The 83,984-nt window shown below is 72.9% G+C and carries 82 protein-coding genes, 1 tRNA gene and 1 riboswitch; of the genes, 34 read left to right on the forward strand and 49 right to left on the reverse strand.

What is annotated here, in order from left to right; translation table 11 throughout:
• Positions 1 to 255: 255 nt before the first annotated feature.
• On the reverse strand, positions 256 to 897 hold the full coding sequence (locus tag ACZ4YY_RS14770; protein ID WP_468288851.1) for a copper chaperone PCu(A)C domain-containing protein: 642 nt from the start codon (positions 895 to 897) through the stop codon (positions 256 to 258).
• 632 nt (positions 898 to 1,529) lie between these two features.
• Between ACZ4YY_RS14770 and ACZ4YY_RS14775 the strand changes: the two genes are divergently transcribed.
• From ACZ4YY_RS14775 to ACZ4YY_RS14800, 6 genes are all read left to right on the forward strand, one after another.
• Positions 1,530 to 2,012 (forward strand): CarD family transcriptional regulator, encoded by a 483-nt coding sequence (locus ACZ4YY_RS14775; protein ID WP_003953493.1) that lies wholly within the window; start codon positions 1,530 to 1,532, stop codon positions 2,010 to 2,012.
• A 410-nt stretch (positions 2,013 to 2,422) separates the two neighbouring features.
• Positions 2,423 to 3,175 (forward strand): 2-C-methyl-D-erythritol 4-phosphate cytidylyltransferase, encoded by a 753-nt coding sequence (gene ispD / locus ACZ4YY_RS14780; RefSeq protein WP_468288854.1) that lies wholly within the window; start codon positions 2,423 to 2,425, stop codon positions 3,173 to 3,175.
• The gene (gene ispF / locus ACZ4YY_RS14785) at positions 3,165 to 3,662 is read left to right on the forward strand and encodes a 2-C-methyl-D-erythritol 2,4-cyclodiphosphate synthase (RefSeq protein WP_468288857.1); all 498 of its coding nucleotides are present in this window, start codon (positions 3,165 to 3,167) and stop codon (positions 3,660 to 3,662) included. The genes ispD and ispF overlap by 11 nt, the downstream gene beginning before the upstream one ends.
• A 395-nt stretch (positions 3,663 to 4,057) precedes the next feature.
• Positions 4,058 to 5,458 (forward strand): cysteine--tRNA ligase, encoded by a 1,401-nt coding sequence (gene cysS / locus ACZ4YY_RS14790; protein ID WP_468288860.1) that lies wholly within the window; start codon positions 4,058 to 4,060, stop codon positions 5,456 to 5,458.
• A 98-nt stretch (positions 5,459 to 5,556) separates the two neighbouring features.
• Complete coding sequence (gene rlmB, locus ACZ4YY_RS14795) at positions 5,557 to 6,498, forward strand: 23S rRNA (guanosine(2251)-2'-O)-methyltransferase RlmB (RefSeq protein WP_468288863.1); 942 nt, start codon at positions 5,557 to 5,559, stop codon at positions 6,496 to 6,498.
• Positions 6,499 to 6,615: 117 nt separating this feature from the next.
• Complete coding sequence (locus ACZ4YY_RS14800) at positions 6,616 to 8,358, forward strand: DoxX family protein (protein ID WP_468288866.1); 1,743 nt, start codon at positions 6,616 to 6,618, stop codon at positions 8,356 to 8,358.
• A gap of 311 nt (positions 8,359 to 8,669) precedes the next feature.
• On the opposite strand, the gene ACZ4YY_RS14805 is transcribed toward ACZ4YY_RS14800, so the two are convergent.
• The 3 genes from ACZ4YY_RS14805 to ACZ4YY_RS14815 all read right to left on the reverse strand — a co-directional run bounded on the left by ACZ4YY_RS14805 (position 8,670) and on the right by ACZ4YY_RS14815 (position 11,704).
• Positions 8,670 to 9,401, reverse strand: a complete 732-nt coding sequence (locus ACZ4YY_RS14805) for a nucleotidyltransferase family protein (protein ID WP_468288868.1) — start codon at positions 9,399 to 9,401, stop codon at positions 8,670 to 8,672.
• Between the two features lie 565 nt (positions 9,402 to 9,966).
• Positions 9,967 to 10,425, reverse strand: coding sequence for a hypothetical protein (locus ACZ4YY_RS14810; protein WP_468288871.1), 459 nt, complete (start codon positions 10,423 to 10,425; stop codon positions 9,967 to 9,969).
• Positions 10,426 to 10,615: 190 nt separating this feature from the next.
• Positions 10,616 to 11,704 carry an ABC transporter ATP-binding protein gene (locus tag ACZ4YY_RS14815; RefSeq protein WP_468288874.1) on the reverse strand — a complete coding sequence of 363 codons (1,089 nt, stop codon included), beginning with the start codon at positions 11,702 to 11,704 and terminating at the stop codon, positions 10,616 to 10,618.
• 218 nt (positions 11,705 to 11,922) lie between these two features.
• On the opposite strand from ACZ4YY_RS14815, the gene ACZ4YY_RS14820 reads away from it, so the two are divergent.
• Positions 11,923 to 11,995 (forward strand) — tRNA-Thr (locus ACZ4YY_RS14820).
• Between the two features lie 79 nt (positions 11,996 to 12,074).
• Here the strand turns inward: ACZ4YY_RS14820 and ACZ4YY_RS14825 are convergent.
• The 14 genes from ACZ4YY_RS14825 to ACZ4YY_RS14890 all read right to left on the reverse strand — a co-directional run bounded on the left by ACZ4YY_RS14825 (position 12,075) and on the right by ACZ4YY_RS14890 (position 24,716).
• Positions 12,075 to 13,214 carry a site-specific integrase gene (locus tag ACZ4YY_RS14825; protein WP_468288877.1) on the reverse strand — a complete coding sequence of 380 codons (1,140 nt, stop codon included), beginning with the start codon at positions 13,212 to 13,214 and terminating at the stop codon, positions 12,075 to 12,077.
• A complete protein-coding gene (locus tag ACZ4YY_RS14830; RefSeq protein ID WP_468288880.1) occupies positions 13,214 to 13,414 on the reverse strand; it encodes a helix-turn-helix domain-containing protein in 201 nt (66 codons plus the stop codon). The genes ACZ4YY_RS14825 and ACZ4YY_RS14830 overlap by 1 nt, the downstream gene beginning before the upstream one ends.
• Positions 13,415 to 13,588: 174 nt before the next feature.
• Entirely contained in the window at positions 13,589 to 14,824 is a 1,236-nt protein-coding gene (locus ACZ4YY_RS14835) for a DUF3631 domain-containing protein (RefSeq protein ID WP_468288883.1), read from the reverse strand.
• Positions 14,821 to 15,075, reverse strand: a complete 255-nt coding sequence (locus tag ACZ4YY_RS14840) for a hypothetical protein (protein WP_468288886.1) — start codon at positions 15,073 to 15,075, stop codon at positions 14,821 to 14,823. Before ACZ4YY_RS14840 ends, ACZ4YY_RS14835 begins: the two co-directional genes overlap by 4 nt.
• A gap of 167 nt (positions 15,076 to 15,242) precedes the next feature.
• A complete protein-coding gene (locus tag ACZ4YY_RS14845; protein ID WP_468288889.1) occupies positions 15,243 to 16,127 on the reverse strand; it encodes a bifunctional DNA primase/polymerase in 885 nt (294 codons plus the stop codon).
• On the reverse strand, positions 16,124 to 17,011 hold the full coding sequence (locus ACZ4YY_RS14850) for a deazapurine DNA modification protein DpdA family protein (protein ID WP_468288892.1): 888 nt from the start codon (positions 17,009 to 17,011) through the stop codon (positions 16,124 to 16,126). The genes ACZ4YY_RS14845 and ACZ4YY_RS14850 overlap by 4 nt, the downstream gene beginning before the upstream one ends.
• 91 nt (positions 17,012 to 17,102) lie before the next feature.
• Positions 17,103 to 17,411: a hypothetical protein gene (locus tag ACZ4YY_RS14855; protein ID WP_468288894.1), complete on the reverse strand. Its 309-nt coding sequence runs from the start codon at positions 17,409 to 17,411 to the stop codon at positions 17,103 to 17,105.
• Positions 17,412 to 17,632: 221 nt separating this feature from the next.
• A complete protein-coding gene (locus ACZ4YY_RS14860; protein ID WP_468288897.1) occupies positions 17,633 to 19,804 on the reverse strand; it encodes an ATP-binding protein in 2,172 nt (723 codons plus the stop codon).
• 1 nt (position 19,805) lies between these two features.
• Positions 19,806 to 21,323, reverse strand: a complete 1,518-nt coding sequence (locus ACZ4YY_RS14865; protein WP_468288900.1) for a hypothetical protein — start codon at positions 21,321 to 21,323, stop codon at positions 19,806 to 19,808.
• A gap of 78 nt (positions 21,324 to 21,401) precedes the next feature.
• Positions 21,402 to 21,758, reverse strand: coding sequence for an RRQRL motif-containing zinc-binding protein (locus ACZ4YY_RS14870; protein ID WP_468288903.1), 357 nt, complete (start codon positions 21,756 to 21,758; stop codon positions 21,402 to 21,404).
• A complete protein-coding gene (locus ACZ4YY_RS14875) occupies positions 21,758 to 22,639 on the reverse strand; it encodes a protein spdB (RefSeq protein WP_468288906.1) in 882 nt (293 codons plus the stop codon). The genes ACZ4YY_RS14870 and ACZ4YY_RS14875 overlap by 1 nt, the downstream gene beginning before the upstream one ends.
• Positions 22,636 to 22,959, reverse strand: coding sequence for a hypothetical protein (locus ACZ4YY_RS14880; RefSeq protein WP_468288909.1), 324 nt, complete (start codon positions 22,957 to 22,959; stop codon positions 22,636 to 22,638). Before ACZ4YY_RS14880 ends, ACZ4YY_RS14875 begins: the two co-directional genes overlap by 4 nt.
• Positions 22,956 to 23,225, reverse strand: coding sequence for a DUF6284 family protein (locus ACZ4YY_RS14885; protein WP_468288912.1), 270 nt, complete (start codon positions 23,223 to 23,225; stop codon positions 22,956 to 22,958). Before ACZ4YY_RS14885 ends, ACZ4YY_RS14880 begins: the two co-directional genes overlap by 4 nt.
• 774 nt (positions 23,226 to 23,999) lie before the next feature.
• On the reverse strand, positions 24,000 to 24,716 hold the full coding sequence (locus ACZ4YY_RS14890) for a GntR family transcriptional regulator (RefSeq protein WP_468288915.1): 717 nt from the start codon (positions 24,714 to 24,716) through the stop codon (positions 24,000 to 24,002).
• Between the two features lie 56 nt (positions 24,717 to 24,772).
• On the opposite strand from ACZ4YY_RS14890, the gene ACZ4YY_RS14895 reads away from it, so the two are divergent.
• Positions 24,773 to 25,582: a class I SAM-dependent methyltransferase gene (locus ACZ4YY_RS14895; protein ID WP_468288918.1), complete on the forward strand. Its 810-nt coding sequence runs from the start codon at positions 24,773 to 24,775 to the stop codon at positions 25,580 to 25,582.
• A 232-nt stretch (positions 25,583 to 25,814) separates the two neighbouring features.
• Here ACZ4YY_RS14895 and ACZ4YY_RS14900 read toward each other — a convergent pair whose 3' ends face one another.
• The 4 genes from ACZ4YY_RS14900 to ACZ4YY_RS14915 all read right to left on the reverse strand — a co-directional run bounded on the left by ACZ4YY_RS14900 (position 25,815) and on the right by ACZ4YY_RS14915 (position 30,629).
• The gene (locus ACZ4YY_RS14900; protein WP_468289455.1) at positions 25,815 to 26,711 is read right to left on the reverse strand and encodes an aminoglycoside phosphotransferase family protein; all 897 of its coding nucleotides are present in this window, start codon (positions 26,709 to 26,711) and stop codon (positions 25,815 to 25,817) included.
• 158 nt (positions 26,712 to 26,869) lie between these two features.
• Positions 26,870 to 28,372, reverse strand: coding sequence for an MFS transporter (locus ACZ4YY_RS14905; RefSeq protein WP_468288921.1), 1,503 nt, complete (start codon positions 28,370 to 28,372; stop codon positions 26,870 to 26,872).
• Between the two features lie 67 nt (positions 28,373 to 28,439).
• Positions 28,440 to 29,420: a zinc-binding dehydrogenase gene (locus tag ACZ4YY_RS14910; RefSeq protein WP_468288924.1), complete on the reverse strand. Its 981-nt coding sequence runs from the start codon at positions 29,418 to 29,420 to the stop codon at positions 28,440 to 28,442.
• A 48-nt stretch (positions 29,421 to 29,468) separates the two neighbouring features.
• Positions 29,469 to 30,629, reverse strand: coding sequence for an NAD(P)-binding protein (locus ACZ4YY_RS14915; RefSeq protein WP_468288927.1), 1,161 nt, complete (start codon positions 30,627 to 30,629; stop codon positions 29,469 to 29,471).
• 124 nt (positions 30,630 to 30,753) lie between these two features.
• Here ACZ4YY_RS14915 and ACZ4YY_RS14920 point away from each other — a divergent pair, with 124 nt between their 5' ends.
• A complete protein-coding gene (locus ACZ4YY_RS14920; protein WP_468288930.1) occupies positions 30,754 to 31,458 on the forward strand; it encodes a pentapeptide repeat-containing protein in 705 nt (234 codons plus the stop codon).
• A 589-nt stretch (positions 31,459 to 32,047) separates the two neighbouring features.
• Here ACZ4YY_RS14920 and ACZ4YY_RS14925 read toward each other — a convergent pair.
• Entirely contained in the window at positions 32,048 to 32,467 is a 420-nt protein-coding gene (locus ACZ4YY_RS14925) for a hypothetical protein (protein WP_468288933.1), read from the reverse strand.
• Between the two features lie 341 nt (positions 32,468 to 32,808).
• On the reverse strand, positions 32,809 to 33,309 hold the full coding sequence (locus ACZ4YY_RS14930; protein ID WP_468289458.1) for a hypothetical protein: 501 nt from the start codon (positions 33,307 to 33,309) through the stop codon (positions 32,809 to 32,811).
• A gap of 58 nt (positions 33,310 to 33,367) precedes the next feature.
• On the opposite strand from ACZ4YY_RS14930, the gene ACZ4YY_RS14935 reads away from it, so the two are divergent.
• The gene (locus ACZ4YY_RS14935; protein WP_468288936.1) at positions 33,368 to 34,795 is read left to right on the forward strand and encodes a M1 family metallopeptidase; all 1,428 of its coding nucleotides are present in this window, start codon (positions 33,368 to 33,370) and stop codon (positions 34,793 to 34,795) included.
• Positions 34,796 to 34,804: 9 nt separating this feature from the next.
• On the opposite strand, the gene ACZ4YY_RS14940 is transcribed toward ACZ4YY_RS14935, so the two are convergent.
• A complete protein-coding gene (locus tag ACZ4YY_RS14940) occupies positions 34,805 to 35,803 on the reverse strand; it encodes a GNAT family N-acetyltransferase (protein WP_468288939.1) in 999 nt (332 codons plus the stop codon).
• A 76-nt stretch (positions 35,804 to 35,879) separates the two neighbouring features.
• On the reverse strand, positions 35,880 to 36,455 hold the full coding sequence (locus tag ACZ4YY_RS14945) for a TerD family protein (protein ID WP_468288942.1): 576 nt from the start codon (positions 36,453 to 36,455) through the stop codon (positions 35,880 to 35,882).
• 187 nt (positions 36,456 to 36,642) lie between these two features.
• Here ACZ4YY_RS14945 and arfB point away from each other — a divergent pair, with 187 nt between their 5' ends.
• The gene (gene arfB, locus ACZ4YY_RS14950) at positions 36,643 to 37,080 is read left to right on the forward strand and encodes an alternative ribosome rescue aminoacyl-tRNA hydrolase ArfB (protein ID WP_468288945.1); all 438 of its coding nucleotides are present in this window, start codon (positions 36,643 to 36,645) and stop codon (positions 37,078 to 37,080) included.
• Positions 37,081 to 37,098: 18 nt separating this feature from the next.
• Here arfB and ACZ4YY_RS14955 read toward each other — a convergent pair whose 3' ends face one another.
• Complete coding sequence (locus ACZ4YY_RS14955; RefSeq protein ID WP_468288948.1) at positions 37,099 to 37,584, reverse strand: GNAT family N-acetyltransferase; 486 nt, start codon at positions 37,582 to 37,584, stop codon at positions 37,099 to 37,101.
• Positions 37,585 to 37,632: 48 nt separating this feature from the next.
• Complete coding sequence (locus ACZ4YY_RS14960; RefSeq protein ID WP_468289461.1) at positions 37,633 to 38,124, reverse strand: flavin reductase family protein; 492 nt, start codon at positions 38,122 to 38,124, stop codon at positions 37,633 to 37,635.
• Between the two features lie 465 nt (positions 38,125 to 38,589).
• Between ACZ4YY_RS14960 and cdgB the strand changes: the two genes are divergently transcribed.
• Both cdgB and ACZ4YY_RS14970 read left to right on the forward strand, forming a co-directional pair.
• On the forward strand, positions 38,590 to 40,260 hold the full coding sequence (gene cdgB, locus ACZ4YY_RS14965; protein ID WP_468288951.1) for a diguanylate cyclase CdgB: 1,671 nt from the start codon (positions 38,590 to 38,592) through the stop codon (positions 40,258 to 40,260).
• Between the two features lie 130 nt (positions 40,261 to 40,390).
• Positions 40,391 to 41,323 carry a carbohydrate-binding protein gene (locus ACZ4YY_RS14970; RefSeq protein WP_468288955.1) on the forward strand — a complete coding sequence of 311 codons (933 nt, stop codon included), beginning with the start codon at positions 40,391 to 40,393 and terminating at the stop codon, positions 41,321 to 41,323.
• 12 nt (positions 41,324 to 41,335) lie between these two features.
• Here the strand turns inward: ACZ4YY_RS14970 and ACZ4YY_RS14975 are convergent, their stop codons facing one another.
• The 3 genes from ACZ4YY_RS14975 to ACZ4YY_RS14985 form a co-directional block, all read right to left on the reverse strand.
• Positions 41,336 to 42,256 carry a 1-phosphofructokinase family hexose kinase gene (locus ACZ4YY_RS14975; RefSeq protein WP_468288958.1) on the reverse strand — a complete coding sequence of 307 codons (921 nt, stop codon included), beginning with the start codon at positions 42,254 to 42,256 and terminating at the stop codon, positions 41,336 to 41,338.
• A 203-nt stretch (positions 42,257 to 42,459) separates the two neighbouring features.
• Complete coding sequence (gene nagA, locus ACZ4YY_RS14980) at positions 42,460 to 43,629, reverse strand: N-acetylglucosamine-6-phosphate deacetylase (RefSeq protein ID WP_468288961.1); 1,170 nt, start codon at positions 43,627 to 43,629, stop codon at positions 42,460 to 42,462.
• Positions 43,629 to 44,570: an ROK family protein gene (locus tag ACZ4YY_RS14985; protein WP_468288963.1), complete on the reverse strand. Its 942-nt coding sequence runs from the start codon at positions 44,568 to 44,570 to the stop codon at positions 43,629 to 43,631. The genes nagA and ACZ4YY_RS14985 overlap by 1 nt, the downstream gene beginning before the upstream one ends.
• Before the next feature lie 197 nt (positions 44,571 to 44,767).
• Here ACZ4YY_RS14985 and ACZ4YY_RS14990 point away from each other — a divergent pair, with 197 nt between their 5' ends.
• From ACZ4YY_RS14990 to otsB, 3 genes are all read left to right on the forward strand, one after another.
• Positions 44,768 to 46,030 (forward strand): extracellular solute-binding protein, encoded by a 1,263-nt coding sequence (locus ACZ4YY_RS14990; RefSeq protein WP_468288967.1) that lies wholly within the window; start codon positions 44,768 to 44,770, stop codon positions 46,028 to 46,030.
• Between the two features lie 187 nt (positions 46,031 to 46,217).
• Positions 46,218 to 46,475 carry a DUF3263 domain-containing protein gene (locus ACZ4YY_RS14995; protein ID WP_468288970.1) on the forward strand — a complete coding sequence of 86 codons (258 nt, stop codon included), beginning with the start codon at positions 46,218 to 46,220 and terminating at the stop codon, positions 46,473 to 46,475.
• Between the two features lie 102 nt (positions 46,476 to 46,577).
• Positions 46,578 to 47,438, forward strand: a complete 861-nt coding sequence (otsB, locus tag ACZ4YY_RS15000; RefSeq protein ID WP_468288972.1) for a trehalose-phosphatase — start codon at positions 46,578 to 46,580, stop codon at positions 47,436 to 47,438.
• Here otsB and ACZ4YY_RS15005 read toward each other — a convergent pair.
• Positions 47,426 to 48,832, reverse strand: a complete 1,407-nt coding sequence (locus ACZ4YY_RS15005; protein WP_468288975.1) for an alpha,alpha-trehalose-phosphate synthase (UDP-forming) — start codon at positions 48,830 to 48,832, stop codon at positions 47,426 to 47,428. The two genes, otsB and ACZ4YY_RS15005, sit on opposite strands and share 13 nt — an antisense overlap.
• A gap of 83 nt (positions 48,833 to 48,915) precedes the next feature.
• Positions 48,916 to 49,860, reverse strand: a complete 945-nt coding sequence (locus ACZ4YY_RS15010; RefSeq protein ID WP_468288978.1) for a glucosyl-3-phosphoglycerate synthase — start codon at positions 49,858 to 49,860, stop codon at positions 48,916 to 48,918.
• Between the two features lie 169 nt (positions 49,861 to 50,029).
• Positions 50,030 to 50,177, forward strand: a riboswitch (SAM riboswitch).
• A gap of 18 nt (positions 50,178 to 50,195) precedes the next feature.
• On the opposite strand from ACZ4YY_RS15010, the gene thrC reads away from it, so the two are divergent.
• The 6 genes from thrC to ACZ4YY_RS15040 all read left to right on the forward strand — a co-directional run bounded on the left by thrC (position 50,196) and on the right by ACZ4YY_RS15040 (position 56,755).
• The gene (gene thrC, locus ACZ4YY_RS15015) at positions 50,196 to 51,476 is read left to right on the forward strand and encodes a threonine synthase (RefSeq protein ID WP_468288981.1); all 1,281 of its coding nucleotides are present in this window, start codon (positions 50,196 to 50,198) and stop codon (positions 51,474 to 51,476) included.
• Positions 51,477 to 51,588: 112 nt separating this feature from the next.
• Entirely contained in the window at positions 51,589 to 51,864 is a 276-nt protein-coding gene (locus ACZ4YY_RS15020; protein WP_189985555.1) for a ubiquitin-like small modifier protein 1, read from the forward strand.
• A 441-nt stretch (positions 51,865 to 52,305) separates the two neighbouring features.
• Entirely contained in the window at positions 52,306 to 52,509 is a 204-nt protein-coding gene (locus ACZ4YY_RS15025) for a cold-shock protein (RefSeq protein ID WP_004986573.1), read from the forward strand.
• A gap of 302 nt (positions 52,510 to 52,811) precedes the next feature.
• Positions 52,812 to 54,434 (forward strand): chaperonin GroEL, encoded by a 1,623-nt coding sequence (groL, locus tag ACZ4YY_RS15030; RefSeq protein ID WP_468288984.1) that lies wholly within the window; start codon positions 52,812 to 52,814, stop codon positions 54,432 to 54,434.
• Between the two features lie 269 nt (positions 54,435 to 54,703).
• Positions 54,704 to 55,855, forward strand: coding sequence for an NADH:flavin oxidoreductase (locus ACZ4YY_RS15035; protein ID WP_468288987.1), 1,152 nt, complete (start codon positions 54,704 to 54,706; stop codon positions 55,853 to 55,855).
• A 27-nt stretch (positions 55,856 to 55,882) separates the two neighbouring features.
• The gene (locus ACZ4YY_RS15040; protein ID WP_468288990.1) at positions 55,883 to 56,755 is read left to right on the forward strand and encodes a metallophosphoesterase family protein; all 873 of its coding nucleotides are present in this window, start codon (positions 55,883 to 55,885) and stop codon (positions 56,753 to 56,755) included.
• Positions 56,756 to 56,822: 67 nt separating this feature from the next.
• Here the strand turns inward: ACZ4YY_RS15040 and ACZ4YY_RS15045 are convergent, their stop codons facing one another.
• From ACZ4YY_RS15045 to ACZ4YY_RS15060, 4 genes are all read right to left on the reverse strand, one after another.
• Complete coding sequence (locus ACZ4YY_RS15045; RefSeq protein ID WP_468288993.1) at positions 56,823 to 57,392, reverse strand: hypothetical protein; 570 nt, start codon at positions 57,390 to 57,392, stop codon at positions 56,823 to 56,825.
• A gap of 477 nt (positions 57,393 to 57,869) precedes the next feature.
• Positions 57,870 to 59,681, reverse strand: coding sequence for a PTS transporter subunit EIIC (locus ACZ4YY_RS15050; RefSeq protein ID WP_468288996.1), 1,812 nt, complete (start codon positions 59,679 to 59,681; stop codon positions 57,870 to 57,872).
• A gap of 16 nt (positions 59,682 to 59,697) precedes the next feature.
• Positions 59,698 to 60,636, reverse strand: a complete 939-nt coding sequence (gene murQ, locus ACZ4YY_RS15055; RefSeq protein ID WP_468288999.1) for an N-acetylmuramic acid 6-phosphate etherase — start codon at positions 60,634 to 60,636, stop codon at positions 59,698 to 59,700.
• Positions 60,637 to 60,749: 113 nt separating this feature from the next.
• Entirely contained in the window at positions 60,750 to 61,634 is an 885-nt protein-coding gene (locus ACZ4YY_RS15060) for a MurR/RpiR family transcriptional regulator (protein WP_468289002.1), read from the reverse strand.
• A 55-nt stretch (positions 61,635 to 61,689) separates the two neighbouring features.
• Between ACZ4YY_RS15060 and ACZ4YY_RS15065 the strand changes: the two genes are divergently transcribed.
• The gene (locus ACZ4YY_RS15065) at positions 61,690 to 62,106 is read left to right on the forward strand and encodes a hypothetical protein (RefSeq protein WP_468289005.1); all 417 of its coding nucleotides are present in this window, start codon (positions 61,690 to 61,692) and stop codon (positions 62,104 to 62,106) included.
• Positions 62,107 to 62,122: 16 nt separating this feature from the next.
• Positions 62,123 to 62,410: a DUF4031 domain-containing protein gene (locus tag ACZ4YY_RS15070; protein ID WP_468289008.1), complete on the forward strand. Its 288-nt coding sequence runs from the start codon at positions 62,123 to 62,125 to the stop codon at positions 62,408 to 62,410.
• Between the two features lie 16 nt (positions 62,411 to 62,426).
• On the opposite strand, the gene ACZ4YY_RS15075 is transcribed toward ACZ4YY_RS15070, so the two are convergent.
• On the reverse strand, positions 62,427 to 63,065 hold the full coding sequence (locus ACZ4YY_RS15075) for a hypothetical protein (protein ID WP_468289010.1): 639 nt from the start codon (positions 63,063 to 63,065) through the stop codon (positions 62,427 to 62,429).
• A 300-nt stretch (positions 63,066 to 63,365) separates the two neighbouring features.
• Entirely contained in the window at positions 63,366 to 64,010 is a 645-nt protein-coding gene (locus tag ACZ4YY_RS15080; protein ID WP_468289013.1) for an HD domain-containing protein, read from the reverse strand.
• Positions 64,011 to 64,203: 193 nt separating this feature from the next.
• Here ACZ4YY_RS15080 and ACZ4YY_RS15085 point away from each other — a divergent pair, with 193 nt between their 5' ends.
• Positions 64,204 to 64,956: a copper homeostasis protein CutC gene (locus tag ACZ4YY_RS15085; protein ID WP_468289016.1), complete on the forward strand. Its 753-nt coding sequence runs from the start codon at positions 64,204 to 64,206 to the stop codon at positions 64,954 to 64,956.
• On the opposite strand, the gene ACZ4YY_RS15090 is transcribed toward ACZ4YY_RS15085, so the two are convergent.
• Positions 64,953 to 67,076: a HelD family protein gene (locus ACZ4YY_RS15090; RefSeq protein WP_468289019.1), complete on the reverse strand. Its 2,124-nt coding sequence runs from the start codon at positions 67,074 to 67,076 to the stop codon at positions 64,953 to 64,955. The two genes, ACZ4YY_RS15085 and ACZ4YY_RS15090, sit on opposite strands and share 4 nt — an antisense overlap.
• A gap of 643 nt (positions 67,077 to 67,719) precedes the next feature.
• Here ACZ4YY_RS15090 and ACZ4YY_RS15095 point away from each other — a divergent pair.
• Together ACZ4YY_RS15095 and ACZ4YY_RS15100 are read left to right on the forward strand one after the other, a co-directional pair.
• Entirely contained in the window at positions 67,720 to 67,899 is a 180-nt protein-coding gene (locus tag ACZ4YY_RS15095) for a hypothetical protein (RefSeq protein WP_468289021.1), read from the forward strand.
• Positions 67,900 to 67,996: 97 nt separating this feature from the next.
• A complete protein-coding gene (locus tag ACZ4YY_RS15100) occupies positions 67,997 to 68,383 on the forward strand; it encodes a hypothetical protein (RefSeq protein WP_468289024.1) in 387 nt (128 codons plus the stop codon).
• 172 nt (positions 68,384 to 68,555) lie between these two features.
• Here ACZ4YY_RS15100 and ACZ4YY_RS15105 read toward each other — a convergent pair whose 3' ends face one another.
• Complete coding sequence (locus tag ACZ4YY_RS15105; RefSeq protein WP_468289027.1) at positions 68,556 to 70,202, reverse strand: DNA repair helicase XPB; 1,647 nt, start codon at positions 70,200 to 70,202, stop codon at positions 68,556 to 68,558.
• A gap of 129 nt (positions 70,203 to 70,331) precedes the next feature.
• Here ACZ4YY_RS15105 and ACZ4YY_RS15110 point away from each other — a divergent pair, with 129 nt between their 5' ends.
• Positions 70,332 to 70,889 carry a hypothetical protein gene (locus tag ACZ4YY_RS15110; RefSeq protein WP_468289029.1) on the forward strand — a complete coding sequence of 186 codons (558 nt, stop codon included), beginning with the start codon at positions 70,332 to 70,334 and terminating at the stop codon, positions 70,887 to 70,889.
• A 13-nt stretch (positions 70,890 to 70,902) separates the two neighbouring features.
• Here ACZ4YY_RS15110 and ACZ4YY_RS15115 read toward each other — a convergent pair whose 3' ends face one another.
• Positions 70,903 to 73,371, reverse strand: a complete 2,469-nt coding sequence (locus ACZ4YY_RS15115; protein WP_468289032.1) for a helicase-associated domain-containing protein — start codon at positions 73,369 to 73,371, stop codon at positions 70,903 to 70,905.
• A gap of 436 nt (positions 73,372 to 73,807) precedes the next feature.
• Here ACZ4YY_RS15115 and ACZ4YY_RS15120 point away from each other — a divergent pair, with 436 nt between their 5' ends.
• Together ACZ4YY_RS15120 and ACZ4YY_RS15125 are read left to right on the forward strand one after the other, a co-directional pair.
• A complete protein-coding gene (locus ACZ4YY_RS15120; RefSeq protein ID WP_468289035.1) occupies positions 73,808 to 74,797 on the forward strand; it encodes a hypothetical protein in 990 nt (329 codons plus the stop codon).
• Between the two features lie 26 nt (positions 74,798 to 74,823).
• The gene (locus tag ACZ4YY_RS15125) at positions 74,824 to 75,444 is read left to right on the forward strand and encodes an HAD family hydrolase (protein WP_468289038.1); all 621 of its coding nucleotides are present in this window, start codon (positions 74,824 to 74,826) and stop codon (positions 75,442 to 75,444) included.
• Here ACZ4YY_RS15125 and ACZ4YY_RS15130 read toward each other — a convergent pair.
• Entirely contained in the window at positions 75,426 to 75,671 is a 246-nt protein-coding gene (locus tag ACZ4YY_RS15130) for a hypothetical protein (RefSeq protein ID WP_468289041.1), read from the reverse strand. The genes ACZ4YY_RS15125 and ACZ4YY_RS15130 overlap by 19 nt on opposite strands.
• 165 nt (positions 75,672 to 75,836) lie before the next feature.
• Between ACZ4YY_RS15130 and ACZ4YY_RS15135 the strand changes: the two genes are divergently transcribed.
• A complete protein-coding gene (locus ACZ4YY_RS15135; RefSeq protein WP_468289044.1) occupies positions 75,837 to 76,220 on the forward strand; it encodes a cold-shock protein in 384 nt (127 codons plus the stop codon).
• A 72-nt stretch (positions 76,221 to 76,292) separates the two neighbouring features.
• On the opposite strand, the gene ACZ4YY_RS15140 is transcribed toward ACZ4YY_RS15135, so the two are convergent.
• The 4 genes from ACZ4YY_RS15140 to ACZ4YY_RS15155 form a co-directional block, all read right to left on the reverse strand.
• Positions 76,293 to 77,165 (reverse strand): 1,4-dihydroxy-6-naphthoate synthase, encoded by an 873-nt coding sequence (locus ACZ4YY_RS15140; protein ID WP_468289047.1) that lies wholly within the window; start codon positions 77,163 to 77,165, stop codon positions 76,293 to 76,295.
• On the reverse strand, positions 77,146 to 77,904 hold the full coding sequence (locus ACZ4YY_RS15145; RefSeq protein WP_468289050.1) for a futalosine hydrolase: 759 nt from the start codon (positions 77,902 to 77,904) through the stop codon (positions 77,146 to 77,148). Before ACZ4YY_RS15145 ends, ACZ4YY_RS15140 begins: the two co-directional genes overlap by 20 nt.
• Positions 77,874 to 78,386: a DUF2771 domain-containing protein gene (locus ACZ4YY_RS15150; protein WP_468289053.1), complete on the reverse strand. Its 513-nt coding sequence runs from the start codon at positions 78,384 to 78,386 to the stop codon at positions 77,874 to 77,876. Before ACZ4YY_RS15150 ends, ACZ4YY_RS15145 begins: the two co-directional genes overlap by 31 nt.
• A 129-nt stretch (positions 78,387 to 78,515) precedes the next feature.
• Positions 78,516 to 79,940 (reverse strand): MFS transporter, encoded by a 1,425-nt coding sequence (locus ACZ4YY_RS15155; RefSeq protein ID WP_468289055.1) that lies wholly within the window; start codon positions 79,938 to 79,940, stop codon positions 78,516 to 78,518.
• A 323-nt stretch (positions 79,941 to 80,263) separates the two neighbouring features.
• On the opposite strand from ACZ4YY_RS15155, the gene ACZ4YY_RS15160 reads away from it, so the two are divergent.
• Positions 80,264 to 81,190 carry a DUF3027 domain-containing protein gene (locus tag ACZ4YY_RS15160; RefSeq protein ID WP_468289058.1) on the forward strand — a complete coding sequence of 309 codons (927 nt, stop codon included), beginning with the start codon at positions 80,264 to 80,266 and terminating at the stop codon, positions 81,188 to 81,190.
• Between the two features lie 47 nt (positions 81,191 to 81,237).
• Here the strand turns inward: ACZ4YY_RS15160 and ACZ4YY_RS15165 are convergent, their stop codons facing one another.
• Positions 81,238 to 82,107, reverse strand: a complete 870-nt coding sequence (locus ACZ4YY_RS15165) for a hypothetical protein (RefSeq protein ID WP_468289061.1) — start codon at positions 82,105 to 82,107, stop codon at positions 81,238 to 81,240.
• A gap of 272 nt (positions 82,108 to 82,379) precedes the next feature.
• The gene (locus ACZ4YY_RS15170) at positions 82,380 to 82,820 is read right to left on the reverse strand and encodes an ATP-binding protein (RefSeq protein WP_468289464.1); all 441 of its coding nucleotides are present in this window, start codon (positions 82,818 to 82,820) and stop codon (positions 82,380 to 82,382) included.
• A gap of 116 nt (positions 82,821 to 82,936) precedes the next feature.
• Here ACZ4YY_RS15170 and ACZ4YY_RS15175 point away from each other — a divergent pair, with 116 nt between their 5' ends.
• Together ACZ4YY_RS15175 and ACZ4YY_RS15180 are read left to right on the forward strand one after the other, a co-directional pair.
• A complete protein-coding gene (locus ACZ4YY_RS15175) occupies positions 82,937 to 83,821 on the forward strand; it encodes a helix-turn-helix domain-containing protein (protein WP_468289064.1) in 885 nt (294 codons plus the stop codon).
• Positions 83,818 to 83,984: DUF397 domain-containing protein (locus ACZ4YY_RS15180; protein ID WP_468289467.1), on the forward strand; the 167-nt coding region annotated here is incomplete at its 3' end. The genes ACZ4YY_RS15175 and ACZ4YY_RS15180, both read left to right, overlap by 4 nt.

Here is an 83,984-nt window from a genome sequence, read left to right on the forward strand (position 1 = left end):
AGTCGTGTCCCCCCAGAAAAAAAGAAAGAAGAAAAAAAAAACGAAAAACCCCAACCCCCCCCCCCCCCCCCCCCCCCCCCCCCCCCCCCCCCCCGTGTCCGGGCCTGTACGGCCGTTGTGTGTCCGGGCCTGTACGGCCGTGTCCGGGCCTGTACGGCCGTGTCCGGGCCTGTACGGCCGTGTCCGGGCCTGTACGGCCGTGTCCGGGCCTGTACGGCCGTGTCCGGCCTGTACGGCCCGGCCGTGCGGCGGCGCTCAGTGGCCGCCGGACGTCTCCGAGGCGTGCGGGGAGGCCGAGCCCTCGGCACCGGCGGCCGGGGACTCGGTCGCCGACGCGCCCGCGGACGGCGTGCCGGAGGCGGCCCCCTCCGGGGCGCTCGGCAGGGAGCTCGGGCCCCACGAGGAGTAGTAGCTCTCGGCGGGGACGACGAAGGCGCGCAGGCTGACCTGGCCGGTCTCGCTGAAGGTGAAGGTGACCTTCTGGGCGTCGCCGTCCCGGAGCGCCTCACCGCTGCTGGGCAGGACCGCGGAGGCGTTGTTCGGGCCGCCGAGGACGACCGAGCCGCCGGCCGGGACGGTGATCTTGCCGTCGCCCTTGGCGGGCTTGAGCTCGACGGGCGAGTCGACGCCCTCGAGGGTGACGGAGTCCAGCGTCTGCGCCTTGCCGCTGCCGTTGAAGACGGTCCCGGAGATCACGGCCGGGCCCGTCGCCTCCTGGTCGGGCTGGGTGATGACGACGACGCCCTGCAGCCTGATGTCACCGACACTGGTGGCGGCGTTGTCCGGCTTGATCTCCAGCGTCTGGGCGTCGTTGCCGGCGCCGCAGGCGGCGAGCGTGGCGATCGAGAACGCGAGGGCGGAGGCGGCGAGGGCGCCGCGTCGAAGGCTGCTGCTCACGGCGGCGGCAACTCCTTGAACGCACACGGGCGGCTCTTCCTTCTTACAAGTCGCCCTAAGGGTCTGTCAGCGGGCTCAGGTTACCGAGCCGTCCCCGCGCCGCTGCACCCGACCCGCCTCTAGCGCGTTCGGCCCGCCTCGCCGGGCCGCCCCCGGCCGTTCGCCGGCCGGGCATGTCACCTGGCTCTCGAGTGGAGGTCGTCGCCCATTCACATAAGAGCTCCGAACGGAGCTCTAAGCGCCGCTCAGGCCCGCCGGGGGATTTTCCGTGAAGGAATGCGAGGTCCTCCCCGGAATTGATCATCAGCTCTTCGGCCCGCAGTGTGATCAATTTCGGAAACGGGCCTGATCCCGCTCGGGGCACCGAACGGAGTAGCGGAAGTCGCACGCTTGGAAGCGGACATATGTGGACGTTCCGCCGCCCGGGCGACCCGCCGGATGTGTGTAACGTACGCGTTTCTCCTCCCTCGGAGAGCCGCTCCGACCTGCGAATACCTGCTTCCGCAGACTGCCCGCAGCACGTTCCTGTTGCTGTTGTCAAGCCCCGAGATATGCCCTGACCTGCGAAAACGCCATTCAGAAGACGCCGTATCCGTGTTACCCTGGATAGCCACGGAAGGGGTACCTGTCACATGACGTTCAAGGTTGGCGACACCGTGGTCTATCCCCATCACGGGGCCGCGCTGATCGAGGCTATCGAAACTCGCCAGATCAAAGGCGTGGACAAGACCTACTTGGTGCTGAAGGTCGCCCAGGGTGACCTGACGGTACGTGTGCCAGCGGACAATGCGGAGTTCGTCGGCGTGCGTGATGTGGTCGGTCAGGACGGGCTGGACCGGGTCTTCGAGGTGCTGCGCGCGCCGTACGCCGAGGAGCCCACGAACTGGTCGCGTCGTTACAAGGCAAATCTGGAGAAGCTCGCCTCCGGCGACGTCATCAAGGTCGCGGAAGTCGTGCGTGACCTGTGGCGTCGTGAGCGCGAGCGCGGACTCTCCGCCGGTGAGAAGCGCATGCTCGCCAAGGCCCGCCAGATCCTGGTGAGCGAGCTCGCGCTCGCGGAGAACACGAACGAGGACAAGGCCGAGGCCCTGCTCGACGAGGTCCTCGCGTCCTGACGCAGGCGCACCTCGCGTCCTGACGCAGGCGCAAGCCGGCCTCAGCACATCGAAGAGCGCATCGAAATGCCGCGGTGCCCGATGACGTACCACGCGTCGCCGGGCGCTGCGGCATGTTCGCGTTGTCCGTCGATCACCCCACACCCATCGGCCACCGTTGGCCGATCACCTGGGCCGATCACCCGTAGTTTCCGCTTGTGGATCCACTCGCAGATCCACTCGTAGACCAACTTGATCGACGCCGCGCATCCCTTCGGGGGACGGCCCACGGATGCGTCCCCCGATACTGGTCGTGCCGGGCCCGGGCAGCTGGCTCGACCAGTGTCACGGAAGGGTCCGGTCAAGGCGTCGCGCCCGGCACGCTGTGTCCGTACCCACGTAGGCCGAGCACACAAACCTGACAGGAACCGATGTCTGACGATTCGCTTCCCGCCCCCGCTCCCGCCCGCACGGCCGCGGTGATCCCGGCCGCCGGTCGGGGCGTACGCCTGGGTCCGGGCGCTCCCAAGGCGCTCCGCACGCTGGGCGGGACCCCCATGCTGATCCACGCGGTGCGCGCCCTCGCCGCCTCCCGCGCCGTCTCCCTCGTGGTCGTCGTGGCCCCGCCCGAGGGCACCGCCGAGGTCAGGTCGCTGCTCGACGCGCACGCGCTGCCCGAGCGCACCGACTTCCTCGTGGTGCCCGGCGGCGGGACCCGCCAGGAGTCGGTGGCGCTGGGCCTCGCGGCACTGCCCCCGGAGTACGACATCGTGCTCGTCCACGACGCCGCCCGGCCGCTGGTGCCCGTCGACACCGTCGACGCCGTGATCGAGGCGGTCCGCGAGGGCGCCACCGCCGTCGTCCCGGCACTGCCGCTCGCGGACACCGTCAAGGAGGTCGCGCCCGCCGCCGAACACGGGGCGCCGGAGCCGGTGGTGGCCACCCCGCACCGCGCCCGCCTGCGCGCGGTGCAGACCCCGCAGGGTTTCGACCGGGCCACGCTGGTCCGCGCGCACGAGACGGTCACCGACGACGTCACCGACGACGCGAGCATGGTCGAGCGGCTCGGCTCGACCGTCGTGGTCGTCCCCGGCCACGAGGAGGCCTTCAAGGTGACCCGCCCGCTGGACCTGGTCCTCGCCGAGGCGGTCCTGGCCCGCAGGAGGCTCAACGATGGCTTCTGAGGCACCCGTGGTGCTGCCCCAGGTCGGCATCGGCACCGACATCCACGCCTTCGAGGAGGGCCGCGAGCTGTGGTGCGCCGGCCTGAAGTGGGAGGGCGAGGGCGCCGGACTGGCCGGCCACTCCGACGCGGACGTCGTCGCGCACGCCGCCTGCAACGCGCTGTTCTCGGCCGCCGGGCTCGGTGACCTCGGACAGCACTTCGGCACCGGCCGCCCCGAATGGTCCGGCGCCTCGGGCGTGACGCTGCTGACGGAGGCCGCCCGGATCGTCCGCGAGGCCGGTTTCCGCATCGGCAACATCGCCGTCCAGGTCGTCGGCCCCCGCCCCAAGATCGGCAGGCGCCGCGACGAGGCGCAGAAGATCCTCTCCGAGGCCGCCGGCGCCCCCGTCTCGGTCTCCGGCGCGACCACCGACGGACTCGGCTTCCCGGGCCGGGGCGAGGGACTGATGGCGGTGGCGACGGCGTTGGTCGTGCGGACGGTCTGAGCCCCGGCGTGTCGCGGGGCGCGGCCTTCCGCGGGCCGCAGGGGCCGGGCTCGGCACGGGTGAGGGCCGGACCCGCGTGTCACAGGACCGGGCTCGGCATGGGTGAGGCCGGACCGGCGTGGCGCGGGGGCCGGACCCCGTGTCTCGTGGGATCGGACCCCGGGGGGTGTGGGTCGCGGGGTCGCGGAGGGTCTTCGTCCGGGCGGCGGCGCGTCCGTCGCGGTGTCTGGCACGCCCCCACGGGCCCGGTCCCGCCGGCCGGGACGAGGGGCCGACGGCGGCGGTGACGGCGTCGGCGGTGCGGGCGGTCCTCCGCATGCCACGGCATGTCACGAATATGTGGCCCTTGGGTGGAAGGGCGTGGGGCACTGTCCCACGCCCACTACCCTGGAGTGGTGACCATTCGCCTGTACGACACCAGCGCCCGGCAGATCCGTGACTTCACCCCGCTCACCCCGGGTTGCGTCTCGATCTACCTGTGTGGCGCCACCGTGCAGGCCGCCCCGCACATCGGGCACATCCGCTCGGGCCTGAACTTCGACATCATGCGCCGCTGGTTCACCCACCGCGGCTACGACGTCACGTTCGTCCGCAACGTCACCGACATCGACGACAAGATCATCGCCAAGTCCCACGACCAGGGCCGCCCCTGGTGGTCCATCGGCTACGACAACGAGCGCGCGTTCAACGACGGCTACCGGGCCCTCGGTTGCCTGCCGCCGACGTACGAGCCGCGCGCCACCGGGCACGTGCCCGAGATGATCGAGATGATGCGCGGTCTCATCGAGCGCGGTCACGCCTACGAGGCCGACGGCAACGTCTACTTCGACGTGCGCTCCTTCCCGGAGTACCTCCGGCTGTCCAACCAGGAGCTGGACAACCTGCTCCAGCCGTCGGGCGACGGCGAGACGGGCAAACGGGACTCCCGCGACTTCGCGATGTGGAAGGCGGCCAAGCCCGGCGAGCCGAGCTGGGAGACCCCCTGGGGCCGCGGCCGCCCCGGCTGGCACCTGGAGTGCTCGGCGATGGCCCACAAGTACCTGGGCTCCGCCTTCGACGTCCACGGCGGCGGCCTGGACCTGATCTTCCCGCACCACGAGAACGAGATCGCCCAGGCCAAGGCCTACGGCGACGACTTCGCGCGGTACTGGGTGCACAACGCGTGGGTCACCATGAGCGGCGAGAAGATGTCCAAGTCGCTCGGGAACAGCGTCCTGGTCTCCGAGATGGTCAAGCAGTGGCGGCCGATCGTGCTCCGCTACTACCTCGGCACCCCGCACTACCGTTCGATGATCGAGTACAGCGAGGAGTCGCTGCGCGAGGCCGAGTCGGCGTTCGCGCGGATCGAGGGCTTCGTGCAGCGCGTCGTCGAGAAGGCCGGCGGCGTCGTCGAACCGGCCGCCGACGTGCCGCCCGCCTTCGCCGAGGCGATGGACGACGACCTGGGCGTCCCGCAGGCGCTCGCCGTCGTGCACACCACCGTCCGGCAGGGCAACAGCGCGCTGGCCGCCGACGACAAGGAAGCCGCCGTGGCCCGCCTCGCCGAGGTCCGTGCCATGCTCGGCGTCCTCGGCCTCGACCCCCTCGACCCGCACTGGGCAGGCGAGGCCGACCGCGGCGAGGACCTGCACGGCGTCGTCGACAGCCTCGTACGACTCGTCCTGGACCAGCGGGAGTCGGCGCGCGCCCGCAAGGACTGGGGCACCGCGGACGCCATCCGCGACCAGCTCAACCAGTCGGGTCTCGTCATCGAGGACGGCCCGCAGGGCCCGCGCTGGTCGCTCGGCCCGCGCTGAGCGCCCCTGATCGATCCTTGATCGATTGTGCCGCCCGGGTGTCCGGGCGGCACACTGCATTACGTACGCACACACGCATCACGACAGACGGGTAGGTCATGGCAGCCAACAACCGCCGCATGTCCGGCAAGAAGGGCGCGCAGGTCGGCAGCGGCGGCCAGCGACGCCGGGGCCTGGAGGGCAAGGGTCCGACCCCGCCCGCCGAGATGCGCAAGGGACACAAGAAGAACCGTCTCGCCACCGCCAAGTCGAAGCAGACCGCGCGCCGTCCGGCGCCGCGCGGCCGCGGCGGCAGGTCGGCGTCCGAACTGGTCGTGGGCCGCAACCCCGTCGTCGAGGCGCTGCGCGAGGGCGTGCCCGCCTCCACGCTGTACGTGCAGCAGTTCATCGACAACGACGAGCGGGTGCGCGAGGCGCTCCAGCTCGCGGCCGAGCGCGGCGGCATCAACCTCATGGAGGCCCCGCGCCCCGAGCTGGACCGGATGACGAACGGCCTGAACCACCAGGGCCTCGTCCTCCAGGTCCCGCCGTACGAGTACGCGCACCCCGAGGACCTCCTCGACGCCGCGGCCGACGAGGGCGCGGACCCGCTGATCGTCGCACTGGACGGGGTGACCGACCCGCGCAACCTCGGTGCCGTCGTGCGGTCCGTCTCCGCCTTCGGCGGCCACGGCGTCGTCGTCCCCGAGCGGCGCGCGGCCGGTATGACCGCCGGCGCCTGGAAGACGTCGGCGGGCGCGGCGGCCCGTACTCCGGTCGCCCGCGCCACGAACCTCACGCGCGCGCTGGAGGCGTACAAGAAGGCCGGTGTCGTGATCGTCGGTCTGGCCGCCGACGGCGAGTCGGAGGTCGGTGAACTCGAGGCGCTGCACGGGCCGGTGGTCATCGTCGTCGGCAGCGAGGGCAAGGGCCTGTCGCGACTGGTCGGCGAGACCTGCGACTACCGCGTGCGCATCCCGATGCCGGGCGGCGCCGAGTCGCTCAACGCCGGTGTGGCGGCGGGCGTCGTGCTGTACGAGGCGGCACGCCGACGGGCGTGAACGCCTGTCCGTGCGGTCACCCTGACGGGTGGGTTCCGGCGTCCGTCGCAACCTTGACGGAGTCCGGACAGATCCGGCGGGTCAAAGCAGTGTCCTAAGCACACGTCACTCGGTTAGATGAGTGTGGACACCAGAACACCCCGCACACCCACGGGGGACCGCTCGTCGGGATTCGACGACGCTCCCGCGCTGAGCATGGTGAAGGTGCCGAGCGATCCGGCGCAGGTCATCGTCAATCATGCGAGTTTCCGCGTGCAGTTGGGGGCGTCGACGCGGCGCCACTCATCCCCGCGGGTCGCCCGGCACTCGAGCGCCGCCGAGGACACCGCGCGCATCCCCGCCGTCGGGGCTGCGGGGAGAGCGGGCGCGTCCGGTGCGAGCGCCGGGGCCCGACGCCGGCCCGTCGTGTGGAGCGGCAGGTCCGCCCCGGACGACACCGGCGCGCACCGGCTGCTCCAGGCCGTGCGGGCGGGCAGCGTCGGGCACGGCGAACCGCCCGCCGCCGACGCGGGGGCCACCCAGGTCATCCCCCGCGTCGACGACGGCTACGGCAACGGCTACGGCTACGGCGAGGACCTCACCGCGCAGACCCTCGAGACGCCGATCGTCGGCGCCCAGCGCACCCCGGGCGTCGGCGAGAACCGGCTGCTGCCGCAGATGCGCACCGTCGGCAGCGCCTACGACGAACCCGCCTACGACCGACCCGACCACGACCGGAACGACTACCACCGGGCCGACTACGACCCGGCCGACCTCGACCGGACCGACTACGACGACAACCGGTTCGAGGAGTTCGCGGAGGCCGCCGCCGACGCCGCCCCGCGCGGCAGGCGGCACGGCGAGGACCCCGCCCGGCACGCCTACTTCCCCGGCCGGCGGATGAACCTCGGCGTCGTCCTCCTCCCGCTGCGCCTCCTCCTCGGCTTCATCTCCATCTACGCCGGCATGGGCAAGCTGTGCGACCCCGTCTACTTCGACGGCGGCGAGCGCGGCTCCATGGTGAAGTGGCTCAACACGCTGCACCCGTGGGAAGTCGCCGAGCCGCTTCGCCAGTTCGCGCTGCACCACCCGGTCGGCTCCGGGCTCGTCATCGCCTTCCTTCAGGTCATCGTGGGCGTCCTCACGGTCCTCGGCTGCTGGCAGCGGGTCGCGGCGGCGTTCGGCGCGATGCTCTCCGCCGCGCTCATCGTCACCGTCAGCTGGAAGACCGTTCCGGTCTACGAGACCCCCGACATCATCTACCTCGCCGCCTGGTCGCCGCTGATCATCGCCGGCGCCCCCGTCTACTCCATCGACGGCAGGCTCGCGGCCGGTGCCTGGCGCCGGCTCGGCCCCCGCTCCGACCTGTGGGAGCTGCGGCGGTACGTGCTGCGCCGCGGGGCCCTCGTCACCGCGATCGTCGTCGGGCTGACCCTGCTGGTGGGCTCGCTGCTCGGCGGTGCCGTGCGCGACGCCGACCGGGTGGTCGTCCCCGGGCCGGGCGAGGCCCCGCGCAACGAACTGCCCGGCTCGCCGCTGCCGGAGGAGTCCGGCTCCCACCGGCCCGGCACGGAGGAGCCGTCCGCCTCCACCTCGCCCACGCAGGGCGCGACCTCGCAGGCGCCGACGCAGGAGGAGGACAGCGCCTCCGACAGCGGCCAGGAGGAGGACACCGCCGGCTCCGGCGCACCCAGCCAGACGCAGGGCACGGCGGGACAGGCCCCCCCGGAGCAGTCCTCGCCCGAGGAGGAGGCGCCGAGCACCGGCTCCGGCCCGACCTCCGGCGGCTCGACCAGCTCCGGCGGCTCCTCGAGCGGCTCCGACGGCGGCGGCTCGTCGTCCTCCGGACAGCCGGGGCTCGTGGGCGGACTGCTGGGCTGAGGGGTCCTGGCACCGTGCCCGCCTGGGCCGCGTGGTCCGGTGCCGTGCAGCGCAAGGCACCGGACCACGCGGTCTGATCAGGCGCTCATGGTGCAAGGACCCCTAACCGGCCGGACACCTCGCACAGGGGTCCCGCACGTGTCGACGTGCGGGGACCCCTGTGCGCGTGCGGGCTGCGGGCGCGTGCGCGTGACGCGGGGGCCGCGTCCGAGCCGTCGGCGGTCGTCGGTGGTGTCTGTGGCTCAGGGCCGTGTCGGCGGTCGTCGGTGGTGTCCGCCGGGCGACGGCGACGTCGGCGATCGACGGCGGTGTCAGCGGCCGAGGGCGGCCAGCTCCTTCGCGGCCTCGGTGAGGTCCTTCGCCGTGTCGATCGCGCGCCAGTAGGCGCCCTGCGGGATGGGGAAGCCGGCCAGGCGGCGCTCGCGCGCCAGGTGCGGGAACGTCGTGCGCTCGTGGTCGCCGCGCTCGGGGAGCAGGGTGGCGAACTCGGGGGAGAAGACGTAGACGCCCGCGTTGATCTCGTACGTCGTCGGCGGGGCCTCGATGAAGTCGGTGATGTGACCGAACCCGTCGGTCTGCACGGCCCCCCACGGGATGCGCGGGCGGGCCAGGGCGAGGGTCGCGACGGCGTCCCGCTCGGTGTGGAAGTCCGCCATGTCGCGCAGCGAGAAACGGGTCCAGATGTCGCCGTTGGTGGCGTACCAGGCGCGGTCCGGGTGCGGCAGGTGGGCGGCGGCGTACCGGAGGCCTCCGCCGCGGCCGAGGGGCTCGGACTCCACGACGGTGGTGACGTCGACCGGCAGGTCGGCCGAGTCCAGCCAGTTCTGCAGGACGTCGGCGAGGTGGCCGCAGGAGACGACGACGTCGGTGACGCCCTCCTCGGCGAGCCAGCCGAGCTGGTGCCCGATGATCGGTGTCCCCGTCCCGGGGATCTCGACCATCGGCTTGGGCCGGTCGTCGGTGTACGGACGCAACCGGGAGCCCTGGCCACCGGCCAGGACGACGGCTTGCGTGGGACGAGACGCGGCGTGCGGATGGGTCATGCCCGCACTGTACGCGGGGGCCTTGGCGGGGGTTTTACGGGGCCGGGGCCGGCGCCGGGGCAGGGCAGGCGGTGAGGCCGGGGCGGGGTCGGGGCCGGGATGGCCCGTGGTGCGAGTGGGAGGCCGCTGGGTCTTCGGCGCGGTGAGCGGCGGTCCGGGTGCTGCGGGCTCACCCCCGCGCGGGGGCGCTCGCGGCGGGTAGGGCCGACCAGCTCACAGCGAGCGGTACCGCCGAATTGACCGCGGGGGCCCTGCCCTGCCCTGTTCTGCCGGACCGCCCTGCCCTGCCCGTGCCCTGCCCTGCCGGACCGCAGGGCATGTGCGGTCGGCTCGGTGCTCACGCGGAGCTGTTCGCGTGCCGCCGAGGCCGTGCTGTCGGCCGTTCCTGCCGGGCCCCGTACGGCTCCCCGTCGGAGGAGCGAGCACGAGGCCCGACGGTGTGGTGCGGCGAGGGGCCCATGGGTGCGCTGCGGTGCGCGGCCCGTTGGTGCGTGCGGTGCGCGGCCCGTTCGTGTGGCGCGGTCGCGGCCCTTCGGTGTGGTGCGGTGCGCGGCCGGTGCCACCGTCAGTAGTGGGCTGCCAGGACGCCCGAGGCGAAGGCCGTGTCGCAGACCGGGCGGGCGTAGGACTGCGCGCGGGTGGGGCCGTAGACGCGGACCGCTGCGCGGCCCAGGGCACGGGCGATGGAGGCGCAGTGCCTGGCGAGGGACGGCTTGCCGTTCACCGCCTCCTGGAGGTGGGTCAGGGCGACGCCCGGGTCCTTCTCCTGGAGTTCGGTCAGCAGCTGCTCGCGCAGGACGTCGTGGGGAGCGCGGTGCGCGGTGCGGTGCGCGGCGGAGACGTCGGAGGCGGTGAGCACCGAATCCGAGGGATCGCCCGACCAGTTGACCCGGGTGACCGCGAGGGTCCCCGAGAGCACCATGACGACGGGCAGGACGAGGGCGAGGGAACGGCCGATCCGTCGGGCGGGGCCCCGGCCGTGGCGCGCCTGTGGGGTGCTGGAGTGCTTCACGGAGTGCTTCACGCGTGTGAGGGTAGCGTGACGTAATGATCCAACGACGTTCTGTCACTCGGTCGGGGGATGAGGACGTGCGTCTTTTTGGGTAAGGGGTTGACGCGCACCCCGGTTCCGCCGCGTTCGGCGGGGTTTCCGAGCGCGACGAGAAGGGCCCCGCAGCGGTCTGCGGGGCCCTTCTCGTCGAAGCGGGGGTCGGTCAGTCGGAGAGGCGCTCGCCCGTGGAGGTCGAGAACACGTGGGTCTCGCCCGCGCGCGGGACGACGTGCAGCGTGCTGCCCTTCTCGGGGACGTCACGGCCGCCGACGCGGACCACGAGGTCCTTCGTCTCGCCGCCGACCTGGGCGGTGCCGTAGACGAACGCGTCGGAGCCGAGCTCCTCGACCACGTTCACGGTGACGGCGACACCCTGGTCGGATTCGGCGCCGGCCACGTCGAAGTGCTCGGGGCGGACGCCCACGGTGACCGTCTTGTCGGTGGCGGCGGAGAGAGCGTCGCGCTGGACCGGAACCACCGAGTTGCCGAACTTCACGCCGCCGTCGGTGATCGGGACCTCGATGAGGTTCATCGCCGGGGAGCCGATGAAGCCGGCCACGAAGAGGTTCGCCGGACGGTCGTACATGTTGCGCGGGGTGTCGACCTGCTGGAGCAGACCGTCCTTGAGGACCGCCACGCGGTCGCCCATCGTCAGGGCCTCCACCTGGTCGTGGGTGACGTAGACGGTGGTGATGCCGAGGCGGCGCTGGAGGGAGGCGATCTGCGTACGCGTCGACACGCGGAGCTTGGCGTCGAGGTTCGACAGCGGCTCGTCCATGAGGAAGACCTGCGGCTCGCGCACGATGGCGCGGCCCATCGCGACACGCTGGCGCTGACCGCCGGAGAGGGCCTTCGGCTTGCGGTCCAGGTACTCGGTGAGGTCGAGGATCTTCGCGGCCTCCTCGACCTTCTTGCGGATCTCCGCCTTGTTGACGCCGGCGATCTTGAGGGCGAAGCCCATGTTGTCGGCGACGGTCATGTGCGGGTAGAGCGCGTAGTTCTGGAACACCATGGCGATGTCCCGGTCCTTGGGCGGCAGGTGCGTGACGTCGCGGTCACCGATGCGGATGGCGCCGCCGTTGACGTCCTCGAGCCCCGCGAGCATCCGGAGCGAGGTGGACTTGCCGCAACCCGACGGGCCGACCAGGACGAGGAACTCGCCGTCCGCGATCTCGATGTCGAGTGCGTCGACGGCGGGCTTGGTGGAACCCGGGTAAACGCGGGTCGCCTTGTCGAACGTGACAGTGGCCATGGTGATGGGCCCCCTTCTACCGGCAGGAACGTGCCGGACGATCCGTTGTAGGAAGGTGGTTGGTGTAGTCCACACGTGTGAACTGGGTCGAGACGGTACCTCCCGTTCACCGTTCTGTCAGTAGGCCGGCCCCTGTGAACTTCGCGGAAATTTTCGACGGGACACCCGCACGGGCTGGGTACACTGCACGGGCGCGTCCGTACACCACGTCCGCGCAGGCCTCCTTAGCTCAGCTGGTAGAGCACCGCTCTTGTAAAGCGAAGGTCGTCGGTTCGAGTCCGACAGGGGGCTCTGCGAACTACCTGGGACAACGCCCCCACGCTCTTGGACCGTGGGGGCGTTGACGGTAGTTCTTGACGGCAGTCCCCGGTCAGCGGCGCCGCTTCAGCAGGCGATCCATGTGGCCCATGGCTTCCCGCCGGTGGTCGTCGCTCACGTGGGTGTAGACGTTCATCGTCACGGCGATCTGCGAGTGCCCCAGGATCTCCATGACCGTGCGGGGCGCGACGCCGGCCGCGAAGAGCAGCGACGCACAGCCGTGGCGGGTGTCGTGCAGCCGGACCTGCGGGAGACCCGCCGACTCGGAGATCCGCAGGAACGACCGGTAGAGGTTCCGGGGCTCGATCGGCCGGCCGCTGCGCGTCGTGAAGACGTGATCGCTCTCGTGCCAGTCCGCACCGGCCGCCGCACGCCGCTCCGCCTGCCGAAGACGCTGCCACCGGAGCGGCGCCACGCACATACCGGGGATGGGGATCACCCGGGCCCGCCGGTTCTTGGTCGTGTCGAGGTACAGCTCCTTGCCGCCCCGGTGCAGCGTGGTCCGGACGGTGAGGGTGCGCCGGTCCAGGTCCACGTCCCTCCACTGCAATCCGAGGATTTCCCCACGCCGCAGACCGAGGGCGACGGCCAGGACGAACGCGGTGTAGAGCGGGTCGGTCCTCGCGGCTTCCAGGAATCTCAGGGTCTCGTCCAGCGACCAGGGGCGTAGCTCACGGGGCTCCACCCGGGGTGCGGGAACCAACTGGACGACGTTGCGGCTGATCAGTTCCTCCCGGCACGCGGCGGTGATGGCCGTGCGCAGGACGCGGTGCGCTTCCTTGGCGGTCGCCGCCGACGCCTGGGCGGTGACCTTTGAGAGCATATGCCGGACGTTCGCCGTCGTGAGCGACTCCAGCCGCCGGGTGCCCAGCAGCGGCACGAGGTACAGCCGCACGTGCATCTCGTACTTCACGTACGTCGTGCGCTTCCGGTGCGGCCGGACGTACTCCTCCAGCCAGTACGGCAGCCACTCGGAGAGCTTCGCCGACCGGGACGGCGTCGGGATCCCCTGGCGGTCGCGGCGCACCAGTTCCTGCCGCTTCTCGTCGCACTCCTCCCAGGTGGCGCCGTACACGGTCTTGCGCTTGCGGGTGCCGTCGGGCTGCGGGACGTAGACGCGCGCTTCGAAGCGCCCGTCCTTGCGCTGCCAGATACTGCCGGCGCCGTTCGGATTCCTCTTGCGGGGTGCCATCAGGCTGCGTTCTCCTCCAGTCGGTTCTGCATGTAGTGGCGGACGGCGTCGACCGGGATGCGGCGGGCCCGGCCGGACGTGTAGCTGGGGAGCTGCTTGGAGCGGATGAGGTCGTAGACCTTGCTGCGGCTGAGGCGCAGGGCGGTCATGGCTTCCTCGACGGTGAGTGCCTGGGGTTCGGTCAGGACGACGGTGAGCACGTCGAAACCTCCATGAGGGGGCGGGCCCTTCGGCCCCTTCTGGGGGATCCGCCACGTCCGCCACGCCGCCACATCGCAGGTCAGAGCCTTGATCGTGTGGCGGATAGCGGTTTTGTGGCGGATGGGTGCCGCCACACCCGCCGGGGTGCGGCGGCATCCGTGGCGCCGGTCCGGTCAGCCGGTGAGGGTGGGCTGTGTGGCGGTTTCCGTCGGCGTGTGGCGGATGGCTGTGGCGGTATCCGCCACGGATTCACCCCCGCTGACCTGCGGTGTGGCGGACGTGGCGGATGTGGCGGATTCTGCGGGGGGCGGGGGACAGTACCGGGTCCAGGCGTCGCTGAGGTCTTCGGCGTAGTAGCCCTTGGGGAAGCCTGAGGGGGTGCGGATGCCGCGCGGTTTGATCGGCTTGTTGTTCGGGGCGACGTACTGGCCGAGCAGCCGGGCGAGGGAGCGCGAGTTGATCGGCTTGTCGTCCAGGTCGCCCCACGGGGCGTCGTCCATGCGCAGCAGGCATTCGATGATCGCGGCGGTGGGCATGCGGTCGGCGCCGCAGAACACCTTGTCGCGCAGGTCGGTCAGCAGTCGGACGCCGAGGGAGAATTCGTCGTTGTCGCGGGCTGCTTTGATCAGTTCCAGGCAGGCGGCGCGGGCCCGGCTGGGCCAGTGACCGCCGGCGGCGTCGGCCACGGCGAGCAGCGGTTCCCAGACGTCGGCGGGCCGGTCGGTGACGCCCTCGGGCATCTCGGGCCAGGCGTTGGTGACCTGGTCGCGGACGGTGTCGGCCCACTTGGCGAGCTGGTCGCGCAGGGCGTGTCCCTGCTTTTCGTGGGTGCGCTGGCGGTAGGACTCGACCGTCTCGTTCGGGGCGCGCTTGCGCATGCGGATGATGACCGAGCGGGTCAGGACGGTGTCGGGCAGCGAGCCGAGCCCGGCCATGGCCACGGCGCAGTAGGAGCCGAAGACCTGCGCGCTCTGGTTGGATCCGTCGCCCACGCAGCGCAGGGCGCCGCCGCTGCGGCGGTAGCCCGCGTTCAGGAAGCCGCGCAGTGCCTCGTCCGCTCCTGCCTTGGGGCCGAAGATGGTGTCGACCTCGTCGAACAGCACCGTGGGCAGTCCCTCGGAGGATTCGACCAGCCGGTACAGGGCGTTGGCCGATGCAGACACGGTGGTCACCGGGCGCGGGGTGAGCGTCTCTACGATCTCCAGCGCCCGCGACTTCCCGGAGCCGGGCTCCGGGGACAGGAACGCAATCCGGGGCGTGGTCTCGAAGCAGTCGATCAGGTGGGCGTGCGCGTCCCAGAGGGTGACGGCGACGTAGGCGGCCTCGGTGGGGAAGGCGTTGAAGCGGCGGTGGAAGGCTTCCACCTGGTCCAGCAGCGCGGCGCCGTCGATGGCGGCGGTCGTGGTCATGCGGCGGTCTTCCTTTCGAGGAACGGGGCGGGAGTGCCTCCGCAGGCGGCTTTGTGGGCGTCGTACTCAGCGACCAGGGCGGCGACGGCGGGTAGGCCGGTGGCTGTGCCGGTCTGTCCGCAGGGGCAGGCGTAGGCGGCGGTGGGGGTGTTGCCGGGCCGCTTGGACCAGCGGGCTCCGTCGTTGGGGTGGCGGTAGACCGGCGGGGCGTAGATGCGGATGCCGGGCTGGTCAGGCGTCGGGTCTCCCATGGCGGTGCTGTCGGCCGGGAACCGGTCGGAGCGAAGAGCAGATGGGACGCCCTGACGGGCGGCGCCTTTCGGCTCGCTCACGGCCGCCGGGGGCCGGGCCGGTCGGGCGGCGCGCAGGCTGGGGGTGGTGGCCTGTTGGCCTTCCAAGGGGGAGGTGGGCCGGGTGCTCATGCCGTGTCCCGGGGGCGGGCTTTGCGGATGGAGCTGTTCAGGGCGCTGCGGATGGTGGCGCGGCACTCGGCAGGGGTCAGTCCCCGTGACTCCCCCGCCCCTTGGAAGGCCTCTTCCACCACGTGACGGGGGATGTCGCCCCAGGCCACGAAGCGCCCCACTTTGAAGGCGCAGCGGTTGAGGGTGGTGTTGCGCTGGTGGTCCGGCGCTGCTGCCACCACCGCGCACTCCCGTTCCAGCGCGGCCAGTGCCGCGCGACTCCCGCTGACCGCCGGAAGCCTGAGCGGGCTCACGGGGCGGGCGGGGGCGGGTTGGAGGCGGGAGAGGAGCCAGGCGGGCAGAGGGGCCGCCTGGGGGTCGCTCAGCGGCTCGTAGGTGCCGGCGGGGGTGCTGGATCCGGCGGCGACGACGTACCCGCCCCATGCCCGGGTGTCGACCAACGGGGCGATGGTTCCTGCGGTGTTGGTCAGCCGGACGCCGTCCGGGGCGGTGAAGTACAGGTGCTGTCCGCCGCTCGCGGTCCGCACCCGGTAGGTGGCAGGGACGGCGTGGCCGGCGCGCTCGCAGAGCGCCGCAAAGGTCGTCGCACCGTCAGGTGCGTCCGCACTGCCCTTGTCCTTCGGCACATCCAGGTCGACCACGAGCAGACGGGACGGGCCGGCGGCGATGCCGATGTTGAACGGGCCACGCGACCAGGTCGCGCGGATACGGCCGGGGTCGGTGGTGGCCCGCTCCTCCCACTTCGCGTGCCCCCGGGTGCAGGGGCCGGTGCGGGGGCAGGTGGCCTCGCCGTGCAGGGCGGGCCGCTTGGCGCCGGGGCGCAGGGGGAAGACGTGCCATCCGCGCTCGGCGGCGTCCAGCGCTGCGCGCAGAATGTTCATGTTGCGCTCCGGTCGGTGGTCAGCAGCATCTGGTGGTGGGTGGGGGTGGCGTTGATGACGCGCTGCCGCCACGTGAGGGCGTAGTCGATGCAGTTGGCGCAGTTCTTGTGGGTGTGGCCGGGCAGCGGGGGCCGGTGTCGGGCGTGGGAGCTCCAGGCGGCGGAGTCGGCGGAGGCGAGCAGGTGACCGACGCGTTCCAGGCCGAGGATCTTGAAGCCGAAGCCGTGCAGGTTGAAGCCATGGGCGGCCATGGCGGTGACGATGGCGGCGCCCTGGCGGGTGGACTGGAGCCGGCACACCGACCCCAGCCCCACCACCGGCTCACGGCGCAGATCGACCCCGGCTTTCTCGTACAGCTCCACGCACCGCTCGTAGGCGGGGATGGTGTCGCCCTGAAGGACGGGGGCGATGCGCAGGTCGGGGGCGAGGGAGCGCAGTTCGAGGAAGTTGGCCACCGTGCGGCGCTGGTGTTCGGCGACGCTGAGGTGGGTGCCGACGAAGTGCTGTCCCTTGACCGTGCCGCCGTGGATGATGAGGTCCTCGCACATCCAGTCCTGCTGGGCGGCCCAGTCGTAGGGGCCGACGCACTCCCAGATGCGGCGCAGGTCGTTGACGTACTGGCGGGGGGTGCGCGTCCAGCGGCCGTTGCGCTGGAGCTCAGAGAACCCGCCGGAGTCCACCGCGTATGGCCCCAGCGCGGGGTGCAGCTTGGCTGCGGCGGCGAAGTGCTCGGCCTTCAAGAACAGCGGGACGTCGGTGAGCTTGATCCAGTGACGCTTGTGGGTGGTCAGGTAGAACCGCATACCGCCGCGGGCGGGAGCTCCCGCGAGCGGGGTGCGGCTGGTCGGCGGTAAGACTCGCGGGATGTCGGTGGATTGGGTCATGCTGGGAGACCTCCACAGGTCAGTTGAGTGGCAGGTGGACAAGGGCGGCCCCGGATTCATTGGCGTGAAGTGGGGGCCGCCCTTGGCGTAGCTAGGCGCCCTTGGAGCGGGCGAGCTTGAGGGTGATGCCGCCGATGCCGATGGGTCCGGCGGCGCCGGCGATGACGGTGATGGTGTGGGCGGCGACGTCGAGCAGGACGCACAGGGCGGCGACCAGTCCCCAGCCGCCGGCGACGGTGGCGCCGGCGATGGCGAAGGGGAGCAGGATGCGCCGCCAGGGGATGCCGGCCGGGGTGTCGTGGACGACGATGACGACCGGTTCTCCGGTGGCCTGGGCGCGGTGGTAGGCGTCGGCGGGGATGTGGGGGGCGAGGTGTCCGTGCGGTTCGCGGTGGTGCATGTGGTGCTCCTTCCGGCGATCCGTGGATAGGCCAGGTGCCCGCCCGGAGCTTCCGGGCGGGCACCTGGGTGGTGACGGTGTGTAGTTGTAGTGGCTACTGGCTAGTGGCTACCGGCAACCTCAAAAGGGCTGCAGGCGACCCCTGGTGGCCAGTAGGAGGGTGTTCTACTGGCTAGTGGCAAGTTGTCGGTAGCCAGTAGCCGGTAGCCGTCTGTGAGCGTTCAGGTGTGGTCGGGGTGGACGTAGACCGAGCGCGGCCCGTTGTCCCGGTAGACCAGCTCGCCGCGTTCGGCGGCGGCCTTGAGCGCGTCGCGGACGGCCTGCCGGCTGCGGCCGACCAGGTCGGCCACGGCGGAGGGCTTCATGCCCGCCGGCCCGGCGGCGGCGATCGCGGCGATCGCGTCCGCGAGCCACTCGGGGCCGCTCTCCCGCGCCGCCCCCGGGTCGGCGGGGGAGTCGGCGGGGTGCTGGTTGTCGCGGAGCGCGGACAGGTTCAGCCCGGACCGCTCAGGCCGTTCCGGGCGTTCCGGTCGGTCGGGGGTGGGGTGGTGGTGGTCGGGTTCGGTGGTGGTGCCGAACTGTTCGTCGATCTCGCGCATGAACGCGTCCGCGAGCCGGTCTGCCTCCGACCCTGTCCCCTGCTGCTGGGGGTTGGGCTGGTCGCGCAGGGCGGACAGGTTCAGTCCCCGCCGTTCCTGCCCGCCGTCGTTCCCGTTGTCGCCGGTCGTGGTGAGGAGTGTGGAGGCGGGCTGGGGGTTGTGCATCCAGGCGATGCGGTCCGGGTCCCACCGGTTGGCGTAGGCATCGCCGGCCGCCTCGGCGGACACGACGTCCAGGACGGGATGACGCTCGGAGGTCGCGGTGACGATCTCGCGGATCTGGCTGGGCAGGATCCGCCAGCACTTGAACAGCCCGGGCGGCGACTCCGGGGTGCCCATGAACCCCGCCCCCTTGTAGGGCGCCTGTTCCACCTTCAGGCCACGGCTGCCGGGGAACAGCTTGCTCAGGTCCATGCCCTCCTTCTCACCGCCGGTCAGGGCAACCCTGGCCTTGGCCTCGCGGCGGATCATGAGGTTGCCGAGCACCGCACCCGTGGAGCCGAGCGCGGTCAGCACCGTGCGGACACCCATCGCCCGCAGCATCCGGATCACCTCAAGGATCTTCTTCGCCAGGTCCTTGAGCGTCTTGTCGGTGCTGGTCAGGATCTCGGCACCCTCATCGATCACCAGCATGATCTGAGGGATGGACGGGCCGATGGGCAGCAGGTCGGTGTCCTCACGTGCCATGAGCGCCTGATAGGAGATCTTGCGCTGGCGGCCGATGCGCAGGACCGCGTCCAGCATGAGGTGGGCTTCCTCGACGGTGCCGGCGAGCCAGTCGATCCCGGGCCGCAACGGCCGCTCCCCCGGGGCCGGCTGGTGGTTGAGCGCCGGCAGCACCCACGACAGGCCGGCCGATCCGGCGTTGAGGTCGATGACGAAGGTGAGCACATCGGTGGCGCGGGCGAACCCAGCCAGGATGACGTGCACCATGTTCGTCTTGCCCGACCCCGTCGGGCCCACCACGAGCGCGCACTGTTCGCGCAGGTAGGTCTTGATCTCCTCGGCGTTGGCCCGGTACCCCCAGGGGATGCCGGTCAGGACCGACAGCGGCCCGTAGTCGGACGGGTAGGGCGTCTCGGTGACCAGGGCGTTGACGGTGGCGACGTCGATGAGCGTGCGGCCCTGGTGGATACCGGGGCCGGCGGTCGCGGTGCAGCCGTGCGGCAGATGCGCGTCCGCCGACAGCGCTGCGGCCCGCGCGGCGATCTGGTCGTACGTCGTGCCGCCGGGCAATTCGGCGTCGATGGTGAAGCCGGTCCCGGTGGGCCAGTGCTCCACCGCCAGCACCCGCACCCGCATGCCGCACACCCGCTGGATGCGGTCGGCCCACTCCATGGCGATCGCCCGCCTCTCCGCCGACAACTCGGCCGCGACGGCGCGTTGTTCGGCGGCGAGTGCTTCTTCCTCGCGGGCTTCCTCGTAGAGGTTGGTGGAGCGGGTGGCGGTGGCCATGCCGACACCGATGGCGGCGAGGGAGCCGAGCGCCTGCCAGGTCAGGGGGCCGTGGGTGATGGCCCAGGTGGTCCAGCCGGCGCCGATGAGCCAGGACGCGGCGCGGGCGGCGATGGTGCGGCCCGCGCAGCGCAGGCGGATGCCGGCGGCGGTGTGTCCGATGGCGCCGGCGGCGCCGACGGCGAGCGCCCAGCCCGGGGGCATGGACGTCGCGGCGCCGGTGGTGGCGGCGGCGAAGGCTCCGGTGGTGGCGGACAGGGCGCCGGTCACGGGTCCGTGACCGGCCGCCCAGTCCCACACCGGGCCACTGCCGTGCTGTTTGGCGGTGGCGGTGCTCATCTCAGACGTTCCAGCCCTTCTCGGCCTGGGTGCCGTTGCGGGGGTCCTCGTGGCGGGCGATGTCCGCCTCGTGGACGCTGCGGAACAGCGGAACGAGGGTCTCGGCCGCGTCGACCGCGTTCAGCAGGGTGGCGTGGATGTCGTCGAACCCGGCGGCGACGTCCTTCTCGAAGGCGAACTCCTCATCGGAGCGTTCGGCCAGGATGCGGAAGGTGTTGGCGATCGACAGCAGCGCCATGGGCAGGTTGTCGATCATCGCGAGGACTTCCATGTTCCCGTCGGGCTCGTAGGTGCGGGCCGCGTTCTCCATCTCGGCCGCAGCCTCTTCGAACTTGAAACCGGACACGCGAATGGCCTCCTGACCAGTGGTGACAGGGGTGGGGATGAGGTGGGCGGGACGCTCAACGCGGTCCCCGATCTCGTCTGCCGTTTCCTCGGCAGCGGCCTCTTCCTGCGCCCGCTGCGCGCGGATCGCCTCGTCACGCTCGGCCCGCTGGTCGCGGGCCGTCTGCATGAGGCGCCGGTACAGGCGCCGGCCGGGGTACATCAGCCAGTCCCAGCCGAGCTTGCGGCCGAGTGGGGTGGTGATCAGGCCCAGCAGTCCGAGCGGCAGGGCGAGCAGGGCGGCCAGCAGCCGGCGCCCCTGGAAGCGAGCCGCCGACTTCACCAGCGCCCGGCGGGCCGCGCGGCGGGCAGGCGCCTTACGCACCTGCGCCCGCTTCGCGTCGACCTGCGCGGCCGTGCTGCGGTCGCGGGCCATGCGGGTCTTGCCGACCAGGGCGCGGGTGCCGGAAGAAGCCTTCCCGCCCGCCCATCCAGCCGCACGCCGTGCCGAACCCCTGCTGCCGTCGGCGTGGTGGGTGCGGGCTGCGGCACGGGCGTTGCGGCGGGCGTCGGCGACCGCGCGGCGCGCGGCGGTGGTCTGCGCCCGCTGCTCGGCGCGCGACCCGCCCGCCGCTCGCTGCGCGGCACGCAGCGCCCGCACCTGACCGACCCGGTCCGCCGCCTTGGCGAGGGGCCCGGAGCGGGAACCGGTCCTGCTCTGTGCCACCCGGCCCGCTTTACCGCCCGCTCCGGACGGGTGACGGGACGCGATGGCGGCCCGGCGGGCGGACCCGGAACCCCGGCCGCCCGCCCGGGCACTTCGCGTTCCCGCGGTTCGGGTCCCGAACTTCGCACTGCCCGCCGTGGCGGCGCGGCCGGCGGTCCGGGCGGCGGCGCGGCGGGCTTCGCGGTGTGGGCTGGGCTTGCGGGTGCGGTTGGCGGCGGCCACGGCGAGGACCGTGGCTCCGGTGGCGGCGACGGCCGCAGCGATCGGCCCGCCGGCCAGGGCTGCGGCGGCGACCATGCCCACGGTCGTGTTCGCACCCGACACGGCGAGCGGGACGACCGGCCACCCGCCCGGGGTGTGGTCCACCGCCGGCGCGGTCGGCGCCGGACCGGCGGGCGGTGCTGGCGGCGGTGGGGGTGTGGTGGGGGCGGCCTCCACGGCCGCCGGTTCGGTGCTGACTTCCGTCATGCTGAACGCACTCCTTCACGGAGCAGGGCCCGGCCGGGGCTGTGAGAGGTGTTCGGCCGGGCCTGCCAGATGTGGGGATCAGGCGGCGTCGGGGTCGCAGCGGCCACAGACACCGGTCGAGACACGCACGACGTAGCCGACGTCCCGCCGGCAGGCCGTGCAGAAGCGGCGCCGGCGCATCATCGCTTCGTGCGCCCGCCATCGGCCCGGCGTCATCGGCCGCACCGGCTTCGCCCGGTCGACGCGGTACAGGTAGGCGACCGCGACACCGCGCGGGTACCGCCACATCAACTGAGCGGCCACCTCCTGACCACCGGGCCGCAGGCCACGCGCCCGCAACTGCCGACGGGTGGCCAGGCCGGCGGGGGCGAGGCGCAGCGGGTAGGTGGGGATGCCGTACTTCGCGCCGTCCGGGTCGAAGAACCGCGCTTCCATCACGTCGCCTCGGCCTCGGCGCCGACCACGCGCTTCCATGCGGCCCGAAGACGGACCTCGGAGGCGGAGTGGCCGCAGGCCCGGAACCGGCCGGCCATCTCGCGGTAGGACAAGGCCGGGACGCGGCTGTGACGGATCTGACCGACCAGCGCGTCAAGCGCCTCATCAGTGAGCACCGGGGCACCGTCCAGCGCGGGCGCCGTGACGGCCTCCGACGGGCCCCAGACCGGGAGCTCCCAGCGGGGTGTGACGTCGGGTGTGACGCGGCTGGTCACGCTGGTCAGCGCCCTGCCGGTGTCCTCACCCTCCCGCGCCGACTCCAGCGTCGACCACGCCCCGGCGAGGGTGGCGGCGGTCTTGGCCTGGACGTGTGCGACACGGGCACCGGCCTGCGTCACGGCCGTCAGCCGCGTCTCCTCGGTGGCGGCCTCCGCCCGCAGCCGGGCCCGGGCCACGGCCGCCTCGTCCCGGGCGTCCTGCTGAATGCGGCGGATCGCACCGAGTGCGGTCGGGGTGAGCGCGGTCTGTTCCCACAGGCTGTGGACCAGCCACAGGGCCTTGGCGGCGACCGGGAGCCACGCCACGGCCAGCCACGCCCCGGCGGAATGCTCCGCCGTCAGCGCGTGCACGACCAGAACACCGGTCGCCGCCAGGCCGAAGAACCAGCCGACGGCGGTGACGGCGCGGTTGTGGTCACCCTGCGCGGCGAGACGACGCTCATAGGCGAGGGTGGCCAGCCATCCCCCGTCGATCCCCAGACCGACGACCAGGGCGACGGGCCACGGCATGACCGGGCCCAGCCACATCACCACCACGGCCAGGGTCAGCACCATGGACACCGCCGTCATCGCGACGGCGGGCAGGGCAGTCTTGGCGTTCATGCCGCACCCCCGTCCGTGGCGGGAGCGTCGCTGTAGCCGTACAGGAGGACCTCAGCGCCGGCGTAGTCGGTCGACGCCGTGAGCACACGGGTCCTGCCGTCGCACTGCACGTCGTGCGTCACTGCCTCCGGCGGCACGGCCAGCGCTTCCCGCCACGCCTCGAAGGCGTGCAAGCCGTCGTGGAAGCGCAGCGTCAGCCGGTCGGGGTAGATGCGGGAGAGGTCGATTCCGGGGGCGGGCAGGTGCCCGAAGTCGGCGGCCAGCAGCCGCAGCACCCGCAGCGGCACGGCCAGAGCGTCCAGCGTCAGCGACTCCTTCATGCCGCACCCCCCGCAAGGCTCATGTCGGTCGCGCGGTTGACCAGGTCGCGGCGGGCGGCCAGCACCCGGTTCCGGGCCCGGCGCAGCCGGCGCGCGTCCAGCTCGTTCGGGACCTGGTCCATGGCCTTGATCTGCGCGTCGAGCAGGTCGACTTCCGCCAGGATCAGCGGGGACTCCAGCTCGATCGCGTCCAGCTCCGCGAGCGTCGGCTCACGGTCGAAAACGTCGGCGGTAACGCCCGCCTGAAGTGCACCGATGTGCCTCATGGGTCGTTGTCTCCTCACAGGTGGAACGGCCCGAACCGCACCCCCGGAGTTCCAGCTCCGGGGGTGCTCGCCGTTGAAGCCGGCATTCGTCGACTCCCCGCGCTCCCGCCCGTACGGCTACCGCAGCGCGCGGTGCTGGACGGGCGGGAGGGGCAGCCGGCCGCAGCGTCAGCGCTGCGAGACCGAAGAAGGACCGGGCTTGATGAGTGGGCGCCGCCGGCCGGTCCGTCGCGGCGGCGCCTCGGTATGTCGTCGGTTCACACCGACCCCCAACCGATCGTTGAGACACGGCTTGCACCGGTGTGCCGTTGCCACGGAACACCGGTCCCGAGCCGGGGAAGTCGGGCGCGTCATCGTCACTGCTCTGACGCCAGCAGGGCGGCGCGTACCAGGTGGCAACCACGGGGTTGACCTCCCGTGAGGAAGGGATGATCCCCGGAGCTGTTCTCCAGTGCTGGCACGCGGGACAGGACTGGTTCGCCTGCCGCAAAGTGGCCGCCGGCGGCCGTCACCCGGGCCGCTACGGGAACGGGGACTCTCACCCCGTCGATTCGTCACTCTGTTGAGCTATCAACGAACGCGCGCTCACTTCGTACTCACCCCCAGCGGGGCTTTCCTCCGGGCACACCCACACAGTGGACCGGTGGACCGGTCCAGTCAAGCGTATATCCGAGAGTGCCGGGTGATCCGCGAAGAGTTCGCAGGTGGCAGGGGTAAGGGTGCAGAAAAAAACTGGACCGGCAGACCGGTCCAGCGGGGTATCAGAGTGAGCGGCTACATCGCATAGGTGTCGATCTGCTCGAAGAGTGACGAGGGTGTCACTCCCTCCTCGCATACCAGGGGGCGCCCCTCCTCGTCGTATGCGGTGTGGAGCAGGACGGCCACGGCCGTTCCCGTCGGGACGCCCAGTCGCTCGGCCTCCACGTCCGTGGCGAGGCGCACCGTTGTGATGTCGACGCCCTCAACCGGGAATCGGCCTGTCTGGCGACGGACGTAGCGCGTCGTGCCTTCGGCGATCGGGGCGGTGTCAGCAAGGCGGGGCGCAGCCTCTGCGATCTCCGGGGGGAACCACGCCTCCACACAGCTATTCGGGGTCCCGTCCGGGAGTTGTAGAACCCGGACTCGTCGGAGGGCGGGCGTTCCGGCGGAAAGCCCGAGCGCGACGGCGACCCTGGCTGGAGGCTCGGCCCAGTCCGGCGTCCCGACGCGCAGGAACGGCATGCCGCCCAGGATGCGGGCCGACCCCGCACGTCGGGCGCCGGCCGGCCGCGCGACGGGAGTTTCCGTCACGACGAAACCGGTTCCCTGCTTGGCCACGACGACGCCGTCATTCCGCAGCACGTCCACGGCCTTGATGGCGGTGGCGCGTGAAACACCCCACTGCTCGGCCAAGTCGCGACCCGAAGGGATGGTGCCCCCGGGAGGGAACTCGCCGGCAGCGATGCGGACCCGTAGGGACTCGGCGATCTCTTCGTACTTCAGAACTGCCACGGCTTCCCCTACTCGGCGCGCTGGACTGGTCCACCGGTACACACGATACTGCGGGCATGGCGAAACTCGAATTGGATCCCTCCGTGATGCGGTTCTACGGCGAGACGGTGAACGAGGACAGTCGCCTACGCGTCTCGGCAGATGGGCGCATGGAGCTGGCCAGGACGCGGGAGCTTCTCCGCCGCTTCTTGCCCCCCGCGCCGGCTCGTGTGCTCGATGTGGGTGGAGCGACCGGCGTTCACGCCGAATGGCTCGTGAAGGACGGCTACGAGGTCACCCTCGTGGACCCTGTCCCCCGCCACGTCGAGAGGGCGGCGGCCATCTGTTCAGCAGTCGTCGGTGATGCCCGTGACCTGCATGAAGCAGACGACAGCTTCGATGTCGTGCAGCTGCTCGGTCCGCTGTACCACCTGCCTGACCCTGCCGATCGAACCAAGGCACTGTCGGAAGCGTGCCGTGTGGTGAAGCCAGGTGGCCTGGTGGCTGCGGCCGCGATCAACCGCTACGCCTCGCTCTTCGAACACGTCACGTACGCCCACCTGCACAAAGAGCGGATTTACGAATCCGTCTCCAAGATCCTTGAGACGGCCGTCTACGACGGCGTACGGGGCTTCACCGTCTCCTACTTCCATCGAGCCGAAGAGCTGGTGGCCGAGCTTGGTGCGGCCGGCCTGGCGGACGTGCAGGTCTTCGGCATCGAGGGGCCTGCATGGTCGCTGGTCAAGGCGGCGGAGCAGCAGCCGGGCGAGGGGCCCACGGATGACCTGATTGCCTCTGCCATGGCCGCCGCGCGTATGGCGGAGCCGTACCCGGAACTACTTGCCGCCAGCTCCCATCTCCTGGCTGTGGGCACTCTTCCGGCCTGATGTTCGGCCCTACCGTCGTAGGCCAACCCGAACGCCAGCAGTGGCGCACACGCGAAGACGTGACGGCGGTCTTTGACGGCAACGTGCGCGTACACGGCTGGACGTCGGTGGGTGTTCCCGCATTCGGTGCCCCGTGTTGACGCTCCAGTGTCCTGAACAGCGCTGCGCTGGTGTGAACTTGTAAAGCGAAGGTCGTCGGTTCGAGTCCGACAGGGGGCTCTTCTCTGGCCTGTCAGCGGGTGTCGCGGAGGCGGCGGGCGAGGGCCAGGTCGGCCGGGGACGGGGGTTCGTCGTCCTCGGTGTTCCACAGGGCGTTCTGCAGGACGCGGCCGAGGGTCCAGGCGCGGGCGCGGGCGCGGTCCAGGCGCAGCACCTCGGTCATCGCGTCGAAGCGCCACAGGACGTCGTCGGGGTCGAAGCGGTTGTGCAGGGCCGGCCAGAGGTCGAAGGCGGGGTCGCCGGCCAGTGGTTTGGGGTCGATGGCGAGCCAGTCGGCGCGGTCGGCGCCGAGGACGTTCTCGTCGTGCAGGTCCCAGTGCAGGAGCCGGTCGCCCGGTTCGTCCGCCACCTCGCGCAGGGCGGCCGCGCAGTCGGCGACCAGTCGGCGGTCGTCCGGGTCGGGGATCCGCTCGAGCGCCCACGGCGTCCGCTCCAGCATCGCCTCGGCGATGTCGCCGAGCCGCCGCAGCTCCGGCGGAGCGGGGACGGACGTCAGACCGGTCAGCAGGCGGGCGATGACCAGGACCGCCTCGTGGGGGTCGGCGACGCGGGCGAGCATCCGGGCCGGGTCGAGGCGTTCGAGGAGCATCGTGCCCGTCGCCTCGTCGTGCCGCAGCAGTCGTACGGCCCGGTCGCCGTCCCACCGGCGCAGGGCGACCGGTTCGCCGACGCTCTCCTCGTCGAGGAGCTGGAGCTTGAGCACGGCCCGGGTGCCGTCGTCGGCGGTGACCGGCAGGACGAGCGCGGTCACGCCGTGCATCGAGGGTCCGTCGATGCGCAGCCCCCACCGCCCCAGGAAGTCCTCGGCCAGCCCCGGCAGCCCGTCGATGAACGCCTGCCCGGCCTCTCCGTTCCACCGCGCCTGTGATGCCGCGAGTTCGCCCGGAATGTCGATCACAGGGGGGACGATACGGGCCGGGGGGCCCGGCTCACGCGGTTTTTCCGGCCCTGTGGACCGGCTGCGGAACGACGGAGTCCGGAGGAGACGGGGGCCGCCAGGGGTCGCCGGAGGTCTCGGGGCGGTACGGGACGGGGCGGGAGCCCGGGGGCGGGGCGGTGTGGTCGTTTCTAGATCGTGGACCGTTCCACCACCGGCTTCGCGGTCGGGGTGCGGCGTCTCGGGGGGCGGGCCGTGACCGTCAGGACGGCGGTCAGGCCGGCCAGCAGCATGAGGGCGGCGGCCCACCAGAGGGCGACCGTGTAGCCGTGGACCGTGCCCCGGGCGGTGACGGCGGCGCGCCCGGCGGGGTCCGTGAGGTGGGCTCCGACGTACACGGAGGCGCTGGTGGTGGCGATCGTGTTCAGCAGGGCCGTGCCGATGGAACCGCCCACCTGCTGCGAGGTGTTGAGGGTGGCCGAGGTGACGCCCGCGTCCCGGGGGGCGACGCCGGCCGTCGCCGTGGCGAACACCGGCATGTAGGTCAATCCCATGCCGAGGCCCATCAGGACGAGCGCGGGCAGGATCTCCGTCGCGTAGGCGCTGTGCACGGTGATCCGGGTCAGGAGCATCATGCCGACGGCGGCGAGGAACATGCCGGGGGCCATCAGCGCGCGCGGCGGGACGTGGTTCAGCAGGCGGGCCGAGATCTGCGTGGAGCCGATGACGGTCGACGCGGTGAGGGGGAGGAACGCAAGGCCCGTCCGTACGGGGGAGTAGCCGAGGACGACCTGGAGGTAGTACGTCAGGAACAGGAACAGGCCGAACATGCCGACGATGGCCAGCCCCATGGTCAGGAAACAGCCCGCGCGGTCGCGGTCCCTGACGATGTGCAGGGGGAGCAGGGGGACGGGCGCGCGCCCCTGCCACCACACGAAGACGACGAGCAGGACCAGCCCCGCCACGAAGGCGGCCAGCACCAGCGGGTCGGTCCAGCCGCGCGGGCCGGCCTCGCTGAAGCCGAACACGAGGGCGACCAGACCGCCGCAGCCGAGCAGGACGCCGGGCACGTCGAGACGGGCGTCCGCGTGGCCGGGGCGGTCGCGCAGGAGGACGAGGGCGCCGAGGACGGCGACGACGGCGATGAGCACGTTGACGTACAGGCACCAGCGCCAGTCCAGGTACTCGGTGAGCAGCCCGCCGACGACGAACCCGATCGCGGAACCGCTGCCCGCGAGCGCGCCGTAGACGCCGAAGGCCTTGCCGCGCTCCCGGGGGTCGGTGAAGGTCGTCGTCAGCAACGACATGGCCGAGGGGGCCAGGACGGCGGCGAAGGCGCCCTGGAGGGCGCGCGCGCCGAACAGCACGCCCGGTGTGGTGGCCGCGCCGCCGAACGCGGAGGCGGCGGCGAACCCGACCAGCCCGATCACGAACGTCCGCTTGCGGCCCACCAGGTCGGCGATCCGGCCGCCGAGCAGCAGCAGACCGCCGAAGGCCAGCGTGTAGGCGGTGATCACCCACTGCCGGCTGCCGTCGGTCATGCCGAGGGCCCGTTGCGCCGAGGGAAGCGCGATGTTCACGATCGTCGCGTCCAGGACCACCATGAGCTGTGCCAGCGCGATGACCGAAAGCCCCCACCAGCGACGGGGGTCGGGTCGCTCCGCTCTGCTCTCACCTGCACGGATGTCGCTCACCCCGTCAGAAGACCATGAGCGGGGACGGGCCGCATCCGGGGGCGGGCACCGGGGCGGCCGGTCGGGTTCAGGGTTCCAGGACGACCTTGCCCGTCGTACCGCGGGTCTCCAGGGCCCGGTGGGCGGCGGCCGCCTCGGACAGGGGGAAGCGCTGTACCGCCGGGGTGAGCCGGCCGGTGGCGGCCTCGGTGAGGGCGCGCAGTTCCAGGGTGCGCAGGGGGTTCGGGCCGCCCGCCCGTTCGAGCATCACGGGCCCGAGGACGTTGCGGGAGACCCCCTCGACGAGGTACGGGCCGCCGTCGTGCAGGCCCGCGCCCGACCAGCCGAAGACGAGGTGCTGTCCGCCCGGGCCGAGCAGTGCGGTGGCCTCACGGGCGACGTCGCCGCCGACGCCGTCGAGGACGACGGTGGCGGGCCGGCCGCCCAGGAAGGCGCGGACCTTCTCCGGCCAGGAGGGGTCGCGGTAGTCGACGGCGAGGTCGGCGCCGCCCGCCTGGACCCGGGCCGTCTTCTCGGGCCCGCCGGCGAGACCGACGACGACGGCGCCGGCGTTCGCCGCGTACTGCACGAGGAGGCTGCCGATGCCGCCGGCGGCCGCCGGGACGACGGCTACCGCACCGGGGCCCAGGTCGGCGAACTGCAGGATCCCCATCGCGGTACGGCCGGTGCCGATCATGGCGACGGCCTGTGCGGCGTCGAGGTTCGGCGGGATCTCGTGCAGCCGGCCGGTGTCGGCGACGGCGAGTTCGGCATAGCCGCCGGGGGCGAAGCCGAGGTGGACGACGACCCGCCTGCCCAGCCACGCCCCGTCGGCGCCCTCGCCGAGGGACTCGACGACACCGGCGACCTCGCGGCCGGGGATCGTGGGCAGCCGGGGCGGCTCGGGCGCCGGCCCCTGGATGCCCTCGCGCAGAGCGGTGTCCAGCAGGTGGACTCCGGCGGCCCGCACCGCGATCCGGACCTGGCCGGGGCCCGGCCGCGGGTCCTCGACCTCCTCGTGGGTCAGGTTCTCGGCGGGGCCGAAGGCGTGCAGTCGGATGGCGTGCATGGGGCTCCCCCGTCGTACGGCGTGTGTGGCGGGGTCCACTCTCCGACCTCAAGCATGCTTGAGGTCAAGGGAGTTCCGGCCGAGGGCGAGGGAGACGGCGGTCAGGGCGCTGGTGAGCGAGACCTCCGAGAGGACACCGGGGGAGGCCACCTGGTCGCCGGCCAGGTAGACGCCGTCGCCGCGGTCGACGGCCGGCCGGTCCCGCCAGCTCGTGCCGGGCAGGTCCACCGCGCCCGTGCGGTCCGCCGCGACCGCCTCCCGCCGCCAGGTGACCCGCTCGCGCCAGCCGGCGAAGCCGAGGTCGAGGAGCTGTTCGGCGCGGGCGATGCCGTCGGCCCGGGACTCGTGCGGGCCGATCGGGATCTGGCCCTGGACGAGCTGCTCGCCGGCCGGGGCGAGGGTGCGGTCCTGGGCGGTGAACCGTTCGATCCAGCCGGGCGCGTCCAGGTCGGAGACGGCGAAGGCGTCCCCGCGCCGGGTGCGTACGGCGAGGTCGATGAGCGCGGTGCGGCCGCTCGGCCAGGTCAGCGAGTCGTCCCGCAGGAGGCGCCGGGCGGCGTGCAGGGAGGTGGCGACGACGACCGGGGTGTCGGTGGGGAGCGTGTCGACGCGCGAGAGGGTCTCCATGCGGACACCGAGGTTCCAGGCGCGGGCCGCCATCCGGTCGACGAGCGTGCCCCAGCCGCCGCGCGGGTAGTGGGCCTCCGGCGGCAGCTTGGTGGCCCGGCGCAGACGTTCCTGCACGAAGGCGGCGGACAGGGAGCCGGGGTCGTGGTGGAAGAGGGCGACGGCGCAGTAGTGGGCGGCGGCGCGGGCGCCGTCCTCGCCGGCCACCTCGGTCGCCCAGGTGAGGAAGTCGACGTCGACGGGTGCGCGGCGGACGCCCGGCCGCAGCAGCTTCAGCATCGCGAAAGGCGGGGTGCGGCGCAGCACGCCCCGGTGACGCAGCCGCAGCCGCGCGGCCTCCAGGGGCGGGAGCGGGGCGAGCGGGCCGATGAGGTCGCGCCGACTGAGCCAGGCCCAGTGCGGGCCGCCGTTGTAGAGGGCGTGCGGGCCTTCGTTGGTGCGGTACGGGCCGTCCGCGGTCCTGGCCCGTCCGCCGAGGGTGTGGTGGGCCTCGTGGAGGGTGACCTTGGCGCCTGCCTCCGCGGCGGCTATGGCGGCGGTGAGGCCTGCGAAGCCGCCGCCGATGACGGTGATGCGGTGCATGGGGCTGTCTCCTCGGGTCGTGGCGTCCTTGCCGGGTACGACCGAAGTGGGGCCGCGGTTTGTGACATCGAGGGTTTTCGCGCAGGTCGGAGGCGTTGTCAGTGGTGGGGTGCAGGATGGGGTCATGGCGAGGACAGGGACGGGTGGGGCCGGTCGGGCCGGTGGTGCCGGCGGGAGCGGGGTGAAGGGCGCGCGGCGGCCTGAGGTGCGTCTGCCGCCGCTGGAGCCGTACGGGGGCGGGGAGGTGGAGCCCGACGGGGACTACGACGGGGTGGAGTTCGCGGACACGGACCTGACCGGGCAGGACGGCGGCGGAGCCCGGTTCATGGACTGCGCCCTGGGGGACTGTGTGCTGGAGGGGACGCGGCTGACCCACGCCCGCTTCCTGGACTGCGTCCTCACCGGCATCCGGGGCGTCGGCACGGACCTGGCCGAGTCGACCCTGAGGGACGTGGAGGTGGTCGACGCGCGTCTGGGCGGCACCCAGCTGCACGGCGCCGTTCTGGAGCGGGTTGTGGTCCGCGGCGGCAAGATCGACTACCTGAACCTGCGTCAGGCGCGGCTCAGGGACGTCGTGTTCGAGGGGTGCGTCCTGGTCGAGCCGGACTTCGGGGGTGCCCGGCTGGAGCGGGTCGAGTTCGTCGACTGCGCCCTGAAGGGAGCCGACTTCACCGCGGCGACCCTGACGGACGTGGACCTGCGGGGGGCGGCGGAACTCGGCATCGCGGGCGGTCTGGACCGGCTCTCGGGCGCGGTGATCAGCACGGCCCAACTGCTGGACCTTGCCCCGGTGCTGGCGGCGGAGCTGGGGATCAGGGTGGAGGGCTGAAGGGGGCTGAGCGAGGGCCGGGGGGTCGCCGGGAGGGGGCTGAGCGTGGGCCGATTGGTCGCCGGGGGGCGGTGGCCGCGGGTGGGTTTCGTGCCCTGGGCGGTTGCGTCCGCGGGTGGGTTGCGAATCCTGGGTTGCGGGCCTTGGGCGAGCTGCGGGCCGGGTGGGGGAGCCGGCTCCCGGGTGAGGTGCGGGCCCCGGGCGGTGCTTGTGTCCTGGGTGGGTTGCGTCCGCGGGTGGGTTGCGGGCCCTGCGTGAGGTGCGGGCCGGGGTGGGGCGCGGGTCCCCAGTGGGGCGCGTGCCCCTGGGCGGGCCCGGGCCGGTTGCGCTCCCCGGCCCCCGGCGGTCACCGGGCTCCGCAAGCGGCGGCAGCGGTGACCGTCCCCCGGCCGGCGGTCCCGTTCCCCGTGGCTCCGTCGCGGGCAGCGTTCCCGTGACGCCGATCCAGCGGAGGCGTTGCCGCGGTTCCCCTGGCCGTCCGTCGCGTCCCCCCGTGCTCCATCGCCGGCGGCGTTCCCCGTGCCGCCGCAACCCGGACGCGTTGCCGCAGTTCTCCCCGGCAGGCCGGTGAGTCGGCTCCCACCGGCTGCTAGTCGACCTTGCGGAAGGTCCACGCCTGGTAGGGGTCGCCGTACTCGGGGGCGAGGGCGACGCGCGGCGGGAAGATCCGCAGCAGGCTCATGCCGAGCCGCATCGGGGCGTCGGGCACGCCGACGAGGTAGGAGCCCTGCTCCTGGGCGGGCAACAGTTGCCAGGCGCGCTCGTCGGGCAGCAGCAGGGACAGCTCGTGCATGTCGGGCTTGCCGTCGTAGCTCACGAACAGGGGCAGATGGCCGTTGGCCGCCGTGATCGTGTGCCCGCCGTTGCCGTCGCCGCGCACCTGCCACTCCTGGTTGCCCTCGCCCGGAGGCAGCAGCATGAGCTCGTCACCGGGCTGCGGCCCCGGGGCCGTGAGCAGTTGCTCGCCCGTGAATTCGATCTGGTAGACCCCGTCGGAAATGGCGGCCACGTCCTGCCCTTTCGCCGAACCGTTCGAGCCGTCACCACGACGGCCCCGGCGGACATCGTTGCCGCGAAGCCGGACCGGCAAGCACGGAGCGTGATCAGTTCACCCGGACGGCACGGGCCGGGACACCGGCGCCCCGCCACACGGCCCATCCTCGACACCGAGCCCGCCACACGGCCCATCCTCGACACCGAGCCCGCCACACGGCCCGGCGCACCCTCGACACACGGCCCGGGCGGGACACCGGCGCCCCCCGCCACACGGCCCACCCCGGGCCACCCGGCTCGCCCTTCACACGCGGTCGGTCCCGTCACGCGGTCGGTCCCGTCACACCGTCCGCCCCGTCATCCCAGCCTCGGGAACCTGGCCTGGAGGGTCCAGAGGGCCGGGTTCTCGGCCAGGTCGTCGTGGAGGTCGGTCAGGTCGGCGATCAGGTCGTGCAGGAAGTCGCGGGCCTCGCGGCGCAGTTCGGCGTGGGAGAAGGTGAGCGGCGGTTCCTCGGCCGGCATCCAGTCGGCCTCGATGTCCACCCAGCCGAAGCGGCGCTCGAAGAGCATGCGGTCGGTGGACTCGGTGAAGTCCAGCTCGGCGTACTGGGGACGGGAGGCGCGGGAGCCCGCCGGGTCCTGGTCGATGCGCTCCACGATGTCGCACAGGGCCCACGCGAAGTCGAGCACCGGCACCCATCCCCAGGCTGTGGACAGCTCCCGGTCCGCCTTGGTGTCGGCGAGGTAGACGTCCCCGCAGAACAGGTCGTGCCGCAGGGCGTGGACGTCCGCACGGCGGTAGTCGGTCTGCGGGGGGTCGGGGAAGCGGTTGGAGAGGGCGTAGCCGATGTCGAGCACGTAGGCGATGGTGTCACGCCTCCGCGGAACGGGTCCCTCCCCCCATAAGATCTCGAACATGTCCCGAACTGCTCGCCTTGTCCGGTCCGTCGCGGCCCTGAGCGCGCTAACCCTCACCCTGAGCGTGACGGCGTGTGACAGGGCCGACCGGCGGACCGCCGGTGCCCGCGGCGGTTCCGGCACCCCCGGCGTGGGCGACCCGTACTTCCCGAAGGCGGGCAACGGCGGCTACGACGTCCACCACTACGACCTGACCCTCGGCTACGAGCCCGCGCCCCGCCGCCTCACCGGCACGGCCCGGATCACCGCCCGCTCCACCCAGCCGCTCACCACCTTCGACCTGGACCTCAAGGGCCTGGAGGTCGAGGAGGTCACCGTCGAGGGGGCGACGGCCCGCTTCGACCGCGACGGGCAGGAGCTGACCGTCCGGCCGGCCGAGCCCCTGAAGAAGGGGGAGGTCTTCGAGACGACCGTGCGTTACGCGGGCCGCCCGGAGACGATCACCGACCAGGACGGCTCGAAGGAGGGCTGGCTGCCGACCGCCGACGGGGCGCTGGCGCTCGGCCAGCCGACCGGCTCCATGGCGTGGTTCCCCGGCAACCACCACCCCTCCGACAAGGCGACGTACGACATCGCGGTCACCGTGCCGAAGGGGCTGACGGCGGTCTCCAACGGCGAGCCGACGGGCACCCGGACCAGCGGCGGGCGCACCACCTTCACGTGGCACGTGGCCCAGCCCCTGTCGAGCCACGTCGCCACCGTCGCCGTGGGCCGCTACACCGTCACCCGCTCCACCACGGAGGAGGGCGGTCTGCCGGTGTATACGGCGGTCGACCCCACCCAGGCGGCGGCGAGCCGTGCGGTGCTGGCCCGTCTGCCCGAGGTGCTGGACTGGGCGGAGCAGTACTTCGGCCCGTACCCGTTCTCCTCCACCGGCGTGATCGTCGAGCGCCCGCAGGACGTCGGCTACGCCCTGGAGACGCAGAACCGCCCGGTCTTCCCCGGCGGTCCCGACCCGGTGCTGCTCGTCCACGAGATCGCCCACCAGTGGTTCGGCAACTCCGTCACGCCCCGGACCTGGCGGGACATGTGGCTCAACGAGGGCTTCGCGACCTACGCCGAGTGGCTGTGGACGGAGGACGAGGGCGGCGCCACCGCCGATGAGACCTTCCGGGCGCTGTACGACGACCCCGGGGACACCTACGCCGACCTCTGGGACTTCCCGCCCGCGAATCCCACCAGCGCCGCGCACATCTCCGACACGCCCGTCTACCAGCGCGGCGCGATGGTCCTCCACAAGCTTCGCCGCACGGTCGGCGACGACGCCTTCCACACGCTGGTCCGCGACTGGGCCGCCGCCCGCCGGCACGGCAACGCCGACACCGACGACTTCACGGCGTTCGTCGAGCAGCGGGTCCCGGACGAGGACCTCACGCCGATCTGGGACGAGTGGCTGTACGGGGAGGGGAAGCCGGAGCGCCTCTGAGGTCGCAGGTCACCGAGGGCGGGAGGTGCGGTCCCACTCCTCCAGCAGCAGCGCCAGCCCCTGCGGCCACACCGGTTCGGCCTCCTCGGCGAGTTCCCGCCGCGTCCACCAGCGCCAGGCGGGGATGCCGTCGGCGGTGTGTGCGGCGGGCAGACGGGAGCCGGCGGGGGCGCGGCGCGGTCCGTGCGTGACGTAGACGTGCTCGTGCTGGCGCACGGGGATGCTCACCGGGGTCCCCGCGCTCGCGCGAAGCCGGGCGTGGGGGAGGGTGAAGTCGTGTTCCCAGGTGCACAGCAGTGGGCCGGGCTCCAGGTCCGTCCACCCGGTCTCCTCGGCGAGTTCGCGCAGGGCGCCCTGCCGGGGGCTCTCGCCCTCCTCCAGCCCGCCGCCGGGCAGGGCCCAGTGGACACCGACCTCGGTGTTGTCGTACCGGAAGAGCAGGACCGATCCGTCCGGGGCGACGACGGCTATGCGGGCCGCCCGCCGGTGGACGCGCAGCGACTTGCGCAGCACGGCGCAGGGGCGGCCGCGCCGGAGGCCGGGGCGGTGGTCGACGGTCTCGTAGCCGAGCGCGGTCCAGAAGGCGAGCCCGGCGGGGTCGGCGTCCGGGACGGCGAGGCGCAGTCCGGTGCGGCCGTCCGCGAGGAAGCGCTCCTCGATCAGCTCGGCGATCCGCCGCCCGTGACCCTGCCGCTGCACGGCCGCGTCCACCATCAGCAGCCCGATCCACGGATCGGGGTCGGCCGCGTCGGGGTGGTGGGCGAGGGTGACGGCGACCCCGACGAGCCGTCCGTCGACGCGGGCGAGAAGGACCTCCACGCCGCCCGGGCCCGACAACTCCTCGAGGAGCGCCGCCTCGACCTGCTCCGGGCGGATGTCGTCCGGGTCGGGGAAGTCGCCGCTGAGCGCCTGGTACGCGCGCTGGGAGGCGTGGAGGGCGGTGAGTTCGGCGAGGACGGAGCGGGGGACGGTGTGGTCCGAAGTGAGGGGGAGCGGGTCCAGGCGCATGAGGGGCAGCGTAGAAGAGCGCAGCCCCCGGCCGGAAAGGCCGGGGGCTGCGCGCTCACCGCGAACAGCGCGTCGGTCAGACGTTCACGCCGAAGTCCTGGGCGATTCCGACGAGGCCCGAGGCGTAACCCTGGCCGACCGCGCGGAACTTCCACTCGGCGCCGTTGCGGTAGAGCTCGCCGAAGACCATGGCCGTCTCGGTGGCCGCGTCCTCGGAGAGGTCGTAGCGGGCGATCTCGGCGCCGCCGGCCTGGTTGACGATGCGGATGTAGGCGTTGCGGACCTGGCCGAAGTTCTGCGAGCGGTTCTCCGCGTCGTAGATCGAGACCGGGAAGACGATCTTGTCGATGTCGGCCGGGAGGCCCGCCAGGTTGACGTTGATCGCCTCGTCGTCGCCCGCGCCCTCACCGGTGCGGTTGTCGCCGGTGTGGACGATCGTGCTGTCCGGGGTCTGCTTGTTGTTGAAGAAGACGAAGTGGGCGTCCGAGTAGACCTTGCCCTGGCCGTTCACCGCGATCGCGGAGGCGTCGAGGTCGAAGTCCGTGCCGGTGGTGGTGCGGACGTCCCAGCCGAGGCCCACGGTGACGGCGGTCAGGCCCGGAGCCTCCTTGGTGAGCGAGACGTTGCCACCCTTGGACAGGCTTACAGCCATGGTTGGGAGTCCTTTCCCTTGTGCGTAGAGGCTTCGTGCGCCACGAAGCTACAACTACCCCTATGAACGCGGCGAGGGGCGCCGAAGGTTCCCGTGTCTTTACTTTCTTTACCCGGCCAGAGCAGGGCGGCGGCCGGTGCGGGCTCTTGCGATATTCGCGTGACGTGGACGGGTCACAGCCGGGAACATGTACGGCATGTCCGGTACCCCAGTCATCCGCGGCTCTGTCGCCCTGCCCGAGGCCGAGCTCATGTGGCGGTTCTCGCGGTCGTCCGGGCCCGGCGGCCAGCACGTCAACACCAGCGACTCCCAGGTGGAGCTCCGCTTCGACCTCGCCCGCACCGAGGCGCTGCCCGAGGTGTGGAAGGCCCGGGCGCTGGAGCGGCTCGCCGGCCGGCTCGTCGACGGCGTGCTCACCGTGCGCGCCTCCGAGCACCGCTCGCAGTGGCGCAACCGGGAGACCGCCGCCGTCCGGCTGGCCGCGCTGCTCGCCGAGGCGACCGCGCCGCCGCCCCGGCCGCGCCGGCCGACCCGGATCCCGCGCGGGATCAACGAGCGCCGGCTGCGGGAGAAGAAGCAGCGGTCCGACACCAAGCGGGGCAGGAGCGGCCGGGACTGGGGGTGAGCCGGCCCGGGGGGCCCCTCACAAGGTCAGCAGTCCCACCGTCTCCCCCTCGCTCCTCTCTCCGGTGTCCAGGAAGCCGAGCCCCCGGTAGAACCCCTCCGGGCCGTGCTCCCCGGGGTGCCAGGTGACGTACAGCTCGGTGCCGCCCCTGCGGCGGATCTCCTCGGCCACCGACTCCACCGCGAACCTGCCGTAGCCCTTGCCCTGTTCGCCGGCGGCGATGTTGAGCCGCCACAGGCCGGAGCGGACCACACGGCCGTCGGCGTGCCAGTCGATGTCGAAGAAGGCCATCAGGAAACCGACGGGGCGGTCGCCGTCGACGATCAGACGGGGCCACGCGACGGACGGATGCACGTACGCCTCCGCGAGGGACTTCACGACCGGGGAGACCGCGAATTCCTGTTCGGGGCGGACCCGAATGGCGAGTGCGGCCTCGACATTCGCGGGAGTGATTTCTTCGAGCTTGAGGGAAGTCGCCTTCGGCGGCGTCGCGGACATCGTCATCCGAGCACCGTAGAGCGGTGGTTCGGACCCCAGCCACTGAATTCCCGTTCAGTCCAACTGGCGGTACCGGCCCTTGAAATAGATGAGCGGGCCGCCTTCCGCGCTCGGCACCTTCGCACTGAGCACGCGCCCGATCACCAGGGTGTGGTCGCCCGCCGCCACCCGCTGCTCGGTGCGGCACTCCAGGGTGGCCAGCGCGCCGCCGACCAGAGGGGCGCCGGTGGCCTCGCCCCGGGTGTACGGGATGTCCTCGAAGAGGAGGCGGTCGCTGAGGCGGCCCTTCATCGCGAAGCGGCCGGCGATGTGGCGCTGGCTCTCGGCGAGCATGGACACGCCCCACAGCGGCTGCTCGTCCAGCACATCGTCCATGCGGGCGCCCGTGCGCAGGCTGACCAGCACCAAGGGCGGTTCCAGGGAGACGGACAGGAACGCCGTCGCCGTCATGCCCGCGTACTCGCCCTCCGGGGCCCCGGGGTCGTCCGGGTCCAGCGGGGGCTCCTGCGCGGTCACCAGGACCACGCCGCCGGCGAGCCGGGACATGGCGGCGCGGAACTCGTCGTTGCTCACCCCCACAGCATGCCCGGGTGCGGGAGAGGGGGCGGGGACGGCGGGGGTGCGGAGTACGTCTGGAGACACGTCTGCACGCTAGTGGCCACGCCGCCCGCCCCGCATCGGACCTCCGCCCGAGTGCGGTCGTAGGTCCCCGGACCCAGGAGGCCGGCCGCCGGTCGCGGGACGTGCGTGCGGAACCGGCCCCGCGCAGAGATCCGTTCCCGTACCCTCGGCGCATACGGAGTTATACGCTCAGTAAACACACAGGAAAAACGCGGAAACATCACGCAATTGCTCATGTTCTCCTGTGACTTGAGTCACAAGAGGAAGGAATTGTTGACCCTGTGTACCGAGTGGGCAGCGCGCTGTGATTCAGTGACGGAGACGCAAAGAATCGACGATACGCCGAAGACAACCCTTGATTCGCTGCGAAGTCTCGGGGGGAGGGCGAGCATGGAGACCGAGTCGGAGCCTTATGTCCGTCTTGCGTCCCTGCGACAGCTGCACCAGGTCATGGCCGACATGAACACGGCCCGGAGCCTGGCCGACACGCTGCAGACCGTCGCCGACGGCGTGGTCACCGCACTGGGCTACGAGCTGGCGTGCGTCAACCTCGTACGCCCCGACGGCGACCTCGTGGTCGCCGCGTTCTCCGGCAACCCCGCCGCCGAGGCCCTGATCACCGGCCGGGTCGGCTCGCGCGAGTCCTGGGAACGACGCCTGACCATGGGCGAGACCTGGGGTGACCTGGTCTTCATACCCCACACCGAGGGCTGGATCCTCGACGACGACGACGTCCCGCAGTGGTACACCGACGGGCCCGCGCCGCGCTTCGAAGACGAGTGGCACCCCTCCGACCGGCTCTTCGCGCCCATGTACACCCCCGCGCCGCCCGGCGGCTCCGGAGCCGCCGGCGAGCTGATCGGCGTGCTGTCCGTGGACCGCCCGCGCAACGGCCGCAGGCCAGGCGCCTGGGGCCGCGAGGCGCTCCAGATGTACGCCTTCCAGGCCGCCATCGCGATCAGCAACGCCCGTCTGCGGTCCAACATGCAGCGCGCCTTGGTCCGGCTCGAACGTGAGCAGCAGGCCCTGCGCGCCAGCGAGGAGAGCTTCCGGCAGGCCTTCGAGTACGCCCCCTCCGGAATGGCCATCGCCGAGATGGGCGGCGACCAGCACGGCCGCATCCTGCGCACCAACGACGCCCTGTGCCGGCTCCTGGGCCGCCCCGCCTCCGCGATGCGCCGCTACTCCTTCTCCGACCTGGTCCACCCCGAGGACATAGGCACGCTGCTGCGGACCTCGGCGGAGGGCGGACGCGCGGAACTGCGGCTCGGCCGCCGGGACGGCACCTACGTCTGGGTGTCGCTGCGCAACTCCGTCGTCGCCGACGCGGCCGACGGCCCCCGCTTCCTCCTCACCCACGTCGAGGACATCGAGGAGCGCAAGCGCCGCGAGCTCCAGCTCGCCCACCGCGCCTCCCACGACTCGCTGACCGGCCTGCCGAACTCCGCGGAGCTGCGCTCGCGTCTGTCCTCCCGGCTCTGCCGGCGCCCGCAGTCCGGCCACCCCGCCGCCGTCGACGCCATGGACGCGGCCTACGGCCACCCCGCCTTCGACGCCAACGGGCACGGCTTCGACTACCGGCCGGGCGGCGCCGAGGACTACGACGCCTACGACCACCACGTGCACACCTCCGCCCCCGAGGAGGGTGCCCGCGACGACGGCACCAAGGGGCTCGCGGTCCTCTTCTGCGACCTCGACGGCTTCAAGTCGATCAACGACCGGTTCGGGCACAACGCCGGCGACGCCGTGCTCATCGAGGTCGCCCGGCGGCTCTCGCGCGGGGTCCGCGACGGCGACACCGTCGCCCGGCTCGGCGGCGACGAGTTCGTGATCCTCGCCGACGGTCTCGGCCGAGCCGACGCCCAGGACCTCGCCGTACGCCTGCGCAACGAGATCATCCAGCCGATCCGCGCCGAGGGCCGGGCCGTGCGCGTCGGCGCCAGCTTCGGCATCGGCTGGGCCCACTGCGGGATGACCGCCGACGAGGTCCTGAAGTCCGCCGACGAGCGGATGTACGTCGAGAAACGATCTCGTCCCAAACAGCACAGACGAGCGGGGTAAACCCCAGCTCAGCGAGGCGCTGCGATCCGAGTCACCCGTTTGGGGCTTGCAGACCGGGTAGGCTCGCTGTTCTCCACACGTATTCACACGCGTACGCATCCGCCCCGCACCTGTTGAGGAGTACGAAGGGATGACGCCCGGCAACAACGGCGCGAGCACGCCCGAGGACGACGACCCGTTCGGCTACCTCTACGCCGACGGCCAGGCCAACGGCGCGCAGCCCCCGTCCGGCGGCTACGGCTACCCCAACTCCGTCAGCCGCGTGCGCACCGTCGGTGAGCGCCGGTACGGACAGCAGCAGACCGCGCAGTACGGGCAGCCGGCCGCGCCGCCGCAGCAGGGCGCGTTCGGCCAGCCGAACCACTCGGCGCCCGAGAACTTCGGCGGAGTGCCGGGCTCCCGTCAGCAGCCGGCGTCCGGCGGCGGCCGGGGTCGCGGCCCCAACACCAAGGGCCTGCTGATCGGCGCGGTCGCGGTGGTCGCCGCGGTCGTGGTCGCCATCGCGGTGGTCATGGCCAACGGCGACAACGGCGACGACGACAAGGCCGGCAACGAGGTCTCCACCCCGCCCAGCGCCTCCGCGAGCGGCTCGCCGAGCGCCTCCGCCTCCGGTGACACGGGTGAGGAGGCGAAGCTGCCCACCATCGACGCCAAGGCCCTGCGTCTCGGCGGCACCGCCGCCCTCGCGTCCGACGTCCAGGGCGCCCAGGCGGACGGCGGTGTCTACGTCACCAACCTCAACCAGGTGGGCAGCTCCGTCACCTGGACCGTCGACGGCATCCCCGAGGACGGCACGTACACCCTCTTCGCGCACTTCAGCGCGGCCGGTGAGGACCAGTCGATGACGCTCACCGTCAACGGCAAGGTCTTCGGCAGCAAGCTGAACCTGGGCAACTTCGCGCACGCCGCGAACGGCGACTTCGCCAAGGGCTGGACCAAGACCTACGCCTGGCCCGCGCTCACCAAGGGCACCAACACGATCACGGTCTCCTGCGAGAACGGCGACAAGTGCAACGTGCTGCTGGACCAGTTCTGGCTGAAGGCGGGCCAGGTCAAGGACTGACCGGCCGGCCGCTCAGGCCGCGGTGGCCTCGTGGGTCACCGCCACCCGGCCCAGAAGTTCCTCGTAGGCGGGCCGGTCGAACTCGCCCGCCGCCGGGGCCAGGACCGTCGCCGCGGACAGGGCGACCGCGCGGGCCAGCCGGTCCGGCCAGGGCAGACGCTCCACCAGGCCCGACAGCAGACCGGCGCAGACGGAGTCGCCGGCGCCGGTCGCACCGCCGCGCAGGCGGGCGGGAGGGGCGGCCCGCCAGCGGCCCTCCGCGGTCGCCGCCACCAGGCCCTGCGGGCCGAGGGAGGCCACCACGGCGTGCGCACCCCGTCGGCGGGCGTCCTGGGTGGCGCGCAACGGCTCGTGGGAGCCGGTCAGTTCGGCCAGCTCGTCGGCGTTCGGTTTGACCAGGTCGGGGCGGGCGGCGACCCCTCGGCGCAGCGGCTCGCCGCCGGTGTCCAGCAGGACCGGCACGCCCGCGGCCCGTGCGGTGCGCACCAGCCCGGCGTACGCCCCCACCGGCACCCCCGGCGGCAGGCTCCCGCACAGGGCCACGGCCTGCGCGCCGGCCACCAGCTCCTCGTACGCCTTCTGGAAGGCGGACCACTCGGCGGGGGTGATGAGCGGGCCGGGTTCGTTCAGCCGGGTGGTGTCGCCGGTGCGGGCGTCGACGACGGTGACCGTGCGGCGGGTCGCGCCGGCGACGGGGACGAGCGCGTCGCGCACCCCGGTGAGACCCTCGCGCACGAGCCGGCCGGTGGGGCCGCCCGCGAAGCCGGTGACGGTCACCTCGTGGCCGAGGGCGGTCAGGACGCGCGCCACGTTCAGCCCCTTGCCGCCGGGCCGTTCCCTCACGTGGGTCACCCGGTGCGTGGTGTGCGGCCGCAGGACCGGGACGCGGTAGGTGAGGTCGAGCGCGGTGTTCAGCGTGACCGTGAGGATCACCTGGGCCGACCTCCCCCGCATGCCGCGTCGTTCGCCTTCTTCACCCGGTTGGCGTACCGGGGGCTCGATCATGCCAAAGAGACGGCGACCGGCCCAGTCCCGGGGTCGGCCACCGTCTCCCGCGGGCGGACGTTTCTGAAGTCCTTGCACTGTGCCCGCCTGGGCCGCGCGGCCCGATCAGGCGCTCATGGTGCGAGGCCCCCTCAGGCCGGTTGGGGATCGACCACCCACTCGCCCCGCCGCATCACGCCCCTGAGGTCGAAGTTCTCGTCCAGCAGGACCAGGTCGGCGTCCTTGCCGGGCTCCAGGGAGCCGACGCGGTCCTCCATGCCGAGCAGCCGGGCCGGGTTCGCGGACAGGGCCGCGACGACGTCCTCGACCGGCAGGCCGTCGACGGTCACGGCCCGTTTGAACGCGCGGTCCAGGGTGAGGGTGGAGCCGGCGATCGAGCCGCCGTCCACCAGCCGGGCCACCCCGTCGGTGACCTCCACCGCCAGGGGGCCCAGGTCGTAGCGGCCGTCGCCGAAGCCGGCCGCGTCCATCGCGTCCGTGATGAACGCGACGCGACGCGGGCCGGCGTGACGGAACGCCAGTTCCAGGGCGGCCGGGTGCAGATGGACACCGTCGTTGATCAGTTCGACCGTGACCCGCTCGTCCTCGAGCAGCGCGGCGACCGGGCCGGGGGAGCGGTGGCCGAGCGCGGGCATGGCGTTGAACAGGTGGGTGGCGACGGTCGCGCCCGCGTCGATGGCCTCGACGGTCTGCTCGTAGGTGGCGTCGGTGTGGCCGACGGCCGCGATCACACCGTGCTCCGCGAGGAGCCGTACGGAGTCGAGGCCGCCCGGCAGTTCCGTGGCGAGAGTGACCATCTTCGCCCGGCCGCGCGCCGCGTCGATCAGCTTGCGCACCTCCGCCGGCTCCGGGTCGCGCAGCAGCGCCTCGGCGTGCGCGCCCTTGCGGCAGGGCGAGATGAAAGGGCCCTCGAAGTGGATGCCGGCCAGGTCGCCCTGTTCGGCCAGCTCCGACAGCAGGCCGGCCTGGTGGACCAGCAGGTCCATCTCGTCGGTGACGGTGGAGGCGACGAGAGTGGTGGTGCCGTGGCGGCGGTGGGTGTGGACGGCCCGCAGGATGTCGTCGGCGGTGCCGGCGAAGGAGGCCCCGCCTCCGCCGTGGTTGTGGAGGTCGACGAAGCCGGGCACCAGCCAGTGCGCCGATACGTCGATGACCTGCGCGTTCTCCGGGGCGGTGGCGGAGATGCGGGTGCCCTCGACGGTGACGCTGCCGTCGGTCACCGTGCCGGTGGGCAGGACGACCCGCGCGCCGGCGAGTGTGGTGGCTGGTCGCGCAGTTCCCCGCGCCCCTGGGGTGGCCATCAGGTCGTTACCTCCGTGCGGTCGGTCGGTGCGATGAGATCCCAGGCCAGGAGGCCGGCGCCGAGGCATCCCGCCGCGTCCCCGAGGGCCGCCGGGACGATCTCCGGCGGTTTCTGGAAGGTGAGGCGCTGCCGGACGGCGTCCCGCAGCGGTGTGAACAAGGTTTCCCCCGCCTCGGCGAGGCCGCCACCGATGACCAGGGTGCGCGGGTCCAGCAGGGTGAGGGCGGTGACCAGGCCGTCCGCGAGGGCGTCGATCGCGTGCTGCCAGATCCGGACGGCGTTCGGGTCACCGGACGTGACGGCCCGCGCGCAGCCGGCGGCGTCCGCCTCCGGGTTTCCGCAGGCCGCCGCCCAGGCCTCGCCGACCGCCGCCGCCGACGAGAACCGCTCCAGGCAGCCGCGCTGTCCGCACGGACACGGCGTCCCGCCGGGCCGGACGACGACATGGCCGATCTCGCCCGCGAAGCCGTGCGCGCCCGCCTCCACGCGGCCGTCGACCCCGATCGCGCCCGCGATGCCGGTGCCCAGCGCCACGAACAGGAAGCGGTCGGCACCCCGGCCCGCGCCGATCCGGCCCTCGGCGAGGCCGCCGGTGCGCACGTCGTGGCCGAGGGCGACCGGGATGCCGAGCGTGTCGCCGAGCAGGTCGCGCAGCGGGACGTCGCGCCAGCCGAGGTTGGCGGCGTAGGCGGCGATGCCGCGCGCCTCGTCGACGATGCCGGGCACGGCGACGCCGGCCGCCGCCGCGGGTCCGCCCAGGTGGCGGGCGCCATGGGAGTGCAGTTCGGCGGCGAAGTCGAGGATGCCGGCGACGACCGCGTCGGGTCCGCGCTCGCGCCCGGTGGCCCGGCGCGCCCGGTGCAGCACGGTGCCGTCCGCCCCGGTCAGGGCGGCCTTCATCCCGGTGCCGCCCACGTCGAGGGCGATGACATGTCTCACGGGGACAGTGTGGCCCGAGGACCCGCAAGAGGTCTAGTCCACTTGCGTGGTGTAGACCTTAATCCGAATAGCGGGATCATTGGTCAGAGCATTCATCGACCGAGTCGTCGGTGGCCGGACCCCGGCCGACCGGACCGTCAGTCGGCCGCACCGGCCGACCAGGGGAGTGGAGAAGCGCAGTGCAGCGGCGGGCAGGGATGTCAGGAACGATCGCGGTGGTGTCCGCCCTCGGCATGACGGCGGTCCTCGCCGGGTGCGGGGTCACCGGAGGATCCGACGACGTCACCCTCAGACTCGTCGCCGCCGACTACGGCGACAGCAGCGCCACCAGCTCCAAGAAGTACTGGGACAACCTCGTCAAGGTGTACGAGGCCGAACACCCGGGCGTCCAGGTCGACGTCACCGTGTACTCCTGGAACGACGTCGACCGCGAGGTCAGGAAGATGGTCGACGCGGGCGATGCCCCCGACATGGCGCAGATCGGCGCCTACGCCGACTACGCCGCCGACGACCTGCTCTACAAGGCCGCCGACGTGCTCTCCATCCCCGTCCAGGCCGACTTCGTGCCGCAGCTCGCCGACGCGGGCGAGGTGCGCGGCGTGCAGTACGGCATGCCCTTCGCCGCGTCCACGCGCGTGCTGTTCTACAACAAGACCCTCTTCGCCAAGGCCGGCATCACCGGCGCGCCGACCACCTGGTCCGAGCTGGCCGAGGACGCCGAGGCGCTCAAGGAGGCAGGCGTGACCTACCCCTACGCGCTGCCCCTCGGGCCGGAGGAGGCGCAGGCCGAGACCATGCAGTGGCTGCTCAGCGGCGGGGGCGGCTACACCCAGACCGCCGCCGGCTACAGCATCGACTCCCTGGAGAACGTGCAGACCTTCACCTGGCTGAAGAACGAGCTGGTCCGCAAGGAGCTGACCGGGCCGGTCGCGCCGGGCAAGCTCAACCGGGCCACCGCGTTCGCCGCGTTCGCCGCCGGCGAGGTCGGGATGCTCAACGGGCACCCCTCGCTGATGAAGGCCGCCGAGCAGAAGGGCGTGAAGTTCGGCATGGTGACCATGCCGGGCGTCGACGGCCCGAGCAAGGTCTCCATGGGCGTCGCCGACTGGATGACCGCGTTCCGCCAGAACGGCCACGCCGACCAGATCAAGGACTTCCTCAGCTTCGTCTACTCCGAGAAGAACGTGCTGGCCTTCTCCCGCCAGTACGACCTGCTCCCCGTCACCAACTCCGCCTCCCAGACCATGAGCGCGGCGAGCGAGGACGCGGACCTGCGGCCCTTCCTGGACGAGTTGCCGCTGTCCGAGCTGTATCCCGTCGGCCGCACCTCGTGGGCCACCGTCAGCGCGGCGATCAAGACGCGGATAGGCCAGGCCGTGAACCCGAGCGGGAGCCCTTCCACCGTCCTCGGCGAACTGCAGGCCACGGCGACGACCGCGCAGAGCGGCTCCGCCGGCTGAGCGGTCCCTGCACTGTGCCCGCCGGGGCCGCGCGGCCCCGGCACCGCACCTCGCCGGGTTGCCGGAGAGCCCTGGCAGCCCCGCTGCCAGGGCTCTCCCGCGCCCTGCGATGCACGTCACCGGACCCCGCGGCCTGGTCAGGCGCTCCCGGTGCGATACCCCCGAGCCGGTGGGCTACGGTGCGGGGATGCAGGACACGCAGGACGGCCGACGGCCGGAGGAAGAGCTGGGGGCGAGGGAGCGGGACATCCTCGCCCTGGAGCGACGCGGGTTCCCCGGCCCCGGCGCCAAGGAACGCGCCGTCCGCGAGGAGCTGGACCTGTCCCCCGTGCGCTACTACCAGCTCCTCAACGCCCTCCTCGACGACCCGAGGGCCCTGGCGCACGACCCGGTGACGGTGAACCGCCTGCGCAGGGTCAGGGAGACGCGCCGGTCGGAACGCTGAGCCACGGGAGCGCCGGGGCGCGGGACGCCCGGTCCGGTGCGCCGCCGCACCCCGTCCGTGATCCGCGGGCATGCCGCGGCGCGGCGCGGTTATGGTCACCGTATGGGCACCCAAGAGACGCACTCCCAGGACCCCGCACTCCCCACCCCCGCCACCGCCGCCGGCCGGGACGCGCTCGACGCGATCCGGGCGCGCCCGCACACCGCCCTCGTCGCGCTCGACTTCGACGGCACCCTCGCCCCCATCGTCGAGAACCCCGACGACGCCCGGGCGCACCCCGACGCCGTGCCGGCCCTCGCACGGCTCGCCCCGAGGATCGCCGCCGTGGCCGTGATCACCGGCCGCCCGCCCGCCGTGGCCGTGCGCAACGGCGGGTTCGCCTCGGTCCCCGGACTGGAGCGCCTCACCGTCCTCGGTCACTACGGCGCCGAACGCTGGGACGCCCGCACCGGCACGCTCAGCGCCCCCGCCCCGCACCCCGGTGTGGCCGCCGCCCGCGCCGAGCTGCCCGCGGTCCTGGCGGCCGCCGGGGCGCGGCCGGGGGTCGGGGTGGAGGAGAAGGGGCGCGCCGTCGCCGTGCACACCCGCCGCGCCGACGACCCGCAGGCCGCCTTCGACGCCCTGCGCACACCCCTCACCCACCTCGCCGCCCGGCACGGACTGATCGTCGAACCCGGCCGGATGGTGCTGGAGCTGCGGCCACCGGGGGTGGACAAGGGAGTGGCCCTGCTGGAGTACGTCCGCGAGATCGGCGCCGAGACGGTCCTCTACGCCGGCGACGACCTCGGCGACCTGCCCGCCTTCGCCGCCGTCGAGAAACTCCGCTCCGACGGCGTCCCCGGCCTGCTCGTCGCGAGCGGGAGCGCCGAGGTCACCGAACTGTCCGACCGCGCGGACCTCGTCGTCGACGGCCCCACCGGCGTCGTACGGCTGCTGGCGGCGCTCGCCGATCAGCTCGGCTGAAGGTCGCGCAGCGCCTCCAACTGCTCCAGGAACCACTGGGCCGGAGGCAGCGCGGTGGCGGCGGCCGTCAGTCTCTTGGTGCGCTCCGCCCGCTCCTCCGGGGCCAGGGTCAGCGCCTCGTGCAGGGCGCGGGCGGTCTCCAGCACGTCGTACGGGTTGACGACGAACGCGTCGTCGCCGAGCTCCCAGAACGCGCCCGCCTCCCGGGACAGCACCAGCGCGCACCCCCGGTCGGAGACGACCGGCACCTCCTTCGCGACCAGGTTCATGCCGTCGCGGATGGGGTTGACCAGGGCGACGTCCGCGAGGCGGTACGCGGCAAGGGAGCGGGCGAAGTCGTCCTTGACGTGCAGCACGACCGGGGTCCAGCCGGGGGTGCCGTACCGCTCGTTGATCTCCTGCGCCACCCGCTGCACCTCGGCCGTGTAGTCGCGGTAGACGGCGAGGTCCTGGCGGGAGGGGTAGGCGAAGGCGACGTGGACGACGCGCTCGTGCCACTCGGGGTGGTCGTCGAGGAGCTGCCGGTAGGCCAGCAGGCCGCGCACGATGTTCTTCGACAGCTCGGTGCGGTCGACCCGGACGATCGTCCTGCGTCCCTCGCCGATCTCCTCGCGCAGGGCGGTGATGCGCTCCTCCACGTCCGGCCGGTGCGAGCGCTCGCGCAGGAAGTCGGCGTCCGCGCCGAGGCCGTGCACACCGATGCGGGTCTCGCCGAGGCCGCCGACGAACTCGGCGCAGCACGCGGTGAACGCGTCCGCCCAGCGCCGGGTGAGGAAGCCCAGACGGTCCGCGCCCAGCATGCCCCGCAGCAGTTGCTCGCGGATGTCCGAGGGCAGCAGCCCGAAGTAGTCCACCGGCGCCCACGGCGTGTGCGAGAAGTGTCCGATGCGCAGGTCGGGACGGAGCTCGCGGAGCATCCCGGGGACCAGGCACAGGTGGTAGTCCTGCACCAGGACCGCGGCGCCCTCCGCCGCCTCCTGCGCCAGCGCTTGCGCGAAGGCCCGGTTGTAGGTCTCGTACGAGGCCCACTGGCGTCGGAACTCCGCGTCGAACACCGGCTCCAGCGGGGTCTGGTACAGCAGGTGGTGGACGAACCACAGCACGGAGTTGGCGATGCCGTTGTACGCGTCGGCGTGCACGTCGGCCGGGACCGGCAGCATCCGCACGCCCGGCTCGCCGACCCCGCGCCGCACCGCCTCCCGGTCGCCGTCGGACAGCGCTGAGCACACCCACAGCGCGCCCGCGTCCGGGCCGATCGCCGACAGGCCGGAGACCAGGCCGCCGCCCCCGCGTTTCGCGCGGAGCGGGCCGTCCTCACCGCCCGGGGGCACCTCGTACGAAACCGGGCCGCGATTGGACGCGACCAGCACCTGAGCACCGTGCGTGGAAGCCATACGCCTCAACCTAGCCCGGCCCGGATCCGCTCAAACGTACGCCTTCGCTCGGTGAACGGGCCGTATACGGCCGGTCGGGGACATCAGGCCACCCTGCGCGACTGGTACTCCGCGATCTCCGCCATCGGCGGCCGTTCCTCGGTGTCCACCGAGTAGGTGCGCGGCTCGAACCCGTCCGTGCCGCGTTCGAACTGGGTCAGCGACGGGCGCACGAGATGGCCGCGGGCCAGGCGGAGCTGGGCCGTGCGGTAGATCGCCGCCGCCATCCGGCCGAGCGCCTGCCCGTCCTGGTGGCGGTGCTTGCGCACCCCCACGTCCACCTGGGCGAGGGCGTCCAGGCCCACCAGGTGCAGGGCGTCGACCAGCATGCCCAGCTCCACGCCGTACCCGACGGGGAAGGGCAGCTGTTCCAGCAGGCCGCGGCGGGCCGCGTACTCGCCGCCGAGCGGCTGCACGAACCCGGCCAGCTGCGGCCAGTGCATGTTGAGCAGCGGGCGGGCCATCAGTTCGGTGACCCGGCCGCCCTGGCCCGCCGCCCCGCCCAGGGGGCGGTCGTACATGGCCTTGACGAGGTCGACGTCCGGGTCGGTGAGCAGCGGGCCCACGATCCCGGAGACGAAGTCGGAGGAGAACTCCCTCAGGTCGGCGTCGACGAAACAGACGATGTCGCCGGTGGTGACCAGCAGGGACCGCCACAGCACCTCGCCCTTGCCGGGCACGGCCGGTATCCGGGGCAGGATCGCGTCGCGGTGGACCACCCGGGCGCCGGCCGCCGCCGCGACCTGCGCCGTGCGGTCGGTGGAACCGGAGTCGACGACGACGATCTCGTCGACCAGCGGCACCTGCCGCACGAGGTCGTGACGGATCACCGCGACGATGTCACCGACCGTCTCCTCCTCGTTCAGCGCGGGCAGGACCACGGACACTGACTGCCCCGAGGCACGCTTGGCGGCCAGAATCCCGTGCAGCGGGCGATCGGTCACGGACCAGGAACGGGTGGTGAGCCAGCGCTCGACTTCTTCCAGCACGGTCTGAGGCTCCTCACTGTCGTGATCACACCTGGTGCACGCCGGGTGACCGTGTGATCCATCTCGCGGTTCGGACGACTATCTCAACTGTCCTGGCCTTCGGTTACAGTCTTGAACAACGCGGATGACCATCGCATGTCCGGTCTCTCCCGCGCCGACAACCACATACCGCTCATCCAGAGGGGCAGAGGGACACGGCCCGATGAAGCCCCGGCAACCCTCCAGCCGGCTCTTGTCACATCGAAGTGGCGGGGCTCCCGGCTAGGGAAGGTGCCAAATCCGTCTCACGGCGAGATGCGTCGTGAGGAAGATGAGGAGAAAGGGCCTCGCCTCACATGGCTGCGCAGACAGTTGCCACCACCACGAACTCCGTCGACCTCGGCCCCGCCGCAGCGCTGAGCTGCCGCGAGTGCGGCCACCGCGTGCCCCTCGGCCCGCTCTTCGCCTGCGAGGAGTGTTTCGGCCCGCTCGAGATCGCCTACGACTTCTCCTCCTACGACACCGAGGAGCTGCGCAAGCGCATCGAGGCGGGACCCGCGAACATCTGGCGGTACGCGCCGCTGCTGCCCGTCCCGGCCGACGTGGCGGACAAGCCCAACATCAACCCGGGCTGGACCAAGCTCGTCAAGGCCGACAACCTGGCGCGCGAACTGGGCGTGACCGGCGGCCTGTACGTGAAGGACGACTCCGGCAATCCGACCCACTCCTTCAAGGACCGGGTCGTGGCCCAGGCGCTGGAGGCCGCGCGCGCCTTCGGCTTCACCACCCTGTCCTGCTCCTCCACCGGCAACCTCGCCGGCGCCGTCGGCGCCGCCGCGGCCCGCGCCGGCTTCCGCTCCTGCGTGTTCATCCCGCACGACCTGGAGCAGGGCAAGGTCGTCATGGCCGCGATCTACGGCGGCGAGCTGGTCGGCATCGAGGGCAATTACGACGACGTCAACCGCTTCTGCTCCGAGCTCATCGGCGACCCGGCGGGCGAGGGCTGGGGCTTCGTCAACGTCAACCTCCGACCGTACTACGCGGAGGGCTCCAAGACCCTGGCGTACGAGATCTGCGAGCAGCTCGGCTGGCGGCTCCCGGACCAGCTGGTCGTGCCCATCGCCTCCGGCTCGCAGCTGACGAAGATCGACAAGGGGCTCCAGGAGCTGATCGGGCTCGGGCTCGTCGAGGACAGGCCGTACAGGATCTTCGGCGCGCAGGCCGAGGGGTGCTCCCCGGTGTCCGTCGCGTACAAGGCGGGCCACGACGTGGTCCGCCCGCAGAAGCCCGACACCATCGCCAAGTCGCTGGCCATCGGCAACCCGGCGGACGGGCCCTACGTGCTGGACATCGCGCGGCGTACCGGCGGCGCGGTGGAGGACGTGAACGACGAGCAGGTGGTCGACGCGATCAAGCTGCTGGCGCGGACGGAGGGCATCTTCGCGGAGACCGCCGGTGGCGTGACGGTCGGCGTCACGCGCAAGCTGATCGAGAACGGTCTGCTGGACCCGAGCCTCACGACCGTCGTGCTCAACACCGGCGACGGGCTGAAGACGCTGGACGCGGTGGCGGGTACGGGTCTCACCGCGACGATCCGCCCCAACCTGGAGTCGTTCCGCGAGGCTGGTCTCGCATAGCCGTCGCGTCCGCGGGCCGGCGGGGGCTGGTCGCGCCCGCGCGGCGGCAGCCGCACACCGATCCAGCCCCGCGCCCCTGTCCGGGGCGCTCCACCCGACCGGAGGTTCCATCGTGAGCGTCACCGTCCGCATCCCCACCATCCTGCGCACCTACACCGGTGGCCGGGCCGAGGTCGCCGCCGAGGGCGCGACCCTCGGCGAGGTCATCGCCGACCTGGAGAAGAACCACACGGGCATCGCGGCCCGGGTGCTCGACGACCAGGGCAAGCTGCGCCGGTTCGTCAACGTGTACGTCAACGACGACGACGTCCGCTTCGAGCAGGGGCTGGAGACGGCCACTCCGGACGGCGCCGGCGTGTCGATCATTCCGGCAGTGGCGGGCGGCTGAGACCGCGTGTCATTACCTTCGGTAACAGTGATTACCGAGCGTTCGTCGAATTGCCCCCACCGCGAGAGAAGCGGAGGGGGCAATTCAGTGTGGTTGAGCGCGGTACAGTTGGGGAACGCGCCGCCCATTCGCCTCTCGAACGCCTGGAGTTCCGGCTTCGGATGCGATGAGAAGTAGCCAAAGTGTGCAGGTATTTTGCGCCTTTCGTTCCCTTTGTGGGGCCCGACTTGCCCTGAATCCGGGTGAATTCTCCCCATCTTCCGGACCGTCGACGTCCAGAATTCTCGTCCGATTGACCTGTTGCAGACGGCAGTTGGACAGATACATTCGGCCGCGGTCGACGCGTTCCGGCGCACGCCCCCAACCAATCTGGGGGGTGAGGTCTGACCCGGGTCCGCGAAGTGTGGATCTGTGCAAGGGCCAGTAATAGGGGAGTTAGGCATGGCTCAGGGCACCGTCAAGTGGTTCAACGCGGAGAAGGGGTACGGCTTCATCGCGGTCGACGGTGGTGCGGACGTCTTCGTCCACTACAGCGCGATCCAGATGGACGGTTACCGCACCCTGGAAGAGGGCCAGCGGGTCGAGTTCGAGATCTCGCAGGGCCAGAAGGGCCCGCAGGCCGACATGGTTCGCGTCACCGCCTGAACGTTTTTCAACGAAGGGTCCGCTCCCCGACGGGGGTGCGGGCCCTTCGTGCTGCCGGGGCCGGGCGAGGGCGGCCCTGTCCCGTTCGTCCGGGTCGGATCCCCCCGAGCCGCTTGCACTCGGCAGGGGCGAGTGCTAATCATTGGCGTTAGCACTCTGAAGGTGAGAGTGACAACGAAGGACCGGGTCGGTGAGGCCCGCAGGCCGGGTGGGGCAAGGAACCACGAGGCAGGCGAGCCGTCCGTCGCGGGCGCGGGCGCGGTCCGAAGGAATCACCCCCAGTCCTGGAGGGACCACTTCACATGGCCAAGATCATCGCGTTCGACGAGGAGGCGCGGCGCGGCCTCGAGCGCGGCATGAACCAGCTCGCGGACGCCGTCAAGGTGACCCTCGGCCCCAAGGGCCGCAACGTCGTCCTCGAGAAGAAGTGGGGCGCCCCCACGATCACCAACGACGGTGTCTCCATCGCCAAGGAGATCGAGCTCGAGGACCCGTACGAGAAGATCGGCGCCGAGCTGGTCAAGGAAGTCGCCAAGAAGACGGACGACGTCGCCGGTGACGGTACGACCACCGCGACCGTCCTGGCCCAGGCGCTGGTCCGCGAGGGTCTGCGCAACGTGGCCGCCGGCGCCAACCCGATGGCCCTCAAGCGCGGTATCGAGAAGGCCGTCGAGGCCGTCTCCGCCGCCCTCCTCGAGCAGGCCAAGGACGTCGAGACCAAGGAGCAGATCGCCTCCACGGCCTCCATCTCCGCCGCCGACACCCAGATCGGCGAGCTCATCGCCGAGGCCATGGACAAGGTCGGCAAGGAAGGCGTCATCACCGTCGAGGAGTCCCAGACCTTCGGTCTGGAGCTGGAGCTCACCGAGGGTATGCGCTTCGACAAGGGTTACATCTCGGCGTACTTCGCCACCGACATGGAGCGTATGGAGGCCGTCCTCGACGACCCGTACATCCTGATCGCCAACTCCAAGATCTCCTCGGTCAAGGACCTGCTCCCGCTGCTGGAGAAGGTCATGCAGTCGGGCAAGCCGCTGCTGATCATCGCCGAGGACGTCGAGGGCGAGGCCCTGTCGACCCTGGTCGTCAACAAGATCCGCGGCACCTTCAAGTCCGTCGCCGTCAAGGCCCCGGGCTTCGGCGACCGCCGCAAGGCGATGCTGAACGACATCGCCATCCTCACCGGCGGCGAGGTCATCTCCGAGGAGGTCGGTCTCAAGCTCGAGAACACCTCCCTGGACCTCCTGGGCAAGGCCCGCAAGGTCGTCATCACCAAGGACGAGACCACCATCGTCGACGGTGCCGGCTCCTCGGACCAGGTCGCGGGCCGCGTGAACCAGATCCGCGCCGAGATCGAGAACAGCGACTCCGACTACGACCGCGAGAAGCTCCAGGAGCGCCTGGCGAAGCTCGCGGGCGGCGTGGCCGTCATCAAGGCCGGTGCCGCCACCGAGGTCGAGCTCAAGGAGCGCAAGCACCGCATCGAGGACGCCGTCCGCAACGCGAAGGCGGCCGTCGAGGAGGGCATCGTCGCCGGTGGCGGCGTGGCCCTGCTCCAGGCCTCCCAGGTCTTCGAGAAGCTGGAGCTCGAGGGCGACGAGGCCACCGGTGCCGCCGCCGTCAAGCTGGCGCTCGAGGCCCCGCTGAAGCAGATCGCCGTCAACGCCGGCCTCGAGGGCGGCGTCGTGGTGGAGAAGGTGCGCAACCTGACCCCGGGCCACGGCCTGAACGCCGCGACCGGTGAGTACGTCGACCTGGTCGCCGAGGGCATCATCGACCCGGCCAAGGTGACGCGCTCCGCGCTGCAGAACGCCGCGTCGATCGCCGCGCTGTTCCTCACCACCGAGGCCGTCATCGCCGACAAGCCGGAGAAGGCCGCCGCGCCGGCCGGCGGCGGCATGCCGGGCGGTGACATGGACTTCTGATCGACCTGACGGTTGATCGCCTGTCCTTCGGACCGAGGGCGGCACCCCCTGCCGACGCAGGGGGTGCCGCCCTCGGGCGTTCTCCGCGGCGGGAACACGGCCCCGGGCCCCGCCCGGGGCCGACGGCGGGCGTGGGCGGGATCACAGGGCCGGGGGGCGCCATCCGGAATGCCGCGCGCAGGACCGCGGGTTGACGTGGGGGCAGGCACTGAATGCGCGTGCACATACCATCCGGTACCCATCCGTTCCACCGCCCAGGAGCTGCCCTCGTGACCGCCACCACCTCCGCCTCCGCCACCGCCTCCGCCACCTCCGCCTCGCGCGCCGCCGAGATCCTCTCCCGGCCCGTGACGATCAACGGCCTCACCGTCCCGAACCGCATCGTGATGGCGCCCATGACCCGCATGTTCTCCCCGGGCGGTGTCCCCGGCGAGGACGTCGTGTCGTACTACGCCCGGCGCGCCGCCGCCGGGGTGGGCCTCATCGTCACCGAGGGCACGTACGTCGGCCACGAGTCGGCCGGGCAGAGCGACCGGGTGCCACGCTTCCACGGGGACGAGCAGCTCGCGGGCTGGGCGAAGGTCGCCGAGGCCGTGCACGCGGCGGGCGGGACGATCATGCCGCAGCTGTGGCACATCGGCATGGTGCGCAGCCAGGGCGAGCCCCCCTACGCCGACGCCCCGGCGGTCGGTCCCTCCGGCATCCGGCTCGACGGCACCGAGGGCGCCGGCAGGGCGATGACCCGGCGCGACCTGGACGACGTCATCGGCGCGTTCGCCGAGGCCGCCGCGGCCGCCGAGCGCATCGGCTTCGACGGCGTCGAACTGCACGGCGCCCACGGCTACCTCCTCGACCAGTTCCTGTGGGCCACCACCAACCGCCGTACCGACGCCTACGGCGGTGACGCGGTCGCGCGGACGAAATTCGCGGCCGAGATCGTCGCCGCCGTGCGGGAGACCGTCTCCGTCGACTTCCCCGTCGTGTTCCGCTACTCGCAGTGGAAGTCGGACAACTTCGACGCCCGCCTGGCCGAGACCCCCGAGGAGCTGGAGGCCGTTCTCGCCCCGCTCGCCGCGGCCGGCGTCGACGCCTTCCACGCCTCCACCCGCCGCTACTGGCTCCCCGAGTTCGACGGCTCCGACCTCAACCTCGCGGGCTGGACGAAGAAGCTCACCGGCAAGCCCGCCATCACCGTCGGCTCGGTCGGTCTCGACGGCGACTTCATCAAGGGCTTCATGGGTGAGGGCTCCGAGGTCAAGAGCATCGACGACCTGCTCGACCGGCTGGAGCGCGACGAGTTCGACCTGGTCGCCGTCGGCCGCGCGCTGCTCCAGGACCCCGAGTGGGCGGCGAAGGTCCTGGCGGGCCGCTTCGACGAGCTGAAGCCGTACGACGCCGCCGCGCTGAAGAGCCTCAGCTGAGGCCGACCGCTCGGTAGGGTCCGGGAGATGAGGATCCTTCATCTCTCGGACACCCATCTGGAGCGGGTCGCCGCCCCGGACGCCCGGGGCGGCGACGCGACCGCCTCCCTGCGGCTGATGCTCGACGAGCTCCGTTCGCTGCGGGACGTGGACGCCGTCGTCGTCACCGGCGACCTCGCCGACGACGGGGCGGTGGAGGCCTACACGGCCGTGCGGGAGCTGGTCGGCGACTTCGCGCGGGCGCTGGACGCACCGGTTTTCTACACCACCGGCAACCACGACGAGCGGTCCGCCTTCACGAAGGTGCTGGGCAGCGGACACCTCGCGGCGGACGGCACCCAGCGGGCCGAGGCGGGGGTGGACGGAGGTGAGCGCGCCGCCGTGAGCACGGTCGCCGGCTGGCGGTTCGTGACGTTGGACTCGCTGGTGCCGGGAAAGGTGTACGGCCGGCTGAGCTCGCCCCAACTGGACTGGCTGACAGGTGTGTTGAGCACCCCGGCCGAGCGGGGCACGGTTCTCGCCCTCCACCATCCGCCGATCGCCCTGGACCTGTCGGCGACCCAGCCGGTCTTCGGGCTCCGGGCCCCGGACGAGCTCGCGGCGGCCGTGCGGGGCAGTGACGTACGGGTCGTGTTGACCGGGCACTACCACCTCCAGCTCTTCGGGCTGCTGGAGTCGGTGCCGGTGTGGGTGACGCCCGGCGTCGTCAACCGCGTCGACCTGACCGCGGCACCGGGGACGGAACGTGCCGTGCGCGGGGCGTCGGCCTCGCTGGTGGTGCTCGGGGAGCCCGGGAGCCCGATGTTCCACACCTTCCACGCACGCGACCCGCGGGCCCACGAGACCGTCCGCGAGCTGGACGCGGAGCGCACGCGGGAGTTCGTCGAACGGCACGGCTGAGGGAGCGGGCCGTCGACCGTGCCGGCGGGGCGGGGGCGCGGCCGGGGCGGGGCCGGGGCGGGGCCGATCAGAGGTTGCCGAGGGATTCGATGTCCACCTTCACCGGGGTGCCCCAGACGCGCAGGACCTCGTAGTCGGTGAACTCGTGCACCAGCCGGTAGGCCATGGCGGGGCGCGATCCGCGGCGCAGGGCCGCCAGGTACAGCTCGGCCTCGCGGCGGTCGCGGCGCGGGGTGCCGCACAGCTGCCACTCCTGCCCGTTCCACAGTTCCGGCCGCCAGCGCTGCTGGGGCTGCGGGCGGTCGGCGCTGGTGCCGTAGCGGGAGGGGGCGGCGGCGGTGCGCGGCGCCTGCGGGGCCGGGCCGTCGAACTCGGCCCGGCGGGCCGTCCTGCGCCGGGTCTCGCACAGCAGGCACAGGTCGGGGGCGCCCTCGTCGACGGGGCCGTGCGGGTGCTCGGCGCAGCGGGTGGCGGGCGCGGCGCCGGTCACGCTGTCGTCGAGCAGTTCCAGGGCCCGCCGCAGATCGTCCCTGACCTCGCGCAGCCGGGCGTCCGGGGTGTCGGCGGTCAGTGCCTCGCCGTGCTCCCCGAGGAGACGGAGGGCACGGCCCAGGTGGGCGAGCTGGGCGTGGTTCATGGCGGTGGGCGCGGTCCTTGACTCGTCGGGGCGGGAGCCGTGGGCGAGGGGCGGCTCTGCGGTTGCCGTTCCAGGGTAGGACGCGGGCAGCCGGTCGACGGGATCGCGCCCGTCCGGCTTCTCCCCGCGCCGATGGCGGACAGCCTCCCGGTCGCGGTGCACGGGCCTGCCGGTCGCCGTCGTCGGGCCTTCCGGTCGCCGTCGCCGGGCCTGCCGGTCCCGGTCCACGGGCCTGCCGGTCGCCGTCGTCGGGCGGGCTCTTGACGCCTGCGACGCGGACCTTGGCGCCTTGCCTCGCGGGGGTCGGCAACCGGCACCGAGCCCGGCACGGGTGGGCCGTGTCGGCACGAGGCGCCCGACACCTCCCTGTCCGTAGTCGCCCGCCTCACGACGCGCCCGGAGCACCCCGGCGACGACGTGGACCCCGCCTGCTCCCGGACGGCGGCCACGGCGTCGGCCGGGCCCTCGGCCGCCTCGTCACGTGGACCGGGGCGGGGCCGGGTCGCCGTCGGCCGTGGCGGACCCGGCGCGGGCGTCACGGTGCGGGAGGCTGTCGGTGTCGGTGTCGTGGTCGGGGACGCGGTGGGGGAGGCCGCCGGTGTCGTGGTCGGGGACGCCGTCAGCGGCGCGGTCGGTGTCGTGGTCGGGGACGCCGTCAGCGGCGCGGTCGGGGACGTGGTCGGGGAGGTGCCCGGTGTCGTGGTCGGGGAGGCCGCCGGTGGCGTGGTCGGGGACGCCGAGGAGGTACGTCGCGGCGAAGCCGACGGCGTACCCCGTCAGCAGACCGCCCGCGTACACCCCGAAGGCCGGGGCCCAGCCGCGGTCACCGGACAGCAGCGGGAACAGCGCCCAGCCGGACGGGCCGATCGCGGTCGCGCCGACCCCGTCGCCGAGCATCGCGAAGAAGCCGACGAAGGCGCCGCCGGCCGCACCGCCCACGCAGGCGGTGAGGAAGGGGCGGCCCAGGGGGAGCGAGACGCCGTAGATCAGGGGCTCGCCGACGCCGAGGAGTCCGGCCGGCAGGGCCGAGCGGATGGTGGTGCGCAGGGAGACGTCGTGGCGCAGCCGGACGTACACCGCGAGGGACGCGCCGACCTGGCCGGCGCCCGCCATCGCCAGGATCGGCAGCAGCACGGTGGAGCCCTGCTGTTCGATGAGCGTGGCGTGCAGGGGGATGAGGGCCTGGTGCAGGCCCAGCATCACCAGTGGCAGGAACAGCCCGCCCAGAACGAGCCCGGCGAACGCGCCGGTCGTCTCCAGCAGCCAGGTCGAGGCCGTGCCGATCGCCGAGGACACCGCGCCGGCCGCGTACATCAGGCCGTACAGCGTGGCCAGGCCCGCCACGAGGACCGTCACGGTCGGGGTGACCAGCACGTCGAGGGCGTCCGGGACCCGGCCGCGGCACCACCGCTCGACGCGGGTGGCCAGCAGCGCGGCCGCCAGCGCGCCGAGGACCCCGCCCTGGCCGGGGGAGAGCGTCACCCCGAACGCGGCGACCTTCGCGACGCCCGGGTACACCACGATCGCAGCGACGGCACCGCCGAGCACCGGTGTCCCGCCGAACTCCTTCGCCGTGTCAACGCCCACGAACACGGCGATCAGCGCCATGAAGGCCGAGGCCACCGCGGCCAGGGCGGGGGTGAGGCCCGGCAGCACACCGGCGTTCGTCAGCAGGCCGTTCACGCCGGCGAGGATGCCGCAGCCGATCAGCGCGGGGATGAGCGGCACGAAGACGGCCGCGACGCGGCGCAGGGCCGTCCTGAACGGCGTGGCGTTGCGCCGGCGTTGCGCGGCCCGCAACGCGGCCCCCCTGGCGACGAGCTCCTCGCCGGACACACGGGCCGACGGTGCTTCCCCGGGCGTGCGGGCCGACGGTGCTTCCCCGGGCGTGCGGGCCGACGGTGCTTCCCCGGACACACGGGCCGACGGTTCCTCGCCTGTCGCTGGTCCCTCGCCGGGCGTGCGGGTTGCCGGCCGGGCACCGGGTGTGCGGGCGGCCGGGTGGTCACCGGCCGTCAGTGCCTCGTCGACCGTGCGGGTCGTCAGCTCCTCGAAGGCCGCCGTCACCCTCGTCACCACGCCCGGCCCGAGGACCACCTGGTAGGTGCCGTCGGCCGCGACGAGCCCCAGGACGCCGGGCAGCGCCCGCAGCGCCGCCTCCTCCACCCGGGAGGGATCGGCCAGGCCCAGCCGCAGCCGGGTCATGCAGCAGGCGACGGAGGTGACGTTCGCGGGGCCGCCGACCAGCGGGAGGATCGCGGCGGCCGTGGCACGGGGATCGGTAGGCACCTGCTGAGCGTGCGGCTCAGCCCCCGGCCGCCGCCAGCGCGGCACGCAGATGACCGCCGGACTCCTCCAGAAGGCGGGCGGCCGACGGGCCGTCCACCCCCGCCAGCAGCACCAGGATGGCGTCCTTCACCTCGCCGCCGGTCGCCGCGAGCGCCCGCTCCACGTCCTCGTCGGCCGCGCCCGTCGCGAGCGAGACGATCCGCCGCGACCGGGCCCGCAGCTTCTCGTTCGAGGCCCGTACGTCCACCATCAGGTTCCCGTACGTCTTGCCCAGCCGGATCATCGTGATCGTCGACAGCATGTTCAGCACCAGCTTCTGCGCCGTGCCCGCCTTCAGCCGGGTCGACCCGGTGAGCAGTTCCGGTCCGACGACGACCTCGATCCCGTGCTCGGCCGCCGCCGCCAGCGCACTGCCCGCGTTGCAGGACAGCCCCACGGTCAGGGCGCCCCGGGCCCGCGCGTACTCCACGGCGCCCAGCGCGTAGGGCGTCCGTCCTGACGCGGAGATCCCGACCACCGTGTCGTCGGCGGTCAGCGCGAGCCCGGCCAGATCGGCCCGGGCCAGCTCCCGCGAGTCCTCGGCGCCCTCCACCGAGGCGACCATCGCCCGCCGCCCGCCCGCGATCAGCCCGACGACCCGGCCGGGATCGGTGTTGAACGTCGGCGGACACTCCGACGCGTCCAGCACTCCCAGCCGCCCCGCCGTGCCCGCCCCCGCGTACACCAGCCGCCCGCCGCGCGCCATCCGCTCGGCGACGGCGTCGACGGCCCGGGCGATCTCGGTCAGCCGCTCGGCGACGGCCGCGGCGACCCCGGCGTCCTCCCCGTTCATCAGCCGGGCGATGTCGAACGTGGGCAACCGGTCGATGTCGGCGAGTTCGGGGCGGAAGGCCTCGGTGGTGAGGGAGTCGAGCTGACGGCGCAGCAGGTCGTCACGGCGAGAACTGGAGGTCATGGGGAACGGCCCTTTTTCGTGTTCGGTGCGGGAGGCTCACCCGAGGGGCGCGGGGAACCGCGCGACCACCACCGCGGCGCCGCGCGTCCCCACGAACCGTCGGATCTACGGTCTTACCGGTGCCGGTGCGCCAGCGCCTCGTACGACGCGGCCAGCGCCGGCGCCGCCCGGTCGTAAATCCGCTGGGCGACCCCCACGAACAGGCAGTCCACCACCAGCAGCTGCCCCGTGCGGGAGGACATCGCCGCGGGCCGCAGTTCGCTCTCGCGGGCCGTCGACGTCGTCAGCAGGTGGTCGGCGTACTGGGCGACCGCCCCGCCCGGCCGCCCGGTGATCGCGACGGTGGTCGCCCCCCGTTCGAACGCCACCCGCAGCGGCTCGACGACGTCCCGGGTCGACCCGGAGTGCGTGACGGCGACGGCGACGTCCCCGGCGCGCAACTGCACCGCGTTCGTCACGGCGAGGTGCGGGTCGCTGTGGGCGTGGGCCATGAGCCCTATCCGCAGCAGCTTCTGGACGAGGTCCTGCGCGACCAGCCCGCTCGCGCCGACGCCGTACACGTCGATGCGCCGGGCGGTGGCCGCGGCGGCGACCGCCGCGCCGAGCTGGGCGGTGTCGAGGCCGGCGGCGGTGTCGGCGAGGGTCTGCCGTTCGTCGTGGGCGAGTTTGGCGACGACGTCGGCGATCGGGTCGTCGACCGCGATGTCGGTGGTGATGGCCGGGGAGCGGCCCGACTGCCGCTGCGCGGCCAGGCCGGCGAGGGCGAGCCGCAGGCCGCGGTAGCCGGGGTAGCCGAGGAGGCGGGCGGTGCGCACGACCGTCGCCTCGCTGGTGCCGGTGCGTTCGGCGAGGCCGCTGACGGTGAGGGCGGCGCAGCCGGCGGGGTCGCTCGCGACGGCCTCGGCGACGCGTTGCATGGAGCGGGTGAGGGTGGGGGCCAGCGTGCGGACCTTGGCGGCGAGGGCGTCGCCGAAAATCTCCTTCACGTCCTGGGACACACGGGAAAGATATTTTCGTACCGGGAAGGGGGTCAAGGGTGCGCACAATGGGTGCATGGACCCCTCAGACCCCTCCGGTGACCCCTCCGGCACACTCGTCAGCCCTCTGGAGCAGGCGTTGCACGCGGCGCGCGCCCTCGTCCTCGCGGATCTGGTCGCGGGGCAGGTGGCGCAGGCGGACGTCGTGTCGCTGGTGGAGGACTCCGTCGTGCAGCGGCGCTGGTGGGTCGAGCAGTGGCCGGATGGCGCCGACTTCGTGGCCGGGCTGGTGGCGCAGGACGTCCAGGACGCCCTGCTGGAGCGGCACGGGCGCTGGCCGCTGTGCCCGGTCTGCGGCTCGGGCGACCCGCACGCCCTCGACGTCGAACCCGAACTCGGCCCCGACCCGCACTGGGTGTGCCACAAGGCGGGCGTGAGGGTCGCCCGGGTGGGTTCGCTGGGGTCGGCCGCCGGCGGGGCGCCGTCGTCGTGAGGTGCGGTGAGGCGCTGTGACGATCTACATCGACCCGCCGACCTGGCCGGGCCACGGCCGCCTGTGGTCCCACCTCGTCAGCGACGTCTCCTACGACGAACTCCACCGCTTCGCCGAGCAGTCGGGCGTGCCGCGACGCGCCTTCGAACGGGACCACTACGACATCCCGGCGCACCGGTACGCGGACCTGGTCCGCGCGGGCGCGGTGGAGGTCAGCAGCCGCGAGGTGGTCCGCCTCCTGCACCGCGCGGGCCTGCGCCGCCGCAAGGGCACCACCCGGCAGGCCGGTGACGACCGGAGATGACCGGAGATGACCGGCCTCAATCGACGAACACCGGCTCCATCGTGCTCCACCATCCGGCGAGTGCGGTGTGGTCGGGGCCGGTGATCTGAACGAGTGCGGGTCGGTCGTAGTAGGTCCACACGAACACGTACCGGCTGGTGTTCGATGGGTAACAGACCATGTCACCGACGGCTTCACCGGTGTTGTTCTCACGCCAGGTGCCGCGGACGTTCGTCTGCGCCCGGCAGTCCCCCTCCTGCAAGTGGCCGGCGAGGCTCTGGAAGACGGAGTCCCGCTCGGGCTCGGTGGCGTACACCACCACGCTCGCCTTGCCCGCGTGGTTGACGCCGTTCGCGTCCACCGTGGTCACCGTGCAGTACAGAGCGGCCTTCGCTCCCCGCCACTCCGTGTGCGTGCAGCTCTCGCGCGACCACTGGTCGCTGTTGAGCGAGTCGCGCAGCTCGAGCTCGGCGGCGGTCAGACCGTCGACACCGGAGTCGGTGGGGGTGGGGGTGGGGGTCGGGGTGGTACCGGTCGTGCTCTCGCCGCTTTCCGTGGCGCCCGGGTCGACGAGCGGGCTGGAGTCCGTCGTGGTGCTCGAGTCGGAACCGCCGTCATCGGGTCCGCGGGATTCCACGTACAAGGACACCAGGGCGATCACGGTGCTGACCACCACGCCGATGATGGTCCAACGCAGCGCCCGTCGCGCCAGATGCCGCTCTTCATCCGGCGGCGGGGTGGATGAGGTGGTGGAGCCGTTCCGGCCCATGGCGCTGGCCCCGCTCCCTGGTCTGTCGGTTAGCGCGGGTCTGTCGGTTCGCGCGCGGCGCGGCCGTGCCGCAAGTGTCGGACGCGCGCGGGAAGTCGTCGCGGAAAGCGGAGAAGGGGTGCTGGGCCCCGCCTACGCCAGGTCGAGGACGGCCGCACAATGCCCATTTTACCCGCCTTCGTCCGCGGCTGTCGGCCGCTGGGCGCGTCATGCCGACAGCAGGTCCAGTTCCGCCCGGACGTTGTACCGTGCCGTCGCCTCCCACTCCCCGCGGCCGTGGGGAGTGCGGAAGAGGTGGGGGAGGGCGAGGAGTTGGCGCAGGACGGCCGCGCGGCCCTCGCGGAAGGCGTCGGTCGGGACGAAGTGGTACTCCTCGCGGACGGCCGCCGTGTACGCGGCGTACACGGACGGCGGGGCGGCGAGGATCGCGAGGTCCGCGTCGCACAGGACGCGGCCGTCCGGGTCGTCGTCGGCGGGGTCGTGGGTGACGGTGAGCCGGACCAGCCGGGCGACCTCGGCGGTCTTGGTGTCGGGTACGCCGGCCTCGGGCAGGGCGCGTTCGGCGAGGCGGGCCGAGCGTTCCTCGTTCTCGGAGCGGTCGGGCAGGTAGACGGCGTCGTGGAACCAGGCGGCGAGGCGGACGACGTCCGGGTCGGCGGCGTGGGCCTCGAGCGTGTCGATGTGGTCGAGGACCGCCGTGAGGTGGGTGAGCGTGTGGTACCGGCGCTGCGGTTCCCGCCAGCGGGTGAGGAGGTTGTCGGCGTAGGGGCGGGGGTCCGGGGTGGTGGCCGGTGCCCGGGCTCCGTCGAGGGCGCGGGCGAAACGGGTGCGCAGGGCGTCGAGATCGGCCATGGGGTCATTCTCCCTTGGCGCGGTCCTCTCCTCGCGCCTTCCACCGTCGCCGCCCGCCCGCGTGGGGCCCATGACGGCGGCTGACCGCGAGGTGAGCGGGAGGTGGGCGGACCCGGGCGGGTGCAGGGGCGTAGTCTTTGAATTGGACTAGACCTGTAAGGGGTCAGCAGTGCCCGACGACGAATGGGGTCCCATGATCGAGCGTGCAGTCCTGGAGGTGATCGCCCTGGACGTGGAGGACGCGGTCGCCGCCCGGACCGGAGGCGCGGACCGCCTCGAACTGGTCACCGACATGGCGGCCGACGGGCTCACCCCGTCGCCCCGGACGGTGGCCGGGGTCCGGGCCGCCGTCGACATCGTGCCGCGCGTGATGCTGCGGCTCACGGGCGGGTTCGCCGCGGGGGACGTCGACCGGCTGGCCGGCGTCGCCGGCGAACTGCGCGCCGCCGGGGCCGAGGAGTTCGTGCTCGGGTTCCTCGACGCCCACGGCGGGCCGGACCTGGACGCGGTGGAGCGGGTCGTCGAGGTGCTGGAAGGGTGCCCGTGGACCTTCCACCGGGCGATCGACCGCGCAGCCGACCGCGACGCCCTGCGCAAGCAACTGGACGGTCTGCCGGGACTGGACACCTACCTGACGGCCGGCGCGCCCACCGGCGTCGACGACGGCCTGCCCACCCTCCTCGCGGAGGCGGCCCGCCGCGGCGAGCCCGGCTACGAACAGCGCGTCCTCGTCGGCGGCGGGCTGCGCCTGGACCACGTCCCGGCCCTCGCCGCCGCCGGCATCGACGCCTTCCACATCGGCGGCGCCGCCCGCCCCGACGGCTGGACCGGCCCGGTCTCGGCGACGGCGGTGGCGCGGTGGCGCAGAGCGCTGGACGACAGCGACAGCGGGGGCGGGAACGAGGGCGGGAGCACGGGCGGCGCGGGCGGTTCCGGCGCCCCCTAGGGCGTCCCGGCGTCGCCCCCGGGGACGGGCCCGCCCTCCGCGAGCTGCGGCGGCAGCGGGGCCGTGTGCGTCACGACCAGGCCCGACACCGCTCGGGTCAGGACCACGTACAGGCGGCGCAGGCCGGTGCGCTCGTCCGGTTCGCCGTCCACCACCGCCCGCGGTTCGTCGAGGACCACGTAGTCGTACTCCAGGCCCTTGGCCAGGGAGGCCGGGACCAGCGTCAGACGGGTGTCGGGGGTCGTTTCCTCACCGGGCGAGAGGTACGGCAGGCCCGCCGCGGTGAGGGCCTCCGCCAGGGCGGGCACCCGGGCGTCGGCCGCGATCAGCCCCGTCGAGCCCTCGTTGCGCAGCAGCTCCTCGCAGGCCGCTACGACGTCGGCGTCCCCGGCGGCCGGACGCAGGTCGAAGAAGCCCGGGTTCTCACGGACCGAGGCGACCGGCGTCAGGCCCGGGGCGATGTGGGGGAGCAGCCGGGAAGCGTAGGTGATCACGTCCGTCGGGACGCGGAAACCGGCCGTCAGCTCCTCGACGATCGCCTCCGGCTTGCCGAGGTGGGCCAGGGCCTCCGCCCAGCTGCGGGTCGCCCACGGCGTGGTGCCCTGCGCCAGGTCGCCGAGGACGGTCGCGGAGCCGGTCGTGCAGCGCCGGCCGACGGCCCGGTACTGCATGGGCGACAGGTCCTGCGCCTCGTCGAGGACGACGTGGCCGAGGGAGGGCGTGCGCTCGACGACGTCCGTCGCCTCGTCGATCAGCACCGCGTCCGCCGCCGACCACCGGGCGGACTTCACGCTGCGCACGGGCTTCGCCCACAGGATCGTCTTCTGCTCGTCCTCGCTCAGGATCCCCTCGGCGTGCACGGCGAGGAAGTCCGCGTCCGTCAGCAGACGCAGAATCAGCTTCGCCGGGTCGACCGGCGGCCAGATCGCCTTCACCGCCGCCTTCACCGCGCTGTTGCGGGCGACGGCGTCCTGCACCCGGTCGTCCGGCGCCTCACCCGAGCGTTCCATCTGCACCAGCACGGCGTGCGCGATGCGCTGCGGCAGGGCCTCGCGGGCGGCGCCGTAGCGGATGTCGCGGGCCAGCAACTCACGGACCATGTCCTCGAGTTCGTACACCGGAACGCGCCACCGGCGTGAACCGCGCACCACGACGACCGGCTCGGTGGGCGGCGTGACATGCGCGTACACCGCCCGGCGCACCACCTGCGCCATCCGCGCGTCGCCCTTGACGACCGCGGCGGCCGCGTCGTCCGCGCCGCGGATCTCCACGTGCGCCACCAGGTCGTCCACGGCGGCCTGACGGACCGTCAGCTCGCCCAGCGCCGGCAGCACCTGTTCGATGTAGTGGAGGAAGGAACGGTTCGGTCCGATGACCAGCGTGCCGGTGCGGGCCAGCCGCTCCCGGTGCGCGTAGAGCAGGTAGGCGACGCGGTGCAGGCCGACGGCCGTCTTCCCGGTCCCCGGGCCTCCCTGCACGCACACGCTGCCGGCCAGGCCGCTGCGCACGATCTCGTCCTGCTCGGGCTGGATCGTGGCGACGATGTCGCGCATCGGGCCGACACGCGGCCGTTCGATCTCCTGCTGGAGCAGCTTGCTGGTGGTGGCTGCCTCGGCCGGGTCGGACAGGTGCTCGTCCTCGTACGCGGTGAGGTCGCCGCCCGTGTAGCCGAAGCGGCGGCGCAGCCCGACGTCCATCGGGTCCTTCTTCGAGGCCCGGTAGAACGGCTGCGACACCGGCGCACGCCAGTCGATCACCATCGGGTCGCCGGCGGGGTCGTGCACGTGCCTGCGCCCGATGTGCAGTGTCTGGTACGCGGCCTCCTGCCGAGGGCGCTCGCCCTGCGCGCCCTCGGCCCGCTCGGCGCCGGGCGCGTGCAGGTAGTCGAGACGGCCGAAGAACAGCGGAGTGTCACTGAGGTCGGCGAGCGCCTTGATGCGTTCGTCGATCTGGCGGGCCAGCACTTCGGCGTTGACCCAGTTCGCGGTGACGTCGGTGATGTCGAGGGACTCGACGTCCTGCCGCATCGCGCGCAGCGCGGCCCGGGAGGCGGCGAGGTGGGCGCGCTCACGGGAGAGGGGATCGTCGACGGGCGTGGCCAAGGGAGTGCCTCCGGGCATGCGGAACCTGCGGGGGACGGGGTGGCTGCGGGATGTCGTCCGGTTACCGTCCGGACGGCGGCACTCCGCTAGGGAGGCGGGCAAGAGCGGAGATTCTAGGGGAGCGGGTGAGCCGGGGGCGAATGGTTTTCCCCCGAACGCGGCTGTCCGACGGCGGTTGTCCGGGGGCGGTTGCCCGACGGCGGTTGTTCGACGGCGGTTGTCGGAGGGTGCCGGTCCCAGGCGCTCGCCCGACGGCTCCTGTCGAGGTCCCCGCCCGACGGCTCTCCCGCGACGGCTCTCCCGCGACGGCTCTCCCGCGACGGCTCTCCCGCGACGGCTCTCCCCGACGGACGTCGTCCGACGAATGCGTCCGACCCTTAGGGGTCCTTGCACTGTGCCCGCCCAGGCCGCGCGGCCCGGTACCGCACCTCGCCGCGTTGCCGGAGAGCCCTGGTGGCTCCGCTACGAGGACTCTCCGGCGCCTTGCGATGCACGGCACCGGACCACGCGGCCCGATCAGGCGCTCGCAGGGCACGGACCCCTTAGGGGACGGCGGTCCCTCCCCTGGGGGAAGAGTCACCCCCGGGGCGTACGAGCGCCGTACCCGGCTTCGGACCGCAGACCGATGTCTTCCCGGGGCACCGGCTCGCACCATGGAGACATGAGTGCAGCGACCATCACCCCGGCCACCGGTCGCCCGTCCGGAGCGACCCCCCTCACCGGAACCCACCGTCACCGCATCGGCGACGCCCTGCGCGCCGTCCGCGTCTTCGCCGGCGCGGCCTTCGACGTGGTCATCCTCGGCGAGTACGGCGAGGAAGCGGGCGTACGACGCAGGTGAGGCCGTGCGGGCAACGCCCGGCCTGAGTACCCGACGACCGGCCGGATGAGTATCCGAGCCGATCCCCCACCCCGCCCCCCGACAGTTCACTGGGGGCATGACGACACCGCACCTCGCGCCTCACCCGGCCACGGCCCCGTTCCTCGTCCCGGTCGACAGGGACCGGCACGCCTGGGTCGCGCCGACCGTCGCGAGCGCGCTGCTGTTCCTGCTCGCGCCGGCGGCCCTGGTCTTCGGCGGCCTGTCCGCGATGGCCACGGACTCCTGCGGCCCCGACAACTGCTCGGACGCGCTGAACACGTCCCTCGCGGCAATCTACGGCATCCTCGCGGTGGGCGGCCCGGTCACCCTCGCCGCCCTGGTCACCGCCTGGGTCCTGCCCTGGAAGCGGCGCTGGTCGGCCCTGCGGGCCTGGATCTCCCTCGCCACACTGCTGCCGTCGCTGAGCGTGCTGTTCCTGGTCTTCACCCTCCCCGCGCCTTAGGGGTCCTGCCCGCCTGGGCCGCGCGGCCTGGTACCGCACATCGCCGCGTTGCCGGAGAGCCCTGGTAGCTCCGCTGCGGGGGACTCTCCGGCGCCTTGCGATGCACGGCACCGGACCACGCGGCCCGATCAGGCGCTCCTGGTGCGAGGACCCCTTACGCCCCGGCCGGCTCTCAGGCCCCCTCCGCCAGCAGCTCGTCCGCGTCCATGATCCGGTAGGCGTAGCCCTGTTCCGCCAGGAAGCGCTGGCGGTGGGCGGCGAAGTCCTGGTCGAGCGTGTCGCGGGCGACGACCGAGTAGAAGTGGGCCTGATGGCCGTCCGCCTTGGGGCGCAGGACGCGGCCGAGACGCTGGGCCTCCTCCTGGCGGGAGCCGAAGGTCCCCGACACCTGGATGGCGACCGTCGCCTCCGGCAGGTCGATCGAGAAGTTCGCGACCTTCGACACCACCAGCACGCTGATCTCGCCCTCGCGGAACGCGTCGAACAGCCTCTCGCGCTGGGCGTTGGACGTCTCGCCCTTGATGACCGGCGCGTTCAGGTGCTCGCCCAGCTCGTCCAGCTGGTCGATGTACTGGCCGATGACGAGGATCTGCTGCCCGGCGAAGCGGCGCACGATCGCCTCCGTCACCTTCCGCTTCGTCGCCGTCGTCGCACAGAAACGGTACTTCTCCTCCGCCTCGGCGGTCGCGTACGCCAGCCGCTCGGAGTCCGTCAGGTTCACCCGGACCTCGACGCAGTCCGCGGGCGCGATGTACCCCTGCGCCTCGATCTCCTTCCACGGCGCGTCGAACCGCTTCGGCCCGATCAGGGAGAACACGTCCGACTCACGGCCGTCCTCGCGGACCAGGGTCGCCGTCAGCCCCAGCCGCCGCCGCGCCTGGAGGTCGGCGGTGAACTTGAACACCGGCGCCGGCAGCAGGTGCACCTCGTCGTAGACGATCAGCCCCCAGTCGCGGGAGTCGAACAGCTCCAGGTGCGGGTAGACGCCCTTCCGTCTGGTCGTCAGCACCTGGTAGGTGGCGATGGTGACCGGGCGGATCTCCTTCTTCGTCCCGCTGTACTCGCCGATCTCGTCCTCGGTCAGCGAGGTCCGCTTCACCAGCTCGTGCTTCCACTGCCGGGCGGAGACGGTGTTGGTGACGAGGATGAGGGTGGTGGCCTTCGCCTGCGCCATGGACCCGGCGCCGACCAGCGTCTTGCCCGCGCCGCAGGGCAGCACGACGACCCCGGACCCGCCGTGCCAGAAGTTCTCCACCGCCTGCTTCTGGTACGGCCTGAGCGCCCAGCCGTCCTCGGCCAGCTCGATCGGGTGCGCCTCGCCGTCGACGTACCCGGCGAGGTCCTCGGCCGGCCAGCCCAGCTTCAGCAGCACCTGCTTGATCTGGCCGCGTTCGGAGGGATGCACGGCGACCGAGTCGGGGTCGATGCGGGCCCCCACCAGCGGAGCGATCCGCTTGGAGCGCAGGATCTCCTCCAGCACCGGACGGTCGGTGGTGGTCAGGACCAGACCGTGCGCCGGGTGCTTGGACAGGGTGAGCCGGCCGTACCGGTCCATGGTCTCCGCGATGTCCACCAGCAGCGCGTGCGGCACCGGGTAGCGGCTGTACTGCACCAGGGCGTCCACGACCTGCTCGGCGTCATGGCCCGCCGCCCGCGCGTTCCACAGGCCCAGCGGCGTCACCCGGTAGGTGTGGATGTGCTCCGGCGCCCGCTCCAGCTCCGCGAACGGCGCGATGGCCCGACGGCAGTCGTCGGCCTGCTCGTGGTCGACTTCCAGGAGCAGGGTCTTGTCGGACTGGACGATGAGAGGACCGTTCACGTACGTGCATCCTTCCGCGCGGGCCAAACCTCCAGTGTGCCCCATCCCGCGTGCAACCCCGAGACCCTCTCGTAGGTCTTCTTCCTCGGAGAAAGCCGCGCACCGCGCGCGGCTCGGTGAGGAGCCGCCGTGACGTCCGTACGCATCTGGGGACCCGGGGTCGGGGTCGGGGCCGTGGTGGTGCTGGTGGCGACCGGGGCCTGGGCGCGCGGGTCGACCGGTGTGGACGCCGGCCTGTGGGAAGCCGTCCGGCCCGCCATCGAGGCCCGGCTCGTCGCACAGGCCCGGGGCGACGGGTACGGCGGGAGCGAGCCCGCCCTCGGAGCCAGGTGGTTCTGCGAGGCGCGGGCCCTGGACCTGCGGGAGGACGACGGCCGGGTACGGGCCGGCGTCGACACCCTGTGCGTGGAGTACGGGGTGCGCGACGGCGCGCTCCAGGAGTGCGGCGGCGCCCACCACCCGCAGGTGGTGCGGCTGGAGCGGGAGGCCGACGGCGGCTATCGCGTCGTGGAGCAGGAGGAGCCGCCGGACGGCGCCGGCTACGCCGACTGGACGCAGGACCACTTCGGCGTGCTCGCCGAACGCCGGCTCGACGGCCTCGACGGCGCCGCGGACCCGGCGGCCCTGGAGAGGGCCGCCCGCGCCCACTTCGGACTCCCCGTCGACGCCCCCGTCGGACACTGCTGACCCGGCGGGACCGTCATTCGTCCACCAGCTCCGCCACCCCCGTGATCCGGTGCAGCGGATACGTGCGCACCTCGTCCGCCGTGTGGTCGTACGCCGTCACGAAGCCGCCCTCGACGCGTACCGGGGCGATGACGCGCTGGCTGGCGGCACCTTCGGCGTTGACGTAGCCGATCCACAGGGACTCTCCGGTGAGGACGGCGGCCTGCACGGTGGCGAGGGTGTCGGCGGAGCTGGTGCGGGGCAGCTCGCCCGGCGCGAGCGGGGCGGCGTCCGCGGCCTTGCGGGGGGCCGTGGAGGCGAGGTCACCGGCCCGGATCGCGCGGATCGCGGCCGCCAGAAGTGTGGCGTCGGGCACCGGCGGGCCCTCCGGGACCGGTTCGGGGGCCGTGCGCGGCGGGGTGCGGTGTGCGAGCGCCCGCGTGATCAGCACATCGCCCTCGGCGGACTCGGCGGCCGGCGCGTACCCCATCGCGCGCAGACCCTCCAGGAGCGTCGCCGGGTCGGCCTGGGCCGCCAGCACGGTCGGCGCGAGGCGGCGCAGTCGCAGGGCGGCGGAGCGCTTGTCGGCGAGGATCTCGTTCAGCACGCCGTCGTCGTCGCAGCGCACGTACGCCGAGGCGGCGCCCACCCGCAGATGACCGTGCCGGCGGGCCACGTCGTCGATCAGGTACGCCAGCGGCTGCGGCACCGGCGTGCGGGAGTGCTCGGCGAGGAAGGCGTGCAGGTCGGAGGCGCTGCGGCCGGCGTCCAGCGCGCGGCGCACCGAGGCGGGCGTGAACCGGTAGACCGTCGCGCCCCCCTTGGACTCCACGTCCGCGAGGACGCCGAGCACGTCGGCGAGCGGGCGCCGCAGCGGTCCGGGGGCCACGGCCGTCAGGTCCGCCTGGAGCAGCACGTAATCCAGTGGCTCGGGCAGCAGCGGGGTGAGCAGCCGGGCGGCGGCCGCCGAGGCGACGGCCCGTTCGGCGGGGCCGTGCGGCCCGGCGCCCCCGTGCGCGGTGAGCAGCGCCCGCCCGTGCGCCGACAGCGCGCCCCGGCCCGTCACGCCCAGCAGCTCCGCCTCCGTCAGCGTCCAGCCGGCCAGGCGGGAGCGCAGGTCGCCCTCTGTCCGCTGTCCCTGCGGCCCGCGCAGCGGCCGCTCCCAGCGCAGCCGCTCCAGCACCGCCACCGCGTCGGGCGCGCCGCCCTCGGGCAGCCCGGCCAGCAGCGTCAGCACCCGGTGGCGCACTTCGGGCGCGGCGGAACGGTCCAGCCCCGGCCCCAGCGCCGACAGCGTCCGCTCCTTCGCGTCGCGCCCGCCGACCAGCCCCGACGTCCGGGTCGCCACCAGCCAGGCTTCCGCGAGCCGCGCCCACCGCTCGGCGGCCGGACGCTCCCGCCACTCGTCGTACTCCGGGGTCGCCGCATAGCGCTCGTCGGCCTCGCCGTCGGAGGCGATCAGGCCCGCCGCGTAGGCCAGTTCGACCCAGAACGCGGCGACGGGCTCGGCGACGTCCAGGGCGACGGCCGTCCGCTTCAGGTCACGGACGCTGAGCCCGCCCGCCCGCAGCACGGCGGGGCCGCCCTCGTCCCAGTCCTTCAGCAGCTCCTCGATCGTCGCCAGCGCCGTGTACGCCTGCCCGGCGGCCGTCGCGTCCACCACCTGGGGAGGGTGGACGGCGGCCGCCTCGACCACCGGCGGCAGCGGCTCGGGCGCGCGGTGGGCGCGGCCGGCCCTCAGGTGCAGGGCGACCTCGCGCGGCAGCACCACCGTGCCCGGTGCGGTCGGCAGCAGCAGGCCCCGGTCGAGCAGCCAGCGCAGCCGCGCCGCCGGTTCGGCGGTGACCTGCCCGTACGGCGGCCCCCACACCAGCCGCGCCAGGACGTCGAGGGAGTCGGCCGGAGCCCCGCCGAGCAGGGCCGTCATCCTGGCGCGGTCGGTGAACAGGGCGGTCAGCGCAGTGACGGCGGAGACGGAGTCGTGGGTCGACGGCAGCCCGGCCGTCGCGACGATCTCCTGGATCCGGCCCGGCGACATGCCCGCGGTGGCCTCCCGCACGGAGGGGCCGAGCCCCGTCGGCGACGGGTGCTGCGGGGACGGCGCGAGCAGCTCCCGCGCGGTGCGCACCAGCCGCAGCCGGTCGTCGGCGCCCCAGATCAGGGCCTGCTCGCGCAGGGCGGCCACGGCGGCGGGGAGCGCGGCGGCCACGGTCTCGTCCCCCGCGTCCCCCGCCATCAGCCGCAGAAGTTCGTCGTACGACGCCGGGTCGCCGGTCACGGCCAGCGCCTCCGCGGTCTGGAGGGTGAACCGGTCCAGGCGCTCCAGCGCCCGCACGACGGAGGCGCGGGTGGCGGCGCGGGTGGCGAGCTGGGTGAGGTCGGTGGGGACCGGGGTGATGAGGTCGGGGCGGCGGCGCAGGAGAGCGGCCAGGGAGGCGTCGTCCCGGGCGCGGAGCGCTTCCGCGAGGGACCGGGGGGCGACCGGGGGGTCCTGGGGGCTCATCTGACCCACGGTAGCGGGTTGCCTCCGGCGGTTTCGCGGCTGTCTGTCGGTGACCGTGCCCGGGGGCTGCCGCCCCCGGACCCCCGCGTCGGCCCTGAACGGGCCTCGTCCCCGAACGCCGGGCGGGCTGGTGGGGTGCTGTGGGGTGGGTGTTCGGCGGGCGTGGCTGCGGGGCCGGTCCCCGGGGCTGCCGCCCCCCGGATCCCCGCGTCGGCCTTGAACGGGCCTCGTTCTCGAACGCCGGGCGGGCTGGATTGCCCTGACCGGGGCTTGTCCGCGAGCGCCGGGCGGGCTGGGGTTGCCTTGGGTGGGCCTCGTCCGCGAGCGCCGGACGGGCTGGGGTTGCCTTGGGTGGGCCTCGTCCTCGAACGCCGGGCTGGGGTTGGGCGGGTTGGTGTTCGGGGGGTGGGGGCGGGGGCGCGGTAGCGTCTTCTTCGTGGGGATCGAGAGCGACCAGGTCGTCTACGAGTATCTGAGCCGCGTCGGGGACGTGGCTCAGCAGCGGCAGTTGTCGTCGGCCACGCGGATGCGGCTCGTCGCGGGTCTGCGGGACGAGATCGACCGGCGCAGGGCCAAGGCGCCGGTCGACAGTCCCGCGGCCGTCCGCCGTATCCTCGCCCGGCTCGGGGACCCCGACGACGTCGTCGCGGCCGCGGCCGGCGCCGGTGCCGGGGCGGGTGTGCCGGAGGTGCCGGACGTGCCGCAGCCGGCGGTGCCGGCGCAGCGGGACGGGGAGGACGGGCGGCGCAGGCGCGCCAAGGGGCTGCGCCGGATCGTCCCCCGTCCCCGGGACGAGGCCCGGCCCCCCGCTCCGTCGGACGTCCCCGCGCCGCCGCACCGGGCCGGAGCCCATGAGCTCGGCGGTTCGTCGGGGGAGACCCCCGACTGGTGGCGCCGCGAACCCGACCCGTTCGCCCTGGGCGACGAGGTGCCCGGCTTCGTCGGCGGCGTGGAGATCCCGGAGATGCTGCGGCGCCCCCCGGTGAAGGAGACGACAGAAGCACCGGGGGCACCGGAGGGCGGTGAGGCCGAGGTCGTCCCCGAGGTCCGCCGGCGCCCGCTCGGCTTCCTTCCCGCGCTGCGTCCGGGGCGCTGGAACAACCCCCTGCTGCTGGTCGCCGCCGGGTGCCTGGTCGTCGGGGCGGTGATCGGCCAGTGGGTGGTGCTGATCGTCGGCTATCTCATCGCCTACGCCTCGCGCCGCCTCACCGAACGCGAGACGAAGTGGGCGGTCATGGTCATCCCCGGCCTCTCGGTCGCGGCCGGCCTCACCTGGCTGTGGGGCCGCACCGAGGGCCGCTGGGGCGACCCCGTCGCCGAGGGCGGGATGAACGCGGCGGTCTCGGAGACCCTCCCCTGGGTGGTGCGCGGCGCAGCCGTGGCCTCCGCCCTGTTCCTGGTGTGGCGGTCCCAGCGGCAGAAGTGACCCCGCCGCTGGGCACAATGGCCGATATGACCTTCTCCTCGCTCACCGTCGGCTTCGACCTCGACATGACGCTCATCGACTCGCGCCCCGGCATCCACGCCTGCTACCTGGCGCTGACCGAGCGCACCGGGGTGTACGTCGACGCCGACCTGGCCGTGTCGCGGCTGGGGCCGCCGCTGGAGGAGGAGCTCCAGAACTGGTTCCCCGCGGAGCGGATCGCCGAGATCGCGGACCTGTACCGGGGGATGTACCCGGCCGTCGCCGTCGCCGCGACGCCCGCGATGGCCGGCGCCCGCGAGGCCGTGGACGCGGTGCGGGCGGCCGGCGGGCGGGCCGTCGTCGTCACCGCCAAGTACGAGCCGAACGCCGCACTGCATCTGAGCCACCTCGCCATCGAGCCCGACGCCGTCATAGGCGGCCTGTGGGCCGAACAGAAGGCGCACGCCCTGCGCGAGCACGGCGCCGGCGTCTACGTCGGCGACCACGTCGGAGACGTCCGCGGGGCGCGCGCCGCCGGCACGCTCGCGGTGTCCGTGGCCACCGGCCCGTGCGACGAGCGGGAACTGACCGAGGCCGGCGCGGACGTCGTCCTGCCCGACCTCACGCACTTCCCGGGGTGGCTGTCCGGCTACCTCGCCCGCGCCTGACGGCGGCCCGCCGCGATCGACCGCAGCACGCCGGCCCCCGCGAGCAGGAAACCGACGCCCATCAGCATGCTCAATCCGAACATGTACGTCGGAAAAGGCTCACTCCCGAGGAACAGCGGGGCGACCGTGACGAGAGTGGCCACGGCACCGGCGAAGAACACGATGGCACCGGCACGGATCAGTCGGTCACCGGGCGCGGCGGAATTCGTTTGGGTTTTGTCACGCACCGGACCAGGGTAGTTCCCAGCCCTGAGGAACGGGCGGGGGACGTCTTGTCACCCGCCCGAAGAGCATTAGCCTTGGTACCGGCGGGTCATGGTGGACCCGCTGTAGTGCTATCAAGAGCCGTTTGCAGAAGCAGTTTTCCGACGAGTACGAGGACGAGGACAGACGTGCCTACCGGCAAGGTCAAGTGGTTCAACAGCGAGAAGGGCTTCGGCTTTCTCTCCCGCGACGACGGCGGTGACGTCTTCGTTCATTCCTCGGTCCTCCCCGCCGGAGTCGAGACACTGAAGCCGGGACAGCGCGTGGAGTTCGGCGTCGTGGCCGGACAGCGCGGTGACCAGGCACTCTCCGTCGTGATCCTCGACCCGACCCCCTCGGTCGCGGCCGCCCAGCGCAAGAAGCCGGACGAACTGGCCTCGATCGTGCAGGATCTGACGACCCTCCTCGAGAACATCACCCCGATGCTGGAGAAGGGCCGCTACCCCGACAAGAACTCCGGAAAGAAGATCGCCGGCCTGTTGCGCGCGGTCGCCGACCAGTTGGACGTGTAGGGCCTCGGGGGTCCGTGCACCAGGAGCGCCCGATCAGGCCGCGCGGCCGGGCGGGCGCAGTGCGAGGACCCCTCAGGGGAATTCCAGCGCATCCGGGCCGAGGGGCGGCAACAGCCCCTCGGCCGCCGCGCGGGTGAGCAGCCCGCGGACGGCCGCGTAGCCGTCCGCGCCCAGGTCGGCCGTGAACTCGTTGACGTACAGCCCGATGTGCTGGTCGGCGACGGCCGGGTCCATCTCCTGGGCGTGTGCCATGACGTACGGGCGGGACAGCTCGGGGGCGTCCCAGGCCGCGCGGACGGAGGCGCGGATCGCGTCGGCCAGCCCCGTCAGCGTCCGTGCTCCCAGCGAGCGCCTGGCGATGATCGCGCCCAGCGGGATCGGCAGACCGGTGGTGTCCTCCCAGTGCTCGCCCAGGTCCGCGAGCTTGTGCAGCCCGTAGGTGTGGTACGTGAAGCGCGCCTCGTGGATGACGAGTCCCGCGTCGACCTTCCCGTCCCGCACGGCCGGCATGATCTCGTGGAACGGCAGGACGACGATCTCGCCGACCCCGCCCGGCTGGGTGTCCGCGGCCCACAGCCGGAACAGCAGGTACGCCGTCGACCGCTCGCTCGGCACGGCGACGGTACGGCCGGCCAGTCCCCCCTCGCCGACGGCGGGTCCCGCCTCCCTCGTCAGCACCAGCGGCCCGCAGCCGCGCCCCAGCGCACCCCCGCACGGCAGCAGCGCGTAGTCGTCGAGGACGTGGGGCAGCACCGCGTACGACACCTTCAGCACGTCGAACTCGCCGCGCTCGGCCATGCCGTTGGTGAGGTCGATGTCGGCGAAGGTCACGTCCAGCGCGGGCGCGCCGGGGACGCGGCCGTGGGCCAGGGCGTCGAAGACGAAGGTGTCGTTGGGGCAGGGGGAGTACGCGGTCCGCAGCCGCTCACCGGTGGGGTTGCTCATGTGGGTTCCAACTCTCCAGGACGGGGGCGAGCTTCCCGAAGGCCGTCGTCAGGGCGGCGAGGGCGTCGCCGATGCGCCAGGCGGCGCGGTCGCGCGGGCCGACGGGGTTGGAGACCGCGCGGACCTCCAGGACGGGCGTGCCGTGCGCGGCGGCGGCCTCGGCCACCCCGAAGCCCTCCATGGCCTCGGCCAGGGCCCGCGGGTGGCGGGCGCGCAGGGCGGCGGCGCGGGCGGCGGTGCCGGTGACCGTGGAGACGGTCAGGACCGTGCCGGTGCCCGCCGCGAGGACGTCCGCGGCCCGCCGTACGAGGGCGGCGGGCGGATGGTGGGTGGCGGTGCCGAAACCCAGCTCGGTGACCGGCAGGAAGCCGTCGGCGGTCTCGGCGCCCAGGTCGGCGGCGGTGATCTCGTCGGCGACGACGAGGGAGCCGACGGGCGCGTCGGGGAGGAATCCGCCGGCGATGCCCGCCGAGACGACCAGGTGGTACGGGGTGCCCGCGAGGGCGGCGGCGGTGAGCGCGCCGGCCGTGGAGGCGGCGGCGAGGGCGGGGCCCACTCCGGCGGCCAGCAGGTCGTACGCGCCGGTCCGGTGCAGGGTCAGCCCCGGAAGCGGCACCTCGCGGGAGGGGCCGGCCGACGCCCGTGCCACCGCGTCCCGCTCGACGGGGACGGCGGTGGCCACGAGCACGCGCGGCCCGGCGGCAGCGATCAGCTGTCCTTCTTCAGCTTGAAGGACCACAGGCCGGTGACCGTCTGGCTGTCCTTCTTGCCGTCGCCCGACTTGATCGTGACGAGGGTGGAGTCGCCCTGGGCGCCGTACTGCGCGTTGAAGAAGACGCTGCCCGGGATCGTCCGGTAGGTCTTGTCGCTGTCCTCGGTGAGCGGCTGACCGTTCATCAGGATCGTCCAGCGGTCGTCCGCGACGTCCGGGTCGACGCCGAAGCGGACCGTCTCGTCGGGGTCGACGGTGATGGACTTGATGTCCGTGTCCTTCAGGCACTCCGTGGCGGCCTGGGCCGTCAGGTCCTCGCCCTCGCCACCGCAGGTGGCCTCCGAGCTGACCGAGGACGAGCCGACGGTGATCGTGGACAGCGGCGTCGGCTTGTCGCAGGCCGACAGGACGAGCAGTCCGGCGGAAACGGCGCCGGCGGCGGCGACGGCGCGGCGGCGTCGCACAGCCCGGGATGCATCAGCGGCTTCGCCGCGGGGCAGCGTGGTCATGCCTGAAGGCTATCGGGCGCGTCCGGCACACCCTCTACGCGGGGGCGGCGCGCCCGTGTGTCACCCCCCACGCCCCGTGGTGTCGCGGTGGCGTCCGCCCGGCCGGCCCCCCGGTGAACGGGCGTTCCCTCACGTCACGCGGGCGCGCTGGGGGCCGCCGCGACGGGCCGAGGTGAGCAGGCCCCGGCTGGTCGCGAGCCAGCCGGTGGCGACGATCACGGCGGCCACCGACAGGCCCAGCGCGCCGTTCAGGGGCATGACGATGCCGACCGCGCCGCCGAACACCCATGACACCTGCAACAGCGTCTCCGAGCGGGCGAACGCGGAGGTGCGCACGAGTTCCGGCACGTCCCGCTGGACCAGCGCGTCCAGGGACAGCTTGGCCAGGGCCTGGGAGAAGCCGGCGACCGCCGCCAGACAGGCCACCAGGAACGCCCCGAAGAACACCGCCGTCGTCACCACCGCGCTCAGCACCACCGCCACCACCGTCACGATGATCAGCTCCGGTGCCCGGGAGCGCAGCCACGCCCCCACCGCCGTCCCCAGGGCGTTGCCCGCGCCCGCCGAGACGGCCACCATGCCCAGCGACACCGCCGCGCTCTGCCCGGTCAGCGGGTGCTCACGCAGCAGGAACGCCAGGAAGAAGGTGAGGAACCCCGACAGCCAGCGCAGCGATGCGTTGGCGCCCAGGGCGTGGGTGACGGCGATGCCGACCGTCCGCAGGCCCGGCCGCTTCACCGGCCGCCGGTGCGGTCCGTGCAGGTGCTGTTCGTCCGCCGCGAGCAGCGCGGTGTCCTCGCCCTTGGCCGAGTCGACCTTCGGCGGGAGCGTGAAGGACAGCGCCGTCCCCGCGACGAAGATCACGAAGGCGCCGTAAAGGGGGTAGCGGGGCCCCAGGACCTGGAGGCCGGCCCCGATCGGCGCGGCGATGCCGGTGGCCAGCAGCCCGCCGAGGGTGACCCGCGAGTTCGCCTTCACCAACGAGAAGGTCGGCGGCAGCAGCCGGGGCACGACAGCGCTGCGGACCACGCCGTACGCCTTGGAGGCGACCAGCACCCCCAGCGCGGCCGGATACAGCTCCAGGCTGCCCGTGACGACCGCGCCGGACAGCACCAGCGCCAGCAGCGCCCGCGCGGCCATCGCGCCCGCCATCGCCGCCCTGCGGCCGTGCGGCAGCTTGTCGAGCAGCGGGCCGATCACCGGCGCGAGGAGCGTGAACGGCGCCATGGTGATCGCCAGGTACAGCGCGACGCGCCCGCGGGCCTCGTCGGTCGGCACCGAGAAGAAGACGGTCGAGGCGAGCGCCACGGTGATCATGACGTCTCCGGCGCCGTTCACGCCGTGCAGTTCGATCAGCTTGCCGAGCCCGGACTCGCCGGCGCCGTGCGCGTGCGTCGCCTTGCGGATGCCGCGCGCCGCCCCGGTGAACGGCAGGTGCAGGGCACGGCCGACCGCGCGGAAGGGCCCGCCCGTCCGGCCCCGTCCACGCACGTCGCCCGTCCCCTTCGTCCCACCGGTCCCGGTGGCTCCCTGGGGTGTCCTCGAGGTTGCCACCCCGTCATAGTGCCCCGAGAAGGGCGCCCGTAGTGCGGTTACCGCGCGTATGGCCCTGTACGTCACGGCCGCGGGCTCCCCACGCGGGCGCCTCAGGGGCAGGAAAGTGGGCGCGGAGCGTCGCAGAAGCACCGTCGGTGTGGGCTGAGCGCCCGCGAACAGGTAGCGTGCGTATCTCAGCCATCCCCCACAATGGATGGCACAGGTGCGTCCGGGCGCGAATCGGACGCGGACGTCGACGCGGCCCCCAGGTCCGCTCCGTCCGCACCCGACGCCTTCAGGTCGGCGCACCCGAGTGACGGCGTAGGAGAGAAGCGATACCTGTGAGCGCAGCGACCACGCGAAGCCGCACCCCCGACCGCCTGTGTGCGGAGGCCGTCGACCTCGCCCGCGCCGCGGCGGAGGAGGCCGCCGCACCCGGCGTGGTCGGGGAGCACGTAGGGGTGGTCTCCGAGGGGGACCGCGTGGTCACGCACTTCTTCGAGTGCCGTGAACTCGGCTACCGGGGCTGGCGCTGGGCGGCGACGGTGGCGCGCGCGTCCCGCGCGAAGGTCGTGACCCTCGACGAGGTGGTCCTGCTCCCGGGCCCCGACGCGGTCCTGGCCCCGGAGTGGGTCCCGTGGAGCGAGCGCCTGCGCCCCGGCGACATGGGCCCCGGCGACCTGCTCCCCACGGACGCCGAGGATCTCCGTCTGGAGCCCGGCTACACCGGCGAGGACGCTCCGCTGCCGCACTCGGCCGTCTCGCACGAGATGGCGGAGCTGGTGGAGGCGGAGGACGCCGAGGTCACCGCGGGCGTGCCCGCCGACCTCCCGACGGCCCCGGTGCGCGGCACGATCGCCGCCGTCGCCGAGGAACTCGGCATGCGCCGCGCCCGCGTCCTGTCCCGCTACGGCCTGCACATCGCGGCCGACCGCTGGGAGGAGGCGTTCGGCGCCAAGACGCCCATGGCACAGGCGGCCCCCGCCTCCTGCGTCAGCTGTGGCTTCCTGGCCCCCATCGGCGGCTCCCTCGGCCAGGCCTTCGGCGTCTGCGCCAACGAGTTCTCCCCGGCGGACGGCCGGGTGGTCTCGCTGGCCTACGGGTGCGGCGGCCACTCCGAGGCGGCCGTCATGCCGAAGCCGCCCCAGCCCGCCCCGCCGGTCATCGACGAGACGCGGGTCGACCCCTTCCCGCTGCGCCCCGCCCCCGACTCGGGTTCGGTGCCGGTGGTGACGGACGAGGAGTCGGCGGAGCTGGGTCACTCCTGACGGCGCTCGCTCCTCTGCGTCCGTGCCCAGGGACCGTCCCGTCCACGCTAGGCGGCCCCCGCGAGAACGGATCGGCAGTCGCGGCAGTGTCCGGGCGCGGGGGCGCGGAACGCCCGCTCGCAGCCGTCGCAGGTCTGCAAGGGCGGGACGGCCGGACGGCGCACGGGGGCGGCGGGCGGCGGCGCGGGCAGGGGTGTCTCCCGCAGGCGGAAGGCGAGGATGCCCGCCGGCCGTGCGTGGAGACGGTCAGGGAGCCTCGCGGTGAGCACCGCGGTGATCTGCGGGGCCTCGACGCCCGCCGCGAGCCACTCGGCCACGGCCGACGCGAGCCGTGCGGCCTCCTGCCCGGACAGGACGAGACGCGGATCGACCCGGCGCAACGCGGTGAGGACGGCGACGGCCCGCGGGTCGGCGTCGGCGAGCGGAGCCGGCGTCTCCGGCTCGGCCCGCGCGGGCCCGCCCACCGGTTCCTTCGCCGGTTCCCGCGTAGTGGCCGTCGTGTGGGCGGGCTGCTTCCGGGGCCGTCCCGGTTTCGGGCGCTCCGGAGGTCCGTCCGGGTACGGGCCGCCGCCGGGAGTGTCGTAGAAGTACGTCCGGGTGCGGATCTGCCCGCCGGGCAGCCGCTCGCGGCGGCGTTCCAGGTATCCGGCCGCCTCGAGTTCCCGCAGCGCCCGCGAGACGAGGATCTCGCCCTCGCTGAAGTGCGCGCACAGGGCGGCGATGCTCACGCTGGAGCCGTCGGGCAGGGAGGCGATGTACGCGGCGACGCCGACCGTGACCGCGCTGCCGCGCCGTTGGGCGAGGGCGTTGGAGATCACGGTGAAGTCGGCCGTCAGCCGGGTGCGTACGTGGATCACGCCGGTGGTCGGAGTACCGGCGTCGGCGCGCAGGGGCGCGTTAGACTGCGGATCAGCCATTGGGAAGGTCCTTGCTTCCTGAGCGGTCAGGCCCTCGATCGGGATGCCAGTCCCGGCCGGGGGCCGAATCTTTCTGCGGTTGTCGCGGCGAACGTAACCGTCCGTGTCCTGCGCCTGCAAGCCGGTCACTCGAAGGGGTGACGCGGGCCGGGAGGGTGGGTGGGCGGGTGGTTCTCTCCCCGGTTCTTTCCGGAGGCCGGTGGCCCACCGGACCCTCGCGGACAGGGATCCGGCGGGCTCGGGGAGCGGGCCGTGACCGGGGCCCGACGGGCTCAGGTCCGGTGGCGCGGGGGGAGCCGGACCTCGGCCCACACCGTCTTGCGGGGCGGCAGCCCCTCGAACACCCCCCAGCGGTCGGCCAGCGCGTCCACGAGCCGCAGCCCGCGCCCCGACTCCGCGTCGCCCCCCGCCGGTCGCAGACACGGCATCCGGTCGCGCCGCGTGTCCGTGACCTCGATGCGGAGCGTGTCGCCGATGACGTACAGCGACAGCCCGAAGTCCCGGCCGGGGACCCGGCCGTGGGTGACGGCGTTGGCGGCCAGCTCGGCGACGATGTGCGCCGCCGGGTCCAAGGGGAGCCCCCAGGCGCGGAGTTGTTCCCCGGTGAGAAGACGGGCGAGGCGGGCGCCGCGGGGCGTGGGGGACAGCCGCAGACCGAAGTCGCGGAAGCGGTCGCCGGGTTGGCGCTCGGAGGAGACGGATTCGTGGATCACGTCACTCAGAGTGGCCACGTCCGCCTACTGTGAAAAGTGACGACACGGTTGCGTATGGTGACTGTCCGGACGGTGTCCGGCGGTGTCGGGGCTGTCGAGTGACGGAGGGGTGCGCGGTGACGCAGGTGAACGGTACGGAGGTGCGGGTTACGCCGAAGGCCGAGGCGGACGAGCCGGGGTGGGAGGTGGATCCGGACGACGACTGGGGAGTCGCGGTCGTCGAGACGGTCGGGCGCCAGCTGAAGCTGCGCCGCGAGGCCGTGGGAATGCGGGCCGCCGACTTCGGGCTCGCCCTCGGGTACGGCGAGGACATGGTCTACAAGATCGAGAGCGGGAAGCGGATCCCCCGGCCGGAATTCCTCGACAAGGCGGACGAGGTGTTGGGGGCGGGCGGGCTGCTCAAGGCGATGAAGGAGGACGTGGCCAAGGTCCGGTACCCGAAGAAGGTACGGGACATCGCGAAGCTGGAGGCGAAGGCCGCCGAGGTCGGGGTGTACGAGTGCTGCAACATCCACGGCCTGTTGCAGACCCCCGAGCACGCCCGCGCCTTGCTGGAGTCGTGGCAGCCCGCCTACACGCCCGAGGACGTGGAACGGCTGGTCGCGGCGCGCATGGCGCGGAGGTCGGTGTTCGAGCGATCACCCGCGCCCGCTCTGAGCTTCGTCCTGGAAGAGGCCACGCTGCGCCGCAAGGTTGGGGGCACAATGGTGAGGCGACAGCAGTTCGAACGCCTGCTGGAGGTGGGGCGATTGAACAACGTGACGCTTCAGGTCATGCCGATGGACAGCGGACCTCATCCCGGCCTGAGCGGCAGGATCGAGCTGCTGAAGTTCGAGGACGGCACGGCGACAGGGCGTTCCGACGGGGCGTTCGGCGGCCGTCCGACATCCGATCCGAGGCAACTCCGCATCCTTGAACTGCGGTACGGCACCATCCGGGCCCAGGCTCTCCGCCCCGGGGAGTCGCTGACCCTCATCGAGACACTGCTGGGAGACACATGATGGGCAAGTACTCCGTCGAGGACGCCTCGGAACTGGCGTGGTTCAAGAGCAGTCACAGCAGCGGCCCCGACGGCGAGTCGTGCGTCGAGGTCGCCACCACCCCCGCCACCGTCCTCGTCCGCGATTCCAAGAATCCGGCCGACGGCCCCCGCCTGGCCTTCGC

The sequence above is a fragment of the Streptomyces sp. NPDC030143 genome (genome assembly GCF_055573695.1).

Excerpts from the sequence above, each read along its gene's own strand:
- ACZ4YY_RS14895 (WP_468288918.1), top strand. The coding sequence starts at position 24,773 with ATGGCGAAACTCGAATTGGATCCCTCCGTGATGCGGTTCTACGGCGAG.
- groL (WP_468288984.1), top strand. The coding sequence starts at position 52,812 with ATGGCCAAGATCATCGCGTTCGACGAGGAGGCGCGGCGCGGCCTCGAG.
- ACZ4YY_RS14805 (WP_468288868.1), bottom strand. The coding sequence starts at position 9,401 with ATGACCCATCCGCACGCCGCGTCTCGTCCCACGCAAGCCGTCGTCCTG.
- ACZ4YY_RS15150 (WP_468289053.1), bottom strand. The coding sequence starts at position 78,386 with ATGACCACGCTGCCCCGCGGCGAAGCCGCTGATGCATCCCGGGCTGTG.
- ACZ4YY_RS14935 (WP_468288936.1), top strand. The coding sequence starts at position 33,368 with ATGTCCCGAACTGCTCGCCTTGTCCGGTCCGTCGCGGCCCTGAGCGCG.
- ACZ4YY_RS14840 (WP_468288886.1), bottom strand. The coding sequence starts at position 15,075 with ATGGGAGACCCGACGCCTGACCAGCCCGGCATCCGCATCTACGCCCCG.
- ACZ4YY_RS14880 (WP_468288909.1), bottom strand. The coding sequence starts at position 22,959 with ATGAAGGAGTCGCTGACGCTGGACGCTCTGGCCGTGCCGCTGCGGGTG.
- ACZ4YY_RS14945 (WP_468288942.1), bottom strand. The coding sequence starts at position 36,455 with ATGGCTGTAAGCCTGTCCAAGGGTGGCAACGTCTCGCTCACCAAGGAG.
- murQ (WP_468288999.1), bottom strand. The coding sequence starts at position 60,636 with ATGACCTCCAGTTCTCGCCGTGACGACCTGCTGCGCCGTCAGCTCGAC.
- ACZ4YY_RS15005 (WP_468288975.1), bottom strand. The coding sequence starts at position 48,832 with ATGGCTTCCACGCACGGTGCTCAGGTGCTGGTCGCGTCCAATCGCGGC.
- ACZ4YY_RS15080 (WP_468289013.1), bottom strand. The coding sequence starts at position 64,010 with ATGGCCGATCTCGACGCCCTGCGCACCCGTTTCGCCCGCGCCCTCGAC.
- ACZ4YY_RS15090 (WP_468289019.1), bottom strand. The coding sequence starts at position 67,076 with ATGCCCGGAGGCACTCCCTTGGCCACGCCCGTCGACGATCCCCTCTCC.
- ACZ4YY_RS15140 (WP_468289047.1), bottom strand. The coding sequence starts at position 77,165 with ATGAGCAACCCCACCGGTGAGCGGCTGCGGACCGCGTACTCCCCCTGC.
- arfB (WP_468288945.1), top strand. The coding sequence starts at position 36,643 with ATGTACGGCATGTCCGGTACCCCAGTCATCCGCGGCTCTGTCGCCCTG.
- ACZ4YY_RS15040 (WP_468288990.1), top strand. The coding sequence starts at position 55,883 with ATGAGGATCCTTCATCTCTCGGACACCCATCTGGAGCGGGTCGCCGCC.
- ACZ4YY_RS14920 (WP_468288930.1), top strand. The coding sequence starts at position 30,754 with ATGGCGAGGACAGGGACGGGTGGGGCCGGTCGGGCCGGTGGTGCCGGC.
- thrC (WP_468288981.1), top strand. The coding sequence starts at position 50,196 with ATGGCTGCGCAGACAGTTGCCACCACCACGAACTCCGTCGACCTCGGC.
- cdgB (WP_468288951.1), top strand. The coding sequence starts at position 38,590 with ATGGAGACCGAGTCGGAGCCTTATGTCCGTCTTGCGTCCCTGCGACAG.
- ACZ4YY_RS15125 (WP_468289038.1), top strand. The coding sequence starts at position 74,824 with ATGACCTTCTCCTCGCTCACCGTCGGCTTCGACCTCGACATGACGCTC.
- ACZ4YY_RS14885 (WP_468288912.1), bottom strand. The coding sequence starts at position 23,225 with ATGAGGCACATCGGTGCACTTCAGGCGGGCGTTACCGCCGACGTTTTC.
- ACZ4YY_RS14825 (WP_468288877.1), bottom strand. The coding sequence starts at position 13,214 with ATGGCACCCCGCAAGAGGAATCCGAACGGCGCCGGCAGTATCTGGCAG.
- ACZ4YY_RS14955 (WP_468288948.1), bottom strand. The coding sequence starts at position 37,584 with ATGACGATGTCCGCGACGCCGCCGAAGGCGACTTCCCTCAAGCTCGAA.
- nagA (WP_468288961.1), bottom strand. The coding sequence starts at position 43,629 with ATGGCCACCCCAGGGGCGCGGGGAACTGCGCGACCAGCCACCACACTC.
- ACZ4YY_RS14860 (WP_468288897.1), bottom strand. The coding sequence starts at position 19,804 with ATGAGCACCGCCACCGCCAAACAGCACGGCAGTGGCCCGGTGTGGGAC.
- ACZ4YY_RS14815 (WP_468288874.1), bottom strand. The coding sequence starts at position 11,704 with ATGGCCACTGTCACGTTCGACAAGGCGACCCGCGTTTACCCGGGTTCC.
- ACZ4YY_RS15065 (WP_468289005.1), top strand. The coding sequence starts at position 61,690 with ATGGACCCCTCAGACCCCTCCGGTGACCCCTCCGGCACACTCGTCAGC.
- ACZ4YY_RS14865 (WP_468288900.1), bottom strand. The coding sequence starts at position 21,323 with ATGACGGAAGTCAGCACCGAACCGGCGGCCGTGGAGGCCGCCCCCACC.
- ACZ4YY_RS14870 (WP_468288903.1), bottom strand. The coding sequence starts at position 21,758 with ATGGAAGCGCGGTTCTTCGACCCGGACGGCGCGAAGTACGGCATCCCC.
- ACZ4YY_RS15115 (WP_468289032.1), bottom strand. The coding sequence starts at position 73,371 with ATGAGCCCCCAGGACCCCCCGGTCGCCCCCCGGTCCCTCGCGGAAGCG.
- ACZ4YY_RS14875 (WP_468288906.1), bottom strand. The coding sequence starts at position 22,639 with ATGAACGCCAAGACTGCCCTGCCCGCCGTCGCGATGACGGCGGTGTCC.
- ACZ4YY_RS14910 (WP_468288924.1), bottom strand. The coding sequence starts at position 29,420 with ATGCACGCCATCCGACTGCACGCCTTCGGCCCCGCCGAGAACCTGACC.
- ACZ4YY_RS14970 (WP_468288955.1), top strand. The coding sequence starts at position 40,391 with ATGACGCCCGGCAACAACGGCGCGAGCACGCCCGAGGACGACGACCCG.
- rlmB (WP_468288863.1), top strand. The coding sequence starts at position 5,557 with ATGGCAGCCAACAACCGCCGCATGTCCGGCAAGAAGGGCGCGCAGGTC.
- ACZ4YY_RS15095 (WP_468289021.1), top strand. The coding sequence starts at position 67,720 with ATGAGTGCAGCGACCATCACCCCGGCCACCGGTCGCCCGTCCGGAGCG.
- ACZ4YY_RS14960 (WP_468289461.1), bottom strand. The coding sequence starts at position 38,124 with ATGTCCCGGCTCGCCGGCGGCGTGGTCCTGGTGACCGCGCAGGAGCCC.
- ACZ4YY_RS15045 (WP_468288993.1), bottom strand. The coding sequence starts at position 57,392 with ATGAACCACGCCCAGCTCGCCCACCTGGGCCGTGCCCTCCGTCTCCTC.
- ACZ4YY_RS14995 (WP_468288970.1), top strand. The coding sequence starts at position 46,218 with ATGCAGGACACGCAGGACGGCCGACGGCCGGAGGAAGAGCTGGGGGCG.
- ACZ4YY_RS14835 (WP_468288883.1), bottom strand. The coding sequence starts at position 14,824 with ATGACCACGACCGCCGCCATCGACGGCGCCGCGCTGCTGGACCAGGTG.
- ACZ4YY_RS15025 (WP_004986573.1), top strand. The coding sequence starts at position 52,306 with ATGGCTCAGGGCACCGTCAAGTGGTTCAACGCGGAGAAGGGGTACGGC.
- ACZ4YY_RS14800 (WP_468288866.1), top strand. The coding sequence starts at position 6,616 with ATGAGTGTGGACACCAGAACACCCCGCACACCCACGGGGGACCGCTCG.
- ispD (WP_468288854.1), top strand. The coding sequence starts at position 2,423 with ATGTCTGACGATTCGCTTCCCGCCCCCGCTCCCGCCCGCACGGCCGCG.
- ACZ4YY_RS14775 (WP_003953493.1), top strand. The coding sequence starts at position 1,530 with ATGACGTTCAAGGTTGGCGACACCGTGGTCTATCCCCATCACGGGGCC.
- ispF (WP_468288857.1), top strand. The coding sequence starts at position 3,165 with ATGGCTTCTGAGGCACCCGTGGTGCTGCCCCAGGTCGGCATCGGCACC.
- otsB (WP_468288972.1), top strand. The coding sequence starts at position 46,578 with ATGGGCACCCAAGAGACGCACTCCCAGGACCCCGCACTCCCCACCCCC.
- ACZ4YY_RS15085 (WP_468289016.1), top strand. The coding sequence starts at position 64,204 with ATGATCGAGCGTGCAGTCCTGGAGGTGATCGCCCTGGACGTGGAGGAC.
- ACZ4YY_RS14990 (WP_468288967.1), top strand. The coding sequence starts at position 44,768 with ATGTCAGGAACGATCGCGGTGGTGTCCGCCCTCGGCATGACGGCGGTC.
- ACZ4YY_RS14850 (WP_468288892.1), bottom strand. The coding sequence starts at position 17,011 with ATGACCCAATCCACCGACATCCCGCGAGTCTTACCGCCGACCAGCCGC.
- ACZ4YY_RS14940 (WP_468288939.1), bottom strand. The coding sequence starts at position 35,803 with ATGCGCCTGGACCCGCTCCCCCTCACTTCGGACCACACCGTCCCCCGC.
- ACZ4YY_RS15165 (WP_468289061.1), bottom strand. The coding sequence starts at position 82,107 with ATGGCTGATCCGCAGTCTAACGCGCCCCTGCGCGCCGACGCCGGTACT.
- ACZ4YY_RS14855 (WP_468288894.1), bottom strand. The coding sequence starts at position 17,411 with ATGCACCACCGCGAACCGCACGGACACCTCGCCCCCCACATCCCCGCC.
- ACZ4YY_RS14915 (WP_468288927.1), bottom strand. The coding sequence starts at position 30,629 with ATGCACCGCATCACCGTCATCGGCGGCGGCTTCGCAGGCCTCACCGCC.
- ACZ4YY_RS15100 (WP_468289024.1), top strand. The coding sequence starts at position 67,997 with ATGACGACACCGCACCTCGCGCCTCACCCGGCCACGGCCCCGTTCCTC.
- ACZ4YY_RS14845 (WP_468288889.1), bottom strand. The coding sequence starts at position 16,127 with ATGAACATTCTGCGCGCAGCGCTGGACGCCGCCGAGCGCGGATGGCAC.